This window comes from Streptomyces cyanogenus (genome assembly GCF_017526105.1).
GTDB lineage: Bacteria > Actinomycetota > Actinomycetes > Streptomycetales > Streptomycetaceae > Streptomyces > Streptomyces cyanogenus.
Genome location: NZ_CP071839.1, coordinates 4,559,851 through 4,673,075, shown reverse-complemented (window position 1 = coordinate 4,673,075; position 113,225 = coordinate 4,559,851). Strand labels below are relative to the sequence as shown.

Below are 113,225 nucleotides of genomic sequence, written 5' to 3'. Positions count from 1 at the left end.
GACCCAGGTCAGCACGCCGTACGAGGCGCCCATCGACAGCAGGTTGAGGGCGATGGAGACCAGCGGGATGGTCAGGGAGCGGAAGACCAGGAGCAGCAGGACGAACGCCAGCACGAGCACGAACGCGATGACGGCGAAGGTGCGGCCGCTCAGCCGGCCGGCGAAGTCGTGGGCGAACGCCGTCCGTCCGGCGGTGGCGTACTCGACGCCGTCCACCTTGCCGAGCGTGCGGGGCAGGGCGGTGTCGCGCAGGGTCTCCAGCGCCCGGTGGGAGTCGTCGTCGGTGCCGGAGCCCGCCAGTGGCACCCGGACCACGAGGACGTCGTCGACGCGGACCGTGGAGACGGGGCCGAAGAGCCGGCCGTCGCTCGCGGCGATCTCGTCGTGCAGCCTGCCGACGGCGGCGCGCACCGCGGGCGTGTCCGGCGAGCCGCCGTCGGCGTTCCACACCGCGATCCGGGCCGGGGTGGGCGATCCCGGGAAGGCGTCCTGCATCCGGATCGCCGCGTCCACGGTCGGCGCGCTGCGCGGCAGGCTGTTGACGACGGCGGCGTCCTGCAGGTGCATGGAGAACATCGGCAGAGCCATCACCACGAGGGCCACGACGGCGGCACCGCCCCACACCAGGGGCCGCTTGACGACCTTCTGGGCCAGCCGGCGCCAGGTCCGCGACTCCAGCACGGTGGTGCGCCGCTTGCCGAGCCAGGGGATGCGGCCCTTGTCCACCCGGTGGCCGAGCGCGGCGAGCAGGGCGGGCAGGACGGTGACCGAGCCGGTCATCGCCAGGCCGACGATGAGGATCGTGCCGAGGGTGAGCCCGCGGAAGACGTCGAGGCCGCTCAGCAGCAGACCGCTGACGCAGAGCATGACGGTGACGCCGGAGACGGCGACCACGTGCCCGGAGGTCTTGGCGGTGATGCGCAGCGCCTCGGCGACGGTGCGGCCGGCGGCCCGCTCCTCCCGTTCCCGGCGCAGGTAGAACAGCGAGTAGTCGATGCTGACGGCGACCCCGATCAGCAGGATCATCGAGGAGACGGCGCTGTTGACGGCCACCCACTGGCCGAACACGCCGATCAGTCCGAAGGCGGCGGCCACGGCGGTGGCGGCGAGCAGCAGCGGAACGGCCGCCGCGACCAGCGCGCCGAACACGATGAGCAGGATGACGAGGGTGATCGGCAGGGAGGTGCTCTCGGCGCCGGCGAAGTCCTTCTTCACCGCGTCGTCGACGGCCCGGGAAAGGCTCTGGTCACCGGCCTGTACGACCCGGATGTCCTTGTGCCGGTCGGCCACCTTGTGCACGGCGTCGACCACCGCGTCGAAATGGGCGTCCATTTTCACGTTGGGCCCGGCGACGAAAAAGGTGACGAGACCGGACCGTCCGTCCGCCGAGATCTGCTGTTCGCCCTGCGGATCCAGCGGGGTGCGCAGTCGGAAGACCGCACCGGGCGTCTTTCCGAATTCGGCGACCAGGTCCTTGACCGCCTGCTGCAGTTCCGGGTCGTCCTTGAATGCCGGCCCGTCCTTGTCGCGCGACTGGACGAGTACGTTCTCCAGGACGGGTTCCCAGTCCTTCTGTTCGTTCAGGACCTGCTGGGCCGCACCGGATTCGCCGGGGTCCTTGGTGACGGCGCTGTCGCCGGACACCAGGGACGTGGACAGGACGGCCAGCACCACGAGTGCCAGCCATCCTCCGATGGCCAGTGCGCGGTGCCGGATCGACCAGCCGGCGACGCGTTCGATCAGTGTGCCGTTCTGCAGCTGTAACCGCTTGCCCTTGGGCGGCATGAATTAGGGTCCTTCCGTGAAGGGGGGCTGGTGAGAGACTCGCGTTCGACGCGGGACAGTGCCTCTTCCACCGGGCCGCCGAGTTGCCGCTCGACGGCCCGGGTCCTTTTACGCCGTCACTCGACTTCCTTGAGGATCCGCTCGACCGACCGCATCCGGGTCTGCAGATCGGCCAGGCGCTCGTCGATGCCGGCGAGTTGCTGTACCGCGGAGTCGTGTGACCGGGTGGCCTGCTCCGCGAGGGTCCGGTACTGGTGGTCGCGGGCCAGGACGGCCCGGGCCCGCCAGGTCATGGCCATGTGCCAGATGACGATGGTGACGACCGATGCGAACGCACCGACCAAACCGACGGTGCCGACGACCTCCTGCCAGCCGTGGTAACTCATTGCGGGCTTCCCTTCTCGCCGTCCTCCGGGACGTGTGCGTGGATGGTGAGGGGTGACAGCGCGTCCGCGATGCTCTGCGGTGTCAGATGGAGCGCGAAGGGGGTCACCTCGTAGAACTTCATCGCTTTCCCGTCGCTGGAGATCTCCAGTTGGCCCGTCACCAGCCCGGCCGCTTCCAGCCGTCTGAGGTGGGCCTGGAGCAGGGCTCTGCTGATGCCGAGTTCGCGGGCCAGCCGGCTGACGTAGTTGCGGCGCCGGGCGAGGGCGGCCACGACGCCCAGGCGGTGCGGGTTCGCCAGGGTTCCGAGCACACGGGCGAGTCGGTCGGCGGGCATGACGTCCACGGTCGTACCGGGCTCGGTCGAGTCGGGACCGGTCGAGTCGGGATCGATCGTGTCGGCTGTCGGCCGCGTCAGGTCAGTCACCGCGGTCACCGGCACGACGGGGGCTCCACCGCGTCCAGGCCCAGCGGACGGCCATGACGCTGCCGGCGGTGAGGACGGAGACGGCGGGCCCCATGCACACCACCGTCACGCTGTTGTCGACGAGCCGTCCGCCCAGATACCCGAGGCCCAGGGTGCAGGACACGAAGACGGCCTCGGCGAGCAGGGCGCCGAGGAGATAGCTGCGCAGCGGGAAGTCCACGATCCCGGCTGTGACCCCGCCGAGGCCGCGGCCGCTGGGCACGAAGCGCATCACGATCACCGACGGCACGCCGTAGCGGCGGAACCGCTCGGCGGCCCAGTCCAGCATCGAACGCCGCTTCTGCCGGCGGGACATCCAGCGCAGCGCACGGCTGCGGGCGAGGTGCCCCGCCCAGAACATGCTCATGTCGCCCAGGACGGTGCTCGCCAATAAGATCACGATCAGCAGGGGCAGGTTCAGGCTGCCCGCCGCGGCGAGGGCGCCGGCGCCGGCCACCAGAGCCGAGTTCGGGATCATGGGCGGCATCGTCACGAGCACGAGCAGCACGTACATCCAGTGCGTACCGTCCACCCGGACCAACTTCCCTCGGTTGTCGCGTGCCTCGCCGCGTCATCACCTGCTTACGGAGACTTGCACGTCCGCTGACGCGGGACAACGCGAAGGGGCCCACTCCAGGGGGAGCTACGGGCCGCCCCCTAGGGGTTCCACCCCGAGACCCTCAGACATCCCTCAGCCACACCCCCGGAACCACCCGGACACGGGCCGGGCCGGACGCGACCGCGGAGCCGGGACGGGCCGGCTCCGCGGGTGCGGTGCGGCGCTGCGGGCGGCCGCCTGCCGCCGAGCGCCTACTGCACGTCCACGAAGTCGCCGGCCGCCCGGACCGCCGGGGTGGTGGAGGTGCCCGCGAAGCTCCAGCGCCAGTAGCCGTCCTCGGCCGCGGGGACCGTGGTCGACAGGGTGCCGGTGCTGGAGGTGGTCACCGTCTTGACGGTGGTGTACGTCGACGTACCGGCCTTGCGGAACTGGAGCTGGACCGGCTGCCCGCTGTACCCGCGGTGGTCGAGGGTGTCCCAGTTGGCCCGGCTGAGCTTCCCGGTGACCGTGAGGGTGCCGCCCTTGGCGACCGGCTCCGGGCCCGCGTTCGCGGTGAGCCGGGACTGCCGCTGCAGGCGGGTGGTGGTGTACTGCGGCGCGTGGGTCCAGCTGTCGTCGTTGGCCACCCCCTGGACGCTGACCTTCCAGGTGCCGGCGTGGGCGTTGGTGAGCAGCCAGTCCGGCTCGAAGGTGAACGTCTCCTCGCAGACGGAGGTGGTGGCGCTCGTGGCCGTGCAGTCGGCGTGCGCGTAGTACTGGTTGGAGACGAAACGGTCGTCGTAGGTCTCGTACGGGTTCGCGCCGTCCGGTCCGCGCCACAAAACGAAGTCGGCGTCCTGGATGCCGGACGGGTGGGTGAAGGTCCCCGAGACCGTGACCGTCTTGTCGTAGACGTCGATCACGATGTTCTTGCCCCCGTCGAAGGTGACGTTGCCGATCTGGACGTCACCCTGGGCCTCGTCCGCGACGGCACCGGGCGCGGCGAGACCGGCCAGGACGGCGACGGCACCGAGCACGGCAGAGGCAGCGCGCTTGCGCATGAATCTCCTTTCACGGAGCGGACCACTGACCGGGTCCGAAACGAAGATCCGCTCTGCCTGCCCAGCGCAGCCGTGCCCCCGGACGTCACACCGCCGGCCCGGACATCAGGCGCTCCGGTCCAGCCACAGGCCGGGACCCGGCGCGCGCCGTACCGCGCTCAGCACGTGTCCGCGGGGGCCGTGCTCACGGCGTCGCGCTGCCAGGCGAGGTGGCGGATCACCGCACGGCCCTTGCCGGACGGCGGTTCGACCTTGACGGTGATGCCGTCGGCGTCGGCTGCGAGGAGTTCGCCGCACAGCGTCTCGCCCCTGGTGTGCACCCGGACCGTCCGGGCCGGCTCGCTCGGTGCCGGGGACACCCAGGTCAGCAGGATGCCGGCCGCGGTGGCCAGCACGCCGGCCACGGTCGCCCAGCGGGTGATACGGATCCGGGACGCGATCCGCTCCTTCTCCCGCTCCTCCCAGTCCAGCAGCTTCGCGGCGTGGGCGTACTTCAGCACGTCCCCGGGCCGGCCGTGGGCGGCCGACACGGCGAGGAAGGCGGCGCCGAGCAGCAGCACGAGACCGGCCGCCACCAGCGCGATGACCGCCGTCCGGTAGCCGCCCGGGAGGGTGGTGACGTTCTCACGGCCCTTGAGGACCAGCACCGCGGCCAGCAGCCCGGAGGCGACGGTGAGGAAGTTCCGCCAGCCCTCCGCCTGCGCCCGCGCGATCTGCAACTGCTGCTCGGCCATCGCGTCCAGTCGCTGCTGGGCGCGCTCCAGTTCCTCGGGAAGGTACCTCTCGGACGGCGTCACGAGTCCGGTCCCGCCGGCCGGACGGCCACCCACTTGGCCCCGCAGCCACCGGTCTCCTGGGCGTCCCCGGGATGGCCCAGCCGGCACCGGCACCGCATGTACACCTGGCCCGGCACCTCGTCGTCCTCCGGGGACGCCGCCCCGGTGCCGCCCTTCGTCACCGCGCCGGGCATCACGTCCGGCACCGGATGCCGGGTCGTGCCGGCGCACTCCGGGCATGTGCCGGTGATGACGAGCCGGCCACCGGTGAAGTCCCAGAGGAATCCGGTCTGGTCCGGGAGGTACTTGGACTCGTAGGTCTTGGCGTTGTGCGGCACGTCAGGTCCTCTCGTACGGCGGCAGCCGGAAGCCGAACAGGGGCGCGTGGTCCGCGAGCCGGGCGCGGACGTCGTCGACCGTCAGCTCCGTCTCCTGTGCGGCCAGCCGGAGATGGTCCTCGGACACATCGCCGGACAGCACGGGTTCCCGGCCGGTGAACCGGGCGGTGAGCAGGACGACGTCCCGCCAGTCCGGGGTACGGCGGCCCGCCGGCTCGGGGAACGGGATGTCCAGCCCGATCAGGGTGAACGGCCGCAGCCGGCGGTACGTCTCCCGCAGTCCGTCGCCGAGCCGCGCGGCCGCCACGACCAGGGCGAGCGGCGTCAGCGTCCAGGACTCCTCCAGGGCAGGCTGGAGCAGCGCGTACTCGGCGGCCAGGTCGCGCTCCAAGGGGGCCGGCGGCGGTACGAAGTCCGGCGGTACCGGCACGGTCGGGGCGCCCAGGGAGCGGTAGGCGTTCAGCTCGGCGGCAGCGGTGGCGAGGTCGACGTCGCAGGCGTCCGCGAAGTCGACCAGGGCGCTCAGCGAGATCCGGGTCCGCCACCGGCCGGCGCTGGTCAGGGCCGCGCTCAGATGGCGGTCGGGTTTCAGGCCGGCGACGTCCTCGGGCACGTCGGGCATGCCGAAGCCGTAGGAGACCGTCCGGCTACGGACCCGCTCGGCGGTGGCGGCGAGGCTCTCGCCGAGGCCCGCCGCGATGCCCAGCACGGAGGCGGGCTCCACCCGGGCATCCGGTCCGACCCGCACCGGCATGCTGTACTCCGAGCGTTTGCCGGGCAGCGCCAGGCCGCGACTCCACAGGCCCCGGTGCCGGGCGGAGGGGTGCTCGGCCAGCAGGGTCCGGGTCGCGTCGACCGCCTGCCGCTCGACCAGCCCCGCCTGGGCCAGCGCCTCGACCGCGGCGACGTGCTGCTGTCCCGAGGGACGTTCCTGCTGGTCGTCGATGGTTGCCAGGACGGCCCAGGTGGAGACCGGCCTGATCCCCTCGTCCCCATCGCCGTCCTGGCTCACGGCCTGCTGCGCCATCGGCAGATCGGCGCACCAGGCGGGCGGCGCGAGCCCGGCCAGCGGGCCCGGGTCGGCGACCTCGATGCCCAGCCCGCTCGCCCAGCCGGCCAGCCAGCTCGCCGTGTCCCCCACGGTCTCCTCGCGCCGGGCTGCCAGCCGGACCAGGTGCTTCAGGCCGATCGGGCCCGGGCTGAGGAAGGGCGGCTGCGCGTCCAGGTCACGGCTGACCGCGGTGAGCTGCGCCTCGTCCAGGAGGCGCGGCAGCGCGGGCCCGGCGAGCCGGTAGCCGAGCGGTGCGAAACGGCGCACGACCGCCTCGATCTCGGCCGGCGGGATCCCCGTCTGCCCGGCTCGGAAGGCGACGTCCACCGGTCGTACGAGACCGGTGAACGGCCAGTGGTCCTGGGCCCCGTACCGCGTGCCGCGCGCTGCGGCGTTCAGCAGGACCCGGCGTTCCCGCGCGTCCACGCGATGGGCGGCGAGTCCGATTCCCGCGAGGTCCGGCGGCGCGGGAATCGACGGATCCAGGCGCGACAGCCGGACGAACAGCTCTCCCAGGGCCCCCAGGCTCACCTTCTCCCGGAACGACACGCGCACCATGGCATGCCGCACGGCGAACTGCCCGGGGTCCTCGTCGTACCAGCCGCTGACGCCCCTGGCGTCCAGGAACTCGTCGTACAGCACGGCCGCCAGCCGGCTCGGCGTGATGTCGTCCAGAGCGGCGAGGTCCGCCGGCTCCGGAACCGGCAGGCCCGTGACGGCGTACCGGCGCACCTGGCGGATCACCTCCCGCAGCGGGCGTCCGGTGTCCGCGGCGGCCCACAGAAGCTGCCGGAAGGACCCGTCCGGCGCGCCGCGCAGCACCACCGCGTCCAGGGGCTCCGGCCGGGGCAGCCCCGCGTGCCGGCCGACCGGCCCCTGCCGGCGGTTCACGCCGAGGGTGCTGATGCGCCAGGCCTCGAAGAAGCGCGTGTCGAAGGCGGCCCGCCCGAAATCCTCCTTGAGGACGAGGTCGTCGACGGGCAGACACCCGACGTCCCGCAGCGTGATGACCCGGTCCTCCCGGATCCAGTCCTCGCGCAGCAGCCGGGCCGGGAGCGACACCGGCACGTCGTGCTCCATCAGCTGGGCGATGACCTCCTGCGCCAGACGCGGCCAGGCGTCGGTGAGGCTCCACAGCCAGTCCAGCGGAAAGGGCCGCCACTCCGAACGCACCAGCCCCGGGATGGCCTCCTTCAGGTCCTCCTCGACACACCGCTCGTCGTAGCCGAGGAAGCGGTTGCGGTCGACGCTCAGCTCCGGCCGGTGCCTGCCCCGCAGGTTCACCACGTATCCCTCGGGGGTCTCGGCCCCCGCGACCAGCAGCCCGTCCGCCAGCAGCATGCCCCTGCCCTGCACCCACCAGACGCCCTCGGTGGCCGCGATGCGCGCGCTCGGCAGGGAGGAGTCGCCGTACAGCTCGCCCGGCCGCCAGACCGCCGGTACGCCGTCGCCTTCCCGGGCGACCACCTCCACGGGACTGCACCACAGGAAATCGCGCAACGCCTCGATCACGGAAGGGCGCCGGTCGTCGCCGTCCTCGGGCTCGTCGTGCAGGTACAGCCGGACCCGGGTGCCGCCGCCCGCCAGCTCCCGCTGCTCCCTGCCGAGGTGCATCAGCCCCGACCCGGCGGCGACGCTGGCCCGGTGGCCGTCGAGCGGGAGGTGACCGGAGACGTCGACCGCCCGCGTGGTCACCTCGACCTCCTCGGCCAGCATGAAGTAGCTGAAGACACCGATGCCGAAACGGCTGTTGAGTTCCGTGGTGATGCCGCGGCGGCGCCACCGGCGCATCTCCCGCATCCGTGCCGACGACTGCTCCGAGCGGCGCCCGGCCTGCGCGAACAGGTCCCTCAGCTCCTCGGCGGTCATCCCGACGCCGTTGTCCTCGCACTGGATGTACATCCGGCCCGTGTCCGGGTCGACGTCCTGGGTGAAGACGATCCGGCACCCGGCGAGCTGCTCCCGCTCGGTCAGGCCGGTCTGCCGCGCGTGCTCCCCGTACCGGCGGCGGGCCTGGCGCACCCGGCAGGCGTCGAGGGCGTTCTGGTACAGCTCGCGCACCGCCAGCATCCGGTCCCCGTACAGCTGGGTGCCCATGATGAGCGGCTTGACCTCGTCCTCGGCCAGCCGGAACCGGGGCGGCGGCTTGTCGAAGCCGCGGTTGCGGGGGAGCAGGCCCTCGGTCTTGACCACCTGTGGCAGGCCGGAGAGGAGGTCGCCGGGCCGCAGGGTGCCCTGGCCGCGCCGGGTGGCCTCCGACACGGCGGTGATCCGGGCGGCGAGCCGGTCCAGCGCCGTGAACAGTGCCGCGCTGCTGCACTTGAACACCAGCAGCCAGCGGGTGGCGGCGGTGTCGGACGCGTCCGCCCCGCCGCGGTTGCGGGTGACGGGGAGGAAGCCGTCGTGCGCGGCGATCTCGCCGATGATGCCCTCCGGCCGCACCTGGGTGGGCTCGCGCGGGCCCAGGTGATCGATGAGCACGCCGTCGAGCATGCGCGGGTCGATGGCGAGCAGCCCCGCGAGGTGCAGCAGCGTGGCCAGCTCGCTGGGCCGCCAGCTCCACCGGTCCGCCTCCCCGCACAGGTAGGCGCACAGATCGGTGTCCCAGGGGGTGCCGTCGGGCGCGACGGCGTCGGCCGGGGTGCCCGTGCCCAGCTGGGAGACGACCTGGACGACGGCCCGCCGCAGCACGCCGCGCTCGTCGTCGCCCAGCGTCAGACCGGCCGCGCTCTCCGCCGCCTGCACCAGCAGTTCGATCGCGCCGCGCAGGCTGTCCAGCTCGGCGTCCCCGCGGAGCTCCCACAGCAGGTCCCAGTCGGCGAGGAAGCGGTGGCGCAGCCAGTACTCCGCGCTGTGGGCGTCGGCCTTGCCGTCGCGGCGCAGCAGCGTCCGGCGGGTCGCCTCGATCTGCCGGTGGGCCCGCCGTACGTCGCCCATGTCGCGGTGGAGATGGGCGGCGAAGCTGTCCTCGGGGAGTTCCCGTTCGGCGTCGGCCGGGTCGTTGTCGTAGAGGGTGCGGAGCGCGGCCAGGCCGCACGACAGCGCGGCCTCCCGCAGGAACGGCGCGCCCAGCAGCACCACGGTCTCGATGAGGCTCAGCCGCGCGCCGGAGGCGTCCACGAGGTGGCCGAGCCGCTCGATCAGCCGCTGCGGGACGAACGGGTCGTCCCAGGGGTCGGCCTCGGGCTGCCGTATCCGGCGGATGGCGACGGTCCTGGCGACGACCTCCGCGAGGTGCTCCTTGGCCTTGTTGCGCTGGGCGGACGTGGCGTCGGTCCGCTCCCACAGGCCGGACCGCAGGACGGCCTCGGTCCACCGGCCGGAGGACGGCATCGCCTCGCACAGCGGTACGTCGGCGTGGGTGCCGCCCGTGACGTCCTTGCCCAGCCACCGGCCGACGGCCGTGGGCGGCCGTCGGTACGTGTAGTTCGCCGCGATCTCCTCCGCGCGCTGCTCCACGCGCTGGATCACCTGGGCGAAGGTGCGGGCCGGGGACTCCGGCGCCAGGGTCTCGCTCAGCGCCTTCGCCAGGACGCTGCCGTCGTCGGCGTGCCCCAGGGCCTCCTCGCCGGGGGCGCAGGCGCTCAGCAGGACGACGTTGTCCCAGGGGCGGCTGATCTTCATGCCCTCGAAGGTGGCCGGCGGGCTGTCGCCGCTGCTCCGGCAGGCGTCGAAGCAGAGCATCACCGTGGCGCTGGACCGCAGGGGCGCGAGCAGTTCGTCGGGCACGATCTCGATGAGTCCGTGCGGGCCGAGGGCGCGTTGCCCGTCCTGCCCCCATCGCGCGCGGACGTCGCTGGGGACGAGGTAGTCGGTGTCACCGAACCGGACTCCGTGGCCGGAGAAGTAGACGAGGCCCACGTCGCCGTCCTCGCAGGAGTTCAGGAACCGGCCCAGCTCGTCACGGATGTTGCCCTCGCCGGTCGCGTCCTCGTCGTCGAGCACGGTCACGTGTTCCAGTGGATAGCCGCTGCGCAGCAGGGTGGTGCGCAGGGCGCCGACGTCCTTGACGGTGAAGGGCAGGCTCGGGAAGTCGTGCCGTAGTTCCGGCACCTGGTCCAGCTGTGGATACGCGGGCACCGCGATCAGCAGAGCCCGCCGCCGTCCGGCGCTCAACGTACTCGTCCCCCCTCCCGGCGGGGCGAGTTGACGCCCCGTCACGGCATGGAGGGCGATTATGGCAGAAGTGTCCCCGTAAGGCGGGTGGTTCGGGAGCCGCCGCCCGGGCCCCGCCGCTCCCGGAACTACACCCGGTTCCCCCTACAACCCTGCCGCGCCGCCACCGGTCTCCTCTTCGCCACACCACCGACCGTTCCACGGGAGACCCGGACGTGAAGCACCCCCTGCGCGGAGGTACCGCGCTCGCCGCCCTGTTCCTCGCGGGCCTGACCGCGCCGGTCCTGTCCGGCCCCGCCGCCGCGGCACCCTCCGGCCTGCCCGGCGACTTCAACGGGGACGGCTACCGGGACGTGGCCGTCGCGGCCCCGGCCGCCACCGTGAACGGCAGGTCGTGGGCCGGCCGGGTGGCCGTGGTCTACGGCACCGCGTCCGGCCTGAACCCCGCCAAGCACCAGCTGATCAGCCAGAACAGCGCGGGCATCCCCGGCAGCGCGGAGAAGGACGACGAGTTCGGCCGCTCACTCGCCGTCGCAGACCTCAACCGCGACGGCTACAGCGACCTGGTCGTCGGCGCCCCGCGCGAGAAGGCGGGCAGCGCCGAGGACGCGGGTACGGTCGTCATCGTCTGGGGCTCCCGGTCGGGCCTGTCCGGCGGTACGACGGTGAAGAACCCCCAGACCCTCTACGGCAGTTACTTCGGCCTGGGCATCGCGGCGGGCGACTTCACCGGCGACGGCAAGCCCGACCTGGCGATCTCCGCGCAGGGCGACTCGGGCACGTCCAGCTGGCGGATCCGGCTGATCCGCGGTCCGTTCACCAAGTCCGGCACCACGGGCAGGGTCTCCTCCTCCACCCCGGGCATCGACCAGCCGCAGCTCACCGCGGGCCGGGTCGGCGGCGACACCCGGGCCGACCTGGTGGTCACCGGCCGCAAGCCGAACGGCCACCCGCTGGCCACCGCCGTCTACTACAAGGGCACCCCCGACGGCATCGCCAAGGCGGCGAGCCTGCGCACCGCCACGACGGCGGCGATCGGCGACCTGAACAAGGACGGCTACGGCGACATCGTCCTCGGCAACCCGCTGGACGCCGACCGTGATCCCTCCGGCTCCACCGGCGGCAGGATCCACATCGTCTACGGCACCTCGTCCGGCCCGAGCGCCACCCGCCGCGTCTCCCTCACCCAGGACACGGCCGGGGTGCCCGACTCCGCCGAGGCGGGGGACGACTTCGGCGAGGCGCTGGCGATCGGCGACTTCGACAGGGACGGCTACGGGGACCTCGCGGTCGGCGCGCCCGGTGAGAGCTTCGGCGACGACGCGCACTACCTGGGGTCCGCCGGCGCGATCACCCTGCTGCGCGGCTCGGCCTCCGGCGTGACCACCACGCGCGCGGTGCACCTGACCCAGGACAGCCCCGGCGTGCCGGGCGCCGCGGAGGGGGGCGACGGCTTCGGGCAGGCCCTGCTCGCCTCGGACGTGGGCCGCGACGGCCGCGCCGACCTGACGGCCGTCGCCTACGGCGAGAACGACCCCGAGGGGGCCGTGTGGCACCTGCCCGGCGCGGCCGCCACGCTGTACTCCACCACGGCGTCCGCCACCTTCGGCCCCACCAAGGTGGGCCTGCCCGCGAGGACGTACACGGACTTCGGGTCCGGCCTGGCGGGCTAGCAGGCCCAGCCGCCGGCGACGGTCGGACCCGGGATTTCCTTTCCCCGGCGAATCATAACTTTTCGCCCTGTGGGGCGTTCTTGATCGTGGAAAGGCCCGGAGCGGCGCACACAGTCAGCCGGGAACCGCGCGGCCACATCCGGCGGCAAGCAGTCAGGAGATCGCAGCGCATGGGGAAGCGGGGACGGCACGCAGCGCCGAGTGCCACGGCCGGCAGGATCCGCCGGGCGGCGGCTGTGGTGCTCACCACCGGGGCGCTGGTTTCCGGCGGCCACAGTGCCTTCGCAGCCGGCGGTGCCGTCGCCGGCGGCGCGGAGACCATCGACCAGGACGGGCAGCAGAACCTGGCCTGCGGCAACTCCGCCCGTCTGGTGAACGTCAACGTCGGCGGGACGGTGCACCGGGAGCAGGTGTGTGTCGACGACGGCCGCACACGCCGCCACAGCGCCTCCGCGGACGGCGCCCGGGCCGTCGGCGGCACCACGCTGGGTCCCCAGACGAACATCGCCCAGAGCGGCAGGCAGAACCTCTACTGCGGCAACTCCGCCGACCTGGTCACCGTCAACGCGCTGGGGACGATGAGCTCGGACACCACCTGCGTCGCCACCGATCACGGTGACTCCCGGCGCAGGGACGGCGGCCACCCGGAGCACACGGGCGGCGCCCGCGCCCGGGGCGGCACCACGTTCGGCCCGCAGGTCAACGCCGCCCAGAGCGGCAGGCAGAACCTCTACTGCGGCAACTCCTCCGGCACCCTCACCGTCAACGCGGCCGGCACCATCCGCGACACCACCACCTGCGCCGCCACGGACCACTCCTCCTCCCGTCACGGCGTGACCCACTACGGCCGCGCTTCCGCCGACGCCGGCGAGGTCGTCGGATTCGAGACCGACACCGCCCAGAACGGCCGCCAGAACCAGACCTGCGGCACCCCCGGTACCGGCGTGGAGATCCCCCTCGGCCGGGCCGACCACAAGGTGTACTGCACCGCAGAGAAAGCCGCGCCCTAGAGGGTCACTGCATCAGGGGCCTACTCCTCGTCGCTGGTGCGCACCGGGGTCGACCGGCCGGGTTCGGGCGGCTCGGCCAGCTCGGCCCGCACCAGCAGGACGTCGCCGATGAAGAGGTCGTAGATCAGGATCCCGATCGCACCGCCGATCAGCGGCCCGACGATCGGGATCCACCAGTAGGCGCTGAACGAGCCGGCCACGCTCCCCGGGAAGGCCAGGCCGTCCCAGCCCTCCGCGAAGGTGAACAGGCGCGGTCCGAAGTCGCGGGCGGGGTTGATGGCGTAGCCCGCGTTGGCGCCGTAGGACATGCCGATGGCGGCGACGACGAAGCCCACGATCAGCGGTCCCAGGTTGGCCTTCACGGCCTGGTTGCGCAGGTCGATGACGGCGGCGATCAGCATGAGCAGGAAGGCCGTGCCGACGATCTGGTCGATCAGCGGGCCCCAGACGCCGCCGTGGAAGTACGGGGCCGGGAAGGTCGCGAAGATGGAGAAGGTGGCGTTCGTGTGCCCGTTCACCTTCGGCCCCGGCGCCGCGCTGTCGTAGGCGTGGATGGCGCTGTGGTAGACGAGGTAGACCAGGGCCGCCCCGGTGAAGGCGCCGACGACCTGCGAGAACCAGTAGGGCAGGACCTTGGGCCACGGGAATCCGCGGCGGATGGCCATCGCCAGGGTGACCGCCGGGTTGAGGTGGGCACCGCTGACGCCGCCGGCGACGTAGACGCCGAGCATGACGGCCAGGGCCCAGCCCCAGGTGATGAGCAGCCAGTCGCCGGCGGCGAGGAAGATCGTGATGGGGGTGGCGGCCCGGCCGGAGCCGGGCAGCGCGGCGACCGCCATCGCGACCACACCGCAGCCGAAGGAGATGAGGACGAAGGTCCCGAGGAACTCCGCCAGGCACTCGCCCAGCAGGCCGCCCCTGCTTCTGAGCCGGGAAGGCTTGACGATCGGAGGGATTTCCACAGCCATGGAGGCCCCCTTTGAAGAGAGCATTGCGGCCAATATCACCATATTGGCTCACAAAGTCACTCGCCGCAGGGTGACCGCTCCCGCACCCGCCCGGACCTGCGCGGACGGCCCGGCCCGGGTCAGCTGTCGAGGTCGTCGGCGTAGTGGCGGAAGCCGTGCCGTTCCCGGTGGACGGTCCACAGGGTCTGCGCGAGCACGTCCGGGTCCTTGCGGGCGTGCCCCACGGTGATGGCCCCCGGGATCACCAGCTGGGCCACGTGGATGCCCTCCCCCGCCAGCCGGTCGTGCAGCAGCCTGCCGTAGGCGCTCTCCGCGGCGAAGGCGATCGAGGTGCCGGCCCGCTCGGGGTGGGGTACGGCCGCGCTCCCGCCGTTGACGAACAGGATCGTGCCGCGCCCGAGCCGCCGCATCCCCGGCAGCACCTGCTGCACGGCGGCCACCGGCCCGTACACGGAGAACTCGATCGGCCCCACCAGGTCCCGGGGCCCGGTGGCCAGCACGGGCCGCATGAAGTCGCGGTGCGGCACCGGGCTGTACTGGAGCACCTCGACGGTCCCGAGGGCGTCGGCGAGCCGGTCCAGCGCCGCGGCCAGCTCCTCCGGCCGGCGCACGTCGGCGGGGAAGCCGCGCGCGGTGATCCCCTCGGCCGCGAGTTCCTCGGCGATCAGGTCCAGCCTGCCCCGGTCCCGGGCGACCAGCCCGACCGCGAACCCCTCGCGTCCGAACCGCCGCGCGACGGCGGCCCCGAGCCCCGGCCCGGCTCCCACGATGGCGACACTGCTCATGCCCGCCATCCGTACCGCACGGGCCGGGGCCTCACACCGGCTGGGGCAGCCGCGGTGCGGCGGCCTCCCGCATCCGTGCCACCTGGACGGCGGTGACCGCCCGCACGGCGAACGCGCCCGCGACGGCGGCACCGACGACCGCCGCGTCGCTGGCCAGCAGCGGCCACACCCCGGTGTAGGCACGGGCGATGATCTCGTCGGTGGAGTCCTCGTAGACGATGCCCACCCCGCTGAGCATCCCGAGCAGCCAGAGCCCCCACCACACGTTCACGGAGGCGGGCAGCCGGCGCCCCGGGGCGGAACCGCGGAACGCGTCGGCGACGATGCCGCGCGGGAACCACAGGTTGACGACCGGGACGATCCAGCCCGCGTACACCCAGATGCCGGCGTACTTGGACGCCCGTCCGGACAGGGCACGCGCGTTGTCCCGCAGCCGCACCACCCAGGAGAGGAAGAGCAGGGCGCAGATCAGCACGGCGCCGCCGCCGAGGGACGTGACGAGGTGGTACGAGTCCTCCAGCGCGGTGAGCGGCCGGTGCACCCCCCCGCCCTGGTCCGGCGGCCCCGAGGCGGGCTCGCCGGCGAGTGCCAGCCGCGCCTCCCACACGCCGCGCACCACCCAGGCGGCGCCCGCGAGCAGCAGCCCGGCGACGGCCAGCCGCCCCGTCACCCGGACGTCCCGGAACGGCGTCGCCTGCCCGGCGGCCCGCTCCTCCCACGCGGTCGGCGCGTCCTCGTGCCCCATCGACCATCCCCCTGCCGGTGTCCGGGCTCGTCCCGGTCTCCTCCGGAGAGGACGACGGCGTCCGGTCCGCCGTTCCCCCCGGGGGGAACGTCATGGGTCAGGCCATCCAGAAGAACACCGCCGTCATGCGCTTCTCCGCCAGCGTGCGGCCGAAGTAACCGGTGGCGCTGTGCACCAGGTTGGCGTGGTAGAGGAGCAGACGGTTGTACTTGTGCGGGACGCGGACGTCCTCCTCGAAGGCGTCCGGGGTGACGTAGCGGGTGCCGAGGGCCTCGACGAGGTTGGTGTGCGGGGCCTGGACGACGTTGCCGCCGAGCCGGCCGCCGGGCAGGGACTGGCGGTGGAAACTGGTGCCGCAGTCCTTGGGCACGTCCGGGTTGAGGTAGAGCACGGCCGCGTACCGGCACAGGGCGCGGGAGTCGGTGTGCGGGCGGGGCTCGCCCTCGCCCTCGCCGACCACCTGGACGCAGTTGTGGTTGAGGGTGCCGCCGCCGGGCGCCTGCTGCACCCACAGCTCCTTCGCCCCGGTCGCCTTCCTCACCAGCCGCTCGATGCGGGCCAGCTCCCCCGGTTCGAGGCCGGGCATGGCGCGCAGCCCGGGCCAGGTCTCGGAGGTGTACGGATGCCCCTCCACCCAGTCGTCCTTGTCCAGGCACCGCTGCCGTACCGCGTCGACGCCGGGCAGGACGTCGTCCAGCACCCAGTAGTCGCGGCCCTCGGTGGGCTTGCGGTAGGGCAGGACGGGCAGCGCGGCCGGCATGCGGGGCGGGGGCTGTGGGGACATGCGGCGAATCTAGGCGCGCGCCCGGTCTGCCTTCTCCCGAGGACTGGTCAACCTTCCGCCCGGGAACGCTCAATCTTTCGCCAACGGGCTTCGGTGATTCTTTACCCGCCGGCACCGAGACGAACGGCCTCGGCATCCGTACTGCTGTGCGTCGGAACCGCCCACGGGCGGGAACCCCTCAGCAGGAGGAACGGTGCGCTTTTCGCGGAACGCGACGGGAACGCTCTTCGTGGGCGGTGCGATGGCCCTGACCCTCACCGCCCTCGCCTACCCGGGCATGCTCGGCCTGGACAAGGTCTCCACCGCCCAGGACCGCGTCATCGCCAACACCCAGTGGGGACCGCTCACCGAGCAGGACCGGGACTTCGTGGTGAAGGTGCGGGCAGCGGGACTGTGGGAGTACCCCGTGGGTCAGATCGGCTTGCAGAAGGGCGGCTCCAAGTCGGTCATCACGGCCAGCCAGCACCTGATCGACGGGCACGCGGCCCTGGACACCACCTGCCGCAAGATCGCGCCGATGCTGAACATCACGCTGCCCAACGTGGCCAGCCCCCAGCAGCAGGGCTTCGTGAACACGCTGAAGTCGGACACCGGCAAGCAGTTCGACACCGACTTCGCCAACATCCTGCGGATGACGCACGGCTCGATCTTCAACGCGATCGCGAAGATCCGCTCCACCACCAAGAACTCGCTGATCCGGGCCCTCGCCGACCAGGCCAACGACACCGTGCTCGACCACATGACCGTGATGGAGAAGACGGGCCTGGTCGACTTCGACCAGACCCTCTTCCAGCAGACCACCCCGCCGAAGCTGCCCAACTCGGACCTGACCCCGCCGGCCCCGGCCCCCGGCCAGCCGGAGGTGGTGCTCACCCCGCCGCCGACCGCGACCTCCACCCCGGTGGACATCAGCGGCATCGTCGGAGGCGGCGCCCCGGCTGCGGGGGCGAGCCCGAACCCGGGCCCGACGGGGGGTTAGGCCAGCCACACGGTGGTGTCCGGCGGGAGGGTCCTGTCCGCCGGCAGGGAAGTGCTGGCCAGCAGGATCTCGCCCGGCGGCAGCCGGACCGGGTCCGCGCCGAGGTTGGTGACGTTGCGCCAGCCCTCGGTGCGGGCGAAGTCCAGCACGCCGGCGGGCGCGTCCGGCGTCCAGGCCAGCGTCTCCCCCTCCAGCAGCTTGCGGCGCAGCCGCAGCGCCGTGCGGTACAGCTCCAGCGTGGAGCCCTCGGCGCCGGCCTGCGCCTCGACGGCGTACGCCGCGAACGACGCCGGCTGCGGCAGCCAGCCCGCCCCGGGCCCGAAGCCGTACGACGGTCCGGTCGTCGTCCACGGCAGCGGCACCCGGCAGCCGTCGCGGCCCTTGCGGACATGGCCGGTCTGCTCCCAGATCGGGTCCTGGAGCACCTCGGTGGGCAGGTCGGCGACCTCGGGCAGGCCGAGTTCCTCGCCCTGGTAGAGGTACGCCGAACCGGGCAGCGCCAGCATCAGCAGGGTCGCCGCCCGCGCCCGGCGCAGGCCGGCCGCCGGGTCGACCGCGGGCGCGGTGCCGTGGGAGAGCAGCCAGGCGGCCGGGTCGGTGCCGGGCGGCAGCATGAGCCGGGAGGCGTGCCGTACGACGTCGTGGTTGGACAGCACCCAGGTCGCGGAGGCACCGGCGGTCCGGGCCGTGGCCAGCGAGGCGGTGATGACGTCCCGCAGTTCCTCGGCGTCCCAGCGCGTCTCCAGGTACTCGAAGTTGAACGCCTGGCCCAGCTCGTCCGGGCGGGCGTACAGGGCGCGGCGGGCGCCCGGCACCCAGGCCTCGGCGACGGCCGTGCGGGGCGGACTGTAGGCGTCGAGGACCTTGCGCCAGTCGCGGTAGATCTCGTGGACCTCGTCGCGGTCCCAGTACGGGTGGCTGCCCGGCGCCACCCGGGGCAGCGCCTCCTCGCCGGTCGCACCGATGTCGCCGACGTCCCGCAGCGGCTCGGTGAGGTCCTTGGCCAGGCCGTGGGCGACGTCGACGCGGAAACCGTCCACACCCCGGTCCGACCAGAACCGCAGGGTGGTGCGGAAGTCGGCGCGGACCTCCTCGTTCTCCCAGTTGAGGTCGGGCTGCTCCGGTGCGAAGAGGTGCAGGTACCACTCCCCGTCCGGCACCCGCCGCCAGGCGCTGCCGCCGAACACCGACTGCCAGTCGCTGGGCGGCAGTTCGCCGTGCGCCCCGCGCCCCGGCCGGAAGACGTAGCGCTCCCGGGCGGCCGAGCCGGGCCCGGCGCGCAGCGCCTCCTGGAACCAGGGGTGCAGGTGTGAGGTGTGGTTGGGGACGATGTCCACGACGACCTTGAGCCCGAGCCGGTGCGCCTCGGCGACCACGGCGTCGAAGTCGTCCAGCGTGCCGAGGCGCTCGTCGACCCCGCGCGGGTCGATGACGTCGTAGCCGCCGTCGGCGAGTTCGGAGGGGTAGAAGGGGCTCAGCCACAGGGCGTCCACGCCGAGCGCGGCCACGTGGTCCATCCGCTCGGCGATGCCCCGCAGGTCACCGAGCCCGTCACCGTCGGCGTCGGCGAAACTGCGCGGATAGACCTGGTAGATGACGGCCTGCCGCCACCAGTCGGGGTTCCTGGACGAGAGGTCCGGCGAGAGGTCTGCCATACGGGCTCCCAGGGAGACGGACGACGGTACGGAATCTGTACCCCGTCCACCTTGCCCGGAAAGGGAACGCGCGCTACGGCGCCACGCGCCCGGGCCGGCGAAGGGCGCACCGCCTTTGTGATCTTGCCGACCCGCGCCGGTGCGCGGCTATGCAGGAAACCGCGTGCCCGCCTACGGTGGGCGGGCCGTGGTGTTCGGGAAGTCGATGGGAAGTCGACGCGGCCCTCGCCACTGTGATCGGGGAGTTCCCGTTCCGTCCGGCATGCGCCGGGCCACTGGTCGTACGACCGGGAAGGCAGGGGCGGCGGGCGTGTGCACCCGTAAGCCAGGAGACCGGCCACGGCGCGTCACGAAGTGATCCACGAGGTGCTGGAGCGTGAACCCGATGGCCGATGCCGCGTCCTTCCGCTGGCGACGCGAGGACACCGTCAAGACGGTGGGGCTGATGGCGGTGATCGTCGCCCTGCACGTCGTCGCCTTCGGCATCCTGTACCTCCTGGTCGCCCCCCGCCACTACCAGGTGGGGACCGACGTGTTCGGGGTGGGCCTCGGTGTCACCGCCTACACCCTCGGCATGCGGCACGCGTTCGACGCCGACCACATCGCCGCGATCGACAACACCACCCGCAAGCTGATGGCCGACGGCAAGCGGCCGGTGTCGGTGGGGTTCTGGTTCGCGCTGGGGCACTCCAGTGTCGTCGTGCTGCTGGCGCTGCTCATCGCGGGCGGCACCTCGCTGGCGGGAAAGGTGACGGACGAGGGGTCCACCACCCACCAGGTGCTGGGCTTCCTCGGTACGGCGGTCTCCGGGACGTTCCTGTATCTCATCGCCGCCCTGAACCTGGTCGCCCTGGTCGGCATCCTCAAGGTGTTCCGGGCGATGCGCGCGGGGGCGTACGACGAGAAGGAGCTGGAGCAGCACCTGGACTCACGGGGGTTCATGAACCGCGTGCTCGGCCGGCTCACCAGGTCCGTGTCGCGCCCGGGGCAGATGTACCCGCTGGGCTTCCTGTTCGGGCTCGGCTTCGACACGGCCACCGAGGTGACGCTGATGGTGATGGCGGGCTCGGGCGCGGCGGCCGGGCTGCCCTGGTACGCGATCCTCTGCCTGCCCCTGCTCTTCGCCGCCGGAATGAGCCTGTTCGACACGCTCGACGGCACGTTCATGAACTTCGCCTACCAGTGGGCGTTCTCCAACCCGGTCCGCAAGGTCTTCTACAACCTCGCCATCACCGGCCTGTCCATCGCCGTGGCCTTCCTCATCGGCACCATCGAACTGGTCGGCGTCCTGCACGAGAAGTTCGGCCTGCACGACGACGTCACCGGCTGGATCGCCGGCCTCGACCTGGACAACGTCGGCTACCTCATCGTCGGCCTGTTCGTGGTGGTGTGGGCGGCGGCACTTGCGTACTGGCGGCTGGCCCGGGTCGAGGAGCGCTGGACGGCCTCCGCCACCGCCGCCGAGTAGTCAGCGGCGCACCGTCTCCAGGTAGAGCTTCACGTACCGGTCCGCGTCGACCTCCAGGGCCACGTCCACCAGGGCCCGTTCGCGGCCGCCCTCGTGGAGCTCGGACTCGCCCAGGCGGGGGCGGCGGTCGACGACGGTCTGGCCGCGGGTCGGGCCGGGGGCGAGGGAGACCTCGACCGGGAGGAGGCGGGTGGTGATGCCCGCCGGGTCGGCGACCGCGCACACCGCGCCGGCGTCGCCGAGACCGCCCGCCTCCTCCGCCTCCGGCGGCTCGCCCTGGTGGGCCGGCCGGTGCGCGAGCAGTTCGCCGGCCAGGCGGGTGCCGGGCTCGGCGCTGGTGCGCAGCCGGTGCACCTCGGCGCTGTCCACGACGACCTGCCGGAACACGTCCAGGCCGTACATGGTGATCGGCACCCCGGCGGTGAGCAGGATCGCCGCGGCCTCCGGGTCGTGCCAGACGTTGAACTCCGCGACCGGGGTGGCGTTCCCGGTGCTCACCGCCCCGCCCATGAACACGATCCGCTCGATGTTCCGGGTCACCTCCGGGTGGGTGCGCAGCAGCAGTGCGATGTTCGTCAGCGGCGCGGTCGGGACGAGGGTGACCGGGCGCGGGGAGGCGAGGATCTCGCGGTGCAGCAGGGTGACGGCGTCGACGGCCACCGCGGTCCGGGCGGGCGCGGGCAGGCCCAGGTCGCCCATGCCGTCGGCGCCGTGCACCGGGGCCGGGCGGGCGGGCTCCAGCAGCGGCCGCTCGGCGCCGCGCGCCACCGGGATGTCGGGGGCGCCCGCCTGTTCCAGCACGGTGAGGGTGTTGCGGACCACCCCGTCCACGTCGGTGTTCCCGGCCACGCAGGTCACCGCCCGCAGGTCGAGTCCCGGGTGGCGCACGGCGAACAGCAGGGCCAGGGCGTCGTCGACCCCGGTGTCGCAGTCGATGATCACGGGGATGGGCTGACCGGTCACGGCGGACTCCTTCCGTTGTGCCGACGATAGATCAGGCCGGGCCGCCGCGACCGGTCCCGCAGCCGGGCCGCGGCTCGGCCCAGGGCTGCGGGCATCCCCCGCAAGGCCCGGCGGGCCCGTCAGTCCCACAGCGCGGGGCCGCGTGCCGCCACCCGTTCGGTGATCCGGCGCAGCAGGTCGGGCACCGGCAGCGCCCCGGGGCGGCGGCCGTCCCGCAGGCGTACGGCGGCCAGCCCGGCGCCGGCCTCCCGGGCGCCGATCACCGCCTGGTACGGCACCAGGCGGGCCGCGCGGACCCTGGCACCCAGGGTGCCCTCCTCCGGTCCGGCGAGTTCGGCGCGCAGGCCGAGCGCGTGCGCCCCCCGGACGAGCGCCGCGGCCGCTTCGACGTGTTCCCCGGCGACCGGCAGCACCGCGAGCTGGACGGGGGCGAGCCAGGCCGGGAACGCGCCGGCGTGGGCTTCGAGGAGGTGGGCGACGGCGCGTTCGACGCTGCCGATGATGCTGCGGTGGACCATCACCGGCCGGTGCTTCGCGCCGTCGGCGCCGATGTAGTGCAGGCCGAAGCGGGCGGGCTGGTGGAAGTCGATCTGCACGGTGGACAGGGTGGACTCGCGGCCCGCCGGGTCGGTGATCTGCACGTCGATCTTCGGGCCGTAGAACGCGGCCTCGCCCGCCGCCTCCTCGTACGCCACCCCGGCCTCGGCGAGGACCTCCCGCAGCAGGTCGGTCGCCCGGCGCCACAGCTCGGGGCCGGCGACGTACTTGCCGCCCGGGCCGGGCAGCGAGAGGCGGTGGCGTACGGCCTCGATGCCGAGGTCGGCGTAGGCGCGGGCGATCAGCTCCAGGGCAGCGCGGGCCTCGTCGACCGCCTGGTCCGGGGTGCAGAAGATGTGCGCGTCGTTGAGGTGGATGGCGCGGACCCGGGTCAGGCCGCCCAGCACGCCGGACGGTTCGGCCCGGTGCATGGCGCCGAGTTCGGCGATGCGCAGCGGCAGTTCGCGGTGGCTGCGGGAGCGGGAGCGGTAGATCAGGGCGTGGTGGGGGCAGAGGCTGGGGCGCAGGACGACCTCCTCGGCGCCGAGCGGCATCGGCGGGTACATGTCGTCGCGGTAGTGGTCCCAGTGCCCGGAGATCTCGTACAGCTCGCGTTTGCCGAGGGCGGGCGAGTAGACGTGCCGGTAGCCAGCCCGGCGTTCGGCGTCCCGGACGTACTCCTCCAGGGTGTGCCGGACCACGGCCCCGTCGGGCAGCCAGTACGGCAGTCCGGCGCCCATCAGCGGGTCGGTGTCGAAGAGGTTCAGCTCGCGGCCGAGCCGGCGGTGGTCGGGCCGCTGCCCGCCCTTCCGGTCGTTCCTCTGGTCGGTCATCCGGGTCTCCTCGGTGAGGGAGGCGGACGCCCCGGCGCACGACGAAGCCCCGGGGCGTTCGCCCCGGGGCTCGGTAGCTGCTCAGGTGTCAGCGCGCCGGGACGGTCTCCGGCGTCGTCGTGCTCGACGGGCACTGGTGGGCGCGCTGCATGGACGGGACGGTACCGGGGCCGTACGCCGCGCGCCACGGGATTTCCGCCGGTCCCTCACCCGTACGGCGCGGAGCGCTGGTGGGCCGCCCGGGCCGGTGGTGCCGTGAGATCAGGCACCCCGCCGGCCGCACGCAGCCCAGGAGGCACCATGTCCCCCGCGATACGAGAGATACCCGACCGCGTCCCCCGTGGCGTCCTCCTCTCCCTGCTCGCCACCGGCCTGCTCGTCGTCGGCGGCTGCGCGGCACTGACCCTGAACCACCCGGCGAGCGCCCCGTACCCGCTGCCCACGGTGGACCGGCCGAGCCGGACGGCGAAGGCGTCCCCGCGGGCCGACGGTTCCACGCTCAGCGACGAGCAGGCGCAGGCCGCGCTGATCAACCAGGCCGACCTGGGCGCCCCCTGGACGGCCACCAGCGGCGCGGCCACCTGGCGCGACGGGCTGCTGAAGACGCACACCTCGGTCGGGGAGTGCCAGCGGCTGCTGGACGCGCTGTACAGCGACGAACCCCTCGGCGCCCCGGCCCGGGTCGCCGTCGGCCTGGACGACGCCGACACCGACGCCCAGCTCCGCTACCAGATCGCCGCCCGCCGCCCGGCGGACGTCGACGCCGTGCTGGCCTGGCTGCGGACGCTGCCGGTGCAGTGCGCGCGGTTCACGGCCACCACGGAACTGGGGCTGGTGGAGGACGTCCGGGTCGTGGACGCCCCGCTGCCGGAGGTCGGGGACGCCCGGCAGGGCCTGCGCGTCACCCTCGCCACGACGACGCCGGACGACCAGGAGTACCTGCTCACCATGGACCTGGCCGCCGTCCGGGTCGGCGAGGACGCCTTCGCGCTCACCAACGCGGGGCTCGGCGACGTACCGAACGACGCGACGCAGGCCGCCGTGCAGATCGGCGCACTGCGCCTGGCGGACATCCGCAGGCAGGGGCGGGCGCAGGTCTGAGGGTCACAGCGGGGGCTGGGCCGGGGCCGGTCCCAGGGTGGTGGTGCCGGGGGCGGTGCGGTGGCCCAGGCCGGTGCGGTAGGCGTCCAGGGCGGCCTCGATGCGGCCCGTGCGGCGCAGCAGGTCGCCCAGGAGGCGGCACAGGTCGGCGAGGTCGCCGGCGGCGCCCGCGCGTTCCAGGAGGCTGAGGGCGCGGACGTAGTGCTCCTCCGCGGCCTCGGTGTCCCGGGCGTCCTCGGCGATGATGCCGAGCAGGCGGTGCGCCGCGGCGGCGTGCACGGCGCCGCGTTCGGAGGAGAAGTCGCCGAGGACGCCCTCCAGGAGGACGGCGGCCTCCGCGGAGCTGCCCCGGCGGTGCAGCACGTCGGCGAGCTCGACGGCGGCCTGGCTGCGGTAGAGGGCGGCCCGGGTCTCCGACAGCATGGTGTGCGCCTGCCGCAACTCCGTCTCGGCGCGGTCGAGTTCGCCGTTCTGGGCGTAGACGTAGCCGCGCATCCAGTGGCAGTTGGCCAGCTCGGTGCGCAGGCTGAGCTGCCGGTACATCTCGGCCGCCTTGGCCAGGGAGGCGTCGGCCTCGGCGACCCGGCCCTCGGCGAGCAGGGTGCGGGCGACCGAGCGGTGCATCCGGGCGATCAGCGCGGGGTCGCCGGCCTGCGGGGCGAGCGCGAGGGCGAACTCGGCGGCCTGGGCGGCGCGGGCGTGGGCGCCCATGTCCATGTAGGGGCCGATGACGCTGGCGTAGAGCAGCAGCAGCGCGTCGGGGTCGTGCAGTCCGCCTCGGTTCAGCTCGTCGAGGGTGGACTCCAGCAGGTAGACCGCGTACCGGAGTTCGCCGGCGAGGTAGTGGGCGACGGCCCGGCCGCGGACGGCGGGCACCCGGGCCGGCAGGGTCTTGCCGGCCAGCCGCTCCTCGGCCTGCTCGAAGTACTGACGCGCCTCGGTCAGGTCCCCGGTCACCAGGGCGCACTCGCCGAGCCCGAGCAGTGCGGCGGCCTGTACGCAGCCGAGCGCGTGGGCCTCCGCCTCGGCGCGCAGCACGCCGTACTGGGCGGCGGCCTCCTCGGCCCGTCCGTCGGCGAGGACCCGCTGGGCCTCGGTGAGCCGCAGCCGCAGTCCGGTGGCGAGGTGGGCGGGCCGGCCGACGGCCAGCTCCTCGAAGGCGACGCCGAGCCGGCCGGCGATGTGCCGTAACGCTTCTTCGGAGGCCCGGACCCGGCCGGCCTCCAGGGTGGAGATGTAGGCGGGCGTGTACGCCGGTTCCGCCAACTGCCGCTGAGTAAGCCCTCGCTGCGTGCGCAGCCGTTGCACCCGCCGCCCGATGACCTCCGGGTCGTCCCGCTCCTCCATGCCCTGTGCTCCCCCCAACACCCCAGGTGCCTCTTGCCGTTGACACGGGCAGCCCCTAGGTTAAACGGCGAATTAAGCACGCTTAACACGCCGCTGTTGTGTTGCGAGGTCGCCGTGTCCGGACGTACATCCGCACCCTACGCACGCCCCACCGCACGGAGGGCGGTAACGGCCGCGGTGATCGCCGCCGCGGCCCTCCTCCTCGCGGCGAACGCCGGCCCGGCGAAGGCGGCGGACCTACAGAGCCCGCAGGAAGGCGGCCCACGCCTCGGGAGCCACAGCGAGGTGTCCAGAGTCGGGCTGCTTTGAGTCACGGACGGCGACGAGGGCGGGGAGATCGGCGACTTCTACGCACTCGCCGCCGGTGTTGCCGCTGTACGAGGACTTACGCCACCGCGCGTTCGTCAGGTCCTGTATGGCCATAGCGTTCCTCCATCACGCGGGTGATCAGTGCCGCCGAATCCTCTACGGAGAGGGCGGAGGCCTGCAAGTGAGCGTAACGAAAGGCTGCTTCCCTGACGGTGTCTGGATTGGCCGTCATGTGTCCCGAGATCAGGTCCTCCGTGTAGATGAGGTCAGGGTGATCATCGAAGCGCAGACTGCTGAACGACCCGATGAGACTGGCGTGTTCGCCGGCTTCGAACGGCAGCACCTGGATGCGTACGGACTTGTGCTCACGCAATCTCAACAGGTGAGCGAGTTGGTCACGCATGACCTCATGGCTGCCGATCGGCCTGTGCAGAGCGGCCTCGTCCAGGACGACCCAGGTCAGCGGAGGCTGCTCGCGAACCAGGATGCGCTGCCGCTCCATGCGCGCCGCCAGTAGCTCATCGATCTTGTCCGGCACACCCGTCGCCAGCACGGCACTGGCGTACGCCTCGGTCTGCAACAGGCCGTAGATCATCTGGGCCTGATACGTCGAGATGTACGCGGCCTTCGCCTCCATCTCCGCGAAAGGCTGGAACCACGTAGGCAACTGGCTCCGCAGAACCAGCCCCACCAACCGGGAGAAGAACCCGTCCGTCATCAGCGCCGCGTCCACCCGCTCGGCGAACTCCCGCGTCGGCACCTTCAGGGTCGTCTCGATCTGGCCGATCAGCGAGCCCGTGCAGAAGACGATCGCGCCGAGTTCCTTCTGCGTGAGCCCCGCCTCCTCCCGTTTCCTCCGCAGCTCCGAGCCGAAGTAGTCCAACGGAGAGGCGCTGGGGTCGAGCGGACGGATGTTGACCATGAAGCGAGACACCCCCTGCAATCGGTCTGTCGCAGAGCGTAACGACACCCCTCCGCCGTTGTCCGGGAATTCACAAAACCCGGTGGCAGCGCTGTCAGGGCCATGACCTACTCTTTGCACACTCGCCGCACGAGGCACACGGCTCATGCACAGGGGGCTCACGTTCGCCGTGCCCTTGCGGCTCCCCATCTTTCATTCGTTCCGGGGGGTTCGAATCAGCGTGCGCAAGCGCTCTCTCACCACCGCCACCACCCTGGCGGTCCTCCTCAGCTCCGCGGCCCTCGCCGCCGCCCCGGCATCCGCCGACTCCACCCAGCCACTGCCGGTGCGGCAGACCGGTGACATCGTCGTGGACTCCGTCCACCAGCACGTCTTCATCAGCGACCCGCTGAACGGCAAGATCGTCGTCACCGACTTCGCCGGCAAGGTCGTCAAGCAGCTCACCGCCAACCTGTACGGCGTCACGGGCCTGGAGCTGTCCGCAGACTCCGGCACGCTCTACGCGGCCGTGCAGGACCTCGACGCCATCGCCGTCTACGACACCGCCACCTACACCAGGGTTGCCAACTACTCGGTCGGCGACAAGCCGCTCAGCGTCGCCCTCGCCGGCGGCAAGCTGTGGTTCGGCTACGGCGGCGCCGGCGCCGGCAACATCGGCTCGGTCGACCTCGCCGCCCAGGACCACACGGTCACCCTCGGCCAGGACGGCGACTGGTACTCGGCGCCGCTGCTGGACGCCGCGCCCGGCTCGGACACGCTCGTCGCGGGCGCGGTCGGGCAGAGCCCGGTCGAACTGGCCTCGTACGACGTCAGGTCGGGCGCCGCCACCAAGGTGGCGAGCACTCGCGAGGCGGGCGACAACCTCGGCGACCTCCAGGTGACCCCCGACGGCAAGGACGTCGTGGTGGCCAGCGGCGCGCCCTACTACCAGCAGGTGTTCCGGACCTCCGACCTCAACGAGGACGGCAAGTACGTCACGGACGCCTACCCCAACTCCGTGGCGATCGCCCCGGACGGGGTGATCGCGGCCGGCATCGCCGGCTCCTACGACCCGGACGTCTACATCTTCAAGCCGGGCGCCGGTGAGCCGGTCCGCACCTACGACTTCCCGAACACCGGCACGTCCTCGGGCTCCGACCTGCTGGCCCGCGGCGGGCTGGCCTGGGCCGCCGACGGCTCCCGGCTGTTCGCCGTGACCAGCAACAGCCAGGGCGTGTTCTCCCTGCGTGTGCTCGACGCGCCCACCAAGGCGGCCACCACCGTCACCGTGGACGCCCCGGCCACCGCCACCCGCGGCAAGAAGCTCACCGTGAAGGGCAAGGTCGCCTCCAAGGTGGCCGTCCCGGCCGGCACCAGGCTGACCGTGACCCGCACCGACCTGGAGTCGCCGAGGGGCAAGCCGCTGGCCGCGGCGGTCACCAGGGCCGACGGCACGTTCTCCTTCACCGACACCCCGCCGTCCGGCGGCAAGGTGAAGTACACGGTGGCCTACGCCGGTGACGCCGCCCACACGGCGGGCTCCGGCTCGGACACCGTCGAGGTCTCCCGCGACAAGGCCACGCTGACGATCAACAACAACGGCAAGGTCTACGCGTACGGCAAGGACGTCAAGTTCACCGCGCACCTCGGCAAGACGTACTCCAACCGCACGGTGGAGATCTGGGCCGACCCGTTCGGCCCAGACAAGCCGAACAAGCGGGTGAAGACCGGCAAGGTGAACTCCGACGGCAACCTGTCGGTCACCCTGGACCTGAAGCGGGACACCAAGGTCACCGCGAAGTTCGCGGGCGACTCGCGCTACAAGCCGGCGTCGGCGGCCAGCACGGTCGGGGCGCAGGTCAGCATCTCCACGTCGCTGTCCAACCACTACAAGGCGAAGCCGGCATGGGGACACACGTACTACTTCTTCCACAAGAACAAGAACCCGCTGGTCACGACCAAGATGCCGTGGTACCCGGACCGGGTGCAGAAGTTCGAGTTCGAGGTGTACTACCAGGGCCGCTGGTACCCGGGCGACCCCGCGTACTTCAAGCTGGGCTCCGACGGGGTCTCCCGGGTCAGCATCACCGGCAACCACAGCGAGGACGTGGGCTGGCGGTTCCGGGTCCGGTCGTCGTACATCAACAGCGCCTCCGGTGACACCGTGAACTCCACGACGCACGGGGCCTGGAAGTACCTGACCTTCACCCGGTAAGCGCTAGCGGGCCGCCTGGAGCCGACGCAGCTGCCGCTGGACGTTCTCCAGCGCGCCGCGCCGGCGGCCCGGCACCCGCAGCCGCAACTCCGCGAGCGCGGGCCCGAGTTCACGGGCCCGCGCCGTGTCGTCGATACGGGTCCACTGGTGGTGCGCCCGGTCCACGGCCGCCTCCACGGCGGGCGCGTCCCCCGCCTGCCCGGCGCCCAGCCGCGTCTCCGCCACAGCCAGCCAGGTCCGGCAACTCCGCACCGCGTCCCCCGCGAGCATCGCCAGATCGGCCCGCACCTCGCTCCAGTGCAACGCCTGCTCGGACGCGACCCCGTACACCCGCACAGCCTCCGCCTCGAACCGGGCCGCGATCTCCTCGGCATCCCCGTGCCGCCCTTCCTGCACGGCGGCACTGATACCGGCGTGGGGGTCGCCGAGGGGGGTTTCGGCGGTACGGGGTGTGGAGGTGGTCTCACCGGTGCGGGGAGCCGGGGTCGCTTCGGCGGCACGGGGGGTGAGGGTGGCGTTGCCGGTTCTGCCGGAGGAGGGTTCCGGGTCGGGGCCGCTCGAACGGATCCCCTCGCCATCCACCCCGAACACTGCCCCGCCCGACGTCGTGACCGGGCTGCCATCCGCGGCCTCCGCTCCACCGGTCCGGGGGCCCGAAGGGGATCCTGCCGGGATCCGCTCCGCTGCGGTCACGGGCTCGGAGACGAACCCGCCCGACAGCGGTACCTGGGCGCCGAAGCCTGCCCGCGCACCGGGCGGAGGCTCGCTGCTAGCGAACTCTGTGGGGGTCCCGCCGTGCGGGGTTCCCGGCGCGAACGCCTCGGCGACGGCCTGCTGCACGAGGGCTCCGGCCTCGGCGCCCGGTGCCCGGCCGCCGTACGCGGCGATCGGCGCAGGGCTCCCGGCCGCAGGCCCCGGCACGAAGCCGCCCGCACCGGCCCCCGGCGCCACACCGCTCGTCCCGGCCACCGGAACCGAACCGTTCGCCCCGGCACCCGGCACCGCACCATTCATCCCGGCACCCGGCACCGCACCATTCATCCCGGCACCCGGCACCGCACCATTCATCCCGGCACCCGGCACCGCACCATTCATCCCGGCACCCGGCGCCACACCGTTCGCCCCGGCACCCGGCACCGAACCGTTCATCCCGGCACCCGGCGCCACACCGTTCATCCCGGCCACCGGCGCGAAACCGCCGGCCAGGCCCACCACCGGGCCCCCCGGCACATAGCCCCCCGGGTCGGCCAGCAGCAGGTTGCCCCTCGCCTCCTCGGGGATGCGGCCGACCGCCTGCTCGTGCAGAACGCCCAGCGGGGGACGGTGGCCGCTGCGCAGGAGCGTGGCCACCGTCTTCATGTACGCCGGCTCGGCCAGGCCCCGCCGCCCGGTGGCCGGAGCGATGCGGCCGTAGACCGCGGTGTTCCGGCCGGAGTCGAGGCCGCGCTCGGTGATGTGCCGCCAGGCCTCGGCGTCGGCGTGCAGGTCGACGAAGAGCGCGGTGTCCGTGGCCGAGCGCAGACGCAGTTCCTCGCGGATCCAGTGCCAGGGCAGCGCGGTGTAGCGGAGGGTGGCCGGTGTGGTGCGGGCCAGGGCCAGGTGGGGCTGCTGCTGGCGCCGGTCCAGGTGCAACTGGCCCACGACGTACACGGTGAGCGGCCCGGGAGAGGCCGCGGCGGCCCGCAGCCGGGTGAGGACGGCCTGCGGTTCCAGCGGGTCGGCGAGTTCGACGACGTTCGCGGTGTCGGCGCCGGACAGCACCGAGGGGGCGACGGCGGCCAGCACCGGCAGCACTCCGGCCGCGTCCACCAGGCGCCCCCGGCCCAGCGGCGAGGCCGCGAGCAGCAGCACGGTTCCGGGCATCGTGCCTCCCCCATGTCACCTTGTGGACCCCGTGAACCTCCGGACCCGAGGCCCCGTGGATCCGCTCTCCAGCCAGCACCGTAACCGCTGCTGCTGCAAACCGGTGCCTCAGTACCGCAAACACCCCCGGTACGAGCACGTGACCCACCGCCCCCGACAACTCCGCACACCCACCCCGCCCCTGACACCACGCCACGAAACCCCCGACGCCCTGACCCCGTCTCCGCCGAACGTCCGACACCTCTTCAGCCCCCGCGCACCCCGGCAATCCACCCACCCCCGTCCCACCTCACCCCCGGCGCGCAACGCACCGTCCGTGCCCCTCCCGCCTCAACCCGCCCCCGCCCTGCGCACCGCGAAGATCGTCGTGTCGTCCTCCAGGCGGCCCCCGCAGTGCCGTAGCACCCCGTCACGGACCTGGCGGACCAAGCGGCGCGGCTCCGTGCGGGTGGGGTCGGCGCGGACGGCGCGGGACACCTCGTCGGAGAGGGCGAAGAACGCGCCGGGGCGGTCGCGGGCCTCGGTCACGCCGTCGGTGACCAGCAGCAGCGTCTCGTCGGCGGCCAGCGGCACCCGGTGGACGGGCGGCAGGCCGCCCGAGAGGTCGGCGAGGCCGAGCGGCAGCCCGTCGCCGCAGGGCAGCTCGCGGACCCCGTGCGGGCCGACCGCGAGCGGCGGCTCGTGGCCGAAGTTCACCACGTCGACCACGCCGGGGCTGTCCTCGGGGAAGGCGAGGAGCACGGCCGTGGCGAAGCGGTCGCCGTCGGCCCGCCCGAGCGCGGCGGTGTGGGCGCGGTGCCGCAGCATCCGGATCTCCAGGCGCTCGGCGACGGTCGTGAGGTCCTTCTCGTGGTAGCCGGCCTCACGGAACGTGCCGAGCAGCGCGGCGGCGGCCTCCACCGCACCGAGGCCCTTGCCCTGCACGTCACCGACGAGCACCCGGGCGCCGTGCGGGCCGGGCTGGATGTCGTAGAAGTCGCCGCCGACCCGGGCGTCGACGTCGGCGGCCAGGTACACCCCGGCGTGGTCGAGGCCGGCCCACCCGGACGGCAGCGGGCGCAGCACCGTGCGGCGGGTGGTCTCGGCGATGTCCTGGACGCGCAGCAGCTGCCGTTCCTGCCGCATCCGCACCGCGGCGGCCAGCGTGGCGAGCACGCCGCCGAGGGCGACCAGGACGAAGTCGCCGAGCCCCGCCTGGTACTCGGCGGGCCAGGCGTTGTCCACGAGGACGTACGTGACCAGCGCGACCACGCTGTAGGCGGCCGTCGTCCACACCCCGCACATCGCGGCGGCGGTGCCCGGGACGAGGACGATCCAGGTGACGATCCGGAAGTGCTCGCCGGTGTTGAAGTCCAGCAGGATGACGGCGACGAGCAGCAGCAGGGGCGGCAGCCACGAGATGCTCCGCCCGCGCACCCGCAGCAGCGGCCGGCGCCGCCCGTACTCGATGTCCGTCACGACGGGCAGCCGGACCTCCATGCCCCTCAGCGAACCACGGGAGACAACCGCACGCATCCGGGCACTCGTCACCCTCCTGGCCGACTTGCCAGGCCGTGTCCCCCGGTGTGCCCTGGAGGCGTGCCCCGCAGGCGGGGCGGATCAGGGCGAGGAGAGAGGAGTGCTCTCATGGCTCAAGCGGCACCCACGCCCGGTGGATTGTCCCGGCCCGGCCGCACGCCCGAGGTGGAGCGCCGGTCGTCCGACGTGATGGCGCGTCCACCCGACGTCTTCGACGCCCGGACCCACAAGCTCGCCCGGGTGGCCGTCCCGGTCGTCCTGGGGCTCGTCTACGGCTACTGGGTCGCGGCCAACGACCGTGACGGCGGCCCCGTCACCGGCGGGAACCTGCTGCTCGGCTTCGTCAGCGCGCTGGTGTTCGCGGTGGTGTGCTGGGCCCTGCTGACGCTGGGCCCGCGGCTGCCGCGGGAGGTGCACGCGCTGTCGTGGGCGGCGTTCGTCGGCTGCGCGTACGGCTTCGCCTACAGCCAGATCGGCAGCCTCTTCACCACCCAGGGCGCCGGCCAGGGCCCCCACAACGACGTGGTGCGCTCGGCGCTGATGGGTCTGCTGTGGGCGGCGATCACCTTCGTCGTTGTCTTCTACCGCTACTACATCCGCGAGGACGCGTCCGGCCGCCGGATCCGCTGAGCGGCACGCCGCACCCGCTGCCGCCGTGCGCGTGGGCCCCGGCCGGGCGGCCGGAGCCCACGCGCTCCCCTGTTCTTCCCCTGTTTCCCTTCGGCCAGCACCACGAGTGGTGCACATCGGCCACTTCTTCCTCCCCAGCACCAGGAAACACCCGTTCGGGTGATCCCTCCACCGGAGGGCGCACAGCCCGGTTCCCCCGAAGGGGCGCATCCGTTCCCCGAACGCAGTCCTCCCGGTCGCGCGGCGGCCCCCGGGGGCCTTGCCTGGAAGCGTGCCCCCACGCCTCAGGAGCGCCCTGTCGGCCGTACTGATCGCGCTGTCCTGCCTCCTCGTGCCGTTCGGCGCGCTGGCGGCCTGGGCGGCGTACGGGCTCGCCGACACGGGCCGGTACGTGACCACGATGGCGCCGCTCGCCGCCGACCCGGACGTGCGGGAGGCCGTCGTGGACACCGTCGGCGACGGCCTCCTTCGCGCGGTCGACGAGCACCTGGACGTCCGCCCGGTCCGCGGCTCGGTGCGGCCGTTCGTGCACGACGCGGTCCGCTCCTTCACTCACACCCGGGCCTTCCGGCTCGCCTGGGACACCGGCAACCGGGTCACCCACGACGCCGTCCTGCGCGCCCTGCGCGCGGAGGACGAGCGCGCCGTCACCGTCGACCTGGCCCCCGTCACCGCCCAGGTCAAACGCCAGCTCACCCGTGATCACGTACCGCTCGCCGCCCGGATCCCGGTGGAGCACACCGCGGTCGCCGTGCTCCCGGCGGACCGGCTGGCCACCCTCCGGAAGGGATTCCACGTGCTCGAAGTCGCCGGCTTCTGGCTGCCGGTCGCGGCCGTCGCCTTCGCCGCCGGCGGGATCGCGCTCGCCGTGCGCCGGCGCCGGGCGGTCGCCGCCACCGCCCTGGGCACGGCCCTGGGCGGCGCCCTGCTCGTCCTCGCCCTCGACGTCGGCCGCGGCCTGACCCTGGCCGACCTGCCGGCCGGGGTGTCCCACCCGGCCGCGGGCGCCGTCTACGACGCCCTGACCGGCACCCTGCGCTCGGCCGCCTGGCTGCTGCTGGGCCTCGGTCTGGCGGTGGCCCTCGCCGCCTGGCTCACCCGGTACCTGCGGCTGCCCCGTCCCGCGCGACGCCGGCGAGGGTCTCCAGCGCCCGCGCCAGCTGCGGCTCCGGCGCCGACCCGAGCCCGAGCCTGACCGCGTCCGGGGTGCGGCTGGGGTCGACGCAGAAGGCCGTACCCGGGGTGACGGCGATGCCGTGCGCCCGCGCGGCGGCCGTGAAGGTGTCCGCCCGCCACGGCGCGGGCAGCTCCCACCAGGCGAAGTAGGCGGCCGGATCGGACCGTACGGCGAACCCGGCCAGCTTCCGGGCGACCAGCCGCTGGCGCCGCCGCGCGTCCTGCCGCTTGGCGGCCACCAGCCGGTCCACGGTGCCGTCGCCGAGCCACCGCACGGCCGCCTCCAGCGCGAAGGCGCCCGCGCTCCACCCGCCGGACCGCACGGCCCGCGCCACCGCCTCGACGCGGTCCTCCGGTACGACGGTGAAGCCGACGGTGAGACCGGGCGCGACCCTTTTGGACAGACTGTCGACGAGGTGCACCAGGCCGGGCGCGAGCGCGGCGAGCGGAGGCGTGCCGCCGGGGTTCAGAAAGGCCCAGATCCGGTCCTCGACGACCGGTATCCCCAGCCTGTGGACACAGTCGGCGAGCTGCCGCAGCCGCCCGGCGCTCGTCGTCAGCGAGGTCGGGTTGTGCAGGGCCGGCTGGAGGTAGAGCGCGGACAGCGGCGCGCCCCGGTGCGCGTCGGCCACCGCCTGCGGCACGGGCCCCTCCGCGTCCGTGGCGAGCGGCACCAGGACCAGGCCGAGACGCCCCGCGATCTCCTTGACCAGCGGATACGTCAGCGGTTCCACCCCGATCCGGCCGCCGGGCCGGACCAGGGCGGTGAGGGTGGCGGCGATCGCCTGCCGGGCGTTGCCGGTGAACAGGATCCGCTCGGGGGCGGCCGGCAGCCCGCTGCGGGCGAGCAGGGCGCCGACCGCCGCCCGGGCCTCGGGGGTGCCCGCGGCTGCGGCCGGCCGCAGCGCCTGGCCGAGCGCGTCCGGCCGCAGCAGCGGGGCCAGCGCCGGGGCCATCAGCTCCGACTGGCCGGGCACGGCCGGGTAGTTCAGCTCCAGGTTGACCAGCGGGGCGCCGGCCGCCTCGGTCAGGGCGATCCCCGGCTGCCCGTCCGGCGCGGTGGCCCGCACGAACGTGCCGCGCCCGACCTCGCCCACCACCAGTCCCCGGCGTACCAGTTCGGCGTACACCCGGCCGGCGGTCGAGGGCGCGATGCCGTGCCGGCGCGCGAACGCCCGCTGCGGCGGCAGCCGTTGACCGGGCCGGAGCCGTCCGCCGGTGATGTCGGCCGCGATCCGGTCGGCGATGCGCCGGTAGTCGTCCACAACTCCCCCTGTTCTCCGATGCGTTGGATTGCACCGAGGGCAAAGATTTTATTGCACCGAACGACGGGGCGCCCTAGGGTCGTGGCCATGCCCCCCTTCCTCGCATTCGAGGACAAAGACCCCGGACTCTCCTCCCGGGTTCCCCTCGTCCTCGTCCACGGACACCCCTTCGACCGCACGATGTGGCAGCCGCAGCTGACGGAGTTCGCCGCCGGCCGCCGGGTGATCGCCCCCGACCTGCGCGGCTACGGCGCCTCCCCGGTCACCCCCGGCACGGTCCCGCTCTCCCGCCACGCCCGCGACATCGCCGACCTCCTGGACCACCTCGGCGTGGACACCTTCGCGCTGGCCGGCCTGTCCATGGGCGGCCAGATCGTCATGGAGTGCCACGACCTCCTCGGCGACCGGATCCGCGGCCTGGTACTCGCCGACACCTTCCCCGCCGCCGAGACCCCCGAGGGCCGCCGGGGCCGCGCCGCCATGGCCGAGAGGCTGCTCGCCGAGGGCATGCGCGGCTACGCCGACGAGGTGCTGGAGAAGATGGTCGCCCCCTACGCCGACCCCGAGGTCAAGGCCCATGTGCACCGCATGATGACGGCCACCTCGCCCGAGGGCGCCGCCGCGGCCCTGCGCGGCCGGGCCGAACGCCCCGACTACCGCGACCTGTTGACCCGGGTGACCGTCCCCGCCCTCGTCGTGGTCGGCGCCGACGACACCTACACACCCGTCTCCGACGCCGAGGCCATGCACGCGGCCCTCCCCGACTCCACCCTGCACGTCATCGAGGGCGCGGCCCACCTGCCCAACCTGGAACGCCCCGAGGAGTTCAACCGGGCCCTGGCCGCCTTCCTGGCGCGACTGGACGGCCGGCCGTAGGCTCGCCCGCGTGACCCAGCACCCCGGACGCAGGCTCGGCTCCTGGTGTGCCGGGCTGCTGCTCGCCGGGGTGAGCGCGGTCGTCGGCTGCCGGGTCGCCGACACCGACGGCATCACCCCCGTACCCCAGCTGCTCGCCTTCCTGCCCTGGCTGCTCGCACCGGCCGCGGCCGCCCTGCTGTGCGCGCTGCTCGCCCGCTGGTGGCCGGGCCTGGTGTGGGCGGTCGCCGCCCTCGGCCTGCTCGCCTGGTACCTGGAGCCGTACGGCAGGATCACCGAGCCCGGCGGCCCACCCCTCGCCCGGCTCCGCGTCCTGACCGCCAACGTCGAGTACGGACGCGCCACCCCCGCCCTGGTCCCGGTCCTGCGCGACCGGCACCCGGACGTGGTCTTCGTACAGGAATGCGAGTCCGGCTGCCGGGCCACCCTGGAACGCGACGTCGCGGCCGCCTACCCGCACCGCCGGGTCGTCGAGCAGAACGGCTCCAAGGGCTCGCTCCTCCTCAGCCGCTTCCCGCTGACCCCGGCCGCCGGCGTCCCCGGCACGATGGGCATGCCCGGCGCGGTGGCCGACGTCCGCGGCCACCCCGTACGCCTCCAGCTCGCCCACGCCGCGCCCCCGCTGCCGGACCAGCTCGGCCCGTGGCGCCGCGAACTGGGCCGGCTGCGCGCCTTCGCCGCCGCCGGCACCCGCACCCCCACGATCCTCGCCGGCGACTTCAACGCCTCCCAGGACCACGCGGCCTTCCGGCACATCCTCGACGCCGGCCTGGCCGACGCGGCCCGCCTCACCGGCCACGACCGCACCCCGAGCTGGCCGTCCCGCACCGCCTCCGTCGTCGGCGCCCAGATCGACCACGTGCTGGTCTCCCCGGACTTCACCGCGACCGGCACCCGCTTCCTGCGCCTGTCCGGCACCGACCACCGCGCCCTCGTCGTCGACCTCACGCTGCACGGCCGGACCTGAACCGGGCGCCGGCGGACCACCGACTCGCCCTGCACCACGGACCCGGACCATGCGCCGGCGGACCACCGCCGTGCGCCCACGGGCAGGAACCGAAATCGGCCGAACAATCCATAATGGGCCCATGCCCCGAGAGTTCCCCATCGGCCTCACCCCTCCCGACTGGCTGGTCCGGAACCTCAAACCCCAGCAGGCCCCCGTCAACTGGCCCGCCGTGGCCCGCGCCGCCGTCGCCATGCCCCTCCCCCTGGCCATCGGCCTCGCCGCCGGCCGCCCCACCTACGGCGCCCTCGCCTCCATGGGCGCCCTGTCCGGCGTCATCGGCGACACCGCCGACGCCTACCGCATGCGCATCCTCAACATCGCCGTCCCCCAGCTCTTCGGCGCGGTCGGCGTCACGCTGGGCACGCTGGCGTACGGCCACGGCTGGTACGCGGTCGCCGCGGTCACCGGCGTCGCGCTGGTCTCCGGCATGATCTCGACGATCGGCGCGGTGGCCTCGGTCTCCGGACTGCTGCTGCTCCTGAACTGCGTGATCGGCGCGGGCCTCCCGCTGCCCTCCCCCTGGTGGCTGGCCCCCGCCCTGATGACCGGCGGCGGCCTCCTGGTCCTCCTGCTGGCCCTGCTGTCCTGGCCGCTGCGCGCGGGCGTACCCGAACGGGCGGCGGTCGCCGCCACCTACCGCGCGGTCGCCACCCTCCTCGCCACCGCCGGCACGGACCGCACCGAGGAGTACGACGAGGCCCGCCGCGCCGTCACCCAGTCCCTGAACGAGGCGTACGACCTGATCCTCGCCCGGCGCGCCCGCCACCACGGCCGCAGCCCGGAACTCACCCGGCTGCTCGCCCAGTTGAACGCCATCACCCCGGTGATCGAAGCGGCCCCCGCCGCCCACCTGGCGGCCCGCCCGCTGCCCCCGCAGATCCCCCGGGCACTCCACCACCTGGCGCGCTGCGTCGCCGCGGACGGCACCCCCGTCCCGCCCCTGCACCTCCCCCCGCCCGCCACCGAGACCGCCCGGGCGGTGGAACACGCCCTGCGGCACACCGCCGAGGTCGTCGCCACGCCCGACGTGGACCCCCGCGGCATCGACGACCGCCTGGGCCGGCCCGCCGCCCTCGGCATCCGCGCCGCCCGCGCCGCCCGCAACGTCGTGCTGTCCGCCAACTCCTGGCGCTACGGCGTACGCCTCGCGATCTGCATCGGCATCGCCCAGGCCCTGGTCTCCCTGATCCCCGTCCCGCGCTCCTACTGGGTCGCCCTGACCATCACCTTCGTCCTCAAACCCGACTTCGGCTCGGTCTTCTCCCGCGCCCTGCTGCGCGCGCTCGGCACGGTGGCCGGCCTGGTCCTCGCGGCGGTGGTCCTCGCCGAGGTCCCCCTGGGCTGGTGGGACGTCCCGGCCCTCCTCCTCCTGGCCCCGCTCGTCCCGGCCCTCACCCCGCGGGGCTACGGCTACCAGACGGCCGCCATCACACCGGTCATCCTGCTGCTCTCCGACATCCTCAACCACCAGGGCACCGCCCTGCTGCTGCCCCGGCTGAACGACTCCCTCATCGGCTGCGCGATCGCCCTGACCGCCGGCTACCTCTTCTGGCCGGAGAGCTGGCGCACCCGGGTGGGCGACCGGCTGGCCGACGCCGTGGCCGACACCGCGGCGTACGTGGAAGCCGCGTTCCGCCCCGACACCGCGCCCGCCGCCCGGGCCCGCATGCGCCGGCGCCTCTACCGCGACCTGTCCGTCATCCGCACGGAGTTCCAGCGGGCCCTGACCGAACCACCGCCGACCGGCCGGCGGGCGGCGGCCTGGTGGCCACTGGTCGTCGCCGTCGAACGGATCGTGGACGCCACGACGGCGGCCCGCGTCCGTGTGCGGCACGGGGCCGCGCCGCCCTCTTCCGGCGAGATCGCCCAGGTGACCCTGCAACTGCGGGAGCTGTCGGAGGGCGTACGGAACGCGGACACCCTGACGGCGGTCCGCACCGACCTCACCGGCCCCGCGGGCAGCGTCCTCGAACCCCTCCGCCAGGAGGTGGCCGCGGCCCGCGCACTCGCATCCCCCCACTGACGCGGCACGGCCGCACAAGGCCGCTAACCTTACGTGTCCGTCCTGGCCAGCGATCGACGGGCTACAACCTCACGCGAAGGGTTGCGCACCATGGGCATTCTCACTCTCCTGCGGAACGCATTCGGCCGCTCACGCAAGTCACGAGCCACCGCCCCGGAGGGTGCGACCCCCGTCCCGGACCCCCGCCAGTCCCCTGCGGAGGGATCCCCCTCCCGGGAACACGACCTGGTGGCAGCGGCCTTCGACAACATCAAGGTCCCCCACCAGCCGACTCCGCCAACCGACACAGCTCCGTCCGGCGCCGAGACCGAGCCGGAGAAGAAGACCACCGAGCCGACTCCGGCCGAGGCCGAGGCCGAAGAGAGGGCCGAGCAGCCCGTCCCGGCCAAGGCGGAGGACGAGCCCGGGGAGCCGACTCCGGCCGAGGCCGAGGTCCAGGAGAAGGCCGAGGTTGAGGAGAACGCCGAGGCGCCCGCCCCGGCCGAGACCGAGGACGAGACCGAGGAACCGGCTCCGGCCGAGGCCCAGGCAGAGGCTGAGGAGAAGGCCAAGCAGCCCGCCTCGGCCAAGGCCGAGCACGAGACCGAGCAACCGGCTCCGGCCGAGGCCCAGGCAGAGGCTGAGGAGAAGCCCGAGCAGTCCGCCCCGGCCGAGGCCGAGCACGAGACCGAGCAGCCGGCGCCGGCCGACGCCGAGACCGAGGTCCAGGAGAAGGCCGAGGCACCCGCCCCGGCCAAGGCCGAGCACGAGACCGAGCAGCCGGCGCCGGCCGACGCCGAGGGTGCGGCGAAGGCCGAGGAGCTGGTCACGGCTGAGGTCGCTGAAGAGCCCCGGCCGACGGCCGGCCGGAGCACGGCGGAGGAGCCGGCCGAGACGGCTCCCGAGCCTGTGACAGCGGAGGCGGAAGCCGAGCCGGTCGCTGCGGAGGAAGGCAAGCCGGAGCCGACCGCCGTCGAAGCGGCCGGGCCGGAGGCCGAGGCTGCAACGGAGGCGGAAGCCGAAGCGGAGTCGGCAACGCTCCCGCAGGCCGCCGACGGCGAGGACGCCCCACAGGGGCCACTCGCACCCGACGACGAAACCCGCACGGGTGGTGCGGGTGGGAACACAAACGCCGATGGCGAAGCCGAGGCGGACCCGCACCCGAAGGCGCCGCAGGCAACCCGTGGGAACACGGACGCCGATGGCGAAGCCGAGGCGGACCCGCGGCCGAAGGCGCCGCAGACGACCACCGACGCCAAGCCCGCCACCACCCTCGCCAAGGTCAGGTCCCGCACCCCCGCCCTGACCACCGCCTACAAGGCCGCCGCAGCCACGCTGAAGAAGACCGACCTCACCGGCACCCGAGCGAAGCTCTACCTCGTGCTGGACCGCTCAGCGAGCATGCGCCCGTACTACAAGGACGGCTCCGCCCAGGCCCTCGCCGACCAGACCCTCGCCCTCGCCGCCCACCTCGACCCCGAGGCCACGGTCCACGTCGTCTTCTTCTCGACGGAGGTCGACGGCACCACCGACCTCACCCTCACTCCCGACCACGAGACGAAGATCGACGACGTACACGCCGGCCTCGGCCGCATGGGCCGTACCAGCTACCACGCCGCCGTGGACGCCGTGCTCGCCCACCACCGCGAGTACACCGCCCCCACCACCCCCGCCCTGGTCGTCTTCCAGACCGACGGCGCCCCGGACGCGAAGACCCCGGCCACCCAGGCCCTCACCCGGGCCGCCGAGACCGACCCCTCCGTGTTCTTCTCCTTCGTCGCCTTCGGTGACCACGACAACAAGGCCTTCGACTACCTCCGCAAGCTGAAGACCGCGAACACGTCCTTCTTCCACGCGGGCCCCACCCCCCGCGAGCTCACGGACACCCAGCTGTACGAGGGCGTACTGGCGAACTGGCGCCCGTGACCCTCGGTGACGAATGCCGCCCGCTTCTCATCCCGCAAAACGGGAAGCGGGCGGCATACACACGTCGGCTACGATTTCAAGGTTCGTACCCGTAGCGACCTGGGAGCAGCCCCCGATGGCTCGACACCTCATCACCAGCGCCCTTCCCTACATCAACGGGATCAAGCACCTGGGCAACATGGTGGGGTCCATGCTCCCGGCGGACGTGTACTCCCGGTACCTCCGCCAGCGCGGCCACGACGTCCTGTACATCTGCGCGACGGACGAGCACGGCACCCCCGCCGAGCTGGCCGCCAAGGAGCAGGGCCTGCCGGTGGCCGAGTTCTGCGCCCAGGCGCACGACGCCCAGAAGGCGGTCTACGACGGCTTCTCGCTCGCGTTCGACTACTTCGGCCGCAGCTCCAGCCCGGAGAACCGCGAGATCACCCAGCACTTCGCCCGCAAGCTGAACGAGAACGGCTTCATCGAGGAGCGGGCGATCCGCCAGGTGTACAGCCCGGCCGACGGCCGCTTCCTGCCGGACCGCTACGTCGAGGGCACCTGCCCGCACTGCGGCTACGACAAGGCCCGCGGCGACCAGTGCGAGAACTGCACCCGCGTGCTGGACCCGACCGACCTGATCAACCCGCGCTCGGCGATCTCCGGCTCCACGGACCTGGAGGTCCGCGAGACCAAGCACCTCTTCCTGCTCCAGTCCAAACTGCAGCACGAGGTGGAGCAGTGGGTCGCCCGGCACGAGGCGGACTGGCCGCAGCTCGCCTCCTCCATCGCCCGCAAGTGGCTGAACGAGGGCCTGCACGACCGGGCGATCACCCGCGACCTGGACTGGGGCGTCCCGGTCCCGGCGGACACCTGGCCGGAGCTGGCGGCCGAGGGCAAGGTCTTCTACGTCTGGTTCGACGCCCCGATCGAGTACATCGGCGCGACGAAGGAGTGGGCCGACCAGGACCCGGAGAACCGCGACTGGAAGTCCTGGTGGTACGAGGCGGACGACACCGTCCGCTACACCGAGTTCATGGCGAAGGACAACGTCCCCTTCCACACGGTGATGTTCCCGGCCACCGAGCTGGGCGTGCGCGAGCCGTGGAAGAAGGTCGACTACGTCAAGGCGTTCAACTGGCTGACGTACTACGGCGGCAAGTTCTCCACCTCGCAGAAGCGGGGCGTCTTCACCGACCAGGCGCTGGACATCCTGCCCGCCGACTACTGGCGCTACTTCCTGATCGCCAACGCCCCCGAGTCGGACGACTCGTCCTTCACCTGGGAGCACTTCACCGCCACGGTGAACAAGGACCTGGCGGACACGCTCGGCAACTTCGTCAACCGCGTGCTGTCCTTCTCCCGCAAGCGGTTCGGTGACGAGGTCCCGGCCGGCGGCGAGCCCGGCGAGGCGGAGGCGCGGCTCGGCGAGGAGATCGCCCGCCTGCTCGCCGAGTACGAGGAGCACATGGAGGCGCTCCAGTTCCGCAAGGCCGCCTCGGCCCTGCGCGCCCTGTGGTCGGCCGGCAACTCCTACCTGGAGGAGAAGGCCCCCTGGCTGGAGATCAAGACCGACAAGGACGGCGCGGCCCTCACCCTGCGCACCGCGATGAACCTGATCCACCTGTACGCGGTGGTCTCCGAGCCGTTCATCCCGACGACGGCGAAGACGATGCGCGAGGCGTTCTCCCTGCCGGCCGACACGGCCCGCTGGGTGAGCCAGGACGAGGCGAAGGCCCTGGCATCGGTCCCGGCCGGCACCCCGTTCACGGTCCCGCCGGTCCTGTTCGCCAAGCTGACGGACGAGGACCTGGCGACGTACAAGGACCGCTTCGGCGGCGAGGAGGCCTGACCGGTCCTCATCCACGGCCCGACGAGGGCGCCGAGGCAGGTGCTCGGCGCCCTTTCGCTTCACGACGGGGCAGGGGCCCGGCCGGTTGCTTCAGTACGCCGGCGCCGGTCGTGTTGGCCAGTGCCGTCGGCAGGTTCTTCACCGAGGTCTCCCGGCCTCTGGGCCCTGGCGCGGCAGTTGATGCTGTCAGGGGCGCGTACCCGTCGCCTTACGTTGGCCGCCCACCGGAGGGAGCTTGCCCTCGGCCGCGAGAATTTCGCGTACGGCCCGGTCAGGCGTCGCGCGCGGGCGGCGGGAAGCCGGAAAAATCCTCCCGTGGACTTCCCCGAACCCCATCGCCGGCTCCTCGCGGACGTCGTCGCGGCGGGCGGCCCGCACGGTCTGGTCCTGGCCGGCGGTTACGCCCTCCAGGCGCACGGACTGCTGTGCCGCCCGCACGCCGACCTGGACCTCGCCACCGAGAGCGCCGAGAACGTGGAGCGCATCGCCGGTGCCGTCGGCGCGGCCCTTGAGGCGCGGGGGCGGCGGGTGCAGGCCGGCGCGGTCACCGCGCTCACCGCACAGCTGACGGTCACGGACCCGCCGACCGGCGAGCCGTGCCGGCTCGCGCTGCACAAGGAGGCCTTCTGGCAGCCGCCGGAACTCACCGGGTACGGCCCGACGCTCTCCCTGCCGGACGCCGTCGGTACGAAGATCCGCGCCCTGTACGACCGGGGCGCGGCCGTCGACCTCATCGACGCGCAGGCCTGCGCGGCGCGGTTCTCCCTGCCCGACCTGGAGGAACTCGGCCGCCGGCACGCCCACGACCCGTTCGACCTGCCCACCCTCCAGTCCCGCCTGACCGGCACGGATTTCTACGCCGACCGGGACTTCCTCCGGTACGGCCTGGGCGAGGCCCGGGTGGTCGCCCTGCGCGCCTGGGCCCAGCACTGGTCCGACGACATCGCCGAGCGGCTGCTGGAGGAGGGCGCGTCCCCGGACGCCGAGACCGACGAGCAGGGCGACTGAGCCGCAGCTCCCGTCGTGCGTCCGGCCCGGGGCCACGCCCAGGGTGAGGCGGCCCCGGAGACGGCTGTGCGCGCCGATCGTCAAGAGCGAGTCAGGACAGATCGGCGCGCACCGCGGTCGCGCTACTTCGGCTGCGGCTTCCTGATGTTCAGGTGCAGCTCGCGCAGGCGGGACTCGTCCAGCTCGGTCGGGGCGCCCATCATCAGGTCCTGGGCGTTGCCGTTGAGCGGGAAGGCGATCGTCTCGCGGATGTTGGGCTCGTCCGCGAGGAGCATGACGATACGGTCCACGCCCGGGGCGATGCCGCCGTGCGGCGGGGCGCCGAAGCGGAACGCGCGGAGCATGCCCGCGAACTTCTCCTCCACGGTCTCCCGGTCGTAGCCCGCGATCTCGAAGGCCTTGAGCATGATCTCGGGCTCGTGGTTCCGGATCGCGCCGGAGGACAGCTCGACACCGTTGCAGACGATGTCGTACTGCCAGCCCAGGATGTCCAGCGGGTCCTGGGTCTCCAGGGCCTCCAGGCCGCCCTGGGGCATCGAGAAGGGGTTGTGCGAGAAGTCGATCGCGCCGGTGTCCTCGTCCTTCTCGTACATCGGGAAGTCGACGATCCAGCAGAAGCGGAAGACGCCCTCCTCGAAGTGGCCGGCACGCTTGGCCGCCTCGACGCGGACCGCGCCCATGATCTTCGAGACCTCGTCGTACTCGCCCGCGCCGAAGAAGACGGCGTGGCCGGGGGCCAGGGCGAGGCGCTTGGTCAGCTCGGCGACGTTGGCCTCGGTGAGGAACTTCGCGATCGGGCCGGAGAGCGAGCCGTCCTCGGCCACGCGCACCCAGGCCAGGCCCTTGGCACCCTGCTCGACGGCGTACTCGCCGAGCTGGTCGAAGAACTTGCGGGGCTGGCCGGAGACGTCCGGCACCGGCAGCGCGCGCACGTGCTTGCCCGCGAAGGCCTTGAACTCCGAGCCCTCGAAGACATCGGTGATGTCCACCAGCTCCAGCTTGGCGCGCAGGTCCGGCTTGTCGGAGCCGTACTTCAGCATCGCCTCGCGGAACGGGATGCGCGGGAAGGGAGAGGTGACGTGACGGCCGCCGCCGAACTCCTCGAACAGCTCCGTCATGAGCTTCTCGATCGGCTGGAAGACGTCCTCCTGCTCGACGAAGCTCATCTCGACGTCGAGCTGGTAGAACTCGCCCGGCGAGCGGTCGGCGCGGGCGTCCTCGTCACGGAAGCAGGGCGCGATCTGGAAGTAGCGGTCGAAGCCGGAGATCATCAGCAGCTGCTTGAACTGCTGCGGGGCCTGCGGCAGCGCGTAGAACTTGCCCGGGTGCACCCGGGAGGGGACCACGTAGTCGCGGGCGCCCTCGGGGGAGGTGGCGGACAGGATCGGCGTGGCCATCTCGTTGAAGCCCATCGCCGCCATCTTGTGGCGCATCGCGGAGATCACGGCCGTACGCAGCATGATGTTGCGGTGCATGCGCTCGCGGCGCAGGTCCAGGAAGCGGTACTCCAGGCGCCGCTCCTCGTTGACCCCGTCCTCGGTGTTGATGGTGAAGGGCAGGGGCTGGGCCGCGCCGAGCAGCTCCACCTCGGAGACCTCGACCTCGATCTCGCCGGTGGGCAGGTCGGGGTTCACGTTCTCGGTTCCACGTGAAACAACGCGGCCGTCGACGCGGACCGAGGACTCCTTGGAGATCTTGTCGAGTGCCTCGTACGCCGGGGTGCCGGGGCGGGCGACCAGCTGCGTGATGCCGTAGTGGTCGCGCAGATCGATGAAGAGGATGCCGCCCAGGTCGCGCCGATTGTGCAGCCAGCCACTCAGCCGGACGTCGGTGCCGACGTCAGAGGCGCGGAGCTGGCCGCAGGTGTGGGACCTGTACCGATGCATCGTCGTTCATCGTCCTTCGTGGTGGGGTTTCTCCTGCCGGCTCTGCGGACCGGCGGGAACGGGCACGGGGCCCGGACCCATCAAGGGTACCGGGCACCCCCAGCCCGGCTCCCCACCATTACCGCTCGCCCGCCCAGGGTGGCAGCCTTCGGTCACCTCTCCCTAAAGTGGGGCAATGCGCACAGGCGAGCCCCTGCCGTCCGTCGAGGACGTCCTGGCCGCCCTCGCGACCGGGCTCTGGCACTGGGACACGGCCACCGGCCTGGTCACCGTGGACGCGGAGGCGGCGCGGCTGCTCGGGCTGCCCGCGGAGCCGGCCACCCTCACCGAGGCCCAGACCCGGTCCCGGTTCCACCCGGTGGACTGGAACGAGATCACCGGCGTGGTGCGGCTGGCGGTCGCCGAGGGCACCCTCGCCGAGGTGCGTATCCGGATCATGGACGGCGACGGCGACATCCTGCGCGTCGTCCGCAGCCGGTCCAGACCGTCCTACGACCCCGAGCGGCACGCGTACGAGCTGATCGGCACCCTCCAGGAGGTGACCGAGCCGACCCCGGGCACGGCGGCCGCCCGCAGCGCGGTCACCGGTGACTGGCGGCGCTCCCGGGAGGCGTTCCTGCTGGACGCCGGCCGGGCGCTGGCGGAGGCCCGGTCCACGGCCGAGGTGCTGCGGGTGGCCGGCGGTCTGTCGATGCCGGGGTTCTCCCCTGACGGCCTGGTGGTCTTCGGGGTCGAGGGTGACCGGCTGACGATCATCGGCCAGCACGGGCACCAGCCCGGTGACATGAACCCCTTCTCCGACATGCCGCTGGACACCGACTACCCGGCCGCCGAGGTCGTCCGCACCGGCCGCGCCGTGTACCTGTCCTCCCCCGCGGAGTACAAGGAGCGCTACCCGGTGACCTGGCCGCTCGCCCGGGTCTTCGGGCGCCGCTCGTGGGCCTTCCTGCCGCTGACGGTCGCCGGTCGCACGATGGGCACCTGGATGGCCGCCTTCACCTGTCCCGTGGCCTTCACCCCCGACGAGCGGGCGGTCCTCACCACGGTCGCCCGGATGCTCGCCCAGGCGCTGTCCCGGGCCGGCGCCGCCGAGTCCGAGCGGGAGCTGACCGAGGGCCTGCAGCGCACCATGCTGCCGTCGCTGGGCCCCGAGATCCCGGAGATACGGGTGGCCGCCCGGTACATCCCGACCGGCGGCGGCCTCCAGGTCGGCGGCGACTGGTACGACATGATCCCGCTGCCCTCCGGACGGGTCGCGCTGGTCATCGGGGACGTCCAGGGCCACGACGTGCGCGCGGCCGGCCTCATGGGCCAGCTGCGGATCGCGCTGCGCGCCTACGCCGCCGAGGGGCACCGCCCGGACGCCGTCCTCTCCCGCGCCTCCCGCTTCCTGCACGGCATCACCCAGGCCGGCGACGACCCCGCGGCCGACCTCCGCTTCGCGACCTGCCTGTACGCGGAGGCCGACCCGCCGACCGGCCGGCTGGAGATCGCCCGCGCCGGGCACCCGCACCCGATGATCCGGATGGCGGACGGCACGGTGATGATGCGGCCGACGGCGGGCGGACCGCCGCTCGGCGTCGACCCGGACGCCGACTACCCGACGACCCGGTTCACCCTCGAACCCGGTGAGACGCTGATGCTGTGCACCGACGGCCTGATCGAGACCGGCGGGCACGACCTGGAGAGCGGCTGGCGCAGGCTGCGGGCGATCCTGGAGGACCACACGGGCGACCTGGAGTCGCTGGCGGACGCCCTGGTGCAGGGGGTGCACGGGCCGTCCTCGCACCACACCACCGGCCCGCTGGCCGACCGCCGCGAGGACGACATCGCGCTGCTGCTGCTGTGCCGGCTGGGGGAGGGCTGCGGTTGCGGCGGCACCGTGACGCTACGGCCGCAGGTGCGGCGCTCGCTGCTGTCGGTGGCCCAGGACGAGCCGGAGCGGATCGCCGAGGCCCGCCAGCAGCTGCGTGAGCTGCTGCACGACTGGGCGTCGCCCGACCAGGTGGACTCGGCGGCGCTGCTGGTCTCGGAGATGATCACCAACGTGCTGGTGCACACGGACACCGACGCGCTGCTGCTCGCCGAGGTCACCGGCGAGGGGACCGGGCGGCGGCTGCGGGTGGAGGTCTTCGACACCGGCGACGACCTGCCGCACAGGCGCTGCCCCGGCGAACTGGCCTCCTCCGGCCGCGGCCTGATGCTGATCGAACTCCTCGCGGACACGTGGGGCGTGGACCCGCGGGGCGAGGGCAAGAGCATCTGGTTCGAGCTCTACGAGCCGGGGTGCTCTCAGGCCGAGGCGTCGGAGGGGGTGGCGTAACGTTCCCTCAGCTCCTGGACGACCCCGAAGGCCGCCGCGGTCAGCGGGACCGCGAGGAGCATGCCGAGGACGCCCGCGACGGAGGCGCCCGCGGTGATCGTCAGCATCACCACGGCCGGGTGCATCTGCACGGTCCGGCTCTGGATCACCGGCTGCAGCACGTGCCCCTCCAGCAGCTGCACCGCGAGCACCACCCCGAGCGCCCACAGCGCGATCACGAAACCCCGGTCGGCGAGGGCGACCAGCACCGCCACCGCGCCGGAGACGAAGGCGCCGAGATAGGGGATGTAGGCGCCGACGAAGACGAGCGCGCCGAGGCCCACCGCGCCGGGCACCCGGAGCACCAGCAGGCCCACGGTGATGCACAGGGCGTCGATGAGGGCGATGAGGGTCGTCCCGCGCATGAAGCCCTCCACCGCGGCGAACGCCCGCCGGCCGATGGCCTCCAGGGTGTCGGCGCGGTCCCCGGGCGCGACCGAGCGCAGGGCGGTGATGACCCGGTGGGAGTCGCGCAGGAAGAAGAACACGAGCAGCAGCGCGAGCACCGCCACGGCGAGGGACTCGGCGACGACGCTGACGCCGCTGATGACGTTGGACACGGCCGTCCCGCCGAACTTGCGCAGCAGTTCGCGGGAGTTGGCGGCGAGGTCGTCCAGACCGGTCCCGGCGGCCCCGAAGTGGCGCGCGACGACCTTGGCGGCGGCCCGCAGCGAGAAGACGATCTGGTCACCGGTGTCGATGAGCGCGGCGACGACGATGTACACGGCACCGCCGACGACGGCCACGACGGCGACGCAGGTGAGCCCGGCCGCGACCGACGCCTGCACCCCCACGCGCACCAGCCGCCGGTACAGGGGCCCGAGCAGGGCGGTGCCCAGCAGGGCGAGCAGCACCGGCGTGACGGCCGTACGCAACTCCCCGCACAGCAGCACCCCGAGCCACCCCACCCCGGCACCGAGCAGCACCACGACGCACCAGGCGGCGAACCGGCGAACGGGATCGGGCAGGAACTGCACGCCTCCAGCAGAGCACGGCGCACCACGGCGTTCCCGCCACGCGAGTCCGGCCGGGTGAGGGGCCGTGATTTGCGGGGCGCCCGGGCCGCGGCGCAGGCTGGAAGGACCCGAGGGGTCCGTCACCGGGCCAGGAGGCGAGGTTCGCGATGAGCAGGCTCGAAGAGCACATAGACATCGACGCCCCCGCGCAGAGGGTCTGGGACCTGCTGCACGACGTCGACTCCTATCCGACGTTCATCGACGGCGTCCAGCAGGCGCGGGGAAGCGGTGGCAACCGCGCCCGGCTCGACGTCCGGGCCGGCAGTGTCCGGCGGGAGTTCGAGGCCGTCCTCGACGACCGCGCGGGCGACCAGGTCATCACCTGGCAGACCGAGGGCAGCCCCGAACTGAAGGGCACCCTGTCCGTACGGTCGGTGGACCGGGACCACAGCCAGGTGCAGGTCCGGCTGGAGTACGAACCGGGTGCCGTCCATGACGCCTTCGGCGGGCCGAAGGGCATGGCCCAGGTCCACCGCATCGAGAACACGGTCCGCGGCGACCTGCAGCAGTTCAAGAGCCTGGCCGAGGGGTAGGCCCCGTCACAGGCCGCCCTCGGACATCCCGTGCACCGCCGGGATGGTGCCGAGCCGGCCCTTCTGGAAGTCCTCGAAGGCCTGCATCAGTTCGTCCTTGGTGTTCATGACGAACGGGCCGTAGTGGGCCATCGGCTCCCGGATGGGCCGGCCGCCGAGGAGCACGACCTCCAGGTCCGGGGTGTTCCCGTCCTGCTTCTCGTCCGCGCGGACGGTCAGCGAGGAGCCGGCTCCGAAGACGGCCGTCTGGCCCGTGTGGACCGGGCGGCGCTGCGTACCGACGCTGCCGCGGCCGGCGAGGACGTACGCGAGCCCGTTGAAGTCCTCCCGCCACGGCAGGGTGATCTCCGCGCCCGGGGCGAGGGTCGCGTGGATCATCGTGATCGGCGTGTGCGTGATGCCGGGGCCCTGGTGGCCGTCCAGCTCGCCGGCGATCACCCGCAGCAGCGCGCCGCCGTCGGGGGAGGTGAGCAGCTGGACGTTGCCGCCGCGGATGTCCTGGTAGCGCGGGGCCATCATCTTGTCCTTGGCGGGGAGGTTCACCCACAGCTGGAGCCCGTGGAAGAGGCCCCCGGACATGACGAGGGACTCCGGCGGCGCCTCGATGTGCAGCAGGCCGGAGCCGGCCGTCATCCACTGGGTGTCGCCGTTGGTGATGGTGCCGCCACCGCCGTTGGAGTCCTGGTGGTCGAAGACACCGTCGATGATGTAGGTGACGGTCTCGAAGCCGCGGTGCGGGTGCCAGGGGGTGCCCTTGGGCTCGCCCGGCGCGTACTCCACCTCGCCCATCTGGTCCATCATGATGAACGGGTCGAGGTGGCGGTAGTTGATCCCCGCGAACGCCCGGCGCACCGGGAACCCCTCACCCTCGAACCCGCTCGGAGCGGTCGTGACGGCGAGCACGGGACGTGCCACGGCGTCGGCGGGAGCGGTCACACGGGGCAGCGTCAAAGGGTTCTCGACGGTCACTGCAGGCATGGTGGGTACCTCCTTGGTACGCCCACTTTAGTTGAGCGTTGAACTTCTTGTCATCCAGAACGGAAAAAGCCCGGAGGGCATTCCCTCCGGGCTCCGGGTGCACGCGGCGCACGGGCCGCCGCCGGGGCGCGGCTCGACCGCGGCCTGCGCGGCAGCGCGTCTAGCCGTACATGCGGCGCATCGCGAAATCGACCATCTGTTCGACCGCCTTGGCGTCGAACACCATCCGGTGCTCGCCCTCCATGTCCAGGACGAAGCCGTAGCCGGTCGGCAGCAGGTCGATCACCTCGGCGCCGGTGATGACGAAGTACTTGGACTCCTTGCCCGCGTACCGGCGCAGCTCCTTCAGCGAGGTGAACATCGGGATCACCGGCTGCTGGGTGTTGTGCAGGGCGAGGAAGCCCGGGGTGTCGCCGCGCGGGCAGTACACCTTCGACGTCGCGAAGATCTGCTGGAAGTCCTCGGCGGACATCTGGCCGGTGGTGAAGGCGCGCACCGCGTCCGCGAGCGAGGGCGGGGACGGCTCGGGGTACAGCGGCGGCTGCTGCCCGTATCCGCCGGCCATCGGCTGCTGCGGCTGGGCGTACTGCTGCTGGGCAGCGCCGCCGTCCATGGGCTGGCCGTATCCATACATGCGCGTAAGCGTACTGAGAACCGGGCGAGGGGTGGGTCACAGATCCCCGGATCGGGGTTGCTTCTTATTACCGACGGGTAGCATCATCGGTGCTACTTGTTGGTACGTGAACTAGGTGCGAGGAGCCAGTGCCTCGCCGATCCCTCAACGGAGCCGTCGCCATGGGGCACTACAAGTCGAATCTCCGCGACATCGAGTTCAACCTCTTCGAAGTACTGGGGCGCGACAAGGTGTACGGCACCGGCCCGTTCGAGGAGATGGACGTCGAGACCGCCAAGAGCGTCCTGGAGGAGCTGACCCGCCTCTCCGAGAACGAGCTGGCCGAGTCCTTCGCGGACGCCGACCGCAACCCGCCGGTCTTCGACCCGGAGACCAACACCGCGCCCATCCCGGCGTCCTTCAAGAAGAGCTACCAGGCCTTCATGGACTCCGAGTACTGGCGGCTCGGCCTGCCCGAGGAGATCGGCGGCACCACCTCGCCGCGCTCCCTCATCTGGGCCTACGCCGAGCTGATCCTGGGCGCCAACCCGGCCGTGTGGATGTACTCCTCGGGCCCGGCGTTCGCCGGCATCCTCTTCGAGGAGGGCAACGAGGTCCAGAAGCACATCGCCAAGATCGCCACCGAGAAGCAGTGGGGCTCCACCATGGTGCTCACCGAGCCGGACGCCGGCTCGGACGTGGGCGCCGGCCGCACCAAGGCCGTGCAGCAGGAGGACGGCTCCTGGCACATCGAGGGCGTGAAGCGCTTCATCACCTCCGGTGAGCACGACATGTCGGAGAACATCCTCCACTACGTGCTGGCGCGTCCCGAGGGGGCCGGCCCCGGCACCAAGGGTCTGTCCCTCTTCCTCGTCCCGAAGTACCTCTTCGACTTCGAGACCGGCGAGCTGGGCGAGCGCAACGGCGTCTACGCCACCAACGTCGAGCACAAGATGGGCCTGAAGGCCTCCAACACGTGCGAGATGACCTTCGGCGACAAGCACCCCGCCAAGGGCTGGCTGATCGGCGACAAGCACGACGGCATCCGCCAGATGTTCCGCATCATCGAGTTCGCCCGCATGATGGTCGGCACGAAGGCGATCTCCACGCTCTCCACCGGCTACCTCAACGCGCTGGAGTACGCCAAGGAGCGCGTGCAGGGCCCGGACCTGGCCAACTTCATGGACAAGACCGCGCCCAAGGTCACCATCACCCACCACCCCGACGTGCGCCGCTCGCTGATCACGCAGAAGGCGTACGCGGAGGGCATGCGCGCCCTCGTGCTGTACACCGCCTCCATCCAGGACGCCATCCAGCTCAAGGAGGCGAACGGCGAGGACGCCTCCGCCGAGGAGGCGCTGAACGACCTGCTCCTGCCCATCGTCAAGGGTTACGGCTCCGAGAAGGGCTACGAGCAGCTCGCCCAGTCGCTGCAGACCTTCGGCGGCTCCGGCTTCCTGCAGGAGTACCCGATCGAGCAGTACATCCGGGACTCCAAGATCGACACCCTCTACGAGGGCACCACGGCGATCCAGGGCCAGGACTTCTTCTTCCGGAAGATCGTCCGCAACCAGGGCGCCGCGCTGAACGCCCTCGCCGAGGACATCAAGAAGTTCCTGGCGCTCGGCACCGGCGGCGAGGAGCTGGCCGGCGCCCGCGAGCACCTGGCCAAGGCGGCCGTGGAGCTGGAGGCGATCGTCGGCCTGATGCTGACCGACCTCGCCGCCACCGAGCAGGACACCAAGAACATCTACAAGGTCGGCCTGAACACCACCCGCCTGCTCATGGCCTCCGGTGACGTGGTCGTCGGCTACCTGCTCCTCAAGGGTGCCGCGATCGCCGCCGAGAAGCTGCCCACCGCCTCGGCGAAGGACAAGGCGTTCTACACCGGCAAGATCGCCGCGGCGAAGTTCTTCGCGGCGAACGTCCTGCCGGGCGTCACCCTCGCCCGCAAGGTCGCCGGCAGCGTCGACCTGGACCTCATGGAGCTGGACGAGGCCGCGTTCTAAACGGTCCAGACGTTCCGGACGTCCCCGTCGATTCCTCGCACGGGCCCGCTCTCTTTCCGGGAGCGGGCCCGTGCACGTCGTTAAGGTGAATCCCATGAGCGCACCAGCCCGCTTCGACCGCGGCCACACCGACGACCTGATGTCCTTCCTGGCGGCGAGCCCGTCGCCGTACCACGCCGTGGCGAACACCGCCGAGCGGCTGGAGAAGGCGGGCTTCCGGCAGGTCGCGGAGACGGACGACTGGGACGCGGCGGCATCCGGGCACGGCGGCCGTTACGTGCTGCGCGGCGGCGCGATCGTGGCCTGGTACGTGCCCGAGGGCGCCGAGCCGCACACCCCCTTCCACATCATCGGCGCGCACACCGACTCCCCGAGCCTGCGGGTCAAGCCGCGCCCGGACAGCGGGACGCAGGGCTGGCGCCAGGTCGCCGTCGAGATCTACGGCGGCCCGCTGCTCAACTCCTGGCTGGACCGGGACCTGGGCCTGGCCGGCCGGCTCTCGCTGCGCGACGGCTCCTCCGCCCTGGTCAACGTGGACCGGCCGCTGCTGCGGGTGCCGCAGCTCGCCATCCACCTGGACCGTTCGGTCAGCGCCGAGGGGCTCAAGCTGGACAAGCAGCGCCATCTGCAGCCGGTGTGGGGCCTCGGCGACGACGTGCTGGACGGCGACCTCATCGCCTTCCTGGAGCAGGAGGCCGGGCTGGCGGCCGGTTCGGTGGCCGGCTGGGACCTCATGACGCACCCGGTGGAGCCGCCGGCCTACCTCGGCCGGGACCGGGAGCTGGTCGCCGGGCCGCGCATGGACAACCTGCTCTCCGTGCACGCCGGTGCCGCCGCCCTGGCCGCCGTCGCGGCCTCCGGTGCCCCGCTCGGCCGCATCCCGGTGCTGGCCGCCTTCGACCACGAGGAGAACGGCTCCCAGTCGGACACCGGCGCCGACGGCCCGCTGCTCGGATCGGTGCTGGAGCGCTCGGTGTTCGCGCGGGGCGGGTCGTTCGAGGACCGGGCGCGTGCCTTCGCCGGCTCGGTCTGTCTGTCCTCCGACACGGGCCACGCCGTGCACCCCAACTACGCCGAACGGCACGACCCGACGCACCACCCCCGGGTCAACGGCGGCCCGATCCTCAAGGTCAACGTCAACAACCGCTACGCCACGGACGGTTCGGGCCGCGCGGTGTTCGCCGCGGCCTGCGAGAAGGCGAACGTCCCCTTCCAGACCTTCGTCTCCAACAACTCCATGCCCTGCGGCACCACCATCGGCCCGATCACCGCGGCCCGGCACGGCATCCGCACGGTGGACATCGGCGTGGCGATCCTCTCCATGCACAGCGTGCGGGAACTGTGCGGCGCCGACGACCCGTTCCTGCTCGCGAATGCCCTGACGGCCTTCTTGGAGGGCTAGTCGGGACCTGGCCGGGTACCCGCACGGCACCGGAGATTCCGGAACCGGAAGGGGAGGCGAGGTCTCATGGGTCTCGGCGGATGCATCATCCTCATCGCCGTGGGGGCCATTCTGACGTTCGCGACCGACTGGCACATGCAGGGCGTCAACCTCACTGTCGTCGGTCTGATCCTGATGGCCGTCGGCCTGATCGGGGTGGCGACGTTCAGTGGCATCGCGCGCCGCCGCCGCGTGGTCGTGCCGCCGACGACACCGGTGGTGGAGGACGAACGCCACCGCGTCGACGGCTACTCCGACGGCTACGGCGTCTGAGGCGCCGCCTCCTGCTCGTCCAGGCCCGCCAGGACGAGCGGCAGGCGGTCCGCCCCGCCCTCGGTGAGGCGGAGCGGAACACCCCAGTCCTGCTGGTGGACATGGCAGGCGGGGTAGTCGTTGGCGGGATCGTCGTCACAGCTGGCGGCCATCGCGGAGACGTGCAGGACGCCCTCGGTGACGGCCGGGTTCAGCTCCAGCTCACGGGACAGGTCCGTGTCCGCTCCCTCGCCCTTGAGCAGCAGCTCGGGCGGGGTGGAGGAGACCAGCAGACGGGTCGAGGGGCCGTACCGGGTGTCCAGCTTCTGGCCCGCCGGAGCCTGGAAGATCACGTCGAGGCGGAGACGGCCGGGGGCGACCTCGGTCGCGGCGCGCCGGGTGCGGTGGGCGACCGACTCCACGCGCACCGCCTCCTCCGGCAGGCGCAGCCGGGTCAGCCGGTGCCGGGCGGATTCCACGACCACGACGTCCTCGCCGACGAGGACCGCGTCGCTCGGCTCGCGCAGATCGGTGGCGAGCGTGGTGACCTCGCCGGTAGCGGGGTCGTAGCGGCGCAGGGCGTGGTTGTAGGTGTCGGCGACCGCCACCGAGCCGTCCGGCAGGGCGGTGACGCCCAGCGGGTGCTGGAGGAGGGCCTGACCGGCGGCGCCGTCCCGGTGGCCGAAGTCGAACAGGCCGGTGCCGACGGCGGTGCGGACGTGCCCGTCGAGGTCCACCCAGCGCAGGGCGCTGGTCTCGGAGTCGGCGAGCCAGAGCCGCTCCCCGTCGGGGGAGACCGCGAGGCCGGAGGGCTGGGCGAACCAGGCCTCGTCGGCCGGGCCGTCGACGAGTCCCTCGTTGGCGGTGCCGGCGGTGACGGAGACGGTGCCGTCCGCCGGGTCGTACGCCCACAGCTGGTGGACGCCGGCCATGGCGATCCACACCTTCCCGTTCCACCACGCCACGTCCCACGGTGAGGACAGGTTGACCTCGCGCCCGGGGCCCGAGGTGGCGTCGCCCCGCATCCACTGCCATCCGGTGCCGGCCAGGGTGGTGGTCCGGCCGCTTACCGGGTCGAAGCGCCGGAGGGCGTGGTTGACCGTGTCGGCGACGACCACGGAGCCGTCCGGCAGCAGCGCCAGACCCTGCGGCTCGTTGAACCGCGAACGGACCCAGGTGCTGTCGGTCAGGCCGCGGCTGCCCTGGCCGATCCGCCGCACGACCGTCTCGCCGTCCGCCTCCAGCTCCACCAGCTGGTGCCGGGTGGTGTCGCTGACCAGGAAGGTGCCGGACGGCAGCAGCAGGGCCTTGCCGGGGAAGCGCAGCGTCGTCGGCTCGGGCTCCGGCGGTACGTACGGCCCGGCGCCCCGGCGCAGGGTGCCCTTGGCCTCGTGCTCGGCCTCCAGCTCGGTCACCAGGCGCTCGATGGCGTGCACATGTCCCTCACCCGCGTGCTGGGCGACGACGTACCCCTCGGGGTCGATCACCACGAGCGTCGGCCAGGCGCGCACCGCGTACTGCTTCCAGGTGGCCAGCTCCGGGTCGTCCAGGACCGGGTGCTCCACGCCGTAGCGCTCGACTGCGTCCACGACGGCCTCGTGGTCGGCCTCGTGCACGAACTTCGGGGAGTGCACCCCGATCACCACGAGCGTGTCCCGGTGCCTGGCCTCCAGCTCGCGCAGCTCGTCCAGGACGTGCAGGCAGTTGATGCAGCAGAAGGTCCAGAAGTCCAGGACGACGATGCGTCCGCGCAGGTCGGCGAGCGTGTACTGCCGGTCTCCCGTGTTCAGCCAGCCACCCTTGCCGATCAGCTCGGGGGCCCGGACCCGGGCGCGTCGGCGTGCGGAGTCGGTCATGACTCCAAGGGTGCCACCCGGCCCCGTCAGCGGTGGGGGCCTGTGGACAACTCCCCCGTCAGTCCAGGTGTCGGTGCCGGAGCCGCCGTGGACCCTGTCGTCGCCGTCGGCGTCCCCGCCGGATCCCGGCGCCCGGTCAGCCGAGGGCGTGGCCCGTGGTGGCGTCCACGTGGTCGGGGACGTCCTCGTGCCGGTCCCCGACGCTGAGCGTCCCGGTGGGCTCGAAGACCAGGATCTCGGTGGGCACGGGCGCGTACGGCTTGTGCTCGACCCCGCGCGGGACGGTGAACACCGAGCCCTTGGGCAGCACCACCGTGCGCTCGCCGGCCGGCTCGCGCAGGCCGATGTGCAGTTCGCCTGCGAGGACCAGGAAGAACTCGTCGGTGTACGCGTGCGCGTGCCAGAGATGTTCGCCCTCCACCTTGGCCACGCGGACGTCGTAGTCGTTGACGGCGGTGACGATGCGGGGGCTCCACTGCTCGGTGAAGGAGGCGAGGGCCGCGTCCAGGGAGATCGGTTCCATGGATTCATCCTCGGGGGTGCCCCGGCGGCGGGCGAGTGCTAGAAATCGCACATGCCGCAACGATCCTCTCACCGTGTCGTGCTGGTGGTCGACGACAACTCCAACCCCTTCGAGATGAGCTGTGCCATCGAGATCTTCGGTCTCGCGCGGCCCGAACTGGGGCGGGAGCTGTACGACTTCCGGCTGTGCGCGGCCGAGCCGGAAACCCGGATGCGGGACGGTTTCTTCACGCTCACCGGGGTCGCCGGTCCGGAGGCCGCCGAGTCCGCGGACACGCTGATCGTGCCGAACCGGCCCGACACCCACGTCCCCCGCTCGCAGCGCGTCCTGGACGTGATCCGCCGGGCCCACGCGCGGGGCGCCCGGCTCGTCGGCTTCTGTTCGGGCGCCTTCACCCTGGCGGAGGCCGGGCTGCTGGACGGGCGCCGGGCGGCCTGCCACTGGATGTGGGCGGACGCCTTCCGGGCCCGCTTCCCGCGGGTGCGCCTGGAGGCGGACGTGCTCTTCGTGGACGACGGCGACATCCTCACTGCCTCCGGCAGCGCCTCCGCGCTCGACCTGGGCCTGCACCTGGTGCGCCGTGACCACGGCGCGGAGATCGCCAACCACGTCTCCCGGCGGCTCGTCTTCGCCGCGCACCGGGACGGCGGGCAACGGCAGTTCGTGGAGCGTCCGGTGCCCGCGGTGCCCGACGAGTCGCTCGGCCCGCTGCTGGCCTGGGCGCAGGAGCGGCTGGGCGAGCCGCTGACCGTCTCCGGCCTCGCCGCCCGCGCGGCCGTCTCCCCCGCCACCCTGCACCGCCGCTTCCGCAACCAGCTGGGCACGACTCCGCTGGCCTGGCTCACCGGGGAGCGCGTGGCCCTGGCGTGCCGGCTGATCGAGCGGGGCGAGGAGCGGCTGGACGTCGTGGCGGCGCGCAGCGGCCTGGGCACGGCGGCCAATCTGCGGGCCCGGCTGCGGCGGGAGACGGGGCTGAGCCCGTCGGCGTACCGCAAGCGGTTCGGGGCGGGGCCTGCGCAGCCGACGGCCGCCGGCGGCAGCGGCCCGTGAGCGGATCCGCCGGTCCGAGGCGTCCGTCACCGCCTTCGCGACGGAATGTGGTGATTCCGGGACGATCGACCGGTCACGGGGAAGCATGACCCGTATGAGATTCCTCGTACGCGACCGGATCCTCGGCATCGGTGACGACTGGTGGATCGAGGACGAACAGGGCCGGCAGGTGTACCTCGTCGACGGCAAGGCGATGCGGCTGCGCGACACCTTCGAGCTGAAGGACGCCCAGGGGCGGGTCCTGATCGACATCCACCAGAAGATGTTCGCCCTGCGCGACACCATGGTGATCGAACGGGACGGCGAGCCCCTGGCCCGGATCAGGCGCAAGCGGCTGTCGCTGCTGCGCAACCACTACCGCGTCTCCCTCGCGGACGGCACGGAACTGGACGTCAGCGGGAAGATCCTGGACCGCGAGTTCGCCGTGGAGTACGAGGGCGAACTCCTCGCGGTCATCTCCCGCCGCTGGCTGAGCGTCCGCGACACCTACGGCGTGGACGTCGTACGGGAGGACGCCGACCCGGCGCTGCTCATCGCGGTGGCGGTGTGCGTGATCCACCTGGCCGAGAAGGAGGGCGAGGGCGACTGACCCCGCGGCCGGGGAGCATCTAGCGTCGCTGCGCGGGCGGCTCCAGGCCGAGGACCCGGTCCTTCAGCGCCGGGAACTGCTCGCGGGTCGCGGCCACCTTCGCCGGGTCGAGGTCCACCGTGAGGACCTCCTCCGCGGAACCGGCCTCGGCGAGCACCTCGCCCCACGGATCCACCACGATCGAGTGACCCGCCTGCGGAACTCCGGCGTGGGTCCCGGCCGTTCCACACGCGAGCACGAACGCCTGGTTCTCCACCGCCCGCGCCTGGGCCAGCAGCGTCCAGTGCGCGCGTCGCCGCTCGGGCCAGCCCGCCGGGATCACCAGCGTCTCGGCGCCGGCGTCGACCAGTCCGCGGAAGAGTTCGGGGAAACGGAGGTCGTAGCAGGTGGCCACGCCGAGCGTGGTCCCGGGCAGACGGACCGTCACCAGGTCCCGGCCCGCGCCCATCAGCACCGCCTCGCCCTTGTCGAAGCCGAAGCGGTGGATCTTGCGGTAGACCGCGGCCAGTTCACCGGAGGGGGAGAAGACGAGAGAGGTGTTGTAGAGGGGGCCGTCCTGCGCGGCGGAGCCGCTGCCGGACGCCGCCCGCTCGGGGATGGAGCCGGCGTGCAACCACACGCCCGCGTCGCTCGCCGCCTTGGCCATCGTCTCGTACGTCGGCCCTTCGAGCGGCTCGGCCTCCCGGCCGAACTCCTCGTAGGCGAAGGCTCCGGTGGTCCACAGCTCGGGCAGGACCACGAGGTCGGCACCGCGCTGCTCACGCACCAGCGCGGCCGCGCGCCGCCGCCGGGAGCCGACCGGTTCGTCCTCGTCCACGGCGATCTGGATCAGCGAAGCGCGCACACTACCACCGTCCTGGCATTCGAGTCGTCCACACGGGCCTACGATCGTCACACGAAAGCACTGCCGGGGTGCCTTTCAGCAGCGTAACTTAGCCTCTCAAGACACCCGCCGAAGTGCAGCCGCCGCCCGCTGGCAACGCCGCCACAACCTGCCCGTGTACCGACCGCCGAGGGGTCCCGTTCCGTGAGTCTGCATCCCACCCTCCAGCCCTACGCCGACGCCTGGACGCACTCCATCGAAGCGATATCCGAGATGGTGCAGTCGCTCGTCGAGGGCGAGTGGAACCGGCGGACACCCTGCCCCGGCTGGTCGGTGCGGGACATCGTGTCCCACGTCATCGGCATGGACTGCGAGATGCTCGGCGACCCGCGCCCCATCCACTCCCTGCCGAGCGACCTGTTCCACGTCACCACCGAGCACCAGCGCTACATGGAGATGCAGGTCGACGTCCGCCGCCACCACACGGCGCCGGAGATGACCGCCGAGCTGGAGTACACGGTCATCCGCCGCAACCGGCAGCTGCGCAACGAGTCCCGGGACCCCGGCACCCTGGTGCGCGGGCCGCTCGGCACCGAGATCACCCTGGAACGGGCCTACCGCATGCGGGCGTTCGACGTGTGGGTGCACGAACAGGACCTGCGCACCGCCCTCGGCCGCCCCGGCAACCTGGACTCGCCGGGCGCGTACGTCACCCGGGACGTGCTGCTGGAGGCGCTGCCCAAGGTCGTCGCCCACGACGCGAACGCCCCGCGCAGCTCGGCGGTCGTGTTCGACGTGCACGGCCCCGTGGAGTTCCTGCGCACGGTCCGCGTCGACATCCAGGGCCGCGGCACCGTGGAGACCGCCCCCGCCCTCGGCCCCGCCGCCGCGCTCACCCTCGACTGGGAGACCTACGTCCGCCTGGCCTGCGGCCGGGTCACCCCCGCGGCGGTCGCGGACCGGGTGAAGACCGAGGGCGAACAGGACCTGGCGGCGGCGATCCTGCGCCACTTCGCGGTCACCCCGTAACCGGCAGCCGCGGCCACAGCACGGGGCGGCCGGGGCCGAACGAGAGACCCTAGGCGGGGACGTGCACCGTCTCCACCCGGCTGGCCACCAGCCGCTCCCGCTCGCGCCGGGCCGCCCGCCCCCGCAGCCGCAGGATCTGGCTGATCCCGAGCGCCTGGAGCACGAACACGGCGCTGAACGCCACGGTGTAGTCGTCGCCGGTCGCGTCCAGCAGCACGCCGATCGCGAACAGGGTCGTCATGGAGGCGATGAAGCCACCCATGTTGGTGATGCCGGACGCCGTGCCCTGTCGCTCGGGCGGGTTGGCCGGCCGGGCGAAGTCGAAGCCGATCATCGAGGCCGGCCCGCACGCACCGAGCACCGCGCACAGCACCAGCAGCAGCCACATCGGCGCGTGCCGGCCGGGGTAGGCCAGCGTCACCGCCCACAGCAGCGCGGTGGCGCCGACCGTGCCCAGCGCCAGCGGCAGCCGGGCCGCGTGGTGCCGCGCGACGATCTGGCCGTAGACCAGCCCGATCACCATGTTGGAAAGGACGACGAGGGTGAGCAGCTCACCGGCCGTGGCACGGCTGAGGCCCTGCGCCTCGACGAGGAACGGCAGGCCCCACAGCAGCAGGAACACCATCGCCGGGAACTGGGTGGTGAAGTGCACCCACAGGCCCAGGCGGGTGCCCGGCTCCCGCCAGGCCGCGGCGATCTGCCGGCGGACGTAGGCCGCGCCCTGGTGCGGGGACGGCTCCGGCTCCTGCCCCTCGGGGTGGTCCTTCAGGAACAGCAGGGTCAGGACCAGGACGACCGCGCCCGCCAGCGCGCTGCCCGCGAACGCCGGGGTCCAGCCGATGCCGTGCAGCAGCCGGGCCAGCACCAGGGTGGAGACCAGGTTGCCCGCCATGCCGACCAGGCCCGCGAGCTGCGCCACCAGCGGCCCGCGCCGGGCCGGGAACCAGCGGGTGCCGAGCCGCAGCACGCTGATGAAGGTCATCGCGTCACCGCAGCCCAGCAGCGCGCGGGAGGCGAGCGCGGTGCCGTACGAGGGGGAGAAGGCGAAGCCCAGCTGTCCGGCGGTGAAGAGGACCGCCCCGATGCTCAGCACCTTCTTGGTGCCCAGGCGGTCGACCAGCAGGCCGACGGGTATCTGCATCCCCGCGTAGACCAGCAGCTGGAGGATGGAGAACGTGGACAGGGCCGAGGCGTTGACGTGGAACCGGCCGGCCGCGTCGAGGCCGGCCACGCCCAGGGACGTACGGAAGATGACGGCGACGAAGTAGACGGCCACACCTATGGACCACACGGCGACGGCCCGGCGTCCGCCCGGCGGGTCCCCCGGAAGGGTGGCGTTGCGCACCGGAGCGCTCACCGGACCTCACCCCGGGCGAGGTGCGAGAACCAGCTCACGTGCCGGTGGACGATCCCTACGGCCGCATCCGCGTCCCCGGCGCGCAGCGCGTGCAGGATCTCCTCGTGCTCGGCGAGCGTCTTGGCGATCCGGTCGGGGTGGGAGTGCATGACGGCGACGCCCATCCGCAGCTGGCGGTCGCGCAGCTGGTCGTAGAGCCGGGAGAGGATCTCGTTGCCCCCGCTGCGCACGATCTCGGCGTGGAAGCAGCGGTCGGTGACCGCGGCGGCGGCCAGATCGCCGGCGGCGGCCTGCGCCTTCTGCCGCTCCAGCAGCTCGGCCAGCCGCTCCAGCAGGCCCGGCGGCGCGGGCACGGCCTTGCGGGCCGCGTGCTCCTCGACCAGCAGCCGGGTCTCCACCACGTCCGCGATCTCCTGCGCGGAGACCGGCAGGACCAGGGCGCCCTTCTTCGGGTAGAGCCGGATGAGGCCCTCGACCTCCAGCCGCAGCAGCGCCTCCCGGACGGGTGTGCGCGAGACACCGACGGCATCGGCCAGCTCACCCTCGGTGAGCAGCGTGCCGCCCTCGTAGCGGCGGTCGAGGACACCCTGCTTGACGTGGGCGTACACGCGGTCGGCGGCGGGGGGCGGCTTGAGGGACTGCGGTGCGGGCTGCTCGACGGCCGTGTTCATGCCCACAGCATAGATACAACACGTACGCAAGGACAGCACCGTCCATCATCCGGACGTGACGAAGACCCCGCAGCGACCACACAACCTTCTGTGCTAGTTACGTGTCACACCCATGCGGCCCCTTCCGTTGCCAGCTCAACCAGGCCGCATTCCAGGGGCATTAACGACATTCGAGGTATATCACTTTGATTACCGGCATCCAGGGCATCCGCCTCCGCAGAGCCGCCGCCGTCGCCGTCACCTCCGGCGCGCTGCTCGCCACCGGTGCCCTCACCGCTGCGCCCGCACAGGCCGTGACCACGCCCTCCATCGTGGCCAAGGGCGGCTACGTGATGAACAACGCGAACGGCTCGACGCTGTACACCAAGGCGGCGGACTACAAGCGCTCCACCGGTTCGACCACCAAGATCATGACCGCCAAGGTCGTGCTCGCGCAGTCGAACCTCAACCTCGACGCCAAGGTCACGATCAAGAAGATCTACAGCGACTACGTCGTCAGGAACAACGCCTCCCAGGCGCACCTGATCGTCGGCGACAAGGTGACCGTCCGTCAGCTGCTGTACGGGCTGATGCTGCCGTCCGGCTGCGACGCCGCGTACGCGCTCGCCGACAAGTACGGCTCGGGCTCCACCACTTCCGCGCGCGTGAAGTCCTTCATCGGCAAGATGAACACCGCCGCCAAGAACCTGGGCCTGCAGAACACCCACTTCGACTCGTTCGACGGCATCGGCAACGGCAGCAACTACTCGACGCCGCGCGACCTGACGAAGATCGCCAGCAGCGCGATGAAGAACTCCACGTTCCGCACGATCGTCAAGACGAAGACGTACACCGCGAAGACGATCACCAAGACGGGCAGCACCCGCACGATGAACCCGTGGACGAACACCAACGGGCTCCTCAGCAGCTACAGCGGCACCATCGGCGTGAAGACCGGCTCCGGCCCCGAGGCCAAGTACTGCCTGGTCTTCGCCGCCACCCGCAACGGCAAGACGGTCATCGGCACCGTCCTCGCGTCCACCTCCATCACCCAGCGCGAGACGGACGCGAAGAAGCTGCTCGGCTACGGCTTCGCCAAGCTGGGCTGACACCCTCCGACAGAGCGAAGGGCCCGCCGCGGACAGCGGCGGGCCCTTTTCCGTTCCGAGACGCGGACTGCCCTCGATGAAATGAATGGTGCTAATGTCATTGGCACCATGCTGCTCCGTCTGGACAAGACCGACACCCGCCCGCTGCACGAGCAGGTCGCCGCGGCGATCCGGCGGGCCATCGCCGAGGGCGAGTGCCGCGCCGGCGACCGACTGCCCTCGGCCCGCGACCTCTCCACGGCCCTGGACATCAACGCCAACACCGTCCTGCGCGGCCTGCGCGAGCTGCGGGACGAGGGCCTGCTGGAGTTCCGCCGGGGCCGGGGCATCACGGTCGCCGAGGGCGCGGCCCGGCGCTCCGGGCTGCAGATCCGCGTACGCGAACTGGTGGCGGAGGCGTCCCGGCTGGGCTACAGCCGGACCGACCTCATCGACATGATCCGGGGTGTGACGTGACGGGGAAGAACAACCGGCCCGCGCCTGAGGGCCGTACGGCGCGCTGGTGGCTCATCGGCTCGGCAGCGGCCGTCACAGTCCTGCTCGCCGGGCTGCCCTGGGCCGTACGCGGCCGGCTGCCCGGCCGGCTGGCGACCCACTGGAACCTCGGTGACACCCCCGACAACTCGATGCCCCTGTGGGCGGCCTCCCTGTTCCCGGCGGTCGTCTGGCTGGTGGTCGTCCTCGCGGTGAGCGTGCGATGGCGCCGCTCCCGGCCCGCCGTACGCCCCTGGCGGGCGATGACGCTGGCGCCCACGGGAACGCTGCTGGTCGGCGCGCAGATCTGCGTCGTCCGGGCGAACCTGGACCGCGCGGACTGGCACGAGGCCCGCCAGCCGGCCCTCGGTGTGGCGCTGGTCCTGGCCCTGGCGGCGGTCGCCGGCGCGGTGGCCTGGCTCTGCGCCGCCCGGCCCGCCGCCACGCCGGCCCCGCCGGCTGCCGCGCTCGACCTGCCGGAGGGCGAACGGCTGTTCTGGTTCTCCCGCGCGAGCAGTCTCTGGTTGCAGTTGCTGGCGGCACTGGCCGGCCTGATCACCGTGGCCACGTCGGTGGCGCTGGCCGTCGGCCTGGCCGACCCCGCCGGACTGTGGCCCGTGTGCGCGGTCAGCGCCGTCACCTCGCTCGCCGGCGCCGCCTTCTCCTCGGTCCGGGCGAAGGTGTCGGAAGCGGGCCTGGAGGTGTCGTTCGGGCCGCTCGGCTGGCCCGCCCGCCGCTGGGCCCCGGCCGCCATCGAGTCCGCCCGCGCCGAGCAGCGGCTGCCGTCCCAGGTCGGTGGCTGGGGTTACCGCATCAGCGGCCTCGGTACGACGGTGATGCTCCGCGCCGGCGACTGTCTGGTCGTACGCCCCCGGGGCCGGCGTACGGACTTCGCGGTGAGCGTGGACGACGCCGAACGGGGCGCGGCCCTGCTCAACGCCCTGCGGCGTGAGTAGCCCCGCTGTGGCCGGCCCACCGCTGATGTCCGCCGTTTCCGGCGAACTTCACCCGCAATCGTGAACATCGCGCTTGCGGTTGGCATATTCGATTTCCTCCGCTCTACGTTCCGCGGCGGAGGTGGTTCACATGAACGAACCCAGGAAACAGTCCGCATCCGGGGAACGGCACGAGGCGATCGACGTCAGCGACTTCGTGTACGCGGCGACCGGAGCCCGTGTCCGCCGGCTGACCATGCCGGACGGGAGCCATTGGTTTCCGGCGGTGGACGTCTGCAGGGAACTCGGGCACAGCAACCCGCAAAAGGCACTGTCCGACCATGTGCCGACAGAGCACCGAGAGTCTCTCGAGACCCTAACCAGAGGTTACGGTCTCAGCATTCCCGCAGGCAGGGAGTGGCGTCGAGACCTGAATGTCATCTCTCTGCAGGGACTCATCCTGCTCGTCAACGCCTGCACCAAAGCATCCTGCGCACCGTTGAAGATGTGGGTCGCCGACGTCATCGAGACCGTACAGCGGGAGGGCTCCTACACTCTCGAAGAGGCCGAGGTGCAGCCGACCGGACCGGGCGCGCCCATCGCGTACGCCATGCCCGAACAGGTCGCGGAAGCCATCGTCCGGCTGGAGACGCGCAACCTCCAGCTGGACGAGGACTTTGCGAACGGGCAGCGCGAATCCATCGAACTGCAGAAGGAGATGCTGGCCGTCCAGAAGGAATCCCTGGCCCTCCAGCGGGAGGCGTCGACCACGCAGAAGGCCACCCTCGCCGTGCAACAGGCCATGGTGCGGGCCATGGAACGCATCGCGGACCGGCTCGACGCCCTGGTCCTCGAACGCCGGACGCCCGACGCCCACCTCGCGGTGCCGCCCACCACGGAGTCCGTACTCGCCGACTGGCGGCAGCGGTTGTCCGTGACGGCGGACGTGTGGACCGTGGCCGTCGTCGTCGCCCCGATCCTCGTCGAGAAGGGTGAGCTGCGCGACCCGCTGGAGGCCATCGCGGCCCGCACCGGCCTCTCGGTGCACCGCGTCAACGAATGCCTCCGCCTGCTGCGCAAGCACGCCTGCATCCGCTCACAGGGCGGGACGGAGGACGGAGCGCCGGTGTACGTGCTCAGCCGGAGCTGACGGAGCGGGGCTCGGAAAGAGAGGGGGCGGTCGCAAGACTTAGTTGCGGCCGCCCCCTTCAGTCTCAGACGTTACCCGCCGAGACGGGCCTTCACGCCCAGGTGATCAGCCTCTTCGGCTGTTCCAGGATCGCCGCGACGTCCGCGAGGACCTTGGAACCCAGCTCGCCGTCGACCAGGCGGTGGTCGAAGCTCAGGGCCAGGGTCGTGACGTGACGCGGCTTCACCTTGCCCTTGTGCACCCACGGCTGGAGCTTGATCGCGCCGACCGCGAGGATCGCCGACTCGCCCGGGTTGAGGATCGGCGTGCCCGTGTCGACGCCGAAGACGCCGACGTTGGTGATGGTCACCGTGCCGCCCTGCATCGCCGCGGGGGACGTCTTGCCCTCGCGGGCCGTCGTCACCAGCTCGCCCAGCGCCTCCGCCAGCTGCGGGAGCGTCTTGGCGTGCGCGTCCTTGATGTTCGGGACGATCAGGCCGCGCGGGGTGGCCGCCGCGATGCCCAGGTTGACGTAGTGCTTGACCACGATCTCCTGGGCGGCCTCGTCCCAGGACGCGTTGATGTCCGGGTTGCGCTTGATGGCGACCAGCAGGGCCTTGGCGATCAGCAGGAGCGGGTTGACCCGCAGGCCCTGCATCTCCTTGTCCTGCTTCAGCTCCTCGACCAGCTTCAGCGTGCGGGTCACGTCGACCGTCACGAACTCGGTGACGTGCGGCGCGGTGAACGCCGAGCCGACCATCGCCTGCGCGGTGGCCTTGCGGACGCCCTTGACCGGGATGCGGGTCTCGCGCGCTGTGTCGTACGACGCCACGGGCGCCGGGGCGGCAGCGGTGGCCGGGGCCGCGGGGGCCGCCGTGACCGGGGCCTCCGGCTCGGCCGTCCGGGGCGTGGCCGCCGCGTGGACGTCCTCGCGGGTGATGATGCCGTCCGGGCCGGACGGGGTGATCGTGGCCAGGTCGACACCCAGGTCCTTGGCCAGCTTGCGCACCGGGGGCTTGGCCAGCGGGCGCGGCTTCCCGGCGACCGCGCCGCCGTGGCCGTTCAGCTCCGTCTGGATCGCCTGCGCCGGAACGCTGACCTCGGGGCCCTTGCGCGGGCGGCGCTTGGTCGAGGAGGTCGCCACGCCGTAGCCGACGAGGACCGGCTGGCGGCCCTCCGGCTTCGGCTCCTCCTTCGCCGGGGCGGGCGCCGGCGCCGCCTGCTCGGCGGGTGCCTCCGGCGCGGCACCGCCGGCCACGGCCACCGCGATGATGGACGTGCCCACGTCCACCGTGGTGCCCTCGGGGAAGTGCAGTGCGCTGACCACGCCGTCGTAGGGGATGGGCAGTTCGACGGCCGCCTTCGCCGTCTCCACCTCGCAGACCACCTGGCCGTCCGTCACCGTGTCGCCCGGCTGGACGTACCACTTGAGGATCTCGGCCTCGGTGAGTCCCTCGCCCACGTCGGGCATCTTGAACTCGCGTACGGACGCTTCCGTCATCGTCGTCACGGCCCTCTCCTCAGTACGCCAGCGAGCGGTCGACGGCGTCGAGCACACGGTCCAGGTCCGGCAGGTACGTCTCCTCGAGACGCGCCGGCGGGTACGGGGCGTGGTAGCCGCCGACCCGCAGGACCGGTGCCTCCAGGTGGTAGAAGCAGCGCTCGGTAATCCGCGCGGCGATCTCAGCGCCGGAGCCGAAGAACACCGGGGCCTCGTGCACCACGACCAGGCGGCGGGTCTTCTCCACCGAGGCCTGGACGGAGTCGAAGTCGAGGGGGCTGACCGAGCGCAGGTCCAGGACCTCCAGGGACTTGCCCTCCTCGGCCGCCGCGTCCGCGGCCTCCTGGCACAGCTTCACCATCGGGCCGTAGGCCGCCAGGGTGAGGTCCGTGCCCTCGCGGACCACGCGCGCCTTGTGCAGCGGGGCGGGGATCGCCTCGGGGTCGACCTCGGCCTTGTCCCAGTAGCGCCGCTTCGGCTCGAAGTAGATCACCGGGTCGTCGCTCTGAATGGCCTGCTGCATCATCCAGTAGGCGTCGGAGGAGTTCGACGGCGAGACGACCTTCAGGCCCGCCACGTGGGCGAACAGCGCTTCCGGCGACTCCGAGTGGTGCTCGACCGCTCCGATGCCGCCGCCGTAGGGGATGCGGACGACGACCGGCAGCTTGACCTTGCCCAGCGAGCGGGCGTGCATCTTGGCGAGCTGGGTGACGATCTGGTCGTAGGCCGGGAAGACGAAGCCGTCGAACTGGATCTCCACCACCGGGCGGTAGCCGCGCAGGGCCAGGCCGATCGCGGTGCCGACGATGCCGGACTCGGCGAGCGGGGTGTCGATGACCCGGCTCTCGCCGAAGTCCTTCTGCAGGCCGTCGGTCACCCGGAACACGCCGCCGAGCTTGCCTACGTCCTCGCCCATGACCAGCACCTTGGGGTCGGCGTCCAGGGCACGGCGCAGCGACTCGTTGATGGCCTTGGCCATCGCCATCTTCTCGGCCATCTCAGTGACCCCCTTCATCGGCGAACGACGCCTGGTAGGCGGCGAACTGGGCGCGCTCCTCGTCGACGAGCGCGTGCCCGTCCGCGTACGCGTTCTCGAAGATGGCGAAGTGGTCCGGGTCGGGCATGGCGCGGACCGCTTCGCGCACTCGTCTGCCCAACGCCTCGGACTCGCTCTCGAGTTCCGCGAAGAATCCCTCGTCCGCGTGGTTCGAGGCCTCCAGATAGCGGCGAAGGCGCAGGATCGGGTCCTTCGCCTCCCAGGCCAGCCGCTCCTCGTCGCCCCGGTAACGGGTGGGGTCGTCGGAGGTGGTGTGGGCGCCCATGCGGTAGGTGAACGCCTCCACCAGGGTGGGGCCCTCGCCGTTGCGGGCGCGCTCCAGCGCCCACTTGGTGACCGCGAGGCAGGCCAGCACGTCGTTGCCGTCGACCCGGACGCCCGGGAAGCCGTAGCCCTGCGCGCGCTGGTAGAGCGGGACGCGGGTCTGGCGCTCGGTCGGCTCGGAGATCGCCCACTGGTTGTTCTGGCAGAAGAACACCACCGGGGCGTTGTAGACCGCGGCGAAGGTGAACGATTCGGCGACGTCGCCCTGGCTGGAGGCACCGTCGCCGAAGTAGGCGATGACCGCCGAGTCCGCGCCGTCCTTGGCGACGCCCATCGCGTAGCCGGTGGCGTGCAGCGTCTGGGAGCCGATGACGATCGTGTACAGGTGGAAGTTGTTGCTGTTCGGGTCCCAGCCGCCGTTGTTCACGCCGCGGAACATGCCGAGCAGGTTGGCCGGGTCGACCCCGCGGCACCAGGCGACGCCGTGCTCGCGGTAGGTCGGGAAGACGTAGTCGTCCTCGCGGGTGGCCCGGCCGGAGCCGATCTGGGCGGCCTCCTGGCCCAGCAGGGAGGCCCACAGGCCCAGCTCGCCCTGGCGCTGCAGAGCGGTGGCCTCGGCGTCGAAGCGGCGGGTGAGCACCATGTCGCGGTACAGGCCGCGGAGGTCTTCGGGGGTGATGCCGGCGACGAAGGGGTCGTACTCGGCGTTCTTGACCCGCTTGCCCTCCGGCGTCAGGAGCTGCACGAGTTCCGGGTCGGTGCTCTTCTTGGCGGTGCTGCGGGTGGTGCGGGTGGTGCGCTCGGTGCCGGTGGCTCCGGTCGTGCCGGCCGTCGTGCCGGTCTTGCTGCCGGTGGTGCCGGCCTTGCCTGCGGCGCTGCGTCGCGGCTTGCGCGCGGCACTGCTCTCCACGGTCACGTGTGCTCCTCCGTCGTTCCGGCCCCCGGGGTTGCCGGTAGGCCAGTGCGGCTCACCTGTTTCGACCACCGGGCACGGGGTGGGTGCCACTCGGCCGGGAACAGGCGTGACAGGTGCCCCGGCGAGCGCCCTGCAACCATCACGTTACCCAGTGCCCCACATTTCTGTGAAACCCCGTTTGACCTGCGATTTTGCTTGGATTTCCAAGTAAATCGAGGTGGTGTGAAAGCGCGCTGGTCACAGCCTTGCGCCAGTCCGAAGCACCCGCACGTTATCCCGCGCACCCAGGTCACGGGAAGAGTTTCATGTGAGACGTACCGCGTACGCGAAGAAGGAAAAGTCAGGGTATTTCCGATCGATGCCCCCGGGGCCGTCGGACACGGCCAGCACACAGACGGAAGAGCCCCCGGGTGACCGAAAGCGACCGTCGGCGACTGCCTGTGACAAGCCCCAGCTCACAGGGGCTGCACGTGCCCTACCATCTGGCGCGTGCCGCGCTCATGTGTACCACCCCCCGTCCCCCATGCGCCCCCTCTGGGCGCCCTGCTCCGCCTGTACGCCGCGGGGACCGCCCTCACCTGTGAGCCGGTCGACCAGGGTCTCCTCAACCGCGGCTACCGGCTGTGCACCACCCGCGGCCGCTACTTCCTCAAGCACCACTTCGACCCGGACACCGCCGACCCGGCCGCCATCGAACGCCGGCACCGGGCCACCCAGCGCCTCGCCGACCTCGGCGTCCCGGTCGCCCCGCCGCTCGCGCACCGCGAGGGCCGCACGGTCGCCGTCATCGGCGGCCACGCCTACGCCCTGCACCCCTGGATCGACGGCAGGCACCGCGACGGCGGCCAGCTCACCCGCGGGGAGAGCGCACGCCTGGGGGCGCTCCTGGGCGCCGTACACGCCTGCCTGGAGCGGGTGATGCCCCCCAAGGGGCGCACCCGGCCCGCGACCGGCCCGCATCCCGTGGAGAGCGCCGACCCGGCCGACACCTTCGCGCTCATCGACGACCTGCTCGCCCATGTGCGCCGGCACCGGCCCGCCGACGCCTTCGACGAACTCGCCCGGCACCGGCTGCTGGAGCGCCGCGCGCTCCTGGAACAGCACACGGACCGGCGCCCGCCGCGCGGCGCCTCGGTCGGCTGGGTGCACGGCGACTTCCACCCGTTCAACCTGCTCTACAAGGACGACGACGCCCCCGCGGCCATCGTGGACTGGGACCGGCTCGGCGTGCAGCCGCGCGCGGAGGAGGCGGTACGCGCCGCCGTCATCTTCTTCGTACGGCCCGGCGGGACGCTGGACCTGCCGAAAGTACGTGCCTACGCGCGCGCGTACCGGCGCGCGGCCGGCGCCACGCCCTCGGAGCTGGCGGCGGCCGTGCACCGGGTGTGGTGGGAGCGGCTGAACGACTTCTGGATGCTGCGCTGGCACTACGAGCGCGGCGACACGCGCGCGGACCGGCAGTTCCCGGCCGCGTCGGCGCTGGCCGTGTGGTGGACGCGCGAGTACGACGCGGTGTGCGACGCGTTCGTGCGGTGAGCGGCCGGCGTCACCTCAGGGTGACGCCGGTCCGGTTCCCGCAGGTCCGCTTCAACCGGTGGTCTCGCCGGTGCTGCCGTCGGTGGTGGTGCCCACGGTGCTGCCGGCGTCTCCGGTGCCCGCGTCCGTACCGCCGTCGGCGGTACCGGCGTCCGTGCCGCCGTCGGCGGTGCCCGCGTCCGTACCGCCGTTCGCCGGGTCCGTGGGCTCCGACGGCGTGCTCTCCGGGGTCGACGGCTCGCTGCTCGGTGTCGAACTGGCCGACTGCGGCTGGCTGTACGACGGCGTGGAGGCCGGCGGCCAGCCGGAGCCGGTGCCCGTGCCCGTGCCGTTCTCCGTGGAGGGGTCCGAGGGCTCGTCCGTGCTGTCGTCGGACGGCGTCGGGGACGGTGACTTCTCCTTCGTGTTCTTGGAGTGCGTCGCCGTCGGCTTGGTGTCCTTCCCGTTGCCGCCCTTGTGGTCGTTCGCGCCGTTCACCGCCAGCGCGACGCCCGCCGCGATCGCGATGACCGCGAGCACGGCGAGGATCCACAGCTTCCCGCGGCCGCTGCCCTTGTTGCCGCTCCCCTCGAAACCGCCGTCGTCACCGCTGCCGTAGCCCGTCGGCAGGATCGGCTGGGGGATCTGCGTGGTACCGCCGCCGTCCCCGGGGTGCGGCATGACGCTCGTACCGGCGAAGCCGGCCGCCGGGGTGTGCCGGCCGTCGTGCGTCTCCACCGGGCCGGTGTTCCAGGTGCCGGTGTGGCCGCCCTGGTCGTAGAGCATCTGCAGACCGTACTGGACCAGGCCGCGCATCTCCTCGGCCGTCTGGAACCGGTCGTCGGGGTCCTTGGCGAGGGAGCGCATGACCAGGCCGTCCAGCTCCGGCGGGCAGCCCTCGGAGACCTCCGAGGGCGGCGTCGGGATGTCCTGGACGTGCTGGTAGACCACCGACAGCGGGGTCTCGCCGGTGAACGGGGGCCGCAGGGAGAGGAGTTCGTACAGCAGGCAGCCGGTCGCGTACAGGTCGGAGCGGTGGTCGACGGCCTTGCCGAGCGCCTGCTCCGGGGAGAGGTACTGCGGGGTGCCCATGACCATGCCGGTCTGCGTCATCGTCGTGGACGCGCCGTGCAGGGCGCGGGCGATGCCGAAGTCCATCACCTTGACGGCGCCGCTGTGGGTGATGATGACATTCGCCGGCTTGATGTCACGGTGCACGATGCCATGCTGATGCGAGTAGGCGAGCGCCTCCAGCACACCGGAGACGATGATCAGTGCCTGCTCGGGGCCCGGCGCCTCGGCGTTCATCAGCAGGTCGCGGATGGTGCGGCCCTCGACCAGCTCCATGACGATGTACGGCACGGACTGACCGCCCACGACGTCCTCGCCGGAGTCGTACACGGCGACGATCGCGTGGTGGTTGAGGCCGGCGACCGACTGTGCCTCGCGGGTGAAACGGGCCTTGGAGACGGGGTCCTCGGCCAGGTCCGCGCGCAGCAGCTTGACCGCGACCGTGCGGCCCAGGCGGACGTCCTCGGCCGCGAACACCTCGGCCATGCCGCCCCGGCCCAGCCGGTGCGTGAGCCGGTACCGGCCGTCGCCGACGAGCCCTCCGTTGCCCCACATCTCCGGCGCGTCTGACATGCCGCCGCCAGTCGCCTCGGGGTCGGACGGGCCCTGAGAGCGCTGCGTCTGTGCCATCAGTCCTCGCCGTCGTTTCTGCCCGCGGTGCGCGCGGTGTTGTTACGGTCTCCGTCGGCCACGCTACAGCCTCCGCGGGGGCCACCGGCTCGGAACGGGAACCGGAACCGACCCGAGACAGACCGGTCATGAAACCTCTAGCACGCGCTGTCGTGCAAATTCTGTGCGCCCGTCGTACGGCCCCTGTAACGCTTGCGCGACGCTTCCGGCGCGTACGGTCACGGAACGGGCACCGCGCTTGACGTGTCGGTGCCCTGGGGCAGACTTGGCCGGGAATGACACATTCGATCAAGGCCTGTTCGCCGGCTGACGGTGCCGGGCGGCCGGTGGGGGACGCGGAGAGATGAGCCAGGACGGCGCACAGGGCCGGTACGCGGGGCAGGCCCTGGCCGGGGGCCGCTACCAGCTGCGCGACTTGCTGGGCGAGGGCGGCATGGCCTCGGTCCACCTGGCGTACGACGCGGTGCTGGACCGCCAGGTCGCCATCAAGACGCTCCACACCGAGCTCGGCCGGGAGCAGGCCTTCCGCGAGCGCTTCCGCCGTGAGGCGCAGGCCGTGGCCAAGCTCACGCACACCAACATCGTCTCCGTCTTCGACACGGGCGAGGACGACCTGAACGGCGTGGCGATGCCGTACATCGTCATGGAGTACGTCGAGGGCCGGCCGCTGGGCTCGGTCCTGGAGGAGGACATCCGGCAGTTCGGCGCGATGCCCGCCGACAAGGCGCTGAAGGTCACCGCCGACGTGCTCGCTGCCCTGGAGATCAGCCACGAGATGGGGCTGGTCCACCGCGACATCAAGCCGGGCAACGTGATGGTGACCAAGCGCGGCGTGGTCAAGGTGATGGACTTCGGCATCGCCCGCGCCATGCAGTCCGGCGTCACCTCCATGACCCAGACCGGCATGGTCGTCGGCACCCCGCAGTACCTCTCGCCCGAGCAGGCCCTCGGTCGCGGGGTGGACGCCCGTTCCGACCTGTACTCGGTCGGCATCATGCTGTTCCAGCTGGTGACCGGGCGGCTGCCGTTCGACGCGGACTCGCCGCTGGCGATCGCGTACGCGCACGTGCAGGAGGAGCCGGTGGCGCCCTCCTCGGTCAACCGTGCGCTGCCGCCCGCGGTGGACGCGCTGGTCGCCCGTGCGCTGAAGAAGAACCCGAACGAGCGCTTCCCGACCGCCGAGTCCATGCGCGCCGAGTGCCTGCGCGTCGCGGCCTCCTTCCAGGCGGCCCCGCCGAGCATCGTGCCGGGCACCGGTCCGACGCAGAGCGGCTCGGGCGTCGGTTCCGCGGTGTTCCCGCCGGTCGACCGTGCGACCCCGGCGCCGCACGGGCAGGTCCAGACGCCGTACCAGCCGGCGCCGGCCCCCACTCCGGCTCCGAACCCGTACGGCCACCCGGCGCCCGCGGCCTACGGCTACCCGCAGCAGGGCGGCTACCAGACGCCTCCGGTGGGCTACGGCCCGCAGGCCGGCGCGCCGACCCCGCCGCCGTACACGATGGCGCCGCAGGCCGCGGGGCCGCCGGCCGGACCGGCCGGCGGCCGGAAGAAGCGGCCGGTGGTCATCGGTTCGGTCGCGGTGGCGGCCGTCGTGGCCGTCGGGGTGATCGTCGCGCTGGTGGTGAAGAACACCGGAGAGGACGCCAAGGCCGACAGCGGCAAAGCGAGCGCCTCGGCCTCCGCGTCCCACCGGGCGGGCTACCGCCCACCGGACCCCAGCCGGCGGATCGACACGAGCAAGTGCACCGATCCGCAGGAGTCGTGGAAGGACCCGAAGAAGATCGAGCTGCCCGACTTCCGCTACAAGGACATCGACTCCGTGAAGGCGTGTCTGCAGGCCGCGGGCTGGAAGTGGGACATCAAGCACCAGGACGACAACACCTGGGGCGACGGCACCGTCCTGAACCAGTTCCCCGCCCAGGACACCGACGTCGACCCGGACGACCTGGACATCGAACTGAGCGTGTCCACGGGCAACCCACCGCAGTGACCCGCACCGGGGCGCAGCCCCGGGCCGGTGGACCGGGAACGAGTCGGGCCCGGCGGTGATCCGCCGGGCCCTCCGTGTGTCGTCGGCCGGTGGCTTACAGGTACGGCCCGCCCGAGCGACCGCCCGTGTGGTGGTCGTCGCCGCCCTCGTGGCCGGTCATGCCCGGCGGGAGCGCGCGACGCATCTGCTCCAACTGGGCCCGCGCGGCCATCTGCTGGGCGAACAGCGTGGTCTGGATCCCGTGGAAGAGGCCCTCCAGCCACCCGACCAACTGTGCCTGTGCGATCCGCAGTTCCGCGTCGCTCGGGGTGGCGTCGTCGGTGAACGGCAGGGAGAGTCGCTCCAGTTCCTCGACCAGCTCGGGGGCCAGACCGTCCTCCAGCTCCTTCACCGAGCTGGCGTGGATCTCCTTCAGCCGTACCCGGCTGGCCTCGTCGAGGGGAGCGGCGCGCACCTCCTCCAGCAGCTGCTTGATCATGCTGCCGATCCGCATGACCTTGGCCGGCTGTTCCACCTGCTCCGTCACCGGGGTCTCACGGGAGTCCTCGTCCCCGCCACCGCCGCCGCCGAGCGCCATCCCGTCCTGGCCCACGACGAGGATCTGGGGATTCTCCAGCGACCGTTCGTTCCTCGGCATCTCCATGCCGCCATTCTCTCGCACGCCAACACCTCATCACCGTCCTGCCCCCTCATGGGACTGATCCACCGTTTAGACCCGACGGAGCAATCCGGAATGCCCTTTCAACCATGGAATGTGAGGCTTGTTCCCGTCGGTTTTCCATAGGTCACGACAACCTGGGCTCCGGGAGGTCACCGACGTGACTCCACGCCTGCGATGCACGCTCCGCCGGCTCCGGCCGCTGGTCGTCCTCACGGCGGCGGCACTGCCGGCGTACGGCACCGCCGTCGCGTACGGCGGTACGCCCGTCCGCGCCGCCTCCGTCCGCCTCTCCGTCACGGGGCACCGCGAGGAGCTGCGGTCCGCGGAGGACACCGCCCGCGAGGCCGCGGCCGCGCGGCACAGCACTGACGACCGCGGCCACCCGGAGCAGGGACCGCCGGGCCGCGACGGCCCGGCCGGGGCGCATGCCGGCCCGGTTCCCTCCGCGCACCAGGACGCGCCCGCCGCCGTCCCCCGGCCGTCCGACTCCGCCTCGGCGTCCGTCCATCCCTATCGCCGGCTCGCCTCCGTCGAACCGTCCCGGGCGGGCAGCCGGGCCGGTGAGGGGCGGATGCGGCCGGGCCGGCCGGACGGGCCCGCGACCGAGGTGGAGGGCGACGACGACCCTCCGCTCGCCACCCCCGTCGCGCAGCCGGAAGACCAGGAGGAGCAGGCGGAACCCGAGCAGGCGGAGACGGCACAGATACCGAGCGCCTCCTCGTCTCCGCAGGAGGCCGGTTCCGCCCCGGCCGGGCGCCCGGAGCAGCCCGTCCGGCAGGCGGCCCCGCAGGGCGAGGCCGCCACCGAGCCGGTCCTGCGACTCCTGCCGCTGGGCAGCGGCCTGGTCCTCATCGGACTGGGGCTGGGCCTGGCCCTGCTGGGTCTGCGACTGCGCCGGAACTGACCGGCACCGCCCCCGCCGCTACGGCACGACCAGCAGCACCTTGCCGATGTGGCCGCTCTCCTCCACCAGCCGGTGCGCCTCGGCCGCCTCCGGCATCGGCACCTCGCGGTCCACGACCGGGCGGACGTGCCCGGCGGCGAGCAGGGGCCACACGTGCTCGCGTACGGCGGCGACGATGGCCGCCTTCTCGTCCAGCGGCCGGGCGCGCAGCGAGGTCGCGCTGATCGCGGCACGCTTGGCGAGCAGCGTGCCGATGTTCAGCTCGGCCTTCACCCCGCCCTGCATGCCGATGATCGCGAGACGTCCGTTGACGGCGAGGGCCTGGACGTTGCGGTCCAGGTACTTGGCGCCCATGTTGTCGAGGATGACGTCGGCTCCTGCGCCGCCGGTGGCCTGCCGGATCTCGGCGACGAAGTCCTGCTCGCGGTAGTTGATGAGCACGTCCGCGCCCAGCTCGGCGCAGCGGTCCAGCTTCTCCTTGGTGCCGGCGGTCACCGCGACCTTGGCGCCGACGGCCTTGGCCAGCTGGATCGCCATGGTGCCGATCCCGCTGGAACCGCCGTGCACCAGCAGCGTCTCGCCGGGGCGCAGGTGGGCGACCATGAACACGTTGGACCAGACGGTGGAGACGACCTCGGGCAGTGCCGCAGCCCGGGTCAGGTCGACGCCCTCGGGCACGGGCAGCAGCTGCCCGGCCGGTACGGCGACCTTCTCGGCGTAGCCGCCGCCCGCGAGCAGTGCGCACACCGGGTCGCCGACGGCCCAGCCGGAGACGCCGGGGCCGAGCGCGGCGATCCTGCCGGAGCACTCCAGGCCGGGGTAGGGGGAGGCGCCGGGCGGCGGATCGTAGAAGCCCTGACGCTGCAGGATGTCGGCGCGGTTGACGGCGCTGGCCACCACCTCGACCAGCACCTCGCCCTCGCCGGGCACCGGATCGGGGACCTCGTCCCACACCAGCGCCTCGGGATCACCAGGTTCGGGAATCGTGATCGCATGCATGCCGGTGACGCTACTCCCGGAGGGCGGCTCACCCGCCGGGCAGGGGGTGGGTGTCGAGGGTGACCTGGGCGCCGGGGGCGGCGCGGACGACGGGATGTTCGCCCGCCCGGCGGGCGATGGCCCCATGGCACGGACGTTTCACGTGAAACACACCCCGATCCCGGCGGTCGCCCACGGCAGGTCCAGCAGCTCCGTCTCCTCGCCCTGCCGGGCCCCTCCCGGGGGTACGACGGCCAGCGCGTCGGCGGCGGCGATGCCCCGGAGCATGGCCGGGCCGTTGTAGTGCAGCGGCACCGCATGGTCGCCGCGCAGCACCACGGGGATGAGCCGGGTGTCGTGCGGGTGTCCCTGCGCCGCGTCCCGGAGCGGCAGGGTGTACGGCTCGGGCGCGGGGTGGGCGGCGAGGGTCCGCAGCAGCGGTTCGGCGAGGGTGAGCAGCCCGGAGACGGCCGCCAGCGGGTTGCCGGGCAGGCCTACGAGGTGCTGGTGGTCCTTGGTCCGGGCCAGCAGCATGGGGTGGCCGGGGCGCACCTTGACGCCGTCGACGAGGAGATCCGCGCCGACGCGGTCCAGGACCGGGTGGACGTGGTCGACCGGTCCGGACGCGGTGCCGCCCGTGGTGATGATGAGGTCGGCCGCGGAGCGGGTGACGGCCTTGTGGAGCGCCCGGGCGTCGTCGCCGATCCGGTGTACGGCGATGACGTCGGCGCCGAGCGCGCGCAGCCACGGCGGCAGCATGGGGCCGAGGGCATCCCTGATCAGCCCGTCGTGCGGCAGCCCCTCGGTCAGCAACTCGTCGCCCAGGATCAGGACTTCGGCGCGGGGCCGGGGCACGACGGTGACCGTGTCGTAGCCGGCCGCCGCGGCCAGGCCCAGGACGGCGGGGGTGACCAGGGTGCCGACGGGCAGCAACTGGTCCCCGCTGCGGCACTCCTGGCCGCGGGGGCGGATGTCCTGGCCGTGGTGCATCTCCCGGGTGGTGTGCAGACGGCCCTGGGCGTCGATCCGGCCGTGCTCGGTGCGCAGCACGGCGGTGGTGTCGGTGGGGATACGGGCGCCGGTGGCGATACGGACCGCCTCACCGTCGGTGAGCGGCTCCGGCTGCGCGTGCCCGGCGAGCACGCCCTCCTCCCGCACCTGCCAGGGGCCGGGTCCGGCGACAGCCCAGCCGTCCATCGCGGAGGTGTCGAAGGAGGGCAGGTCGGTGAGCGCGTCGAGCGGCGCGGCCAGGGCCAGTCCGAGGGCCTCGCCGAGCGGCACGGAGACGGGGGCCCGCCGGGCACGGGAGCGCGCGGCGCGGGCAGCGATCTCGCGGGCCCGGGGCCAGGGGGTGGCCCGGTGCCGTTCGGCGGGCCGCTCGCCGGGCTTCCGGGCGGCCCGGTCGGACGTCCGTCCCGTGCTGCCGTCGTGCGGGCCGTCGTCCCGGGTCTCCTTGTGGGCATCCCTCACCAGCGCCAGCGCCTCCTCGACATCGAGGTCGTCGGTGTCTTCGGCGGGCGCCTCGGCCCGGATGCCGGGGGCGGTCATCCGGCGTCCGGGGCGCTCGGGCCCCCGCTGCTCCCGTCCGTGCCCCCGTCGCTCTCCTCCGCCCAGCGCAGCGCCAGCGCGGCGGCCCTGCGGGCGGCCTCGGCGACGGCCTCGGGGCCGCCCTCGCCCTGGGCCGCGGCATAGCCGACGAGGAAGGTGGTCAGCGGGGCCGCGGGGCGGGCCACACCGTGTGCGGCGTCCCGGGCCAGGTCGAGCAGGACGCCGGTGTCGACGTCCAGGTCGATGCCCAGCTCGTCCTTGACTGCGGAGATCCATTCATCCAACACGTGCCCATGCTCCCTGATCCGTGCCCTGGCGTCGGCGATGTCGTCCCAGGTGTCGCAGTCGAAGGACGCGAGCGGGTCCGGGACGCGGGTGAGGCGGAGGGCACCCGTCAGCCGGCGCAGGGGCAGCCCGGTGAGACCGCCGTGCGCGGTGGCGAGGGCGGCCAGCTCGCGGCGCAGGGCGGCGGTGCGGTAGGCGGCCACGAGCGGCTGGTCGCGGCCGTCGGCGTCGGTGAGCAGCACACCGTCCGCACCGGTGTCCCGAAGGACGGTCAGCAGGCGCGACAGCGTGGACTCTTCGAGGAAGGGCAGGTCGGCGGAGAGGACGACGGTGTACGCGGCCGCGGTGAGGCGCAGGCCGGCCTCCAGCGCGGCGACCGGTCCGCCACCGGGCGGCTCCTCGCGCGCCCAGCGCACCGGGCGGGCGGTGGGCCGGGGCGCGGCCACGACGACGGTCGTCCGGGCGTCCGCGCAGGCCGCGAGCACCCGGTCGAGCAGCGTGCGGCCCCCGACCCGGACGGCGGGCTTGTCGGCCCCGCCGAGCCGGCGGGCGGCACCGCCGGCCAGCACGACGGCGTCGTACGGCTCGGCGGGCCCGGCGGGGGCGTTGTCGGTCACCCCCCGAGTATGTCCTGCCCCGTTCTCCTTCCGGACCTGGCGTAGGTCACACGGTGCGCACGATGATCTCGCAGCGGGCGCCGGTCGTCGCCAGGGTGCTTCACAGAGTGCGCAGCAGCACCGCCGGCTGTTCCACGCAGTCCGCCACGTAGCGCAGGAAGCCGCCCGCCGTGCCACCGTCGCACACCCGGTGGTCGAAGGTGAGCGAGAGCTGGACGACCTGGCGGACGGCCAGCTCGCCCTCGTGCACCCACGGCTTGGGCACGATGCGGCCGACGCCGAGCATGGCCGCCTCGGGGTGGTTGATGATCGGGGTGGAGCCGTCGACGCCGAAGACGCCGTAGTTGTTCAGCGTGAAGGTGCCGCCCGTGAGTTCCCCTGGCGTGAGCGTGCCCGCGCGGGCGGCCTCGGTGAGCCGGGCGAACTCGGCGGTCAGGGACTCGGCGTCGCGCGCGTGGGCGTCCCGGACGACCGGCACGACGAGGCCGCGTTCGGTCTGGGCGGCGAACCCGAGGTGGACGTGGTCGAGCCGGACGACCTCGCGGGCCTCGGTGTCGACGTAGGAGTTCAGCTCGGGGAACCGGGCCAGGGCGGCCGTGCAGACACGGGCGAGCAGCGCGAGCAGGGAGATCTTCGGGCCGCCGGCCGCGTTCATCGCCGTCCGCGCGCGCATCAGTTCCGTCGCGTCGGCGTCGACCCAGCAGGTGGCGTCCGGGATCTCCCGGCGGCTGCGGGAGAGCTTGTCGGCGACCGCACCGCGGACACCCTTGAGCGGGATCCGCACACCGGCCCCGGCCCGGGGTGCCGGCGCAGGGGTCTGTACCGCCGGTTCCTCGGCCGTGCTCGTCTTCGCGGCCTGCGCCCGCAGCGCGTTCTCGACGTCGGCGCGCAGGATGAGTCCGTCCGGCCCGGAGCCGGCCAGCTGCCGCAGGTCGACGCCGTTGTCCCGGGCGAGCTTGCGCACGAGCGGGGAGATCACGGGGACCGGTCCCTCGGCGGGCGCGGGCACCGGCGCCGGCACGGAGGCGGGCGCGGGCACGGGCGTGGAGACGGGCGCGGGGGGTGCCACCGGAGCGGTCCCGGGCCGCAGCGCCTGCCCGTCGACGCCGGCCGTGCCTGTCCGTACCCTCCGCCTGCGGGCCGCCGGGGCCTGGGTGCCGTAGCCCACCAGGACGTTGCCGGAGCCCTCCGGCTCAGCCGCCGGTTCGCCGACGGCGACCGTCAGCAGCGGGGCGCCGACGGGCAGTTCGGTGCCCTCCTCGCCGAAGCGTGCGGTGACCACGCCGCCGTAGGGGCAGGGCACCTCGACCATCGCCTTGGCCGTCTCCACCTCGACCACCGGCTGGTCGACGGCGACCACGTCGCCGACCTTGACCAGCCAGCGGACGATCTCCGCCTCGGTGAGCCCCTCGCCGAGGTCGGGCAGCTTGAACTCCAGCACCTGAGCCATCAGCCCTCGGCCTCCCACTGCAGCCGGGCCACGGCGTCCAGGATGCGGTCGACGCCGGGCAGGTGGTGCCGCTCCAGCATGGGCGGCGGGTACGGGATGTCGAAGCCGGCCACGCGCAGCACCGGCGCCTCCAGGTGGTGGAAGCAGCGCTCGGTGATGCGGGCCGCGATCTCGCCGCCCGGCCCGCCGAAGCCGGTGGACTCGTGGACGACGACGGCGCGGCCGGTGCGCCGGACGGCCGCGCAGACCGTCTCGTCGTCGAACGGCACGAGGGAGCGCAGGTCGACGACCTCCAGGTCCCAGCCCTCGGCCCGGGCGGCCTCGGCGGCTTCCAGGCAGACCGGCAGCGAGGGGCCGTAGGTGATGAGCGTGGCGGTGCTGCCGGGCCGGCGCACCACCGCGCGGCCGATGGGCTCGACGTCCGTCGGCTGCTCGGGGTTCCAGGTGTCCTTCGACCAGTACAGCCGCTTGGGTTCGAGGAAGACGACCGGGTCGTCCGAGGCGATGGCCTGGCGCAGCAGTCCGTAGGCGTCGGCGACGGTGGCCGGGGTGACGACGTGCAGACCCGGCGTCGCCATGTAGTAGGCCTCGGAGGAGTCGCTGTGGTGCTCGACGCCGCCGATGCCGCCGCCGTAGGGGACGCGGACGGTGATCGGCAGGGGCATCCGGCCCCGCGTGCGGTTGCGCATCCGGGAGACATGGCTGATCAGCTGCTCGAACGCCGGGTAGGCGAAGGCGTCGAACTGCATCTCCACCACCGGCCGCAGGCCGTACATGGCCATGCCGACGGCGGTGCCGAGGATGCCGGCCTCGGCGAGCGGAGTGTCGGTGCAGCGGTCCTCGCCGAACTCCTTGGCGAGGCCGTCGGTGACGCGGAAGACCCCGCCGAGGGTGCCGACGTCCTCACCCATGACGTGCACAGTGGGATCGGCGGCCATCGCGTCGCGCATCGCGCGCGTGAGGGCCTGCGCCATGGTGGCGGGCTTGACGGCGACGGTGGTCATCGGGCGCCGCCTTCCTGCTCGCCGTGCTGCTCCTGCTCGGCCTCCAGCTCGGCCCGCAGCAGGGCCCGCTGTTCGCGCAGCTGCGCCGTGGTCTCGGCGTAGACGTGGTCGAAGAGGTCCATGGGGTCGAGTTCGGGGTCCTGGTTCATGCGGTCCCGCAGTTCGGCGGCCATCGTCTCGGCGTCCTGCCGGGCGGCCTCGATCCCGGCCTCGTCGAGCAGTCCTCGGGTGGTGAGTTCGCGTTCCAGCAGCTGGACCGGGTCGTGGGCGCGCCAGGCGGCGACCTCGGCGTCCTCGCGGTAGCGGGTGGCGTCGTCGGCGTTGGTGTGGGCGTCGATGCGGTACGTCACCGCCTCCACCAGGGTCGGCCCGCCGCCCGCGCGCGCGTGCCGTACGGCGTCGCTCAGGACCTCGTGCACGGCCACGGCGTCGTTGCCGTCGACCAGCCGGCCGGGCATGCCGTACCCGACGGCCTTGTGGGCCAGGGAGGGCGCGGCGGTCTGCTTGGCGAGCGGGACGGAGATGGCGAAGCCGTTGTTCTGCACCAGGAAGACGACCGGCGCCTGCCAGACGGCGGCGAAGTTCAGCGCCTCGTGGAAGTCACCCTCGCTGGTGCCGCCGTCGCCGACCATGGCGAGCGTGACCACGTCGTCGCCCTTGAGGCGGGCGGCGTGGGCGAGGCCGACCGCGTGCGGCAGCTGGGTGGCGAGCGGGGTGCTGAGCGGGGCCACCCGGTGGGCGTAGGGGTCGTAGCCGCTGTGCCAGTCGCCGCGCAGCAGGGTGAGCGCCTCGGCGGGGTCCACGCCCCGGGCGACGACGGCGAGCGTGTCGCGGTAGCTGGGGAAGAGCCAGTCGCGCTCCTCCAGGGCCAGGGCGGCGGCGACCTCACAGGCCTCCTGGCCGGTGCTGGACGGGTAGACGGCGAGCCTGCCCTGCTTGGTCAGGGCGGTGGCCTGCGTGTTGTAGCGGCGGCCGCGCACCAGCTGGGCGTACAGCCGGCGCAGCAGGCCGGGGTCGGCCTTGCCGGCCGCCTCGGTCCCGAGGACGCGGTAGGGCTCGGCGTCGGGCAGCAGCGGCGCGGGGTCCATACGGGGCTGCCAGGCGGGCGGCGGCGATGGCCGGTACGCGCCCCGCTGCTCCAGAACCGTCATGACGGCACCTCCTCGTGGGAGCGGCTACGGGAGGCGTGTCGGCTGTGACCCGCCTCACCAACCGATTGTTCGGTCGCCGGCACATTTTGGCTACAGGCACCTCAAGGCTGTGGACAAACGGTTCTCCACAGCCTGGAATGAACGCAGGGCGTCCACGGCGAGGAAGCAGGGGGACATGGGACCTGAACAAATGGCCGACGGGCCGCAGGACGGCGTCGTGCTTCCGCCGCCGCGCCCGCTGGACGCCATCGATCAGGACATCCTGCGGATCCTCCAGGCGGACGGCCGCGCCTCGATACGGTCGGTCGCCGAGCGCGTCCACGTCTCGCGCGCCAACGCCTACGCGCGCATCAACCGGCTCGTCGAGGACGGGGTGATCCGGGGCTTCAGCGCGCGCGTGGACCACGAACGGGCCGGTCACGGCACGTCTGCGTACATCACGCTGAAGATCGTCCAGAACAGCTGGCGCACGGTCCGCGAGCAGCTCAGGCAGCTGCCCGGCGCCTCCCACATCGCACTGGTGGGCGGCGACTTCGACGTGCTGCTGCTGGTGCACACGCCCGACAACAGGGCGCTGCGCGAGCTGGTGCTCACCCGGCTCCAGGCGATCCCCGAGGTGCTCAGCACCCGTACGCTGCTGGTGTTCGAGGAGGAGGACCTGGAGCCGGAGACCTGAGGGCCAGGCGGCCGGGGTCAGCCGTGGCGCAGGCCCGAGAAGACCAGCCGGACCACGGCCTCGGCCACCTCCCGGTCGCTCGCGCCCCGCACGTCCGGCCGGTACCACTCCACGATGGAGTTGATCATCCCGAAGACCAGCCGGGTGGCCAGCCGGACCTCCACGTCGCCGCGTACGTCCCCGTCGGCCGCCGCCGCCTTCAGCAGTTCGGCGACCCGGTGGTCGAAGTCGCGGCGCCGCTCCAGCGCCCACCGCTCGGTCTCGGTGTTGCCCCGCACGCGCAGCAACAGCGTCACGTAGGGCAGCTCGGCTATGAGCACCTCGACCATGCGGCGCACCACGTGCTCCAGCCGGTCGGCGGGCCGCCCCGCGCGCGCGTGCTCCTCGTCCAGGATGGCGAACAGCCCGTCCAGGGCGCGGCTGACGGCTCGCCGGAGCAGCTCCTCCTTGCCGCTGACGTGGTGGTAGATCGACGACTTGGAGATGCCGGCCGCCCTGGACAGGTGCTCCATGGAGGTGCCGTCGTAGCCGCGTTCGTTGAAGACGCGCACGGCGACGGAGAGCAGCGTCTCGGGGGTGTAGGTGTCCCGTCGGGGCGTGGTCATTGCGTGCCCTCCCGCCGGTCGTCGGCATAGGCGTGACGGTAGAGCGCGAGGGAGGGCGCGTAGCGTCCGGAAGGGTCGCGCTCGTGCATCTCGTCCAGGACGTCGAAGGCGAAGTCGCGGCCGAGCCTGCGGTCCCATTCGAAGGGGCCGAGCGGGTAGTTGACCCCCAGGCGCATCGCCGTGTCGATGTCCTCCTCGGTGGCCACACCCTTGGCGACGGCGTCGTAGGCGAGGTCGATGATCCGGGCGACGGTGCGCGCGACGATCATGCCCGGGACGTCACCGATGACGCTGACCTTCTTGCCGAGCGCCTGGAAGAGCCCGGTGGCCTCGGCGAGGGTCCGCGGTGAGGTGTCCTGGGAGGCGGACAGGGCGATCCGGGTGGCCGTGCGGTAGTCCAGGGCGAGGTCGAAGTAGACCACGTCCCCGAACTCCGTGGAGGTCTGCCCGTCGGCGAGCACCAGGTTGCCACCGCCGGGCAGCACCAGGCGGGTGCCGTGGTTCTCGTCCTCCTGGCGAACCTGGATGCCCGCGTCCCGGATCAGTGTGAGCAGTTCGGCTGCCGGTCCCAGGCCGCCCTCGGCGACGACGTGGGCGGGCGGCTTCTCCTGGTCGGCGGTGTGCGGCTCCGGCCGCTCGGCGCCCTCGGCGTAGTCGTACCAGCCGCGCCCGCTCTTGCGGCCGAGCCGGCCCGACTCCACCAGCCGGCGCTGGGCCAGGGAGGGGGTGAACCGCACGTCCTGGAAGAAGGACTGCCACACCGAGTGGGTGACGGACTCGTTGACGTCCTGGCCGATCAGGTCGGTCAGCTCGAAGGCGCCCATCCTGAAGCCGCCCGACTCGCGCAGGACCGCGTCGATGGTGGCCGGGTCGGCCGCCTGGGACTCGTGGACGGCGAACGCCTCGGCGTAGAACGGCCGGGCGATGCGGTTGACGATGAACCCGGGGGTGTCCGCGCAGGCCACCGGGGTCTTGCCCCAGGCGCGGGCGGTCTCGTACGCGCGCGTGGCCGACGTGACGTCGGTGGCGAAACCGGAGACCACCTCCACCAGCGGCAGCAGCGGCGCCGGGTTGAAGAAGTGCAGGCCGACGAAGCGGCCCGGACGGCGCAGCGCGCCGCCGATCGCCGTCACCGACAGCGAGGAGGTGTTGGTGGCGAGCAGGCAGTCGTCGGCGACGATCTCCTCCAGCTCGCCGAAGAGCTGCTGTTTGACGTCCAGCCGCTCCAGGACCGCCTCCACGACCAGGGCGCAGTCGGCCAGCTCCGCGAGGCTGTCCGCGGGCTTCAGGCGGGCGCGGGCCGCGTCCCGGTCGGCGCCGGTGAGCCGGTCCTTCTCCACCAGCCGGTCGAGCCGGGCACCGATCGCTTCGGCCGCGTCCCGGGCCCGCCCGGGCACGGCGTCGTACAGCCGTACGGGGTGGCCGGCGACCAGCGCGACCTGGGCGATTCCCTGGCCCATGGTGCCGGTGCCGACGACGGCCACGGGGCTGCTGAGGTCGAGTGCTGTCATGTGCGCGATCCTCCCGCACGGGGTTTTCCACAGATGCGGCGGACCCCCTTGAACCGACCGATCGTTCGGTTACTCTAGCTCTGACCGTCCCATCCCGCTGCTCTTTCTGCCAGGTCCCGAACTCGACGAAGAGTTCTCCAGACGAGGAGTTGGTCCCGCATGGCCGCCGAACTGACCGCCCACGAGCTGATCGAGAAGCACCGGCCCACGCTCGACCAGGCCCTGGAAGCGATCCGCACCCGCGCGTACTGGTCCCCGCACCCCGAGCACCCCAAGGCGTACGGCGCGGACGGCAGCCTGGACGCGGCGGCGGGCAAGGCCGCCTTCGACGCCCTGCTGGGCACCCGCCTGGACCTGGGCCAGCCCGGCACGGACGACTGGGTGGGCGGCGAGGTCTCGCCGTACGGCATCGAGCTGGGCGTGACGTACCCGCACGCGGACCTCGACGTGCTGCTGCCGGCCATGCGGGCCGGGCAGCGGGCCTGGCGGGACGCCGGGCCCGAGGTCCGCGCGGTGGTCTGTGTGGAGATCCTCAAGCGGATCAGCGACCGGACGCACGAGTTCGCGCACGCCGTCATGCACACCAGCGGCCAGGCGTTCATGATGGCGTTCCAGGCCGGCGGCCCGCACGCCCAGGACCGCGGTCTGGAGGCGGTGGCGTACGCGTACGCGGAACAGGTCCGCACCCCCGGCACGGCCGAGTGGACCAAGCCGCAGGGCAAGCGCGACCCGCTGGCGCTGACCAAGGCCTTCACACCGGTCCCGCGCGGGACCGCCCTGGTCATCGGCTGCAACACCTTCCCGACCTGGAACGGCTACCCGGGCCTGTTCGCCTCCCTGGCCACCGGCAACGCGGTCCTGGTCAAGCCGCACCCGCGCGCGGTGCTGCCGCTCGCGCTGACCGTCCAGGTCGCCCGGGACGTGCTGGCCGGGGCGGGGTTCGACCCGAACCTGGTCGCGCTGGCCACCGAGCGCCCCGGCGAGGGCATCGCCAAGACCCTCGCCACCCGCCCCGAGATCAGGATCATCGACTACACCGGGTCCACGTCCTTCGGCGACTGGCTGGAGGCCAACGCCCGCCAGGCGCAGGTCTACACGGAGAAGGCCGGCGTCAACACGGTGATCGTGCACTCCACGGACGACTACCAGGGCATGCTGTCCAACCTGGCGTTCTCGCTGTCCCTGTACAGCGGCCAGATGTGCACCACCCCGCAGAACCTGCTCATCCCCCGCGACGGCATCGCCACCGACCAGGGCCCCAAGACCTTCGACGAGGTCACCGCCGACCTCGCCCGCGCGGTCGACGGCCTGCTCGGCGACGACGCGCGCGCGAACGCCCTGCTCGGCGCCATCGTCAACCCGGACGTCAAGGCCCGTCTGGAGGCCGCGGCGGGCCTCGGCGAGGTCGCCCTCGCCTCCCGTGAGATCGCCAATCCGGAGTTCCCGGGCGCGGTGGTCCGCACGCCCGTCATCGTCAAGCTGGACGGCGCCAAGCCGGACGACGAGGCCGCGTACATGAGCGAGTGCTTCGGCCCCGTCTCCTTCGCCGTCGCGGTCGACTCGGTGACGGACGCGGTGGAGCTGCTGCGCCGCACCGTCCGGGAGAAGGGCGCGATGACGGTCGGCGCGTACACCACGGACGCCGAGACCGAGGAGGCGATCCAGGAGGTGTGCCTGGAGGAGGCCGCCCAGCTGTCGCTCAACCTGACCGGCGGGGTGTACGTGAACCAGACGGCCGCCTTCTCCGACTTCCACGGCTCGGGCGGCAACCCGGCGGCCAACGCGGCCCTGTGCGACGCCGCCTTCGTGGCGAACCGCTTCCGGGTGGTCGAGGTCCGCCGGGAGGCCTAGGCCGGGAAGGCGGCGCCGGTCGCGCTCCAGTGGTACAGCGTCATCGCCACGCTGGTGGCGAGGTTGTAGCTGGAGACCTGGGGCCGCATCGGGAGGCGCAGCAGATGGTCGGCTCGGGCGCGCAGTTCCGGTGACAGGCCGGTGCGTTCCGAGCCGAAGGCCAGCACGGCGTCGTCGGGCAGCTTGGTCCCGCGGATGTCCTCACCCTCCGGGTCGAGGGCGAACAGCGGGCCGGCGGGCAGCTCGTCGACGCCGAGCCGCTCCACGGCGGTCGCGAAGTGCAGGCCCGCGCCGCCCCGGAGCACCGTGGGATGCCAGGGGTCGAGGGTGCCGGTGGTGACCACACCGGTCGCCCCGAAACCGGCGGCCAGCCGGATCACGGCGCCCGCGTTGCCGAGGTTGCGGGGGTGGTCCAGGACCACGACGGGCGCGGTGCGGGGCGTACGGGCGAGCGCCCGCAGGTTGGCCTCGCGGGACGGCCGTAGCGCGAGGGCGGCCACGCCGGTCGGATGGGGGCGCGGCACGAGCGAGGCGTACGCCGGCTCGGACACCTCCGTCAGAAGGGTGTCCAGCAGGTCGCGGACGTCCCCGGCCAGTTCCCCGGCGAGGGCGAGCGCGGCCTTCCGGTCGGTGGTGACCGCGACCGGCACCTCGGCGCCGAAGCGCAGCGCGTGCTTCAGCGCGTGGAAGCCGTCGAGCAGCACGGCGGTGTCCGCGTGCTCGCGCCAGCGGCTCAGCGGGTCGCTCATGCGGTGAACCCTACGCGGTCCGCCGTGTTCTCCTCGGGGGAGCGCGGGGCCGGGACCGTACGGCCGATCCGCCGGACGATCCGCCCCCGCGCGCGTCCGGCCACGTCGTCCAGCCGGCGCAGGAAGGCCGTCGGCAGGAACACCGCGTCCGCGGTGATCATCGCCAGCGAGAAGAACGGCAGGCCGAGGACGACCGCGATCACCGCGTGCTCGGTCATCATCAGCACCAGCAGGACGTTCTTGGCCCGCCGGTTGAGCAGCGTGAACGGGAAGGCGATCTGCACCATGACCGTCCCGTAGGCCACGATCATCATGATCGTGCCGCTGGACGACATCAGGTCGGCCAGGCCGGGCCAGGGCGAGAAGTAGTCCAGGTGGAGCGGGTAGTAGACAGCGGTGCCGTCCTGCCAGCGCGAGCCCTGGATCTTGTACCAGCCGGCCGTGGCGTAGATCAGGCAGGCCTCCGCCATGATCACGGCCAGGGCTCCGTTGTGCAGCACGTTGGCGACGACGTCCAGCAGGATCCGCGGCTGCTCCCAGGCCTCCCGTCGGCCGACGGCCCACCACAGGCCGAGCCCGGCCCAGGCCGTCCACAGCAGCGCCGGGATCAGCCAGCCGTTGTCGAACCTGCCGGTCAGCGTCGCCGTGCCGAGCGCGAGACCCAGCACGACCCACAGCACCGGTCCCACCCGGTCGGCGGGCACCCGCTCCCCGCGCGCGCGTGCCGCCTCGCCGTGGGCCGCGCGCCGCGCGTCGAGGGACCACACCTGTCCGCAGCGCGTGAACACCAGGTAGAAGGCCATCAGGTGCAGCACGTTGTCGCCGCCGTCGCCGATGAACACACTGCGGTTCTGCAGCGACAGCACGCCCACCATGAACAGCACGGACGCGGTCCGGGTACGCCAGCCGAGCAGCAGGGCCGCGCTCGCGAGGATGGCCAGCGCGTAGCAGCACTCGAACCAGAGCTGCCCGTCGGACCACAGCAGCGCCGTGAAGGCGTGGTTGTCGGCGGTCAGCTGCTTGGCGAGGTTCCAGCCCCAGGGCCCGGAGGGGCCGTACAGCTCCTGGCGGTGCGGGAACTCGCGCAGCAGGAACAGCAGCCAGGTCCCGGCGAAGCCGATCCGGACCAAGGCGCTCTGGTACGGGCCGAGGGCCGCCTCGGTGACCCGGGCGACACCACGCGACAGCATCAGGGAGAGACGGTTCACCGCACGCCTCCCGCGGCCTCGTCGGACGTCAGGGACCACCAGGGCAGCAGGCGGTAGGCGGGCTTGTCGGACACCCGCTCACGGCTCCACGGCGGCGGCTGCACATTGGTGGTGCTGGAACGGATCTGCACGCGCTGGATGACGCCCTCCCGGCTCGTCGGATCGTCCCGGTACAGGCGCATCACCACGATCCGCCGCAGGTACTGCTCGGACAGGGAGCCGCGCATGCCGACGGGACGGTTGTCGGTGCCGTGCGTGGCGGCGAAGAAGTCCCAGGCCCGGCGCAGTTCGTTCTGCTGGGTGTGGCTGGGCGCCGGGTTGCCGTCGATGGCCGCGCCGTCCTGGGCGGACAGGTCGGTCCAGCCGGTGGTACGCAGCGCGCCGTCCCGCATCCGGACCTCCGCGCGGACCTGTACGGCGATGTTCTGCTGCAACGGGTTCGGGGCGAACAGCTTCCAGTTCTGCTCGAACTCCGGGTACACCCACTCCTCTATCGCCTTGCCGTGCTGCTTCGTCACCGTGTTCGCGGGGGCGAGGCTGAGGAACACCATCAGCAGGTGCACACAGGCGGCCACGGCGACCACCGCGAGCGCCAGCGCGGCAGCGACCTGGTACCGGGGGGAGAGCGCGGCGACGCCGCTGCGGGGCTCGGGTGCGGGTGGCGGGGGCGACTGCGGGGGTTCTTCCGGGAGACGCGTCCCGGTCGGCCCGTCCGGGCCCTGTGGGCCCCGCGGATCCTCGTCGTACGCGTCCATTCCGTCCTGTCCCCCGTTTCGGCTCATGCGGTCAGCTCGGTGTCCTGCTCGGTATCCTGCGGCCCGGCCGTCCGGCTCGGCGGTACGGCCGGGCGGGCAGTCCGGTGGTGCGGCACCGTCACAGGCGCCGCATGCGGCACGAGCGCCACGTCTCGGCGCCCGCACGGAACGGTACTCAGCCCCGGGCACCGGGCGCAGCCCCGGGTACGGGCCGATCACGGTGGCCCTCGCCACGGACTGCGTGTCGCGGGGGTTTCGCGGGGCGTCCCACGAGCCCTCGTCCGGCGCCTTCCTACGCCGCGCCGGGGCCTGGCGACGAGCGGCTCGCCTTCGGTCCGGCGCCGGGCATGACCTCGGTCCGGCGCCTCACGACCAGCGACATGACCTGGGTCCGGCGCCTCACGACCAGCGGCATGACCTCGGTCCGGCGCCTCGCGACGAGCGGGCATGCCCTCGATGCCGCGCCCCACCCCACCGCCCCTCCGGCGGGTTGTCCACAGGCGGTGCGCGCAGTTTTCCACAGCGGTTGACACCCCACGGCGCCCGGCACACCATGGACTACGCACGGACCGAACGATCGGTCGGGACGCATCGCTGGGACAGAGTTCACCGCAGAGCCCGAGGTCAGGGGGACCGCATGGCCACAGCAGCCGCGCAACGCACGGCACCGGACACCGTCGACACGGCGGCCTACCAGCGCGCCTTCGACGCGGCCGTGGCCGCCGACGAGCGCATCGAACCGCGCGACTGGATGCCCGACGCCTACCGCGCGACCCTGGTCCGGCAGATCGCCCAGCACGCGCACTCCGAGATCATCGGCATGCAGCCGGAGGCCAACTGGATCACCCGCGCGCCCTCGCTGCGCCGCAAGGCGATCCTGATGGCCAAGGTCCAGGACGAGGCCGGCCACGGTCTCTATCTCTACAGCGCGGCCGAGACCCTCGGCACCGGCCGCGACGAACTGCTCGACAAGCTGCACGCCGGCCGCCAGAAGTACTCCTCGATCTTCAACTACCCCACCCTGACCTGGGCCGACGTCGGCGCGATCGGCTGGCTGGTGGACGGCGCCGCGATCACCAACCAGGTCCCGCTGTGCCGCTGCTCCTACGGCCCCTACGCCCGGGCGATGGTGCGGATCTGCAAGGAGGAGTCCTTCCATCAGCGCCAGGGGTACGAGCTGCTGCTGGCCCTCAGCAAGGGCACCCCGGAGCAGCACGCCATGGCCCAGGACGCGGTGGACCGCTGGTGGTGGCCGTCGCTGATGATGTTCGGCCCGCCCGACGACGAGTCCCAGCACTCCGCGCAGTCGATGGAGTGGAAGATCAAGCGCCACTCCAACGACGAGCTGCGTCAGCGCTTCGTGGACATCTGCGTCCCGCAGGCCGAGTCCCTGGGCCTCACCCTGCCCGACCCGGAGCTGCGGTGGAACGAGGAGCGGGGGCACTACGACTTCGGCCCGATCGACTGGACCGAGTTCTGGGAGGTCCTCAAGGGCAACGGCCCCTGCAACGAGCAGCGGATCACCCAGCGCAGGCGCGCCCACGAGGAGGGCGCCTGGGTACGGGAAGCAGCCGCGGCCTACGCGGCCAAGCACGCCGGCGACACCGGTGAGACGGGAGCGACGCGAGCATGAGCACCACCGACTGGCCCCTGTGGGAGGTCTTCGTGCGCTCCCGGCGCGGCCTCTCCCACACCCACGCCGGCAGCCTGCACGCGCCCGACGCCGAGCTGGCCCTGCGCAACGCCCGCGACCTGTACACCCGGCGCGGCGAGGGCGTCTCGATCTGGGTCGTCCCGGCCGCCGCGATCACCGCGTCCTCGCCGGACGAGAAGGACCCGTTCTTCGAGCCGGCCGCCGACAAGCCCTACCGGCACCCGACCTTCTACGAGATCCCGGAAGGGGTGAAGCACCTGTGACCGCCACCGGCCCCGCCACCGTCCCGGTGACCGCCGCGCTCGCCCTGGGCGACGACGCCCTGGTGCTCTCCCACCGCCTGGGGGAGTGGGCCGGGCACGCGCCCGTCCTGGAGGAGGAGGTCGCCCTCGCCAACATCGCCCTGGACCTGCTCGGCCAGGCCCGGGTGCTGCTGTCCCTGGCCGGCGACGAGGACGAACTGGCCTACCTGCGGGAGGAGCGCGCCTTCCGCAACCTCCAGCTGGTCGAGCAGCCGAACGGCGACTTCGCCCACACCATCGCCCGCCAGCTGTACTTCTCCACGTACCAACAGCTCCTCTACGCCGAACTCGCCGTCGCCGACGGCCCGTTCGCCCCGCTGGCCGCGAAGGCGGTGAAGGAGGTCGCCTACCACCGCGACCACGCCGAGCAGTGGACGCTGCGGCTCGGCGACGGCACGGAGACCAGCCACGAGCGCATGCGGCGGGCCTGCGACGCGCTGTGGCGGTTCACCGGGGAGATGTTCCAGCCGGTGGAGGGCCTCGACGCCGACTGGGCCCGCATGGAGGAGAACTGGCTGGAGTCCGTCACCGACGTGCTCGGCCGGGCCGGCCTCCCCCTCCCCGAGGGCCCGCGCACCGGCGCCTGGTCGGCGGGCGCCGGCCGGCAGGGCCTGCACACCGAGCCGTTCGGCCGGATGCTCGCCGAGATGCAGCACCTGCACCGCAGCCACCCGGGGGCGTCATGGTGACCGCCACCACCGCCCTGGAGGCCGAGCTGCTGGAGCTGGCCGGCGCGGTCCCCGACCCCGAACTGCCCGTGCTCACCCTGCGGGAGCTGGGTGTGCTCCGCGCGGTGCACCTCCAGGGCACCGACGCGGTGGAGGTCGACCTGACCCCGACCTACACCGGCTGCCCGGCCCTCGAAGCGATGAGTGTGGACATCGAGCGGGTGCTGCGCGCCCACGGCATGCGCGAGGTCACCGTCCGCACGGTGCTCTCCCCCGCCTGGTCGACGGACGACATCACCCCCGAAGGGCGCGAGAAACTCCGGGAGTTCGGCATCGCTCCCCCGCGCGTGCGCCACGACGGCGGCCCGGTGCCGCTGGCCCTGGGCCCGACCCGCACCCGGGAGACGGACACCGCCGCCGAGGCCGTCCGCTGCCCGCACTGCGGCTCGCCCGACACCGAGCTGCTGAGCAGGTTCTCCTCCACCGCGTGCAAGGCGCTGCGCCGCTGCCTGGCCTGCCGTGAACCGTTCGACCACTTCAAGGAGTTGTGATGGCCCGCTTCCACCCGCTCCCGGTGGCCGCGGTCGACCGGCTCACCGACGACTCCGTCGCCCTCACCCTCACCGTGCCGCCCGAACTGCGCGAGGAGTACCGGCACGCACCCGGACAGCACCTCGCGCTGCGCCGCCGGGTCGACGGCACGGAGATCCGGCGCACCTACTCGATCTGCTCCCCCGCCCCCGACCCGGCCGGCGAGGGCCCGAGCAGCCTGCGGGTGGGGGTGCGGCTGGTCGACGGCGGGGCCTTCTCGACGTACGCGCTCAAGGAGATCAACGTCGGCGACGAGCTGGAGGTGATGACCCCGGCGGGCCGCTTCACGCTGGAACCGGCGCCGGGCCTGTACGCGGCGATCGTCGGCGGCAGCGGCATCACCCCGGTGCTGTCCATCGTCGCCACGCTGCTGGCCCGCGAGCCCGAGGCCCGGTTCTGCCTGATACGCAGCGACCGTACGGCGGCCTCGACGATGTTCCTGGAGGAGGTCGCCGATCTGAAGGACCGCTATCCGGAGCGGCTCCAGCTGGTGACCGTGCTCTCCCGGGAGGAACAGCAGGCGGGGCTGCCGTCCGGCCGGCTCGACCGGGAGCGGCTCACGGGGCTGCTCCCCGCGCTGCTGCCGGTGGAGCGGGTGGCCGGCTGGTTCCTGTGCGGGCCGTACGGGCTGGTGCAGGGCGCCGAGCAGGCGCTGCGCGAGCTGGGCGTCGCCCGTGGCCGGATCCACGAGGAGATCTTCCACGTGGACGCGGGGGCGGCCCCGGCGGCCGGGGCCCCGGCGCCCGCGCACAGCACCGTCACCGCGCGGCTCGACGGTCGCGGCGGCACCTGGCCGGTGCGCGAGGGCGAGTCGCTGCTGGATGCGGTGCTGCGCAACCGGCCCGATGCGCCCTATGCCTGCAAGGGCGGGGTGTGCGGGACCTGCCGGGCCTTCCTGGTCGAGGGTGAGGTGCGCATGGACCGCAACTTCGCGCTGGAGACGGAGGAGACGGAGGCCGGGTATGTGCTGGCCTGCCAGTCGCATCCGCTGACGGAAAGGGTGGAACTGGACTTCGACCGCTGACGCATCCGTTCCCTTCTCCTAGAACCTGTTCTATCTTGACGCCCCGTCAGATCCACGCAGCCGCATCCGGACGGGCGGATGCACTGCCGGATGACCGGACCCGCCAGGAGGACAGGCCGTGGACTTCACCTTCACCGAGGAGCAGCGGGCGGCGGCCGAGGCGGCGCGCGGGGTGTTCGCCGGGGTCGCGCCGGACGCGGTGCCCAGTCCGGCGCTCACCACCGGCGCCGTGGCCGAGGGCTTCGACCGGGGACTGTGGTCCCGGCTCGCCGACGCCGACCTGCTGAGCCTGCTGCTGGCCGAGGAGCACGGCGGGGCGCGCCTGGACGCGATCGCGCTGTGCCTGGTGCTGCGCGAGGCCGGCCGGGTGCTCGCCCGGGTGCCGCTGCTGGAGCACAGCGCCGCCGCCGCGGCCGTGCAGGCCTACGGCGGCCCTCAGCAGGCGGACCGGCTGCTGGCCCGGGCCGGCCGGGGCGAGCTGGTGCTGACCGTCGCCGCGCAGGGCCGTACCGGCCACGACCCGGCCGAGCAGGCCGTCACCGCGCGGCGGGAGGGGCCGGCCTGGCTGCTGGAGGGGGTGCAGACGGCGGTGCCGTGGGCGTACGACGCGGACCTGGTCGTCGTACCGGCGCACGTCGAGGGTGCGGCGGGTGACCGGACCGTGCTGGCGCTGGTGCCGCGGGAGGCGGAGGGGCTGGTGCTCGCCGAGCAGGTCTCCACCAGCGGTGAGCGGCTGGCCGAGCTGCGGCTGCGGTCGGTCCGGGTGGAGTCCGGCGAGGTGATCGAGGCCGACGGCGCCTGGGAGTGGCTGCACGCGCTGCTGGTGACGGGCACGTGCGCGCTGGCGCTCGGGCTGGGCGAGCAGGTGTTGCGGATGACCGGTGAGTACACCGGCAAGCGGGAGCAGTTCGGGTATCCGCTCGCGACGTTCCAGGCGGTGGCCGTGCAGGCCGCGGACCGATACATCGACCTGCGCGCCATGGAGGCCACCCTGTGGCAGGCCGCGTGGCGGATCGCCTCGGGGGCGCCGGGGGCGCTGCCCGTCGCCGGGGACCTGGCCGTGGCGAAGATCTGGGCGGCCGAGGGGGTACGGCGGGTGGTCCAGACGGCACAGCATCTGCACGGCGGGTTCGGTGCGGACACCGACTATCCGCTGCACCGCTACCACGCCTGGGCCAAGCACCTGGAGCTGGCGCTCGGCCCGGCAGCGGCGTACGAGGAACGGCTCGGCGACCTGCTGGCCACGCATCCCCTCGCCTGACACCGGCCCCCGCGCCGTCCGCCGGCAGGGTCCGGGCCGGGCGGGGCCGGGCTGCCGCGGCCGTCGGGGCCGGTTAGAGGACGAAGCCCGGCTTGCCGTCGTCGGTGACGACCGGGCGGCCGGTGACCTGCCAGTGCTGCATGCCGCCGTCGACGTTCACCGCGTCGATGCCCTGCTGGACCAGGTACATGGTGACCTGGGCGGAGCGGCCGCCCGAGCGGCAGATGACGTGGACACGGCCGTCCTGCGGTGCGGCCTCGGTCAGCTCGCCGTAGCGGGCCACGAACTCGCTGATGGGAATGTGCAGGGCTCCCTCGGCGTGGCCCGCCTGCCACTCGTCGTCCTCGCGGACGTCCAGCAGGAAGTCGCCGTCCTTGAGGTCCGTGATCTGGACCGTGGGCACACCAGCTCCGAAATTCATGGCTCCGACGCTACCCGAAGCGCGGGGCGGGTCAGTCCTGCCCCAGCAGGGAGGCCAGTTCCGCCTCCCGCTGGGCGATGTCGGCAGCCAGCCGGCCGGCGATCTCGTCGAGCAGCCCGTCGGGGTCGTCGGGGGCGAGCCGGAGCATGCCCGCGATCGCGCCCTCCTCCAGCTCCCGGGCGACGAGGGTGAGCAGCTCCTTGCGCTGGGCGAGCCATTCGAGACGGGCGTACAGCTCCTCGGCGGGGCTCGGGCGGCGCTCGGGCGGTACCGGCCCGGCGGCCCACTCCGCGGCCAGTTCCCTGAGCAGGGTCTCGTCACCGCGGGCGTAGGCGGCGTTGACCCGGCTGAGGAACTCCTCCCGCCGCTTGCGCTCCGCCTCCTCCTGGGCCAGGTCGGGGTGGGCCTTGCGGGCCAGCTCGCGGTATACCTTGCGGGCCTCCTCGCTGGGCCGTACCCGCTGCGGGGGCCGTACCGCCTGGTCGGTGAGCATGGCGGCGGCTTCCGGGAACAGGCCGTCGCCGTCCATCCAGCCGTGCAGCAGGTCCTCCACGCCGGGCATCGGCATCACCCGGGCGCGCGCCTCCTGCGCACGGCGGATGTCCTCGGGGTCACCGGTGCGGGCGGCCTTCGCCTCGGCGATCTCCGCGTCCAGCTGCTCGATGCGGGCGTAGAGGGGGCCGAGGCGCTGTTCGTGCAGGCGGGCGAAGTTCTCCACCTCGACGCGGAAGGTCTCCACGGCGATCTCGTACTCGATCAACGCCTGCTCGGCGGCCCGCACGGCCTGTTCCAGCCGTTCCTCGGGGCGGGGGGCCTGGGACTGGTCGGCTTCCGGGGTCGTCACCCGCCCAGCGTAGCCGCTGCCTCCCCCTCGGTCCGGGGTCCGGTTCCCCGCTGCCGGGCAACTCCTCACAACACCCCTGTAAACCCCTCACACCCCCGGCTCGGCCTCGATCCGCCCCGCCCGGATGCCCGCGATCAGGTCGGCGTGGTCCGCCTCCGTGCGGTCGGCGTAGGCGACGGCGAAGGCGGCGATCGCCTCGTCCAGCTCCTCGTTCTTGCCGCAGTACCCGGCGATCAGCCGCGGGTCGGCGCTGTGGGAATGGGCGCGGGCCAGCAGGGCGCCGGTCATGCGGCCGTAGTCGTCGATCTGGTCGGCGGCGAGGGCGGCCGGGTCGACGCTGCCCTTGCGGTTGCGGAACTGGCGCACCTGGTACGGGCGCCCCTCGACGGTGGTCCAGCCCAGCAGGGTGTCGCTGACAACCTGCATCCGCTTCTGCCCGAGGACCACCCGGCGGCCCTCGTGCGGCACTCCGGGCGCCTCGAAACCGGCCGTGACCAGGTGCGGGAACAGCGCGGAGGGGCGAGCCTCCTTCACCTGGAGGACCAGGGGCTCGCCGCGGTGGTCGAGGAGCAGGACGACGTAGGACCGGGTGCCGACGCTGCCGGTGCCGACCACGCGGAAGGCGACGTCGTGCACGGCGTGCCGGGCGAGCAGGGGGTGGCGGTCCTCGCCGAGGGTGTCGACGTACGCCTCCAGGGACGCGGCGACCGCGGCGGCCTCGGCGTCCGGGATGCGGCGCAGCACCGGCGGGGCGGGCACGAACCGGCGTCCGCCGTCGGGTGCCGCCTCGGTCGACTTCGCGGCGAACCGGCCGCTGGTGTTGGCCCGGGCCTTCTCCGCAACCCGCTGGAGCGTGCCGAGCAGGTCGTGCGCGTCGGTGTGGGAGACGAGTTCCTCGTCCGCGATGGCGTTCCAGGCGTCGAGCGCGGGCAGCTTGGCGAGCAGCCGCATGGTGCGGCGGTAGGCGCCGGCCGCGTCCTGGGCCGCGGCGCGGCAGGTGTCCTCGTCGGCGCCCGCCTCCCGGCCGGCGAGCACCAGCGAGGCGGCGAGCCGCTTGAGGTCCCATTCCCAGGGGCCGTGCACGGTCTCGTCGAAGTCGTTGAGATCGATGACGAGGCCGCCGCGGGCGTCGCCGTACAGACCGAAGTTGGCGGCGTGCGCGTCACCGCAGATCTGGGTGCCGATCCTCGTCGCGGGGGTGCGGGCGAGGTCGTACGCCATGAGGCCGGCGGAGCCGCGCAGGAAGGCGAACGGGGTGGCCGCCATCCGGCCGACGCGCAGCGGGGTCAGCTCGGGGATGCGGCCGGCGTTGGACTCGGCCACCGCGCTCACCGCGTCCGGGCGGGCGGAGTCCAGGTCGAGCGCGCCGTGGGCGGAGCGCGGCACGCTCGTCCGGAGCGCCTTGCCCTCCTCCTTGGGCGAGCCCTGCGGCGGCCACGGGGCGAACCCGCGCACCCGGGGCAGCCTGCGCGCACTCCCGTCCGCCGCGTCCGCCGCGCCCACACCGCTTCCGGTCACACCGACCGCCTCCCCCGAATCCAGCCGACCGCCCAGACGCCGGCACGAACATCAACTCGGAGAGACCGTACAGCCGGTGGCCGAAACGCGTCAGACCCTGTGGAAAACTCCGCCGGCGTGGCGGCCGCACCGCCCCGGGACCACGGCCGCCCGACGAACCCGGCACCGGATCAGCCACAGTGCTGCCACCGCGGCCTCCCCTTCAGCGCCTGAACCGGGCATCGCCACCCTGGGTGAGGTGGTCCAGCCGCCGGGCCTGTGGCACGTCACGGCAGCCCGCGAGCACCATGACGTCCTCCAGCTGCGAACGCAGCAGGGACAGGATCCGTTCCACTCCCCGCTGCCCGTCGGCAGCGAGCCCCCAGAGCACCGGACGGCCCACGAGGACGCCGGACGCACCCAGCGCCAGTGCCTTCAGGACATCCGTCCCGCTGCGGATCCCGCCGTCGAGGAGGACTTCCGCCCGGCCCGCGACCGCATCGCAGATCGCGGGCAGCAGCGAAACGCCCGGCGCCACCGTGCCGAGCTGCCGCGTGCCGTGGTGGGAGACCACGATCGCGTCCGCCCCCAGGTGTACGGCGTGGGCGGCATCGTCCGGATGCAGGACTCCTTCGACGACGAGGGGCAGCTCCGTCTGGCCGCGCAGCCAGGCGAGATCCGTCCAGCTGAAGGCGGTGTCGCGGGCGTCGCCCGGGTGCGCGGACACGATGAGCGCCCGGCAGCCCGCGCTCTCCGCACGGTCCACCAGAGCGGCGGCAAGGACGCGGTCGGGCAGCCCGGGCAGCTGGAACCAGGTGTCCGGGCACTCGGCCGTGACGACCTCCAGCAGATGGCCGCTGCGCATGCCGACGGCACAGGGCACACCGGCGGCCGCCGCCGCCCGTGCGGTGGCGATCTCCCCCTCCGGATGGAAGCGCATCAGGCGGTCCATCGGGGCCACGCCCACCGGCAGGGCCGCCTCCGCACCCAGCAGCCGCGTGGACGTACGGCAGTGGGAGAGGCCGGACAGCACGCGCGGGATCAGCTGAACGGCGTCCAGCGCAGCACGGACGGCCGTCACGGTCGTGTCGTCGGCGCTGCCTTCGTCCAGCAGGTCCCGGACATCACCGGGCAGGGCGAGAAGGGCCGCTCGCCGCGCGTCGTCGAGGCCGAGCCAGCGGTCGCAGGCATGGACGACGCCGGCCTCTTCCAGGTCTGTGGCGACGTTATCGGACAGCATGCTCACTTCCGGCTCCTGCCTCGTTCGGATCGCCGGCACAGCGCAGCGCCAGCTCGGACAGCAGCTCCCTCTGCTCGGCCCGGCGCGCCTTCACATAGGCGTACTGCCGCGTCGGCTTGCAGCCGCGGGAGAGCTTCACCGTGTCCGAACCGGTGGAGTAGTGGATGTGCGAGATGCCCTCGGCCAGCGCGATGCGGAGCAACTCGTAGTAGGCGAGGCCGAAGTAGACCGGGAGCTTTCCTTGCGCCTCGTAGTCGAAACCGCCTTGGCGGGCATACATCTGTCCGCCGTGGGTGAAGGTGAGGATGAACCCGATGACGCTGCCGTCCAGGTGAGCGGTCGTCACGCGCGCCGCTTCGCCGGCGTTGGCGGCCACGCTGCGCAGCACGGCCAGGAACGCCTGTGGGTCGGCCCGGGTGCCGTGCTTGGCGTAGAGCGCCATCTCCAGGGGCGACACCTGCTGGATCAGCTGCTCCGTGATGCGCTGGGTGCGGTAGGTGACTCCCGCGGCGTCCAGTACCCGCAGCTCCTTCCTGATCTTCACGCGGTGCCGTGACGGGAACCTCGCCAAGTAGCCGGAGAAGGTGCCGTCCTGGGGGACCTCCAGGGAGTAGGCCGTCTGGCCGGGCAGCGACACGTACCGCTCTGCCTCCAGGACGCCGCGCAGCACCGTGTCGTCCTCGTCGACGTAGAGGAAGGACACCGCTTCCAGGCCCGCCGTCCACGCTTCCCGCTCGGCGGCGCCGACCAGTGCCCGCAGGGCGTGGCGCTGCAGTTCGGCCGGGACCTCGCCGTTCACTGCGGCCCTGGTGTGGGAGGGGTTGCGGCCGCCGCAGGCGAGGGCGGGCATCAGCGCGCCGGGCCAGGTGGCGGGTTCCCCCGTCACCCGCTGATGGATCGTGCCGACGACCCGGCCCGGACTGCAGAAGACGTACGGTGTGCCGGCCTCCAGGGGGTACGCCGGCAGGGCGGCGATCAGCTCCGGCCCCTGGGCAGCCGTGAAGTAGTACGGGGCTGCCGCAGCGGTGGCCTGTGCGTGCCGCAACCACGGGCTCGCCGAGTAGAAGCCGCGCGGTCCGAGCAGGGCGTCCCAGCGTGCCGTGTCCACCTGCTCCAGATCCCGGCAGAGAGCCACGTCCAGGGCCGCGTGGGACGCCTCCTGCTCAGTCATCGAGACTCTCCCCCGGCGTCGAACAGGGGAGTGAGCTGGCCCAGCGCGGACTCGGCGCGGCGTACCGCGTCGCCCGTGGTGTCTCCGACCGCGACGACGTATCCGAGCAGGTCGAGGTTGCTCTCGGCCGGGCGGACCTGGTCACCCGGGTGGACTTCCAGGTCCACCTCGATCACGCCCGGGATCCGGCGCGCGAGGTCCACGCCGTCGATGCGGTCCAGGGTGCCGGCCCGGTGGGCCGCCAGGTAACGGGAGGCCGCGGCCCGGCTGTGCGTGAAGGTGAGATCGGCGGTCTGTCCCGCGTGGAGCCTGACGCACTCGCGCTGGAGGTAGACCCCGGTCGCCTCCCGGATGAGCTGGGTGATCTCCGCGCCGGGCATACGTCCGTTCACCTCGACGATCCGGGGCCCGTCCGCGGTCACCTTGACCTCGACATGCGCGGCACCGAAGTCGTGGCCGACGGCTTCCAGGGCCCGGACGGCCAGTTCGGTGCACTGCTCGCGGACCGCGGCCGACAGCATCGAGGGGAAGGTGTCGCCCATCTCCACGAAGGAGGGGTGGGAGCCGAGCGCCTTGTCGGTGACGCCCAGCACCCGCCGTTCACCGTCGGCCAGGACCGACTCCACGCTGACCTCGTAGCCGACGAGGTACTCCTCGACGAGCGCACCCGGCCGGCGGGGCTGGCCCCGGAAGTCGGTGGGACGGGAGCTGATGTCCCGGTAGGCGGCGAGTACGTCGGCGGGGGTACGGCACAGGGTGACGCCGATGCTGGCCGACTCGGTCATCGGCTTGACCACGCACGGGTAGCCAAACCGGTCGGCGGCCGCGAGAGCGTCGTCCTCGCTCGTCGCCTGGTGGAATCCGGGAACGGCGACTCCGGCCGCCTGGCAGGCGCGGCGCATCAGCAGCTTGTCGCGGCAGTTCCGGGCGGCCTGCGGGGACAGCCCCGGCAGGCCGAAGCGAGCGGCCACCTCGGCGACGATGGGGAGGTTGTAGTCGGTGACGGTCATGACACCGCTCAGGCGGCCCTCCGTGTGGAAGGGTTCCAGGGCCGCTACGACCGCGTCGACACTGTTGGTGTCCGTCTCGATGATGTCGTCGACGTGCTTGGCGAAGATCTCCTCCGCCACGCTGACCACTCGGTAGCGGTCCGGTTCGTTGCTCAGCAGTACGGTGTGGAAGCCCAGCTCGTGGGCGGCGCGGAGCGGGGTCAGCCCGAAGTTGGACAACTGGGTTTCGACGACGGCGAGTACGCCGCGGGGGCTGCTGCTCATGGCTGTGGCTCTCCAGCGTTGGGGGTGGTGACAGACGAGGGGTGGTCCGCCGCACGCGCGCCGGCGACGGCAGAGATGATGGGGCCGCGGGCGGCCAGCGTCAGGACGAGCGCGGCCGCCGTGAACGCGGCGGGCAGGGAGAGCGCCCACGCCGGGCCGAGGCCCTCGGCGATCACACCGGTCAGCGCGGAACCCGCTGCCCCGCCGATCGAGATGAAGCTGCCGACTCCGGCGAACGCCTCGGTCATCCGGTGCTGGGGAGTCATCTCCCCGATGAGCTGGAACTCCTCGGCTCCGGTCGGCGCCATGGGAAGGCCGCTGCACACCAGCAGGGCGCCCAGCAGGACCAGGGCCCACGACGGCGGGAGTCCGGCGCGGTGGGCGAGGGGGAAGGCCGGCAGCGTCGCCAGGGCGGCGGTCAGGACGACCAGAAGCCGGGCATAGCGGCCGAAGGTGCTTCCGGCGCGGCTGCGGGCGCCGTAGAGCAGTCCGCCGAGCACGCTTCCGGCGGACTGGAGCGCCACGAGGCTTCCGGCCAGTTCCGTCGCCGTACCCTGGGCGCGCAGCGCCGCGGTGACCGCCACCGCCAGTGCGGTGGACAGGGCGGCCGTCAGGCCGATGGCGGTGAGCACGGACAGCGCTGCCGCGCCGCGCCGTGCGGACGCCGGCGAGGCGCCCTGGGCGGACGGCGGCTTCGGCCGCTGCCGGCGCACCGCCTCGGCCTGCCCGTATCCGAGTGCGCCGGCGCCCAGCAGCACGGCCGTGGCCAGCAGGGCGTCCCTGGCATCGGTGAGCCAGCCCAGAGCACTGACCACGGACGGCCCCAGGATGAAGAGCAGTTCACTGAGGGTCGCCTCGAACGCATAGGCCCGCTTTCGCAGGTCGGCGTCCTCGGTGAGACTGTTCCACAGGGCTCGGGCGGAGGCTCCCACCGGGGCGGTGGTGAGCCCGGCCGCACCCGCCGCGGCCAGCAGGGCACCGGTGGGTGCCCAGGCCGTGCCGAGTGCGAACCCGGCCAGCAGAAGACCTGTCACGGGACCGGTGATGCGCAGCACCGGTGCGGGGCCGCGCCGGTCCATCAGGCGGCCGTTGACCGGGCTTCCCACGGCACTTCCGAGGGCGTAGGCCGCTCCGGCGCTGCCGCCTGCGGCCAGGGAATGCCCCGATTGCACCATGGCCAGCAGCAGGGCGAGCGGCACCATGGTGCCCGCCAGGCGGGCGAGCGCGCCAGGCAGTGCTGCCGCGCTCGCACCCGGAAGCCTGAGCAGCTCCGCGTAACTCCGGATCAAGAGGGAGCTCCCGTGGACACCTGACGGCCGGGGTCGGCCAGGTGGAACACATCCGCGGTGGTCTCGGCCCGCCAGACGACCTCCTCCCGGTCCCCGTCCACGGCGACCACGGGCCCTCTGGTCCGGATGAAGTTGTTGCTGCGGCCCAGCGAGTAGGCGCCGGTGTCGTGCAGGCAGAGCAGGTCACCGACGCCGATGTCGTCGGGCAGGTCCACCGCGGCGGCGTGGATGTCGTTCTCGTAGCACAGCGGGCCCGCCACCGACCAGTTGCGGGAGACCGGTGAGAACGCGCGGCCGAGCGGGACCAGCCGGTGGACCTCCCCGGTGCCTGCCCAGGGGGCCATGTTGTTGCCGCCGTCCAGGATCAGCCAGTTCGCCTCCGGCAGTTCCTTGCGCGACATGACCCGGGTCACCATGGCCATCGCGTCCGAGACCAGCCAGCGGCCCGGCTCGCAGGCGAGCGCCACCCCGTCCAGCCCCCGGTCCTGCATCTGCTTGTCCACGTCCGACAGCAGCGACGCAAGGTCCAGCACCGGTTCCTCGTCCGGCACCGGATCGCCGCCCTGCAGGCTCCACAGGGCGGACAGCGGCCCGGAGCGGGGGCGGCGGATACCCGGTACGCCGAAGCCTCCGCCGATGTTGACCTCGCGCAGCCCGAACCTCCGGTGGAGGTCCTGGGCTTCGTCCAGTACCCGCTCCAGTGCCCCGAGCATGAGGTCGTGGTGCACGATCTGGCTGCTCAGGTGGGCGTGGACAGCCGTCAGGGACAGGTGCGGACATTCGGCGATCCGCTCGACGAGCCGCGCGAGCTGGGGAGATCCGGCCGGCCAGCCGAACCGGTTGCGGCGGGCCGCCCGCTCGGCCTGAGCACGGTAAGAGGGATCGGACGACGTCGAGACAGGTGTGCCGGGGGAGATCCGCAGCCCCACCTCGACCGTTCGCCCGGCCTGCGCGGCCAGCCGCTCCAGCATGTCGATCTCGTGCTCGGCATCGATGTTGACGCGCACACCGTGCCGGAGGGCCGCCGCCAGTTCGTCCTCGGTCTTGACCGGGCCGTTGAACACCGTCTCCGACGGCGGGAAGCCGGCGGCGAGGGCGGCCTCCAGTTCATAACCGGAGACGACGTCGGCGCCCATGCCGTGGCCGGCGAGCCGGCGGCACAGATACGGCAGGTAGTTGGTCTTCACCGAGTAGTAGGCCCGGACCGGCCTCGCCAGTGCGCCCAGCGCGTCCAGCAGGTGCTCAGCGGCCCGGTCGAGTCGCCGTACGTCCAGGACATGGACCGGAGTGCCGTGGCGGCGGGCCACGGCGACCAGCCGGTCGTAGTCCCAGGCGGGCGGTGCGGAAACGTCGGACGGTGCCCGGTTCACGCTGCTGCTCCCTGTCCGGCTCCGCCGAGTCGTGCCCGGGCGTACGGGGACGTGCCGGTGATCAGCCGGAAGCCCGCGTCGATGGCCTGCCGGTCGGCCAGGTCGGCATAGCGGCGCTGCCACTCGCCCGAGGCGAGGTCCTCGCGCAGGCGTGACACGCCCCGCTCCACGGCCTCCGGGTCGGTGAGCGAGAAGGCGGAGCAGGCGCGGCGCGTCTCGGCGTCGAGATACGCCTCCGGCCGGGCCCAGAACGCCGTCATGAAACCGTCGGTGAAGTCGCGCCAGACGGGGAGTTCGGTGATGTCGCAGGGCCCGAGCAGCGAGGTCAGGCGTTCCAGCGTGGGAACCCGGGAACGTTCCGCCTGCGCGATCTCCGGAACGTAGTCCCGGGTGAACCAGTAGTCCGCCTGGACGTCCATGTCATAGGTGACGATCGCGAAACGCTCGGCGACTCGGAGCAGCTCCGACACGCCGGCTTCCAGGTCCGACCAGTGGTGGACGGTGAGGACCGCCATGGCCGCGTCGAAGGCCTGGTCGTCGAAGGGCAGCGACTCCGCCCGGGCGACGACGCACGGAGCGGCGTCCGGGCCGCGCTGGCTGCGCATCTCCCGGGACGGTTCCACCGCAACGACCCGCATGTCGGTGGGCTCGTAGGCACCGGAACCCGCACCGAGGTTGACGACGGTCCGGGCGTCCCCGAGCGCGGCACGGATGGTGTCGGCCCACCGCTTGTCGGGGCGGCGTACGGCGGAGTATCCGACGCCGATGTGGTTGTAGTGTTCGGCGGTGCTGAGATCCGGCAGAGCCGGAGTTTCGAGGCTGTGGTGGGACATGTTCGCTCAGCCCTCGTTGTTGCTCGCCAGGACCTCGGCCTCGTACTCCTCGCCGTAACGCCGATGCTCCCAGGTGTTGATCGCCACGAGCCACACGTCCCGGTGACCTCCCTCGTCGGTGAGGTGCTGGATGTCGGTGACGTGGTGGAACATGCGCTTGTCGTCGAAGACGATGGCCTGGCCGTCCTGCAGGGTGGTGCGGAAGAACGGTTCACCACCGCCGAGCGGCATGAGCTGGGTCTCACCGCCGGATATGTTGTGGCGCCGGGTGACGGCGACCATGCCGTAGTCATGGCCGTCGCGGTGGGGTCCCTCGGGGGCGGCCACGCCCTCGACGTCAGGCGTGGAGACCACCCTGCACTGGTGGACGTTGAGCTGCCACACCGTGTCCTTGTCCAGCTCCAGGGCCTCGGCTCCGGCGGCGATGAGCGCGCTGGGGTCGACGTTCAGGGGCTCCAGGGTCCGCAGCTGCCCGCCCACCAGGTCGTTGTACTGGCGGGGCTGGGCGAAGTGCCGGTGCGGCAGCAGTTCCAGTTTCCACTCGCCGTCGTGGACGAGGCGGAACTGGGAGAAGCGGCGGTAACGCTGGGTGGAACCCGTGTAAGGGTCGAGCGGCAGTTCCTCGAACTGCGACAGGGTGAAGTCGTCCAGCGGCGGAGTGTCGATGATGGCGAAGCCTTGTGGGTTCAAGCCCATGGAAAATCCCCCAATGTATGAGCCCAGGAGCACCCTGGGGCTCCCTCAAGCGGTGGCGTGACTGTAAGCAGACGTGACCGGTCCGGGGAATGATCTTTATGGCGTGCTCCGCCGACGGCAGTTCGACACTTTGTCAGGTTAACGCTCGGTAACTATTGGGCGAATGCGGAGAGTTGGCTGTAATCGGTGAGTGAGTGGCAATACCGGCAGGTTGTTTGATCGAATGTCAGTTTGCGGTCGCGACCGCCGCGGCGGCGGCCAGGGTGTCGAGCACGTGGCGGATGTCGGGGCGCCTGCCCGTTCCCAGGTGGTACACGGCCTGGACACGGCGGTGGACCGGCGCGGTCAGCATGTGGACGCTGAGTTCCGGGGAGGGTGACGGCAGCGCCAGCCGGGGGATGAGCGCGACTCCCGCGCGGCGCGCGATCAGTGCGGTCAGCACGGTGAAGTCGTTCGCGACGGCGACCGGCTGGGGGACGAACCCGGCAGCTCCGCAGGCACGTTGGGTCATTTCGTGGCAGGCCGTCTCGGGGCCTGGCAGCAGCCAGGGATCCTCGGCGAAGAGCCTCAGGTCGACGGCGGCTCCCGGGCGCAGGCCGTGGCGGGCGGCGTCGGCCGTGTGCAGGACGAGGTGGACGGGCTCCTCGAACAGGGGGCGCTGTTCGCACCCCGGAGGCAGCGAGCGGGGCAGCAGGCTGTAGGTGTGGGTGATCGCGATGTCCACCTGGTGCTTGCGCAGGGCGGACTCGGCGGCATGCGGTTCGTGCTCGACGAGGTGGATGAGCGGAGCGTCGGGAGCCGGCGCCGAGTGCGGGCCGGGCCAGAGCCTGGGCAGGAGGGCGCGCGCGGCGGTGGGAAAGGCCGCGATGCGTACCCGGCTGCGCTCACCGCGGCGCAGGGCGGCGAGTTCGGACTCCGCCGCTGCGAGGTTGCCCAGGACGACATGGGCATGGTCGATGAGGCGCTGCCCCGCGGCGGTGAGTTCGAGTCTGCGGCCGCGCTTGACCAGAAGCTGTACCCCGGCTTCCTTCTCCAGGGCGGCCAGCTGCTGGGAGACCGCAGGGCCCGTCAGGTGCAGCGCGTCCGCGGTGGCCGTGACCGTGCCCTGCACGGCGAACTCGACGAGCAGCCGCAGTCGGCGTACGTCCAACAAGAAGGCCACCTACCGCTTTGGGGAAGAAAAGCTAAATGGACCTTATGGATTCTAGGCGGCAGAGTCGGTGGGGTGAAGCTCAACCGGACCCTGTGCGCGCTGGCTGTCACCGTCGGGTTGTGGGCGACCGCTTTCCCCGCGATCCGTGTGGCTCTGGACGGCTATACGCCGGCTCAGCTCTCCCTGCTGCGTCTGGCGGTCGCCTCCGCCGCCCTCGCGGCCGTGCTCCCGTGGGTGAAGGTGCGCCCGCCCGCGGCGCGGGACCTCCCGCTCGTTCTCCTCGTGGGAGCAACGGGGATGAGTGCCTATCAGCTGCTGCTGAACTGGGGTGAGCTGCACGTGCCCGCCGGCACGGCCGCCCTGATCGTGGCCGTCGTCCCGGCGGTCAGTGCCCTGCTGGCCGCGGCCTTTCTCGGCGAGCGGCTCGGCCCGGCCGGGGTCCTGGGCTCGCTCGTCGCCCTGGCCGGGACGGTCCTCATCGCGACGACGGCCGGCGAGACCCGCTACACCGTGGCCGCCTGGACCGTCCTCGCGGCCGCGGTGGCGCAAGCCGTGTATCACTTCGCGATCAAGCCCCTGCTGCGTCGCTACAGCGGCCTGGAGGTCGCCACCCACGCCATGTGGGCAGGTACGGCGCTGCTGTTGCCGCTCGGCCCCGCCACGGCGCACGCCGTGGCGGACGCCCCGGCCGGCGCCACCCTGGCCGCCCTCTACCTCGGCGTCCTGCCGTCGGCGGCCGGGTTCGTGATCTGGGGGTACGCCGTGGCCCGGCTCACGGTCACCGCCGCCACCGCGGCGCTGTACCTGGTGCCGGTGACCGCTCTCGTGGTGGCGTACGTGTGGCTCGGCGAAAGGCCCGGTCCCGTCCAGCTCCTCGGCGGCCTGGTCACCCTGGCCGGCGTCGCACTGGTCAACCGGCGTCCGGGCGGGCCCGCACCGAGCAGTGACCGGCCGGCCGGGGCAGTGAGCGAGGGTGCCGGGAACACGGCGCCGAAGCAGGGTACGGCCGGCTCGCCGCGTGGCTGAGGAGAGCCGGCCGGCGCCTCAGCCTCCGGGCGCGACCTCCAGTTCCGCTGCCTGGTCGAGACAGAGGATGATCCACTCGGCCAGATTCCGGCCCTGGCGTTCGGCGGCGGTCGCCCACTTGTTTTCCTGCTCGCTGCTGACGCGCACCTGGAGGTGCACGTGCTGCTTGCGTTCCTCCGCCGGGCGGGTGAGGGCCTGACGCACCTGCTGGCGGAGCATGTTGCGGGACCAGCCCTCCCGAGCGGCGCGTTCCAGCCACATTGCGCGTGCCGCAGGATCCAGCGAGGCGACCTCCGCGTGGTGCTGGAAACTGACCTTCGGGTGCCGTTCGGACAATGCGAAACGCCTTGCTATCCAGGCGTAATTACGCAGAGTCTTGTAGTCGAGGCCCGTTTCGTCCATTGCCTGGCGGTACCGGTCGGGATACTTCTCCTGTCCGTAAACCAGCCAGTCTCCGAGCCACCAGCAGGACGAGTCCGATATCAAGAAGAGGTGCTTGCCGAACCGTTTCCATTCGGTCAGCGAGAAGTCCGGTGGCAGGGAGAGGCCGGTGCGGCGCGTGAGCGCCTGATTGTTGAGCGGCAGTGGGGGCACCTTGCGGACATCGGTCAGGGTGGCTGATTTCCCCATGCAGATCACTTCCTTGGTAAGGGCTGACTCATGGTCCGATGCGAGGTGTTGCCTGGATGCGAAGCCCTGGGGCCAGGGCTGTCACCCCTGCGGAACCCGACCTTCCGGCCGATGCGGTGGCAAAGGACGATGTTCGCCAAACCGGACCTCTCCGCATGTCATTTCGGTCGAGGTGTCAAGGGTGCAGGGTGTGATGTCGCCAATGTGTCATCGATCTGAGCGCACGTCAGTGTGGCATTGGACGGGCGCCACGGTCTAGATCGTTTAGCTGTCATTAATGGGTCAGGCCCGGAAAGGCCACTGCATGGGGTGGCGAGTGGCGAAGAATGTCCGGACTGACGGTCCGTGGGCAGCAAGAGTTCCGTGGTATGTATTGATGATCTTGACGCGCTGTGCCGGCTGTTCCAAGGGGGAGGACGATGGAGTCGCGAATCGACTCGGACGAGGTCTCTCGGCCCTCGGTCCAGCCGCAGACCCTGGCGCTGGGACAGGAGGCCGAGGTGCGCCGCCTCATCGAGCGCACCGCGACGGCGCTGCGCGACATGGCCGGTGAGTTCGAGCATCTCGGCGACTCCCTCGGCCGTACGCCGCCCCCACCGCAACCCGACGTGGCGTCGTACACCCTGGAGTACCTGACCGAGCCCGAGAAGATCGCGGAGGCGTTGTCGGACGCCGCCGCCGTCGCCGTGACCGAGATCCTGAGCACCCATCCCGGACCGGTTCCCCCGGACGCCGAACTCGCCGCGGAGCTGAAGCGTACGCGACACGCACGCGCGCGGGACGTGGTCGTGCGCAGCGTCTACGGCGAGTGCTACTTCAAGTCGCCCAACGGGGCCAAGCATCTGCGCAGCCTGACCGGGCTCGGAGTGCAGGTGAGACTGCTCGGCTCGGTCCCGCTCCGGCTGATCGTGAGTGACGGCCTGACCATGTTCTCGGGACCGGAGGACGACGGCCTGGCCGTTCTGCGCCCCGAACTCATCACCAGGGCCGCGCGCCGGGTTCTGGAGTACTGGTGGGTCACCGCGACGCCGCTGGACGACCTCGTCGACCGGCTGCGGGAGAGCCCCACGCCGCAGGAGCAGGCGATCCTGCGGCTGATGTCGGCCGGGGTCCGCGACGAGGTGATCGCCCGGGAGATCGGGGTGTCGATCCGCACACTGCGCAGGACGCTCGCGGCGGTCATGGACAAACTGGGTGCCGAGAACCGTTTCCAGGCGGGCATCAAGGCGGTGGCGAGGGGCTGGTTGTAGTCCGGTTCCGCGATCGCGTACGCGACTCGTGCGTCATCGCGCCTGCGTCGCCGCGTCCGTGCGGCGGGTCGTGACGCGCACCGCGGACGCCCACCGGCGGCTCAGGGCGTCGATGTCGGCGTCGAGCGGAGCGTCGCCCACGACGGAGACCGACCGGGCCCCGGAGTCCATCTGCTCGCCCAGCACCGCACCCGCCTCGCGGGCCATCAGCACGGCCGTGCAGCGACCCGGGGCCCCCGCGTCGGTGGCCTCGGCACCGGGCCACCGGCCGTCGCGCTGGATCCACGAGACCTCGGTGCCCTCTGCGTCGACGGCGACATCGGCCAGCGTGCCGCTGTCGTGGTCGAGATAGCGCTGGGCGGCTCGGCGGCTGGGCTGCGGGTAGTCGGGTTTGATGCCCAGGGCCAGGTCGACGATCGCCGGTTCCATCGGGGCACCGGTCGCCAGGTGCCACAGCATGGTGATCGCGTCGCCGGGCAGCCGTGCGGCGACCTCCATGAGGACGGCCCGGCCACGCGACAGCCGGAACTCGGCGTGCGTGATCCCGCTGCGCAGACCGAGCCTCGACAGCACCCCCGCGTTCGCCGACAGCAGGGCCTCCTCCTCGGCAGGTGCGAGGCCGGGGGCCGGGCTGGTGTGGCCCATCTCGGTGAAGAAACGGCCACCGTCCTCGTTGGTGCGCTTGGCGGTGATGCCGGACCACAGCACCTCCCCCTCGTGGACCAGGGCCTCCACCGAGAACTCCGGTCCCTCCACCAGCTCTTCGAGCAGGACGGACTCCCCGGGGCCGTACTGCGTGAGGGCGGCGCGCAGTTCCTCGACGTCGTCGACCCGGCGCACGCCCGAGCTGTACATGCGGCCGGCCGGCTTCACGACGGCCGGATAGCAGGGAGGCTCCGCGTGGGAGCGTTCGGCCGGGGCGACAGCGCGCCAGCGCGGGCCGAAGGAGTCCAGTGCCGTCCGCTGCATGATCTTGTCCCGGCAGACGCGGGACGCCCAGCCGCCCGGGCCGGGCAGACGGAGCAGCTCGCCCAGGGCACCCGCCGGGTCCACGAAGACCTCGCCGCAGCAGATCGACGCCTTGACGTCGTACTCCCGCACCCAGTCCTGCACCGCGCAGAGCACCGTGTCCACCGAGGGGTCGGGGACCTGGACCACCTCGTTCATCAGCGACAACGGGTGGGCGGGGTCGGCCATGTGGGCGCGCAGCCGGTCCATCGCAGTGTCCGGCCCGACGAGGACCAGCGGTACGAGCTCCCGGGAGACGATCTCCTCGATCAGCCGGGTCTGCCGCGCGAGGACGACCAGGTCGCTCATCACGATCACCGCGGGCCTGTGGACCGCCGGCTGCGTACGGTTGTCGGAGTGCATGGGGTTACCTCACGAGGGGGGTGGCAGGGTCAGACCGGGGCGGAGTCCGCAGCCTCGTCCGTGGTACCGGCCGGGTCGGCGGCGTACTCGTTCGGCAGCACCCCGGCGATCTCGGCGCGCAGGCGCAGCACCGTGACGGCGAAGACGGCGAAGCTGACGGCGAGCAGCGCGACGAAGGTGGTCATGGAGGCGCGCAGGCCCAGGAAGCCGCCCGCCCATCCGCCGAGGAGAGCGCCGAGTCCGATCGGCCCGAACGC

General features: G+C 72.6%; 99 protein-coding genes, 2 pseudogenes and 1 riboswitch (2 of these 102 only partly in view). Of the genes and pseudogenes, 40 read left to right on the top strand and 61 right to left on the bottom strand.

Annotated features, from left to right (window positions below; all coding sequences use genetic code 11):
- The 8 genes from S1361_RS20985 to S1361_RS20950 all read right to left on the bottom strand — a co-directional run.
- Positions 1 to 1,785: the 5' portion of an MMPL family transporter gene (locus tag S1361_RS20985; RefSeq protein ID WP_208033348.1), read on the bottom strand. Its footprint begins 489 nt before the window's first position; 1,785 of the gene's 2,274 nt are visible here — the first part of the coding sequence; the start codon lies at positions 1,783 to 1,785; its stop codon lies beyond the left edge, outside the window.
- A gap of 116 nt (positions 1,786 to 1,901) precedes the next feature.
- Positions 1,902 to 2,171 carry a hypothetical protein gene (locus tag S1361_RS20980; RefSeq protein WP_208033347.1) on the bottom strand — a complete coding sequence of 90 codons (270 nt, stop codon included), beginning with the start codon at positions 2,169 to 2,171 and terminating at the stop codon, positions 1,902 to 1,904.
- Positions 2,168 to 2,506 carry an ArsR/SmtB family transcription factor gene (locus tag S1361_RS20975; protein WP_208036700.1) on the bottom strand — a complete coding sequence of 113 codons (339 nt, stop codon included), beginning with the start codon at positions 2,504 to 2,506 and terminating at the stop codon, positions 2,168 to 2,170. Before S1361_RS20975 ends, S1361_RS20980 begins: the two co-directional genes overlap by 4 nt.
- Positions 2,507 to 2,588: 82 nt before the next feature.
- Positions 2,589 to 3,167, bottom strand: coding sequence for a DedA family protein (locus tag S1361_RS20970; protein WP_208033346.1), 579 nt, complete (start codon positions 3,165 to 3,167; stop codon positions 2,589 to 2,591).
- 278 nt (positions 3,168 to 3,445) lie between these two features.
- The gene (locus S1361_RS20965; protein ID WP_208033345.1) at positions 3,446 to 4,234 is read right to left on the bottom strand and encodes a calcium-binding protein; all 789 of its coding nucleotides are present in this window, start codon (positions 4,232 to 4,234) and stop codon (positions 3,446 to 3,448) included.
- A 158-nt stretch (positions 4,235 to 4,392) separates the two neighbouring features.
- Positions 4,393 to 5,031 carry a hypothetical protein gene (locus S1361_RS20960; RefSeq protein ID WP_208033344.1) on the bottom strand — a complete coding sequence of 213 codons (639 nt, stop codon included), beginning with the start codon at positions 5,029 to 5,031 and terminating at the stop codon, positions 4,393 to 4,395.
- Positions 5,028 to 5,348, bottom strand: a complete 321-nt coding sequence (locus tag S1361_RS20955) for a hypothetical protein (RefSeq protein ID WP_208033343.1) — start codon at positions 5,346 to 5,348, stop codon at positions 5,028 to 5,030. The genes S1361_RS20960 and S1361_RS20955 overlap by 4 nt, the downstream gene beginning before the upstream one ends.
- A gap of 1 nt (position 5,349) precedes the next feature.
- Positions 5,350 to 10,479, bottom strand: a complete 5,130-nt coding sequence (locus S1361_RS20950) for a wHTH domain-containing protein (RefSeq protein ID WP_243769245.1) — start codon at positions 10,477 to 10,479, stop codon at positions 5,350 to 5,352.
- Between the two features lie 251 nt (positions 10,480 to 10,730).
- Here S1361_RS20950 and S1361_RS20945 point away from each other — a divergent pair, with 251 nt between their 5' ends.
- Positions 10,731 to 12,188 carry an FG-GAP-like repeat-containing protein gene (locus S1361_RS20945; RefSeq protein WP_243769244.1) on the top strand — a complete coding sequence of 486 codons (1,458 nt, stop codon included), beginning with the start codon at positions 10,731 to 10,733 and terminating at the stop codon, positions 12,186 to 12,188.
- 170 nt (positions 12,189 to 12,358) lie between these two features.
- The gene (locus tag S1361_RS20940) at positions 12,359 to 13,198 is read left to right on the top strand and encodes a hypothetical protein (protein ID WP_208033341.1); all 840 of its coding nucleotides are present in this window, start codon (positions 12,359 to 12,361) and stop codon (positions 13,196 to 13,198) included.
- A 20-nt stretch (positions 13,199 to 13,218) separates the two neighbouring features.
- Here the strand turns inward: S1361_RS20940 and S1361_RS20935 are convergent, their stop codons facing one another.
- From S1361_RS20935 to S1361_RS20920, 4 genes are all read right to left on the bottom strand, one after another.
- A complete protein-coding gene (locus S1361_RS20935; RefSeq protein ID WP_208033340.1) occupies positions 13,219 to 14,166 on the bottom strand; it encodes an MIP/aquaporin family protein in 948 nt (315 codons plus the stop codon).
- A gap of 119 nt (positions 14,167 to 14,285) precedes the next feature.
- A complete protein-coding gene (locus S1361_RS20930; RefSeq protein ID WP_208033339.1) occupies positions 14,286 to 14,951 on the bottom strand; it encodes an SDR family NAD(P)-dependent oxidoreductase in 666 nt (221 codons plus the stop codon).
- Positions 14,952 to 14,982: 31 nt separating this feature from the next.
- Positions 14,983 to 15,696 (bottom strand): DUF4328 domain-containing protein, encoded by a 714-nt coding sequence (locus tag S1361_RS20925; RefSeq protein ID WP_208033338.1) that lies wholly within the window; start codon positions 15,694 to 15,696, stop codon positions 14,983 to 14,985.
- A 97-nt stretch (positions 15,697 to 15,793) separates the two neighbouring features.
- Positions 15,794 to 16,480 (bottom strand): DUF6445 family protein, encoded by a 687-nt coding sequence (locus S1361_RS20920; RefSeq protein ID WP_208033337.1) that lies wholly within the window; start codon positions 16,478 to 16,480, stop codon positions 15,794 to 15,796.
- Positions 16,481 to 16,709: 229 nt separating this feature from the next.
- On the opposite strand from S1361_RS20920, the gene S1361_RS20915 reads away from it, so the two are divergent.
- On the top strand, positions 16,710 to 17,459 hold the full coding sequence (locus tag S1361_RS20915; RefSeq protein ID WP_208036698.1) for a DUF4142 domain-containing protein: 750 nt from the start codon (positions 16,710 to 16,712) through the stop codon (positions 17,457 to 17,459).
- On the opposite strand, the gene S1361_RS20910 is transcribed toward S1361_RS20915, so the two are convergent.
- Entirely contained in the window at positions 17,456 to 19,114 is a 1,659-nt protein-coding gene (locus S1361_RS20910) for a glycoside hydrolase family 13 protein (RefSeq protein ID WP_208033336.1), read from the bottom strand. The genes S1361_RS20915 and S1361_RS20910 overlap by 4 nt on opposite strands.
- Positions 19,115 to 19,285: 171 nt before the next feature.
- Positions 19,286 to 19,470: riboswitch (cobalamin riboswitch) on the top strand.
- Positions 19,471 to 19,499: 29 nt separating this feature from the next.
- Between S1361_RS20910 and nicT the strand changes: the two genes are divergently transcribed.
- Positions 19,500 to 20,582 (top strand): Nickel transporter NicT, encoded by a 1,083-nt coding sequence (nicT, locus tag S1361_RS20905; RefSeq protein WP_208033335.1) that lies wholly within the window; start codon positions 19,500 to 19,502, stop codon positions 20,580 to 20,582.
- On the opposite strand, the gene S1361_RS20900 is transcribed toward nicT, so the two are convergent.
- Both S1361_RS20900 and thrS read right to left on the bottom strand, forming a co-directional pair.
- Positions 20,583 to 21,545 carry a nucleoside hydrolase gene (locus tag S1361_RS20900; RefSeq protein ID WP_208033334.1) on the bottom strand — a complete coding sequence of 321 codons (963 nt, stop codon included), beginning with the start codon at positions 21,543 to 21,545 and terminating at the stop codon, positions 20,583 to 20,585.
- 119 nt (positions 21,546 to 21,664) lie between these two features.
- Entirely contained in the window at positions 21,665 to 22,915 is a 1,251-nt protein-coding gene (gene thrS, locus S1361_RS20895; RefSeq protein WP_208033333.1) for a threonine--tRNA ligase, read from the bottom strand.
- A 300-nt stretch (positions 22,916 to 23,215) separates the two neighbouring features.
- On the opposite strand from thrS, the gene S1361_RS20890 reads away from it, so the two are divergent.
- On the top strand, positions 23,216 to 24,016 hold the full coding sequence (locus S1361_RS20890; protein ID WP_208033332.1) for a hypothetical protein: 801 nt from the start codon (positions 23,216 to 23,218) through the stop codon (positions 24,014 to 24,016).
- Positions 24,017 to 24,019: 3 nt separating this feature from the next.
- Here S1361_RS20890 and S1361_RS20885 read toward each other — a convergent pair whose 3' ends face one another.
- Complete coding sequence (locus S1361_RS20885; protein ID WP_208033331.1) at positions 24,020 to 25,363, bottom strand: helix-turn-helix domain-containing protein; 1,344 nt, start codon at positions 25,361 to 25,363, stop codon at positions 24,020 to 24,022.
- 114 nt (positions 25,364 to 25,477) lie between these two features.
- On the opposite strand from S1361_RS20885, the gene S1361_RS40345 reads away from it, so the two are divergent.
- Positions 25,478 to 25,672 (top strand): hypothetical protein, encoded by a 195-nt coding sequence (locus S1361_RS40345; protein ID WP_425086958.1) that lies wholly within the window; start codon positions 25,478 to 25,480, stop codon positions 25,670 to 25,672.
- Here the strand turns inward: S1361_RS40345 and S1361_RS20880 are convergent.
- A complete protein-coding gene (locus S1361_RS20880) occupies positions 25,601 to 25,786 on the bottom strand; it encodes a DUF397 domain-containing protein (protein WP_208033330.1) in 186 nt (61 codons plus the stop codon). The genes S1361_RS40345 and S1361_RS20880 overlap by 72 nt on opposite strands.
- Entirely contained in the window at positions 25,749 to 26,594 is an 846-nt protein-coding gene (locus tag S1361_RS20875; RefSeq protein WP_208033329.1) for a helix-turn-helix domain-containing protein, read from the bottom strand. Before S1361_RS20875 ends, S1361_RS20880 begins: the two co-directional genes overlap by 38 nt.
- A gap of 220 nt (positions 26,595 to 26,814) precedes the next feature.
- Between S1361_RS20875 and S1361_RS20870 the strand changes: the two genes are divergently transcribed.
- Positions 26,815 to 28,788, top strand: coding sequence for a YncE family protein (locus S1361_RS20870; RefSeq protein WP_208033328.1), 1,974 nt, complete (start codon positions 26,815 to 26,817; stop codon positions 28,786 to 28,788).
- Positions 28,789 to 28,791: 3 nt separating this feature from the next.
- Here the strand turns inward: S1361_RS20870 and S1361_RS20865 are convergent.
- The 3 genes and pseudogenes from S1361_RS20865 to S1361_RS20855 form a co-directional block, all read right to left on the bottom strand.
- Positions 28,792 to 29,250: pseudogene (locus tag S1361_RS20865) on the bottom strand (hypothetical protein); the annotation flags it as partial.
- A gap of 738 nt (positions 29,251 to 29,988) precedes the next feature.
- Positions 29,989 to 30,651 (bottom strand): annotated as a pseudogene (locus tag S1361_RS20860) (hypothetical protein); the annotation flags it as partial.
- A 330-nt stretch (positions 30,652 to 30,981) separates the two neighbouring features.
- Entirely contained in the window at positions 30,982 to 32,130 is a 1,149-nt protein-coding gene (locus S1361_RS20855) for a PP2C family protein-serine/threonine phosphatase (protein WP_208036697.1), read from the bottom strand.
- Positions 32,131 to 32,277: 147 nt separating this feature from the next.
- Here S1361_RS20855 and S1361_RS20850 point away from each other — a divergent pair, with 147 nt between their 5' ends.
- Both S1361_RS20850 and S1361_RS20845 read left to right on the top strand, forming a co-directional pair.
- A complete protein-coding gene (locus S1361_RS20850; RefSeq protein WP_208033327.1) occupies positions 32,278 to 32,799 on the top strand; it encodes a hypothetical protein in 522 nt (173 codons plus the stop codon).
- 271 nt (positions 32,800 to 33,070) lie between these two features.
- Complete coding sequence (locus S1361_RS20845; RefSeq protein ID WP_208033326.1) at positions 33,071 to 33,994, top strand: hypothetical protein; 924 nt, start codon at positions 33,071 to 33,073, stop codon at positions 33,992 to 33,994.
- Here S1361_RS20845 and S1361_RS20840 read toward each other — a convergent pair.
- On the bottom strand, positions 33,894 to 35,240 hold the full coding sequence (locus S1361_RS20840) for an aminotransferase-like domain-containing protein (RefSeq protein ID WP_208033325.1): 1,347 nt from the start codon (positions 35,238 to 35,240) through the stop codon (positions 33,894 to 33,896). The genes S1361_RS20845 and S1361_RS20840 overlap by 101 nt on opposite strands.
- A gap of 87 nt (positions 35,241 to 35,327) precedes the next feature.
- Here S1361_RS20840 and S1361_RS20835 point away from each other — a divergent pair, with 87 nt between their 5' ends.
- The 6 genes from S1361_RS20835 to S1361_RS20810 all read left to right on the top strand — a co-directional run bounded on the left by S1361_RS20835 (position 35,328) and on the right by S1361_RS20810 (position 43,892).
- Positions 35,328 to 36,116: an alpha/beta fold hydrolase gene (locus S1361_RS20835; RefSeq protein WP_208033324.1), complete on the top strand. Its 789-nt coding sequence runs from the start codon at positions 35,328 to 35,330 to the stop codon at positions 36,114 to 36,116.
- A 10-nt stretch (positions 36,117 to 36,126) separates the two neighbouring features.
- Positions 36,127 to 37,083 (top strand): endonuclease/exonuclease/phosphatase family protein, encoded by a 957-nt coding sequence (locus S1361_RS20830; RefSeq protein ID WP_208033323.1) that lies wholly within the window; start codon positions 36,127 to 36,129, stop codon positions 37,081 to 37,083.
- Between the two features lie 121 nt (positions 37,084 to 37,204).
- Entirely contained in the window at positions 37,205 to 39,148 is a 1,944-nt protein-coding gene (locus S1361_RS20825) for an FUSC family protein (protein WP_208033322.1), read from the top strand.
- Between the two features lie 90 nt (positions 39,149 to 39,238).
- On the top strand, positions 39,239 to 41,053 hold the full coding sequence (locus S1361_RS40340; protein WP_208033321.1) for a VWA domain-containing protein: 1,815 nt from the start codon (positions 39,239 to 39,241) through the stop codon (positions 41,051 to 41,053).
- A gap of 115 nt (positions 41,054 to 41,168) precedes the next feature.
- Positions 41,169 to 42,884: a methionine--tRNA ligase gene (gene metG, locus S1361_RS20815; protein ID WP_208033320.1), complete on the top strand. Its 1,716-nt coding sequence runs from the start codon at positions 41,169 to 41,171 to the stop codon at positions 42,882 to 42,884.
- Positions 42,885 to 43,199: 315 nt separating this feature from the next.
- Positions 43,200 to 43,892: a nucleotidyl transferase AbiEii/AbiGii toxin family protein gene (locus S1361_RS20810; protein ID WP_208033319.1), complete on the top strand. Its 693-nt coding sequence runs from the start codon at positions 43,200 to 43,202 to the stop codon at positions 43,890 to 43,892.
- 122 nt (positions 43,893 to 44,014) lie between these two features.
- On the opposite strand, the gene aspS is transcribed toward S1361_RS20810, so the two are convergent.
- The gene (gene aspS, locus S1361_RS20805; protein WP_208033318.1) at positions 44,015 to 45,778 is read right to left on the bottom strand and encodes an aspartate--tRNA ligase; all 1,764 of its coding nucleotides are present in this window, start codon (positions 45,776 to 45,778) and stop codon (positions 44,015 to 44,017) included.
- A gap of 175 nt (positions 45,779 to 45,953) precedes the next feature.
- Between aspS and S1361_RS20800 the strand changes: the two genes are divergently transcribed.
- Positions 45,954 to 48,101, top strand: coding sequence for a SpoIIE family protein phosphatase (locus S1361_RS20800; protein ID WP_208033317.1), 2,148 nt, complete (start codon positions 45,954 to 45,956; stop codon positions 48,099 to 48,101).
- On the opposite strand, the gene S1361_RS20795 is transcribed toward S1361_RS20800, so the two are convergent.
- Positions 48,071 to 49,117: an AI-2E family transporter gene (locus S1361_RS20795; RefSeq protein ID WP_208033316.1), complete on the bottom strand. Its 1,047-nt coding sequence runs from the start codon at positions 49,115 to 49,117 to the stop codon at positions 48,071 to 48,073. The two genes, S1361_RS20800 and S1361_RS20795, sit on opposite strands and share 31 nt — an antisense overlap.
- A gap of 146 nt (positions 49,118 to 49,263) precedes the next feature.
- Between S1361_RS20795 and S1361_RS20790 the strand changes: the two genes are divergently transcribed.
- Complete coding sequence (locus tag S1361_RS20790; RefSeq protein ID WP_208033315.1) at positions 49,264 to 49,689, top strand: SRPBCC family protein; 426 nt, start codon at positions 49,264 to 49,266, stop codon at positions 49,687 to 49,689.
- 6 nt (positions 49,690 to 49,695) lie between these two features.
- Here the strand turns inward: S1361_RS20790 and S1361_RS20785 are convergent, their stop codons facing one another.
- Both S1361_RS20785 and S1361_RS20780 read right to left on the bottom strand, forming a co-directional pair.
- Positions 49,696 to 50,667, bottom strand: coding sequence for a pirin family protein (locus tag S1361_RS20785; protein WP_208033314.1), 972 nt, complete (start codon positions 50,665 to 50,667; stop codon positions 49,696 to 49,698).
- Positions 50,668 to 50,827: 160 nt separating this feature from the next.
- Positions 50,828 to 51,301 (bottom strand): SseB family protein, encoded by a 474-nt coding sequence (locus S1361_RS20780; protein WP_208033313.1) that lies wholly within the window; start codon positions 51,299 to 51,301, stop codon positions 50,828 to 50,830.
- Positions 51,302 to 51,462: 161 nt separating this feature from the next.
- Between S1361_RS20780 and S1361_RS20775 the strand changes: the two genes are divergently transcribed.
- The 3 genes from S1361_RS20775 (at position 51,463) to S1361_RS20765 (ending at position 55,003) form a co-directional block, all read left to right on the top strand.
- Positions 51,463 to 53,289: an acyl-CoA dehydrogenase gene (locus S1361_RS20775; protein WP_208033312.1), complete on the top strand. Its 1,827-nt coding sequence runs from the start codon at positions 51,463 to 51,465 to the stop codon at positions 53,287 to 53,289.
- Between the two features lie 94 nt (positions 53,290 to 53,383).
- The gene (locus tag S1361_RS20770) at positions 53,384 to 54,691 is read left to right on the top strand and encodes a M18 family aminopeptidase (RefSeq protein ID WP_208033311.1); all 1,308 of its coding nucleotides are present in this window, start codon (positions 53,384 to 53,386) and stop codon (positions 54,689 to 54,691) included.
- 66 nt (positions 54,692 to 54,757) lie between these two features.
- Complete coding sequence (locus S1361_RS20765) at positions 54,758 to 55,003, top strand: DUF6458 family protein (protein ID WP_208033310.1); 246 nt, start codon at positions 54,758 to 54,760, stop codon at positions 55,001 to 55,003.
- On the opposite strand, the gene S1361_RS20760 is transcribed toward S1361_RS20765, so the two are convergent.
- The gene (locus tag S1361_RS20760) at positions 54,991 to 56,838 is read right to left on the bottom strand and encodes a thioredoxin-like domain-containing protein (protein ID WP_208033309.1); all 1,848 of its coding nucleotides are present in this window, start codon (positions 56,836 to 56,838) and stop codon (positions 54,991 to 54,993) included. The genes S1361_RS20765 and S1361_RS20760 overlap by 13 nt on opposite strands.
- Positions 56,839 to 56,974: 136 nt before the next feature.
- Complete coding sequence (locus tag S1361_RS20755) at positions 56,975 to 57,361, bottom strand: cupin domain-containing protein (RefSeq protein WP_208033308.1); 387 nt, start codon at positions 57,359 to 57,361, stop codon at positions 56,975 to 56,977.
- A gap of 51 nt (positions 57,362 to 57,412) precedes the next feature.
- Here S1361_RS20755 and S1361_RS20750 point away from each other — a divergent pair, with 51 nt between their 5' ends.
- A complete protein-coding gene (locus S1361_RS20750) occupies positions 57,413 to 58,411 on the top strand; it encodes a GlxA family transcriptional regulator (RefSeq protein ID WP_208033307.1) in 999 nt (332 codons plus the stop codon).
- A gap of 94 nt (positions 58,412 to 58,505) precedes the next feature.
- Positions 58,506 to 59,000 carry an LURP-one-related/scramblase family protein gene (locus tag S1361_RS20745; protein WP_208033306.1) on the top strand — a complete coding sequence of 165 codons (495 nt, stop codon included), beginning with the start codon at positions 58,506 to 58,508 and terminating at the stop codon, positions 58,998 to 59,000.
- Between the two features lie 19 nt (positions 59,001 to 59,019).
- Here S1361_RS20745 and S1361_RS20740 read toward each other — a convergent pair whose 3' ends face one another.
- On the bottom strand, positions 59,020 to 59,844 hold the full coding sequence (locus tag S1361_RS20740; RefSeq protein WP_208033305.1) for a carbon-nitrogen family hydrolase: 825 nt from the start codon (positions 59,842 to 59,844) through the stop codon (positions 59,020 to 59,022).
- Between the two features lie 183 nt (positions 59,845 to 60,027).
- Between S1361_RS20740 and S1361_RS20735 the strand changes: the two genes are divergently transcribed.
- Complete coding sequence (locus S1361_RS20735) at positions 60,028 to 60,852, top strand: maleylpyruvate isomerase family mycothiol-dependent enzyme (protein ID WP_208033304.1); 825 nt, start codon at positions 60,028 to 60,030, stop codon at positions 60,850 to 60,852.
- Positions 60,853 to 60,901: 49 nt separating this feature from the next.
- Here the strand turns inward: S1361_RS20735 and S1361_RS20730 are convergent, their stop codons facing one another.
- Together S1361_RS20730 and S1361_RS20725 are read right to left on the bottom strand one after the other, a co-directional pair.
- Positions 60,902 to 62,209 carry an MFS transporter gene (locus S1361_RS20730; RefSeq protein WP_208033303.1) on the bottom strand — a complete coding sequence of 436 codons (1,308 nt, stop codon included), beginning with the start codon at positions 62,207 to 62,209 and terminating at the stop codon, positions 60,902 to 60,904.
- Positions 62,206 to 62,880 carry a GntR family transcriptional regulator gene (locus S1361_RS20725; protein ID WP_208033302.1) on the bottom strand — a complete coding sequence of 225 codons (675 nt, stop codon included), beginning with the start codon at positions 62,878 to 62,880 and terminating at the stop codon, positions 62,206 to 62,208. The genes S1361_RS20730 and S1361_RS20725 overlap by 4 nt, the downstream gene beginning before the upstream one ends.
- 185 nt (positions 62,881 to 63,065) lie before the next feature.
- Between S1361_RS20725 and S1361_RS20720 the strand changes: the two genes are divergently transcribed.
- From S1361_RS20720 to S1361_RS20705, 4 genes are all read left to right on the top strand, one after another.
- Positions 63,066 to 63,968, top strand: coding sequence for a D-alanyl-D-alanine carboxypeptidase family protein (locus tag S1361_RS20720; RefSeq protein WP_208033301.1), 903 nt, complete (start codon positions 63,066 to 63,068; stop codon positions 63,966 to 63,968).
- Between the two features lie 108 nt (positions 63,969 to 64,076).
- A complete protein-coding gene (locus S1361_RS20715) occupies positions 64,077 to 64,424 on the top strand; it encodes a GntR family transcriptional regulator (protein ID WP_208033300.1) in 348 nt (115 codons plus the stop codon).
- The gene (locus S1361_RS20710; protein ID WP_243769243.1) at positions 64,421 to 65,398 is read left to right on the top strand and encodes a DUF1648 domain-containing protein; all 978 of its coding nucleotides are present in this window, start codon (positions 64,421 to 64,423) and stop codon (positions 65,396 to 65,398) included. Before S1361_RS20715 ends, S1361_RS20710 begins: the two co-directional genes overlap by 4 nt.
- A gap of 130 nt (positions 65,399 to 65,528) precedes the next feature.
- Positions 65,529 to 66,527: a BRO-N domain-containing protein gene (locus tag S1361_RS20705; protein WP_208033299.1), complete on the top strand. Its 999-nt coding sequence runs from the start codon at positions 65,529 to 65,531 to the stop codon at positions 66,525 to 66,527.
- A gap of 91 nt (positions 66,528 to 66,618) precedes the next feature.
- On the opposite strand, the gene S1361_RS20700 is transcribed toward S1361_RS20705, so the two are convergent.
- Genes S1361_RS20700 through pdhA (S1361_RS20690) form a run of 3 tightly spaced genes read right to left on the bottom strand, consistent with a single transcriptional unit; the run spans position 66,619 to position 70,244 of the window.
- Entirely contained in the window at positions 66,619 to 68,016 is a 1,398-nt protein-coding gene (locus S1361_RS20700; RefSeq protein ID WP_208033298.1) for a dihydrolipoamide acetyltransferase family protein, read from the bottom strand.
- Between the two features lie 10 nt (positions 68,017 to 68,026).
- Positions 68,027 to 69,004, bottom strand: a complete 978-nt coding sequence (locus tag S1361_RS20695) for an alpha-ketoacid dehydrogenase subunit beta (protein ID WP_208033297.1) — start codon at positions 69,002 to 69,004, stop codon at positions 68,027 to 68,029.
- Between the two features lies 1 nt (position 69,005).
- A complete protein-coding gene (gene pdhA, locus S1361_RS20690) occupies positions 69,006 to 70,244 on the bottom strand; it encodes a pyruvate dehydrogenase (acetyl-transferring) E1 component subunit alpha (RefSeq protein ID WP_208033296.1) in 1,239 nt (412 codons plus the stop codon).
- A gap of 489 nt (positions 70,245 to 70,733) precedes the next feature.
- Here pdhA (S1361_RS20690) and S1361_RS20685 point away from each other — a divergent pair, with 489 nt between their 5' ends.
- Entirely contained in the window at positions 70,734 to 71,780 is a 1,047-nt protein-coding gene (locus S1361_RS20685) for a phosphotransferase (protein WP_208033295.1), read from the top strand.
- 51 nt (positions 71,781 to 71,831) lie between these two features.
- On the opposite strand, the gene S1361_RS20680 is transcribed toward S1361_RS20685, so the two are convergent.
- Positions 71,832 to 73,460 (bottom strand): protein kinase domain-containing protein, encoded by a 1,629-nt coding sequence (locus S1361_RS20680; RefSeq protein WP_208033294.1) that lies wholly within the window; start codon positions 73,458 to 73,460, stop codon positions 71,832 to 71,834.
- 343 nt (positions 73,461 to 73,803) lie between these two features.
- Here S1361_RS20680 and S1361_RS20675 point away from each other — a divergent pair, with 343 nt between their 5' ends.
- On the top strand, positions 73,804 to 75,450 hold the full coding sequence (locus S1361_RS20675; RefSeq protein WP_208033293.1) for a Stk1 family PASTA domain-containing Ser/Thr kinase: 1,647 nt from the start codon (positions 73,804 to 73,806) through the stop codon (positions 75,448 to 75,450).
- 94 nt (positions 75,451 to 75,544) lie between these two features.
- Here the strand turns inward: S1361_RS20675 and S1361_RS20670 are convergent, their stop codons facing one another.
- Positions 75,545 to 76,093, bottom strand: a complete 549-nt coding sequence (locus S1361_RS20670; RefSeq protein WP_208033292.1) for a bacterial proteasome activator family protein — start codon at positions 76,091 to 76,093, stop codon at positions 75,545 to 75,547.
- A gap of 175 nt (positions 76,094 to 76,268) precedes the next feature.
- On the opposite strand from S1361_RS20670, the gene S1361_RS20665 reads away from it, so the two are divergent.
- Positions 76,269 to 77,015: a hypothetical protein gene (locus tag S1361_RS20665; RefSeq protein ID WP_208033291.1), complete on the top strand. Its 747-nt coding sequence runs from the start codon at positions 76,269 to 76,271 to the stop codon at positions 77,013 to 77,015.
- 18 nt (positions 77,016 to 77,033) lie between these two features.
- On the opposite strand, the gene S1361_RS20660 is transcribed toward S1361_RS20665, so the two are convergent.
- The 6 genes from S1361_RS20660 to pdhA (S1361_RS20635) all read right to left on the bottom strand — a co-directional run bounded on the left by S1361_RS20660 (position 77,034) and on the right by pdhA (S1361_RS20635) (position 84,048).
- Positions 77,034 to 78,014 carry an NAD(P)H-quinone oxidoreductase gene (locus tag S1361_RS20660; RefSeq protein ID WP_208033290.1) on the bottom strand — a complete coding sequence of 327 codons (981 nt, stop codon included), beginning with the start codon at positions 78,012 to 78,014 and terminating at the stop codon, positions 77,034 to 77,036.
- A 138-nt stretch (positions 78,015 to 78,152) separates the two neighbouring features.
- On the bottom strand, positions 78,153 to 79,541 hold the full coding sequence (locus S1361_RS20655) for a molybdopterin molybdotransferase MoeA (protein ID WP_208033289.1): 1,389 nt from the start codon (positions 79,539 to 79,541) through the stop codon (positions 78,153 to 78,155).
- A complete protein-coding gene (locus tag S1361_RS20650) occupies positions 79,538 to 80,443 on the bottom strand; it encodes an NTP transferase domain-containing protein (RefSeq protein ID WP_208033288.1) in 906 nt (301 codons plus the stop codon). Before S1361_RS20650 ends, S1361_RS20655 begins: the two co-directional genes overlap by 4 nt.
- Positions 80,444 to 80,543: 100 nt before the next feature.
- Positions 80,544 to 81,893, bottom strand: a complete 1,350-nt coding sequence (locus S1361_RS20645; RefSeq protein WP_208033287.1) for a dihydrolipoamide acetyltransferase family protein — start codon at positions 81,891 to 81,893, stop codon at positions 80,544 to 80,546.
- Complete coding sequence (locus S1361_RS20640; RefSeq protein WP_208033286.1) at positions 81,893 to 82,897, bottom strand: alpha-ketoacid dehydrogenase subunit beta; 1,005 nt, start codon at positions 82,895 to 82,897, stop codon at positions 81,893 to 81,895. The genes S1361_RS20645 and S1361_RS20640 overlap by 1 nt, the downstream gene beginning before the upstream one ends.
- A complete protein-coding gene (pdhA, locus tag S1361_RS20635; protein ID WP_208033285.1) occupies positions 82,894 to 84,048 on the bottom strand; it encodes a pyruvate dehydrogenase (acetyl-transferring) E1 component subunit alpha in 1,155 nt (384 codons plus the stop codon). The genes S1361_RS20640 and pdhA (S1361_RS20635) overlap by 4 nt, the downstream gene beginning before the upstream one ends.
- Before the next feature lie 175 nt (positions 84,049 to 84,223).
- On the opposite strand from pdhA (S1361_RS20635), the gene S1361_RS20630 reads away from it, so the two are divergent.
- Positions 84,224 to 84,724 (top strand): Lrp/AsnC family transcriptional regulator, encoded by a 501-nt coding sequence (locus S1361_RS20630; protein WP_425086944.1) that lies wholly within the window; start codon positions 84,224 to 84,226, stop codon positions 84,722 to 84,724.
- A gap of 17 nt (positions 84,725 to 84,741) precedes the next feature.
- On the opposite strand, the gene S1361_RS20625 is transcribed toward S1361_RS20630, so the two are convergent.
- The gene (locus S1361_RS20625) at positions 84,742 to 85,329 is read right to left on the bottom strand and encodes a TetR/AcrR family transcriptional regulator (RefSeq protein WP_208033284.1); all 588 of its coding nucleotides are present in this window, start codon (positions 85,327 to 85,329) and stop codon (positions 84,742 to 84,744) included.
- Entirely contained in the window at positions 85,326 to 86,840 is a 1,515-nt protein-coding gene (locus S1361_RS20620) for a 3-hydroxyacyl-CoA dehydrogenase (protein WP_208033283.1), read from the bottom strand. Before S1361_RS20620 ends, S1361_RS20625 begins: the two co-directional genes overlap by 4 nt.
- A gap of 159 nt (positions 86,841 to 86,999) precedes the next feature.
- Between S1361_RS20620 and paaN the strand changes: the two genes are divergently transcribed.
- Positions 87,000 to 88,691 carry a phenylacetic acid degradation protein PaaN gene (paaN, locus tag S1361_RS20615; protein WP_208033282.1) on the top strand — a complete coding sequence of 564 codons (1,692 nt, stop codon included), beginning with the start codon at positions 87,000 to 87,002 and terminating at the stop codon, positions 88,689 to 88,691.
- Here paaN and S1361_RS20610 read toward each other — a convergent pair.
- The 3 genes from S1361_RS20610 to S1361_RS20600 are packed head-to-tail and all read right to left on the bottom strand — an operon-like array spanning position 88,688 to position 91,403.
- Entirely contained in the window at positions 88,688 to 89,440 is a 753-nt protein-coding gene (locus S1361_RS20610; protein ID WP_208033281.1) for a TrmH family RNA methyltransferase, read from the bottom strand. The genes paaN and S1361_RS20610 overlap by 4 nt on opposite strands.
- The gene (locus tag S1361_RS20605; protein ID WP_208033280.1) at positions 89,437 to 90,648 is read right to left on the bottom strand and encodes an HTTM domain-containing protein; all 1,212 of its coding nucleotides are present in this window, start codon (positions 90,646 to 90,648) and stop codon (positions 89,437 to 89,439) included. The genes S1361_RS20610 and S1361_RS20605 overlap by 4 nt, the downstream gene beginning before the upstream one ends.
- A complete protein-coding gene (locus S1361_RS20600) occupies positions 90,645 to 91,403 on the bottom strand; it encodes a DUF5819 family protein (protein WP_208036694.1) in 759 nt (252 codons plus the stop codon). The genes S1361_RS20605 and S1361_RS20600 overlap by 4 nt, the downstream gene beginning before the upstream one ends.
- A gap of 637 nt (positions 91,404 to 92,040) precedes the next feature.
- Between S1361_RS20600 and paaA the strand changes: the two genes are divergently transcribed.
- From paaA to S1361_RS20570, 6 genes are all read left to right on the top strand, one after another.
- Positions 92,041 to 93,036, top strand: a complete 996-nt coding sequence (gene paaA, locus S1361_RS20595; protein ID WP_208033279.1) for a 1,2-phenylacetyl-CoA epoxidase subunit PaaA — start codon at positions 92,041 to 92,043, stop codon at positions 93,034 to 93,036.
- Complete coding sequence (paaB, locus tag S1361_RS20590; protein ID WP_014673816.1) at positions 93,033 to 93,320, top strand: 1,2-phenylacetyl-CoA epoxidase subunit PaaB; 288 nt, start codon at positions 93,033 to 93,035, stop codon at positions 93,318 to 93,320. The genes paaA and paaB overlap by 4 nt, the downstream gene beginning before the upstream one ends.
- A complete protein-coding gene (gene paaC / locus S1361_RS20585; protein ID WP_208033278.1) occupies positions 93,317 to 94,048 on the top strand; it encodes a 1,2-phenylacetyl-CoA epoxidase subunit PaaC in 732 nt (243 codons plus the stop codon). The genes paaB and paaC overlap by 4 nt, the downstream gene beginning before the upstream one ends.
- Positions 94,042 to 94,578: a 1,2-phenylacetyl-CoA epoxidase subunit PaaD gene (gene paaD / locus S1361_RS20580; RefSeq protein WP_208033277.1), complete on the top strand. Its 537-nt coding sequence runs from the start codon at positions 94,042 to 94,044 to the stop codon at positions 94,576 to 94,578. The genes paaC and paaD overlap by 7 nt, the downstream gene beginning before the upstream one ends.
- Positions 94,578 to 95,642, top strand: a complete 1,065-nt coding sequence (locus S1361_RS20575; RefSeq protein ID WP_208033276.1) for a 2Fe-2S iron-sulfur cluster-binding protein — start codon at positions 94,578 to 94,580, stop codon at positions 95,640 to 95,642. The genes paaD and S1361_RS20575 overlap by 1 nt, the downstream gene beginning before the upstream one ends.
- Positions 95,643 to 95,760: 118 nt before the next feature.
- Positions 95,761 to 96,903: an acyl-CoA dehydrogenase family protein gene (locus tag S1361_RS20570; RefSeq protein WP_208033275.1), complete on the top strand. Its 1,143-nt coding sequence runs from the start codon at positions 95,761 to 95,763 to the stop codon at positions 96,901 to 96,903.
- Positions 96,904 to 96,976: 73 nt separating this feature from the next.
- Here S1361_RS20570 and S1361_RS20565 read toward each other — a convergent pair whose 3' ends face one another.
- From S1361_RS20565 to S1361_RS20515, 11 genes are all read right to left on the bottom strand, one after another.
- A complete protein-coding gene (locus tag S1361_RS20565; RefSeq protein WP_208036693.1) occupies positions 96,977 to 97,306 on the bottom strand; it encodes a rhodanese-like domain-containing protein in 330 nt (109 codons plus the stop codon).
- A gap of 49 nt (positions 97,307 to 97,355) precedes the next feature.
- Positions 97,356 to 98,168 (bottom strand): hypothetical protein, encoded by an 813-nt coding sequence (locus S1361_RS20560; RefSeq protein WP_208033274.1) that lies wholly within the window; start codon positions 98,166 to 98,168, stop codon positions 97,356 to 97,358.
- Positions 98,169 to 98,255: 87 nt separating this feature from the next.
- Positions 98,256 to 99,686 carry a DUF2252 domain-containing protein gene (locus S1361_RS20555; RefSeq protein ID WP_208033273.1) on the bottom strand — a complete coding sequence of 477 codons (1,431 nt, stop codon included), beginning with the start codon at positions 99,684 to 99,686 and terminating at the stop codon, positions 98,256 to 98,258.
- A gap of 202 nt (positions 99,687 to 99,888) precedes the next feature.
- A complete protein-coding gene (locus S1361_RS20550) occupies positions 99,889 to 100,905 on the bottom strand; it encodes an alpha-hydroxy-acid oxidizing protein (RefSeq protein ID WP_243769241.1) in 1,017 nt (338 codons plus the stop codon).
- Entirely contained in the window at positions 100,892 to 102,076 is a 1,185-nt protein-coding gene (locus S1361_RS20545) for a GNAT family N-acetyltransferase (RefSeq protein ID WP_208033272.1), read from the bottom strand. The genes S1361_RS20550 and S1361_RS20545 overlap by 14 nt, the downstream gene beginning before the upstream one ends.
- Positions 102,073 to 103,350 (bottom strand): ATP-grasp domain-containing protein, encoded by a 1,278-nt coding sequence (locus S1361_RS20540; protein WP_208033271.1) that lies wholly within the window; start codon positions 103,348 to 103,350, stop codon positions 102,073 to 102,075. The genes S1361_RS20545 and S1361_RS20540 overlap by 4 nt, the downstream gene beginning before the upstream one ends.
- A complete protein-coding gene (locus S1361_RS20535; RefSeq protein ID WP_208033270.1) occupies positions 103,347 to 104,639 on the bottom strand; it encodes an MFS transporter in 1,293 nt (430 codons plus the stop codon). Before S1361_RS20535 ends, S1361_RS20540 begins: the two co-directional genes overlap by 4 nt.
- Positions 104,636 to 106,009, bottom strand: a complete 1,374-nt coding sequence (locus S1361_RS20530; protein WP_208033269.1) for a diaminopimelate decarboxylase family protein — start codon at positions 106,007 to 106,009, stop codon at positions 104,636 to 104,638. The genes S1361_RS20535 and S1361_RS20530 overlap by 4 nt, the downstream gene beginning before the upstream one ends.
- Complete coding sequence (locus tag S1361_RS20525) at positions 106,006 to 106,842, bottom strand: class I SAM-dependent methyltransferase (RefSeq protein ID WP_208033268.1); 837 nt, start codon at positions 106,840 to 106,842, stop codon at positions 106,006 to 106,008. The genes S1361_RS20530 and S1361_RS20525 overlap by 4 nt, the downstream gene beginning before the upstream one ends.
- Before the next feature lie 6 nt (positions 106,843 to 106,848).
- Positions 106,849 to 107,538 carry a 2OG-Fe dioxygenase family protein gene (locus S1361_RS20520; protein ID WP_208033267.1) on the bottom strand — a complete coding sequence of 230 codons (690 nt, stop codon included), beginning with the start codon at positions 107,536 to 107,538 and terminating at the stop codon, positions 106,849 to 106,851.
- A 226-nt stretch (positions 107,539 to 107,764) separates the two neighbouring features.
- Entirely contained in the window at positions 107,765 to 108,688 is a 924-nt protein-coding gene (locus tag S1361_RS20515) for a LysR family transcriptional regulator (RefSeq protein ID WP_243769240.1), read from the bottom strand.
- A 75-nt stretch (positions 108,689 to 108,763) separates the two neighbouring features.
- Between S1361_RS20515 and S1361_RS20510 the strand changes: the two genes are divergently transcribed.
- Positions 108,764 to 109,717, top strand: coding sequence for a DMT family transporter (locus tag S1361_RS20510; protein ID WP_208033265.1), 954 nt, complete (start codon positions 108,764 to 108,766; stop codon positions 109,715 to 109,717).
- 18 nt (positions 109,718 to 109,735) lie between these two features.
- Here the strand turns inward: S1361_RS20510 and S1361_RS20505 are convergent, their stop codons facing one another.
- A complete protein-coding gene (locus tag S1361_RS20505; RefSeq protein ID WP_208033264.1) occupies positions 109,736 to 110,347 on the bottom strand; it encodes an LmbU family transcriptional regulator in 612 nt (203 codons plus the stop codon).
- Positions 110,348 to 110,766: 419 nt separating this feature from the next.
- On the opposite strand from S1361_RS20505, the gene S1361_RS20500 reads away from it, so the two are divergent.
- Entirely contained in the window at positions 110,767 to 111,597 is an 831-nt protein-coding gene (locus S1361_RS20500; protein ID WP_208033263.1) for a helix-turn-helix transcriptional regulator, read from the top strand.
- A 33-nt stretch (positions 111,598 to 111,630) separates the two neighbouring features.
- Here the strand turns inward: S1361_RS20500 and S1361_RS20495 are convergent, their stop codons facing one another.
- On the bottom strand, positions 111,631 to 112,968 hold the full coding sequence (locus tag S1361_RS20495) for an ATP-grasp domain-containing protein (RefSeq protein WP_208033262.1): 1,338 nt from the start codon (positions 112,966 to 112,968) through the stop codon (positions 111,631 to 111,633).
- 29 nt (positions 112,969 to 112,997) lie between these two features.
- Positions 112,998 to 113,225, bottom strand: the end of a protein-coding gene (locus S1361_RS20490; protein WP_208033261.1) for an MFS transporter. The gene runs 1,077 nt beyond the window's last position; the window shows 228 of its 1,305 coding nt (coding positions 1,078-1,305); its start codon lies off the right edge, out of view; it ends in the stop codon at positions 112,998 to 113,000.

Excerpts from the sequence above, each read along its gene's own strand:
- S1361_RS20980 (WP_208033347.1), bottom strand. The coding sequence starts at position 2,171 with ATGAGTTACCACGGCTGGCAGGAGGTCGTCGGCACCGTCGGTTTGGTC.
- S1361_RS20975 (WP_208036700.1), bottom strand. The coding sequence starts at position 2,506 with ATGCCCGCCGACCGACTCGCCCGTGTGCTCGGAACCCTGGCGAACCCG.
- S1361_RS20965 (WP_208033345.1), bottom strand. The coding sequence starts at position 4,234 with ATGCGCAAGCGCGCTGCCTCTGCCGTGCTCGGTGCCGTCGCCGTCCTG.
- S1361_RS20940 (WP_208033341.1), top strand. The coding sequence starts at position 12,359 with ATGGGGAAGCGGGGACGGCACGCAGCGCCGAGTGCCACGGCCGGCAGG.
- S1361_RS20935 (WP_208033340.1), bottom strand. The coding sequence starts at position 14,166 with ATGGCTGTGGAAATCCCTCCGATCGTCAAGCCTTCCCGGCTCAGAAGC.
- S1361_RS20930 (WP_208033339.1), bottom strand. The coding sequence starts at position 14,951 with ATGAGCAGTGTCGCCATCGTGGGAGCCGGGCCGGGGCTCGGGGCCGCC.
- S1361_RS20925 (WP_208033338.1), bottom strand. The coding sequence starts at position 15,696 with ATGGGGCACGAGGACGCGCCGACCGCGTGGGAGGAGCGGGCCGCCGGG.
- S1361_RS20920 (WP_208033337.1), bottom strand. The coding sequence starts at position 16,480 with ATGTCCCCACAGCCCCCGCCCCGCATGCCGGCCGCGCTGCCCGTCCTG.
- S1361_RS20910 (WP_208033336.1), bottom strand. The coding sequence starts at position 19,114 with ATGGCAGACCTCTCGCCGGACCTCTCGTCCAGGAACCCCGACTGGTGG.
- nicT (WP_208033335.1), top strand. The coding sequence starts at position 19,500 with ATGGCCGATGCCGCGTCCTTCCGCTGGCGACGCGAGGACACCGTCAAG.
- thrS (WP_208033333.1), bottom strand. The coding sequence starts at position 22,915 with ATGACCGACCAGAGGAACGACCGGAAGGGCGGGCAGCGGCCCGACCAC.
- S1361_RS20890 (WP_208033332.1), top strand. The coding sequence starts at position 23,216 with ATGTCCCCCGCGATACGAGAGATACCCGACCGCGTCCCCCGTGGCGTC.
- S1361_RS20885 (WP_208033331.1), bottom strand. The coding sequence starts at position 25,363 with ATGGAGGAGCGGGACGACCCGGAGGTCATCGGGCGGCGGGTGCAACGG.
- S1361_RS20880 (WP_208033330.1), bottom strand. The coding sequence starts at position 25,786 with ATGGCCATACAGGACCTGACGAACGCGCGGTGGCGTAAGTCCTCGTAC.
- S1361_RS20875 (WP_208033329.1), bottom strand. The coding sequence starts at position 26,594 with ATGGTCAACATCCGTCCGCTCGACCCCAGCGCCTCTCCGTTGGACTAC.
- S1361_RS20855 (WP_208036697.1), bottom strand. The coding sequence starts at position 32,130 with ATGGAGGTCCGGCTGCCCGTCGTGACGGACATCGAGTACGGGCGGCGC.
- S1361_RS20850 (WP_208033327.1), top strand. The coding sequence starts at position 32,278 with ATGGCTCAAGCGGCACCCACGCCCGGTGGATTGTCCCGGCCCGGCCGC.
- S1361_RS20835 (WP_208033324.1), top strand. The coding sequence starts at position 35,328 with ATGCCCCCCTTCCTCGCATTCGAGGACAAAGACCCCGGACTCTCCTCC.
- S1361_RS20825 (WP_208033322.1), top strand. The coding sequence starts at position 37,205 with ATGCCCCGAGAGTTCCCCATCGGCCTCACCCCTCCCGACTGGCTGGTC.
- S1361_RS40340 (WP_208033321.1), top strand. The coding sequence starts at position 39,239 with ATGGGCATTCTCACTCTCCTGCGGAACGCATTCGGCCGCTCACGCAAG.
- metG (WP_208033320.1), top strand. The coding sequence starts at position 41,169 with ATGGCTCGACACCTCATCACCAGCGCCCTTCCCTACATCAACGGGATC.
- aspS (WP_208033318.1), bottom strand. The coding sequence starts at position 45,778 with ATGCATCGGTACAGGTCCCACACCTGCGGCCAGCTCCGCGCCTCTGAC.
- S1361_RS20800 (WP_208033317.1), top strand. The coding sequence starts at position 45,954 with ATGCGCACAGGCGAGCCCCTGCCGTCCGTCGAGGACGTCCTGGCCGCC.
- S1361_RS20790 (WP_208033315.1), top strand. The coding sequence starts at position 49,264 with ATGAGCAGGCTCGAAGAGCACATAGACATCGACGCCCCCGCGCAGAGG.
- S1361_RS20785 (WP_208033314.1), bottom strand. The coding sequence starts at position 50,667 with ATGCCTGCAGTGACCGTCGAGAACCCTTTGACGCTGCCCCGTGTGACC.
- S1361_RS20780 (WP_208033313.1), bottom strand. The coding sequence starts at position 51,301 with ATGTATGGATACGGCCAGCCCATGGACGGCGGCGCTGCCCAGCAGCAG.
- S1361_RS20775 (WP_208033312.1), top strand. The coding sequence starts at position 51,463 with ATGGGGCACTACAAGTCGAATCTCCGCGACATCGAGTTCAACCTCTTC.
- S1361_RS20770 (WP_208033311.1), top strand. The coding sequence starts at position 53,384 with ATGAGCGCACCAGCCCGCTTCGACCGCGGCCACACCGACGACCTGATG.
- S1361_RS20765 (WP_208033310.1), top strand. The coding sequence starts at position 54,758 with ATGGGTCTCGGCGGATGCATCATCCTCATCGCCGTGGGGGCCATTCTG.
- S1361_RS20760 (WP_208033309.1), bottom strand. The coding sequence starts at position 56,838 with ATGACCGACTCCGCACGCCGACGCGCCCGGGTCCGGGCCCCCGAGCTG.
- S1361_RS20755 (WP_208033308.1), bottom strand. The coding sequence starts at position 57,361 with ATGGAACCGATCTCCCTGGACGCGGCCCTCGCCTCCTTCACCGAGCAG.
- S1361_RS20750 (WP_208033307.1), top strand. The coding sequence starts at position 57,413 with ATGCCGCAACGATCCTCTCACCGTGTCGTGCTGGTGGTCGACGACAAC.
- S1361_RS20745 (WP_208033306.1), top strand. The coding sequence starts at position 58,506 with ATGAGATTCCTCGTACGCGACCGGATCCTCGGCATCGGTGACGACTGG.
- S1361_RS20725 (WP_208033302.1), bottom strand. The coding sequence starts at position 62,880 with ATGAACACGGCCGTCGAGCAGCCCGCACCGCAGTCCCTCAAGCCGCCC.
- S1361_RS20715 (WP_208033300.1), top strand. The coding sequence starts at position 64,077 with ATGCTGCTCCGTCTGGACAAGACCGACACCCGCCCGCTGCACGAGCAG.
- S1361_RS20705 (WP_208033299.1), top strand. The coding sequence starts at position 65,529 with ATGAACGAACCCAGGAAACAGTCCGCATCCGGGGAACGGCACGAGGCG.
- S1361_RS20695 (WP_208033297.1), bottom strand. The coding sequence starts at position 69,004 with ATGGCCGAGAAGATGGCGATGGCCAAGGCCATCAACGAGTCGCTGCGC.
- S1361_RS20680 (WP_208033294.1), bottom strand. The coding sequence starts at position 73,460 with ATGGCACAGACGCAGCGCTCTCAGGGCCCGTCCGACCCCGAGGCGACT.
- S1361_RS20675 (WP_208033293.1), top strand. The coding sequence starts at position 73,804 with ATGAGCCAGGACGGCGCACAGGGCCGGTACGCGGGGCAGGCCCTGGCC.
- S1361_RS20670 (WP_208033292.1), bottom strand. The coding sequence starts at position 76,093 with ATGGAGATGCCGAGGAACGAACGGTCGCTGGAGAATCCCCAGATCCTC.
- S1361_RS20660 (WP_208033290.1), bottom strand. The coding sequence starts at position 78,014 with ATGCATGCGATCACGATTCCCGAACCTGGTGATCCCGAGGCGCTGGTG.
- S1361_RS20655 (WP_208033289.1), bottom strand. The coding sequence starts at position 79,541 with ATGACCGCCCCCGGCATCCGGGCCGAGGCGCCCGCCGAAGACACCGAC.
- S1361_RS20645 (WP_208033287.1), bottom strand. The coding sequence starts at position 81,893 with ATGGCTCAGGTGCTGGAGTTCAAGCTGCCCGACCTCGGCGAGGGGCTC.
- S1361_RS20640 (WP_208033286.1), bottom strand. The coding sequence starts at position 82,897 with ATGACCACCGTCGCCGTCAAGCCCGCCACCATGGCGCAGGCCCTCACG.
- pdhA (WP_208033285.1), bottom strand. The coding sequence starts at position 84,048 with ATGACGGTTCTGGAGCAGCGGGGCGCGTACCGGCCATCGCCGCCGCCC.
- S1361_RS20630 (WP_425086944.1), top strand. The coding sequence starts at position 84,224 with ATGGGACCTGAACAAATGGCCGACGGGCCGCAGGACGGCGTCGTGCTT.
- S1361_RS20625 (WP_208033284.1), bottom strand. The coding sequence starts at position 85,329 with ATGACCACGCCCCGACGGGACACCTACACCCCCGAGACGCTGCTCTCC.
- S1361_RS20620 (WP_208033283.1), bottom strand. The coding sequence starts at position 86,840 with ATGACAGCACTCGACCTCAGCAGCCCCGTGGCCGTCGTCGGCACCGGC.
- paaN (WP_208033282.1), top strand. The coding sequence starts at position 87,000 with ATGGCCGCCGAACTGACCGCCCACGAGCTGATCGAGAAGCACCGGCCC.
- S1361_RS20610 (WP_208033281.1), bottom strand. The coding sequence starts at position 89,440 with ATGAGCGACCCGCTGAGCCGCTGGCGCGAGCACGCGGACACCGCCGTG.
- S1361_RS20600 (WP_208036694.1), bottom strand. The coding sequence starts at position 91,403 with ATGGACGCGTACGACGAGGATCCGCGGGGCCCACAGGGCCCGGACGGG.
- paaA (WP_208033279.1), top strand. The coding sequence starts at position 92,041 with ATGGCCACAGCAGCCGCGCAACGCACGGCACCGGACACCGTCGACACG.
- paaB (WP_014673816.1), top strand. The coding sequence starts at position 93,033 with ATGAGCACCACCGACTGGCCCCTGTGGGAGGTCTTCGTGCGCTCCCGG.
- paaD (WP_208033277.1), top strand. The coding sequence starts at position 94,042 with ATGGTGACCGCCACCACCGCCCTGGAGGCCGAGCTGCTGGAGCTGGCC.
- S1361_RS20575 (WP_208033276.1), top strand. The coding sequence starts at position 94,578 with ATGGCCCGCTTCCACCCGCTCCCGGTGGCCGCGGTCGACCGGCTCACC.
- S1361_RS20550 (WP_243769241.1), bottom strand. The coding sequence starts at position 100,905 with ATGCTGTCCGATAACGTCGCCACAGACCTGGAAGAGGCCGGCGTCGTC.
- S1361_RS20545 (WP_208033272.1), bottom strand. The coding sequence starts at position 102,076 with ATGACTGAGCAGGAGGCGTCCCACGCGGCCCTGGACGTGGCTCTCTGC.
- S1361_RS20540 (WP_208033271.1), bottom strand. The coding sequence starts at position 103,350 with ATGAGCAGCAGCCCCCGCGGCGTACTCGCCGTCGTCGAAACCCAGTTG.
- S1361_RS20525 (WP_208033268.1), bottom strand. The coding sequence starts at position 106,842 with ATGTCCCACCACAGCCTCGAAACTCCGGCTCTGCCGGATCTCAGCACC.
- S1361_RS20520 (WP_208033267.1), bottom strand. The coding sequence starts at position 107,538 with ATGGGCTTGAACCCACAAGGCTTCGCCATCATCGACACTCCGCCGCTG.
- S1361_RS20505 (WP_208033264.1), bottom strand. The coding sequence starts at position 110,347 with ATGGGGAAATCAGCCACCCTGACCGATGTCCGCAAGGTGCCCCCACTG.
- S1361_RS20500 (WP_208033263.1), top strand. The coding sequence starts at position 110,767 with ATGGAGTCGCGAATCGACTCGGACGAGGTCTCTCGGCCCTCGGTCCAG.
- S1361_RS20495 (WP_208033262.1), bottom strand. The coding sequence starts at position 112,968 with ATGCACTCCGACAACCGTACGCAGCCGGCGGTCCACAGGCCCGCGGTG.